Annotated in this window: 112 protein-coding genes (2 of these 112 running past the window's edge); 53 read left to right on the forward strand and 59 right to left on the reverse strand. The window is 70.7% G+C overall.

What is annotated here, in order from left to right; all coding sequences use genetic code 11:
* On the reverse strand, window positions 1-559 hold the 5' end (the start) of the coding sequence (locus ACEYYH_RS15575; protein ID WP_374975235.1) for an FAD-dependent oxidoreductase. The gene continues 755 nt to the left of window position 1, outside the view; only the first 559 of its 1314 coding nucleotides appear in the window; its start codon is at window positions 557-559; its stop codon lies beyond the left edge, outside the window.
* Between the two features lie 88 nt (window positions 560-647).
* Between ACEYYH_RS15575 and ACEYYH_RS15580 the strand changes: the two genes are divergently transcribed.
* From ACEYYH_RS15580 to ACEYYH_RS15590, 3 genes are read left to right on the forward strand one after another with little or no spacing between them, the layout of a single operon-like run.
* Entirely contained in the window at window positions 648-998 is a 351-nt protein-coding gene (locus ACEYYH_RS15580; RefSeq protein WP_374975236.1) for a metalloregulator ArsR/SmtB family transcription factor, read from the forward strand.
* Window positions 995-1684, forward strand: coding sequence for an aquaporin (locus tag ACEYYH_RS15585; RefSeq protein ID WP_374975237.1), 690 nt, complete (start codon window positions 995-997; stop codon window positions 1682-1684). Before ACEYYH_RS15580 ends, ACEYYH_RS15585 begins: the two co-directional genes overlap by 4 nt.
* Entirely contained in the window at window positions 1684-2835 is a 1152-nt protein-coding gene (locus ACEYYH_RS15590; protein WP_374975238.1) for an MFS transporter, read from the forward strand. The genes ACEYYH_RS15585 and ACEYYH_RS15590 overlap by 1 nt, the downstream gene beginning before the upstream one ends.
* A gap of 218 nt (window positions 2836-3053) precedes the next feature.
* Here ACEYYH_RS15590 and ACEYYH_RS15595 read toward each other — a convergent pair whose 3' ends face one another.
* From ACEYYH_RS15595 to ACEYYH_RS15605, 3 genes are all read right to left on the reverse strand, one after another.
* Complete coding sequence (locus ACEYYH_RS15595) at window positions 3054-4511, reverse strand: alanine/glycine:cation symporter family protein (RefSeq protein ID WP_374975239.1); 1458 nt, start codon at window positions 4509-4511, stop codon at window positions 3054-3056.
* An 85-nt stretch (window positions 4512-4596) separates the two neighbouring features.
* A complete protein-coding gene (locus tag ACEYYH_RS15600) occupies window positions 4597-5325 on the reverse strand; it encodes a potassium channel family protein (protein WP_374975240.1) in 729 nt (242 codons plus the stop codon).
* On the reverse strand, window positions 5291-6661 hold the full coding sequence (locus ACEYYH_RS15605; protein ID WP_374978241.1) for a TrkH family potassium uptake protein: 1371 nt from the start codon (window positions 6659-6661) through the stop codon (window positions 5291-5293). The genes ACEYYH_RS15600 and ACEYYH_RS15605 overlap by 35 nt, the downstream gene beginning before the upstream one ends.
* A 214-nt stretch (window positions 6662-6875) precedes the next feature.
* On the opposite strand from ACEYYH_RS15605, the gene nhaA reads away from it, so the two are divergent.
* From nhaA to ACEYYH_RS15645, 8 genes are all read left to right on the forward strand, one after another.
* The gene (gene nhaA, locus ACEYYH_RS15610; RefSeq protein WP_374975241.1) at window positions 6876-8210 is read left to right on the forward strand and encodes a Na+/H+ antiporter NhaA; all 1335 of its coding nucleotides are present in this window, start codon (window positions 6876-6878) and stop codon (window positions 8208-8210) included.
* A 164-nt stretch (window positions 8211-8374) separates the two neighbouring features.
* Window positions 8375-9649 carry a glycosyltransferase gene (locus ACEYYH_RS15615; RefSeq protein ID WP_374975242.1) on the forward strand — a complete coding sequence of 425 codons (1275 nt, stop codon included), beginning with the start codon at window positions 8375-8377 and terminating at the stop codon, window positions 9647-9649.
* Window positions 9639-10403 (forward strand): ABC transporter ATP-binding protein, encoded by a 765-nt coding sequence (locus ACEYYH_RS15620; protein WP_374975243.1) that lies wholly within the window; start codon window positions 9639-9641, stop codon window positions 10401-10403. Before ACEYYH_RS15615 ends, ACEYYH_RS15620 begins: the two co-directional genes overlap by 11 nt.
* The gene (locus ACEYYH_RS15625) at window positions 10400-11161 is read left to right on the forward strand and encodes an ABC transporter permease (RefSeq protein WP_374975244.1); all 762 of its coding nucleotides are present in this window, start codon (window positions 10400-10402) and stop codon (window positions 11159-11161) included. The genes ACEYYH_RS15620 and ACEYYH_RS15625 overlap by 4 nt, the downstream gene beginning before the upstream one ends.
* Before the next feature lie 298 nt (window positions 11162-11459).
* A complete protein-coding gene (locus ACEYYH_RS15630) occupies window positions 11460-12386 on the forward strand; it encodes an ABC transporter ATP-binding protein (protein ID WP_374975245.1) in 927 nt (308 codons plus the stop codon).
* Window positions 12383-13207: an ABC transporter permease subunit gene (locus tag ACEYYH_RS15635; RefSeq protein ID WP_374975246.1), complete on the forward strand. Its 825-nt coding sequence runs from the start codon at window positions 12383-12385 to the stop codon at window positions 13205-13207. Before ACEYYH_RS15630 ends, ACEYYH_RS15635 begins: the two co-directional genes overlap by 4 nt.
* Before the next feature lie 132 nt (window positions 13208-13339).
* A complete protein-coding gene (locus ACEYYH_RS15640; protein ID WP_374975247.1) occupies window positions 13340-13684 on the forward strand; it encodes an ATP-dependent DNA ligase in 345 nt (114 codons plus the stop codon).
* Between the two features lie 38 nt (window positions 13685-13722).
* A complete protein-coding gene (locus ACEYYH_RS15645) occupies window positions 13723-14367 on the forward strand; it encodes a glycosyltransferase (RefSeq protein WP_374975248.1) in 645 nt (214 codons plus the stop codon).
* A 34-nt stretch (window positions 14368-14401) separates the two neighbouring features.
* Here the strand turns inward: ACEYYH_RS15645 and dinB are convergent, their stop codons facing one another.
* Window positions 14402-15598 carry a DNA polymerase IV gene (dinB, locus tag ACEYYH_RS15650; protein WP_374978242.1) on the reverse strand — a complete coding sequence of 399 codons (1197 nt, stop codon included), beginning with the start codon at window positions 15596-15598 and terminating at the stop codon, window positions 14402-14404.
* Between the two features lie 199 nt (window positions 15599-15797).
* Between dinB and ACEYYH_RS15655 the strand changes: the two genes are divergently transcribed.
* Complete coding sequence (locus tag ACEYYH_RS15655; RefSeq protein WP_374975249.1) at window positions 15798-16157, forward strand: PRC-barrel domain-containing protein; 360 nt, start codon at window positions 15798-15800, stop codon at window positions 16155-16157.
* A 91-nt stretch (window positions 16158-16248) separates the two neighbouring features.
* Here ACEYYH_RS15655 and ACEYYH_RS15660 read toward each other — a convergent pair whose 3' ends face one another.
* Together ACEYYH_RS15660 and ACEYYH_RS15665 are read right to left on the reverse strand one after the other, a co-directional pair.
* Entirely contained in the window at window positions 16249-16824 is a 576-nt protein-coding gene (locus ACEYYH_RS15660; RefSeq protein ID WP_374975250.1) for a Dps family protein, read from the reverse strand.
* Between the two features lie 92 nt (window positions 16825-16916).
* On the reverse strand, window positions 16917-17084 hold the full coding sequence (locus ACEYYH_RS15665; RefSeq protein ID WP_374975251.1) for a DUF2510 domain-containing protein: 168 nt from the start codon (window positions 17082-17084) through the stop codon (window positions 16917-16919).
* A gap of 315 nt (window positions 17085-17399) precedes the next feature.
* On the opposite strand from ACEYYH_RS15665, the gene ACEYYH_RS15670 reads away from it, so the two are divergent.
* Complete coding sequence (locus tag ACEYYH_RS15670) at window positions 17400-17645, forward strand: hypothetical protein (protein WP_374975252.1); 246 nt, start codon at window positions 17400-17402, stop codon at window positions 17643-17645.
* A 274-nt stretch (window positions 17646-17919) separates the two neighbouring features.
* Window positions 17920-19428 carry a DUF222 domain-containing protein gene (locus ACEYYH_RS15675; RefSeq protein ID WP_374975253.1) on the forward strand — a complete coding sequence of 503 codons (1509 nt, stop codon included), beginning with the start codon at window positions 17920-17922 and terminating at the stop codon, window positions 19426-19428.
* A 337-nt stretch (window positions 19429-19765) separates the two neighbouring features.
* Here ACEYYH_RS15675 and ACEYYH_RS15680 read toward each other — a convergent pair whose 3' ends face one another.
* Window positions 19766-20290, reverse strand: coding sequence for a TetR/AcrR family transcriptional regulator (locus ACEYYH_RS15680; protein ID WP_374975254.1), 525 nt, complete (start codon window positions 20288-20290; stop codon window positions 19766-19768).
* A 99-nt stretch (window positions 20291-20389) separates the two neighbouring features.
* On the opposite strand from ACEYYH_RS15680, the gene ACEYYH_RS15685 reads away from it, so the two are divergent.
* Window positions 20390-21103: an MBL fold metallo-hydrolase gene (locus tag ACEYYH_RS15685; protein ID WP_374975255.1), complete on the forward strand. Its 714-nt coding sequence runs from the start codon at window positions 20390-20392 to the stop codon at window positions 21101-21103.
* 27 nt (window positions 21104-21130) lie between these two features.
* Here the strand turns inward: ACEYYH_RS15685 and ACEYYH_RS15690 are convergent, their stop codons facing one another.
* The 5 genes from ACEYYH_RS15690 to ACEYYH_RS15710 form a co-directional block, all read right to left on the reverse strand.
* Window positions 21131-22525 carry an FAD-binding oxidoreductase gene (locus ACEYYH_RS15690; protein WP_374975256.1) on the reverse strand — a complete coding sequence of 465 codons (1395 nt, stop codon included), beginning with the start codon at window positions 22523-22525 and terminating at the stop codon, window positions 21131-21133.
* Window positions 22526-22659: 134 nt separating this feature from the next.
* Window positions 22660-23151 carry a bifunctional nuclease family protein gene (locus tag ACEYYH_RS15695; RefSeq protein WP_374975257.1) on the reverse strand — a complete coding sequence of 164 codons (492 nt, stop codon included), beginning with the start codon at window positions 23149-23151 and terminating at the stop codon, window positions 22660-22662.
* 112 nt (window positions 23152-23263) lie between these two features.
* Window positions 23264-24130, reverse strand: coding sequence for an alpha/beta fold hydrolase (locus ACEYYH_RS15700; protein ID WP_374975258.1), 867 nt, complete (start codon window positions 24128-24130; stop codon window positions 23264-23266).
* Entirely contained in the window at window positions 24130-25371 is a 1242-nt protein-coding gene (locus tag ACEYYH_RS15705) for a glycosyltransferase (RefSeq protein WP_374975259.1), read from the reverse strand. Before ACEYYH_RS15705 ends, ACEYYH_RS15700 begins: the two co-directional genes overlap by 1 nt.
* Window positions 25372-25425: 54 nt before the next feature.
* Window positions 25426-26520: a class I SAM-dependent methyltransferase gene (locus tag ACEYYH_RS15710; RefSeq protein ID WP_374975260.1), complete on the reverse strand. Its 1095-nt coding sequence runs from the start codon at window positions 26518-26520 to the stop codon at window positions 25426-25428.
* Window positions 26521-26638: 118 nt separating this feature from the next.
* On the opposite strand from ACEYYH_RS15710, the gene ACEYYH_RS15715 reads away from it, so the two are divergent.
* The 6 genes from ACEYYH_RS15715 to ACEYYH_RS15740 all read left to right on the forward strand — a co-directional run bounded on the left by ACEYYH_RS15715 (window position 26639) and on the right by ACEYYH_RS15740 (window position 33302).
* Window positions 26639-29407 (forward strand): AAA family ATPase, encoded by a 2769-nt coding sequence (locus ACEYYH_RS15715; RefSeq protein ID WP_374975261.1) that lies wholly within the window; start codon window positions 26639-26641, stop codon window positions 29405-29407.
* A gap of 120 nt (window positions 29408-29527) precedes the next feature.
* Window positions 29528-30559, forward strand: a complete 1032-nt coding sequence (locus tag ACEYYH_RS15720; protein WP_374975262.1) for an LLM class flavin-dependent oxidoreductase — start codon at window positions 29528-29530, stop codon at window positions 30557-30559.
* A 142-nt stretch (window positions 30560-30701) separates the two neighbouring features.
* Window positions 30702-31058, forward strand: coding sequence for an SPW repeat protein (locus tag ACEYYH_RS15725; protein WP_116196055.1), 357 nt, complete (start codon window positions 30702-30704; stop codon window positions 31056-31058).
* Window positions 31059-31124: 66 nt separating this feature from the next.
* The gene (locus tag ACEYYH_RS15730; RefSeq protein ID WP_374975263.1) at window positions 31125-31739 is read left to right on the forward strand and encodes a TetR/AcrR family transcriptional regulator; all 615 of its coding nucleotides are present in this window, start codon (window positions 31125-31127) and stop codon (window positions 31737-31739) included.
* A 150-nt stretch (window positions 31740-31889) separates the two neighbouring features.
* Window positions 31890-32831, forward strand: a complete 942-nt coding sequence (locus ACEYYH_RS15735) for a helix-turn-helix domain-containing protein (RefSeq protein WP_374975264.1) — start codon at window positions 31890-31892, stop codon at window positions 32829-32831.
* A 135-nt stretch (window positions 32832-32966) separates the two neighbouring features.
* Window positions 32967-33302 (forward strand): cupin domain-containing protein, encoded by a 336-nt coding sequence (locus ACEYYH_RS15740; RefSeq protein ID WP_116196053.1) that lies wholly within the window; start codon window positions 32967-32969, stop codon window positions 33300-33302.
* A 39-nt stretch (window positions 33303-33341) separates the two neighbouring features.
* Here ACEYYH_RS15740 and ACEYYH_RS15745 read toward each other — a convergent pair whose 3' ends face one another.
* From ACEYYH_RS15745 to ACEYYH_RS15760, 4 genes are all read right to left on the reverse strand, one after another.
* On the reverse strand, window positions 33342-34430 hold the full coding sequence (locus ACEYYH_RS15745) for a DNA glycosylase AlkZ-like family protein (protein ID WP_374975265.1): 1089 nt from the start codon (window positions 34428-34430) through the stop codon (window positions 33342-33344).
* Window positions 34427-35053: a dihydrofolate reductase family protein gene (locus ACEYYH_RS15750; protein ID WP_374975266.1), complete on the reverse strand. Its 627-nt coding sequence runs from the start codon at window positions 35051-35053 to the stop codon at window positions 34427-34429. The genes ACEYYH_RS15745 and ACEYYH_RS15750 overlap by 4 nt, the downstream gene beginning before the upstream one ends.
* Window positions 35054-35148: 95 nt before the next feature.
* Window positions 35149-36381 (reverse strand): glycosyltransferase, encoded by a 1233-nt coding sequence (locus tag ACEYYH_RS15755; RefSeq protein WP_374975267.1) that lies wholly within the window; start codon window positions 36379-36381, stop codon window positions 35149-35151.
* A gap of 37 nt (window positions 36382-36418) precedes the next feature.
* A complete protein-coding gene (locus ACEYYH_RS15760; protein WP_374978243.1) occupies window positions 36419-36778 on the reverse strand; it encodes a winged helix-turn-helix transcriptional regulator in 360 nt (119 codons plus the stop codon).
* A 112-nt stretch (window positions 36779-36890) separates the two neighbouring features.
* On the opposite strand from ACEYYH_RS15760, the gene ACEYYH_RS15765 reads away from it, so the two are divergent.
* The gene (locus ACEYYH_RS15765) at window positions 36891-37766 is read left to right on the forward strand and encodes an SDR family oxidoreductase (protein ID WP_374975268.1); all 876 of its coding nucleotides are present in this window, start codon (window positions 36891-36893) and stop codon (window positions 37764-37766) included.
* A gap of 68 nt (window positions 37767-37834) precedes the next feature.
* Here ACEYYH_RS15765 and ACEYYH_RS15770 read toward each other — a convergent pair whose 3' ends face one another.
* On the reverse strand, window positions 37835-38236 hold the full coding sequence (locus ACEYYH_RS15770) for a PPOX class F420-dependent oxidoreductase (protein ID WP_374975269.1): 402 nt from the start codon (window positions 38234-38236) through the stop codon (window positions 37835-37837).
* Between the two features lie 73 nt (window positions 38237-38309).
* Here ACEYYH_RS15770 and ACEYYH_RS15775 point away from each other — a divergent pair, with 73 nt between their 5' ends.
* Window positions 38310-38885, forward strand: a complete 576-nt coding sequence (locus ACEYYH_RS15775) for a DUF2510 domain-containing protein (RefSeq protein WP_374975270.1) — start codon at window positions 38310-38312, stop codon at window positions 38883-38885.
* Window positions 38886-38896: 11 nt separating this feature from the next.
* Here ACEYYH_RS15775 and ACEYYH_RS15780 read toward each other — a convergent pair whose 3' ends face one another.
* Window positions 38897-39634 (reverse strand): NUDIX hydrolase, encoded by a 738-nt coding sequence (locus ACEYYH_RS15780; RefSeq protein WP_374975271.1) that lies wholly within the window; start codon window positions 39632-39634, stop codon window positions 38897-38899.
* A gap of 152 nt (window positions 39635-39786) precedes the next feature.
* Here ACEYYH_RS15780 and ACEYYH_RS15785 point away from each other — a divergent pair, with 152 nt between their 5' ends.
* Complete coding sequence (locus tag ACEYYH_RS15785) at window positions 39787-41436, forward strand: FAD-dependent oxidoreductase (RefSeq protein ID WP_374975272.1); 1650 nt, start codon at window positions 39787-39789, stop codon at window positions 41434-41436.
* Here ACEYYH_RS15785 and ACEYYH_RS15790 read toward each other — a convergent pair.
* The gene (locus ACEYYH_RS15790; protein ID WP_374975273.1) at window positions 41421-42722 is read right to left on the reverse strand and encodes a M18 family aminopeptidase; all 1302 of its coding nucleotides are present in this window, start codon (window positions 42720-42722) and stop codon (window positions 41421-41423) included. The two genes, ACEYYH_RS15785 and ACEYYH_RS15790, sit on opposite strands and share 16 nt — an antisense overlap.
* Window positions 42723-42971: 249 nt before the next feature.
* On the opposite strand from ACEYYH_RS15790, the gene ACEYYH_RS15795 reads away from it, so the two are divergent.
* Window positions 42972-43985 (forward strand): lytic transglycosylase domain-containing protein, encoded by a 1014-nt coding sequence (locus ACEYYH_RS15795; RefSeq protein ID WP_374975274.1) that lies wholly within the window; start codon window positions 42972-42974, stop codon window positions 43983-43985.
* 63 nt (window positions 43986-44048) lie between these two features.
* On the opposite strand, the gene ACEYYH_RS15800 is transcribed toward ACEYYH_RS15795, so the two are convergent.
* The 5 genes from ACEYYH_RS15800 to ACEYYH_RS15820 form a co-directional block, all read right to left on the reverse strand.
* Complete coding sequence (locus tag ACEYYH_RS15800; protein WP_374975275.1) at window positions 44049-44600, reverse strand: NYN domain-containing protein; 552 nt, start codon at window positions 44598-44600, stop codon at window positions 44049-44051.
* A 67-nt stretch (window positions 44601-44667) separates the two neighbouring features.
* On the reverse strand, window positions 44668-45012 hold the full coding sequence (locus ACEYYH_RS15805) for a DUF2200 domain-containing protein (protein WP_374975276.1): 345 nt from the start codon (window positions 45010-45012) through the stop codon (window positions 44668-44670).
* Window positions 45013-45258: 246 nt separating this feature from the next.
* Complete coding sequence (locus ACEYYH_RS15810) at window positions 45259-46218, reverse strand: NAD(P)-dependent alcohol dehydrogenase (RefSeq protein ID WP_374975277.1); 960 nt, start codon at window positions 46216-46218, stop codon at window positions 45259-45261.
* Window positions 46219-46270: 52 nt separating this feature from the next.
* On the reverse strand, window positions 46271-48289 hold the full coding sequence (locus ACEYYH_RS15815) for an acyltransferase family protein (RefSeq protein WP_374975278.1): 2019 nt from the start codon (window positions 48287-48289) through the stop codon (window positions 46271-46273).
* 94 nt (window positions 48290-48383) lie between these two features.
* Window positions 48384-50045 carry an alpha-amylase family protein gene (locus tag ACEYYH_RS15820; protein WP_374975279.1) on the reverse strand — a complete coding sequence of 554 codons (1662 nt, stop codon included), beginning with the start codon at window positions 50043-50045 and terminating at the stop codon, window positions 48384-48386.
* Between the two features lie 229 nt (window positions 50046-50274).
* Between ACEYYH_RS15820 and ACEYYH_RS15825 the strand changes: the two genes are divergently transcribed.
* The 3 genes from ACEYYH_RS15825 to msrA all read left to right on the forward strand — a co-directional run bounded on the left by ACEYYH_RS15825 (window position 50275) and on the right by msrA (window position 53003).
* Window positions 50275-51777, forward strand: a complete 1503-nt coding sequence (locus ACEYYH_RS15825; RefSeq protein WP_374975280.1) for a SulP family inorganic anion transporter — start codon at window positions 50275-50277, stop codon at window positions 51775-51777.
* Window positions 51778-51984: 207 nt separating this feature from the next.
* Window positions 51985-52452: a peptide-methionine (R)-S-oxide reductase MsrB gene (gene msrB, locus ACEYYH_RS15830; RefSeq protein WP_374975281.1), complete on the forward strand. Its 468-nt coding sequence runs from the start codon at window positions 51985-51987 to the stop codon at window positions 52450-52452.
* The gene (gene msrA / locus ACEYYH_RS15835) at window positions 52449-53003 is read left to right on the forward strand and encodes a peptide-methionine (S)-S-oxide reductase MsrA (protein ID WP_374975282.1); all 555 of its coding nucleotides are present in this window, start codon (window positions 52449-52451) and stop codon (window positions 53001-53003) included. The genes msrB and msrA overlap by 4 nt, the downstream gene beginning before the upstream one ends.
* A 73-nt stretch (window positions 53004-53076) precedes the next feature.
* On the opposite strand, the gene ACEYYH_RS15840 is transcribed toward msrA, so the two are convergent.
* From ACEYYH_RS15840 to ACEYYH_RS15870, 7 genes are all read right to left on the reverse strand, one after another.
* Entirely contained in the window at window positions 53077-53697 is a 621-nt protein-coding gene (locus tag ACEYYH_RS15840; RefSeq protein WP_374975283.1) for a GyrI-like domain-containing protein, read from the reverse strand.
* Window positions 53694-54785 (reverse strand): phosphogluconate dehydrogenase (NAD(+)-dependent, decarboxylating), encoded by a 1092-nt coding sequence (gene gnd, locus ACEYYH_RS15845; protein ID WP_374975284.1) that lies wholly within the window; start codon window positions 54783-54785, stop codon window positions 53694-53696. The genes ACEYYH_RS15840 and gnd overlap by 4 nt, the downstream gene beginning before the upstream one ends.
* Window positions 54786-54861: 76 nt before the next feature.
* A complete protein-coding gene (locus ACEYYH_RS15850; RefSeq protein ID WP_374975285.1) occupies window positions 54862-55491 on the reverse strand; it encodes a DUF1345 domain-containing protein in 630 nt (209 codons plus the stop codon).
* A 91-nt stretch (window positions 55492-55582) separates the two neighbouring features.
* The gene (locus tag ACEYYH_RS15855) at window positions 55583-57283 is read right to left on the reverse strand and encodes an ABC1 kinase family protein (protein ID WP_374975286.1); all 1701 of its coding nucleotides are present in this window, start codon (window positions 57281-57283) and stop codon (window positions 55583-55585) included.
* Between the two features lie 121 nt (window positions 57284-57404).
* The gene (locus tag ACEYYH_RS15860; protein WP_374975287.1) at window positions 57405-57965 is read right to left on the reverse strand and encodes a PadR family transcriptional regulator; all 561 of its coding nucleotides are present in this window, start codon (window positions 57963-57965) and stop codon (window positions 57405-57407) included.
* Window positions 57966-58087: 122 nt separating this feature from the next.
* A complete protein-coding gene (locus ACEYYH_RS15865; RefSeq protein ID WP_374975288.1) occupies window positions 58088-58582 on the reverse strand; it encodes a DUF427 domain-containing protein in 495 nt (164 codons plus the stop codon).
* A 23-nt stretch (window positions 58583-58605) separates the two neighbouring features.
* Window positions 58606-60024 carry a dihydrolipoyl dehydrogenase family protein gene (locus tag ACEYYH_RS15870; RefSeq protein WP_374975289.1) on the reverse strand — a complete coding sequence of 473 codons (1419 nt, stop codon included), beginning with the start codon at window positions 60022-60024 and terminating at the stop codon, window positions 58606-58608.
* 152 nt (window positions 60025-60176) lie between these two features.
* Between ACEYYH_RS15870 and ACEYYH_RS15875 the strand changes: the two genes are divergently transcribed.
* From ACEYYH_RS15875 to ACEYYH_RS15895, 5 genes are all read left to right on the forward strand, one after another.
* Window positions 60177-61004 (forward strand): ABC transporter ATP-binding protein, encoded by an 828-nt coding sequence (locus ACEYYH_RS15875; RefSeq protein WP_374975290.1) that lies wholly within the window; start codon window positions 60177-60179, stop codon window positions 61002-61004.
* Window positions 61001-61675 (forward strand): ABC transporter permease, encoded by a 675-nt coding sequence (locus ACEYYH_RS15880; protein ID WP_374975291.1) that lies wholly within the window; start codon window positions 61001-61003, stop codon window positions 61673-61675. The genes ACEYYH_RS15875 and ACEYYH_RS15880 overlap by 4 nt, the downstream gene beginning before the upstream one ends.
* The gene (locus tag ACEYYH_RS15885; protein WP_374978244.1) at window positions 61672-62397 is read left to right on the forward strand and encodes an ABC transporter permease; all 726 of its coding nucleotides are present in this window, start codon (window positions 61672-61674) and stop codon (window positions 62395-62397) included. The genes ACEYYH_RS15880 and ACEYYH_RS15885 overlap by 4 nt, the downstream gene beginning before the upstream one ends.
* A 28-nt stretch (window positions 62398-62425) precedes the next feature.
* Window positions 62426-63340: a glycine betaine ABC transporter substrate-binding protein gene (locus tag ACEYYH_RS15890; protein ID WP_374975292.1), complete on the forward strand. Its 915-nt coding sequence runs from the start codon at window positions 62426-62428 to the stop codon at window positions 63338-63340.
* 607 nt (window positions 63341-63947) lie between these two features.
* Entirely contained in the window at window positions 63948-64826 is an 879-nt protein-coding gene (locus tag ACEYYH_RS15895) for a hypothetical protein (protein WP_374975293.1), read from the forward strand.
* A gap of 36 nt (window positions 64827-64862) precedes the next feature.
* Here ACEYYH_RS15895 and ACEYYH_RS15900 read toward each other — a convergent pair whose 3' ends face one another.
* A complete protein-coding gene (locus ACEYYH_RS15900; protein WP_374975294.1) occupies window positions 64863-65264 on the reverse strand; it encodes a DUF3054 domain-containing protein in 402 nt (133 codons plus the stop codon).
* Entirely contained in the window at window positions 65261-66004 is a 744-nt protein-coding gene (locus ACEYYH_RS15905; RefSeq protein WP_374975295.1) for a sulfurtransferase, read from the reverse strand. Before ACEYYH_RS15905 ends, ACEYYH_RS15900 begins: the two co-directional genes overlap by 4 nt.
* Before the next feature lie 137 nt (window positions 66005-66141).
* Between ACEYYH_RS15905 and ACEYYH_RS15910 the strand changes: the two genes are divergently transcribed.
* Window positions 66142-66357 (forward strand): hypothetical protein, encoded by a 216-nt coding sequence (locus ACEYYH_RS15910; protein ID WP_374975296.1) that lies wholly within the window; start codon window positions 66142-66144, stop codon window positions 66355-66357.
* A gap of 72 nt (window positions 66358-66429) precedes the next feature.
* Here the strand turns inward: ACEYYH_RS15910 and ACEYYH_RS15915 are convergent, their stop codons facing one another.
* Complete coding sequence (locus ACEYYH_RS15915; RefSeq protein ID WP_374975297.1) at window positions 66430-67845, reverse strand: amidase; 1416 nt, start codon at window positions 67843-67845, stop codon at window positions 66430-66432.
* A gap of 327 nt (window positions 67846-68172) precedes the next feature.
* Between ACEYYH_RS15915 and ACEYYH_RS15920 the strand changes: the two genes are divergently transcribed.
* Both ACEYYH_RS15920 and ACEYYH_RS15925 read left to right on the forward strand, forming a co-directional pair.
* Window positions 68173-68544, forward strand: coding sequence for a hypothetical protein (locus ACEYYH_RS15920; RefSeq protein WP_374975298.1), 372 nt, complete (start codon window positions 68173-68175; stop codon window positions 68542-68544).
* A 59-nt stretch (window positions 68545-68603) separates the two neighbouring features.
* Window positions 68604-69212, forward strand: coding sequence for an ArsR family transcriptional regulator (locus tag ACEYYH_RS15925; RefSeq protein ID WP_374975299.1), 609 nt, complete (start codon window positions 68604-68606; stop codon window positions 69210-69212).
* 8 nt (window positions 69213-69220) lie between these two features.
* Here ACEYYH_RS15925 and fdhD read toward each other — a convergent pair whose 3' ends face one another.
* Window positions 69221-70096 carry a formate dehydrogenase accessory sulfurtransferase FdhD gene (gene fdhD, locus ACEYYH_RS15930; RefSeq protein ID WP_374975300.1) on the reverse strand — a complete coding sequence of 292 codons (876 nt, stop codon included), beginning with the start codon at window positions 70094-70096 and terminating at the stop codon, window positions 69221-69223.
* Window position 70097: 1 nt separating this feature from the next.
* Entirely contained in the window at window positions 70098-71162 is a 1065-nt protein-coding gene (gene moaA / locus ACEYYH_RS15935; RefSeq protein WP_374978245.1) for a GTP 3',8-cyclase MoaA, read from the reverse strand.
* A 260-nt stretch (window positions 71163-71422) separates the two neighbouring features.
* Between moaA and ACEYYH_RS15940 the strand changes: the two genes are divergently transcribed.
* Both ACEYYH_RS15940 and cydB read left to right on the forward strand, forming a co-directional pair.
* Window positions 71423-72868 carry a cytochrome ubiquinol oxidase subunit I gene (locus tag ACEYYH_RS15940; RefSeq protein ID WP_374975301.1) on the forward strand — a complete coding sequence of 482 codons (1446 nt, stop codon included), beginning with the start codon at window positions 71423-71425 and terminating at the stop codon, window positions 72866-72868.
* An 18-nt stretch (window positions 72869-72886) separates the two neighbouring features.
* Window positions 72887-73921 (forward strand): cytochrome d ubiquinol oxidase subunit II, encoded by a 1035-nt coding sequence (gene cydB / locus ACEYYH_RS15945; protein WP_374975302.1) that lies wholly within the window; start codon window positions 72887-72889, stop codon window positions 73919-73921.
* Between the two features lie 49 nt (window positions 73922-73970).
* Here the strand turns inward: cydB and ACEYYH_RS15950 are convergent, their stop codons facing one another.
* Window positions 73971-75260, reverse strand: a complete 1290-nt coding sequence (locus ACEYYH_RS15950) for an alpha/beta hydrolase (protein WP_374975303.1) — start codon at window positions 75258-75260, stop codon at window positions 73971-73973.
* 96 nt (window positions 75261-75356) lie between these two features.
* On the opposite strand from ACEYYH_RS15950, the gene cydD reads away from it, so the two are divergent.
* The 3 genes from cydD to ACEYYH_RS15965 are packed head-to-tail and all read left to right on the forward strand — an operon-like array spanning window position 75357 to window position 79705.
* Window positions 75357-77057 carry a thiol reductant ABC exporter subunit CydD gene (gene cydD / locus ACEYYH_RS15955; RefSeq protein ID WP_374975304.1) on the forward strand — a complete coding sequence of 567 codons (1701 nt, stop codon included), beginning with the start codon at window positions 75357-75359 and terminating at the stop codon, window positions 77055-77057.
* Window positions 77054-78751: a thiol reductant ABC exporter subunit CydC gene (gene cydC, locus ACEYYH_RS15960; protein WP_374975305.1), complete on the forward strand. Its 1698-nt coding sequence runs from the start codon at window positions 77054-77056 to the stop codon at window positions 78749-78751. The genes cydD and cydC overlap by 4 nt, the downstream gene beginning before the upstream one ends.
* A gap of 9 nt (window positions 78752-78760) precedes the next feature.
* On the forward strand, window positions 78761-79705 hold the full coding sequence (locus ACEYYH_RS15965; protein ID WP_374975306.1) for a capsular polysaccharide synthesis protein: 945 nt from the start codon (window positions 78761-78763) through the stop codon (window positions 79703-79705).
* 9 nt (window positions 79706-79714) lie between these two features.
* On the opposite strand, the gene ACEYYH_RS15970 is transcribed toward ACEYYH_RS15965, so the two are convergent.
* The 7 genes from ACEYYH_RS15970 to ACEYYH_RS16000 all read right to left on the reverse strand — a co-directional run bounded on the left by ACEYYH_RS15970 (window position 79715) and on the right by ACEYYH_RS16000 (window position 85996).
* Window positions 79715-81295: an SDR family oxidoreductase gene (locus ACEYYH_RS15970; RefSeq protein ID WP_374975307.1), complete on the reverse strand. Its 1581-nt coding sequence runs from the start codon at window positions 81293-81295 to the stop codon at window positions 79715-79717.
* 66 nt (window positions 81296-81361) lie between these two features.
* Complete coding sequence (locus ACEYYH_RS15975; RefSeq protein ID WP_374975308.1) at window positions 81362-81973, reverse strand: GNAT family N-acetyltransferase; 612 nt, start codon at window positions 81971-81973, stop codon at window positions 81362-81364.
* Between the two features lie 9 nt (window positions 81974-81982).
* A complete protein-coding gene (locus ACEYYH_RS15980) occupies window positions 81983-83083 on the reverse strand; it encodes a sulfate/molybdate ABC transporter ATP-binding protein (protein WP_374975309.1) in 1101 nt (366 codons plus the stop codon).
* Window positions 83080-83910 carry an ABC transporter permease gene (locus ACEYYH_RS15985; protein WP_374975310.1) on the reverse strand — a complete coding sequence of 277 codons (831 nt, stop codon included), beginning with the start codon at window positions 83908-83910 and terminating at the stop codon, window positions 83080-83082. Before ACEYYH_RS15985 ends, ACEYYH_RS15980 begins: the two co-directional genes overlap by 4 nt.
* On the reverse strand, window positions 83907-84713 hold the full coding sequence (gene modA / locus ACEYYH_RS15990; protein WP_374975311.1) for a molybdate ABC transporter substrate-binding protein: 807 nt from the start codon (window positions 84711-84713) through the stop codon (window positions 83907-83909). The genes ACEYYH_RS15985 and modA overlap by 4 nt, the downstream gene beginning before the upstream one ends.
* A 1-nt stretch (window position 84714) precedes the next feature.
* Entirely contained in the window at window positions 84715-85107 is a 393-nt protein-coding gene (locus ACEYYH_RS15995; RefSeq protein WP_374975312.1) for a molybdopterin-binding protein, read from the reverse strand.
* Between the two features lie 61 nt (window positions 85108-85168).
* The gene (locus tag ACEYYH_RS16000; protein WP_374975313.1) at window positions 85169-85996 is read right to left on the reverse strand and encodes a hypothetical protein; all 828 of its coding nucleotides are present in this window, start codon (window positions 85994-85996) and stop codon (window positions 85169-85171) included.
* 185 nt (window positions 85997-86181) lie between these two features.
* On the opposite strand from ACEYYH_RS16000, the gene ACEYYH_RS16005 reads away from it, so the two are divergent.
* Genes ACEYYH_RS16005 through ACEYYH_RS16030 form a run of 6 tightly spaced genes read left to right on the forward strand, consistent with a single transcriptional unit; the run spans window position 86182 to window position 90175 of the window.
* Window positions 86182-87318 carry a ThiF family adenylyltransferase gene (locus ACEYYH_RS16005; protein ID WP_374975314.1) on the forward strand — a complete coding sequence of 379 codons (1137 nt, stop codon included), beginning with the start codon at window positions 86182-86184 and terminating at the stop codon, window positions 87316-87318.
* Window positions 87315-88559 carry a gephyrin-like molybdotransferase Glp gene (gene glp / locus ACEYYH_RS16010; RefSeq protein WP_374975315.1) on the forward strand — a complete coding sequence of 415 codons (1245 nt, stop codon included), beginning with the start codon at window positions 87315-87317 and terminating at the stop codon, window positions 88557-88559. Before ACEYYH_RS16005 ends, glp begins: the two co-directional genes overlap by 4 nt.
* Window positions 88556-89047 carry a cyclic pyranopterin monophosphate synthase MoaC gene (gene moaC, locus ACEYYH_RS16015; RefSeq protein ID WP_374975316.1) on the forward strand — a complete coding sequence of 164 codons (492 nt, stop codon included), beginning with the start codon at window positions 88556-88558 and terminating at the stop codon, window positions 89045-89047. Before glp ends, moaC begins: the two co-directional genes overlap by 4 nt.
* Window positions 89044-89676, forward strand: a complete 633-nt coding sequence (locus tag ACEYYH_RS16020; RefSeq protein WP_374975317.1) for a molybdenum cofactor guanylyltransferase — start codon at window positions 89044-89046, stop codon at window positions 89674-89676. The genes moaC and ACEYYH_RS16020 overlap by 4 nt, the downstream gene beginning before the upstream one ends.
* Window positions 89673-89942, forward strand: coding sequence for a DUF6457 domain-containing protein (locus tag ACEYYH_RS16025; protein WP_045300304.1), 270 nt, complete (start codon window positions 89673-89675; stop codon window positions 89940-89942). Before ACEYYH_RS16020 ends, ACEYYH_RS16025 begins: the two co-directional genes overlap by 4 nt.
* Window positions 89942-90175, forward strand: a complete 234-nt coding sequence (locus ACEYYH_RS16030) for a MoaD/ThiS family protein (RefSeq protein WP_374975318.1) — start codon at window positions 89942-89944, stop codon at window positions 90173-90175. Before ACEYYH_RS16025 ends, ACEYYH_RS16030 begins: the two co-directional genes overlap by 1 nt.
* A 98-nt stretch (window positions 90176-90273) precedes the next feature.
* Here ACEYYH_RS16030 and ACEYYH_RS16035 read toward each other — a convergent pair whose 3' ends face one another.
* The 7 genes from ACEYYH_RS16035 to ACEYYH_RS16065 form a co-directional block, all read right to left on the reverse strand.
* Complete coding sequence (locus tag ACEYYH_RS16035) at window positions 90274-90714, reverse strand: molybdenum cofactor biosynthesis protein MoaE (protein ID WP_374975319.1); 441 nt, start codon at window positions 90712-90714, stop codon at window positions 90274-90276.
* A complete protein-coding gene (locus tag ACEYYH_RS16040) occupies window positions 90714-91193 on the reverse strand; it encodes a molybdenum cofactor biosynthesis protein B (RefSeq protein WP_374975320.1) in 480 nt (159 codons plus the stop codon). The genes ACEYYH_RS16035 and ACEYYH_RS16040 overlap by 1 nt, the downstream gene beginning before the upstream one ends.
* 28 nt (window positions 91194-91221) lie before the next feature.
* Window positions 91222-93735: an FdhF/YdeP family oxidoreductase gene (locus ACEYYH_RS16045; RefSeq protein ID WP_374975321.1), complete on the reverse strand. Its 2514-nt coding sequence runs from the start codon at window positions 93733-93735 to the stop codon at window positions 91222-91224.
* Window positions 93736-93780: 45 nt separating this feature from the next.
* Complete coding sequence (lepB, locus tag ACEYYH_RS16050; protein ID WP_374975322.1) at window positions 93781-94341, reverse strand: signal peptidase I; 561 nt, start codon at window positions 94339-94341, stop codon at window positions 93781-93783.
* Entirely contained in the window at window positions 94338-95024 is a 687-nt protein-coding gene (locus tag ACEYYH_RS16055; RefSeq protein ID WP_374975323.1) for a DUF305 domain-containing protein, read from the reverse strand. The genes lepB and ACEYYH_RS16055 overlap by 4 nt, the downstream gene beginning before the upstream one ends.
* 97 nt (window positions 95025-95121) lie before the next feature.
* Entirely contained in the window at window positions 95122-97041 is a 1920-nt protein-coding gene (locus ACEYYH_RS16060; protein ID WP_374975324.1) for a hypothetical protein, read from the reverse strand.
* Between the two features lie 17 nt (window positions 97042-97058).
* Complete coding sequence (locus tag ACEYYH_RS16065) at window positions 97059-97901, reverse strand: hypothetical protein (protein ID WP_374975325.1); 843 nt, start codon at window positions 97899-97901, stop codon at window positions 97059-97061.
* A 251-nt stretch (window positions 97902-98152) separates the two neighbouring features.
* Here ACEYYH_RS16065 and ACEYYH_RS16070 point away from each other — a divergent pair, with 251 nt between their 5' ends.
* Together ACEYYH_RS16070 and ACEYYH_RS16075 are read left to right on the forward strand one after the other, a co-directional pair.
* Complete coding sequence (locus tag ACEYYH_RS16070; RefSeq protein ID WP_374975326.1) at window positions 98153-99592, forward strand: APC family permease; 1440 nt, start codon at window positions 98153-98155, stop codon at window positions 99590-99592.
* Entirely contained in the window at window positions 99589-100335 is a 747-nt protein-coding gene (locus tag ACEYYH_RS16075) for an IclR family transcriptional regulator (RefSeq protein WP_374975327.1), read from the forward strand. Before ACEYYH_RS16070 ends, ACEYYH_RS16075 begins: the two co-directional genes overlap by 4 nt.
* A gap of 146 nt (window positions 100336-100481) precedes the next feature.
* Here ACEYYH_RS16075 and ACEYYH_RS16080 read toward each other — a convergent pair whose 3' ends face one another.
* Genes ACEYYH_RS16080 through ACEYYH_RS16090 form a run of 3 tightly spaced genes read right to left on the reverse strand, consistent with a single transcriptional unit; the run spans window position 100482 to window position 103869 of the window.
* Window positions 100482-101120 carry a DUF305 domain-containing protein gene (locus tag ACEYYH_RS16080; RefSeq protein WP_374975328.1) on the reverse strand — a complete coding sequence of 213 codons (639 nt, stop codon included), beginning with the start codon at window positions 101118-101120 and terminating at the stop codon, window positions 100482-100484.
* A 45-nt stretch (window positions 101121-101165) separates the two neighbouring features.
* On the reverse strand, window positions 101166-103199 hold the full coding sequence (locus ACEYYH_RS16085; protein WP_374975329.1) for a helicase HerA-like domain-containing protein: 2034 nt from the start codon (window positions 103197-103199) through the stop codon (window positions 101166-101168).
* Window positions 103200-103203: 4 nt separating this feature from the next.
* Window positions 103204-103869, reverse strand: a complete 666-nt coding sequence (locus tag ACEYYH_RS16090) for a phosphatase PAP2 family protein (protein ID WP_374975330.1) — start codon at window positions 103867-103869, stop codon at window positions 103204-103206.
* 165 nt (window positions 103870-104034) lie between these two features.
* Here ACEYYH_RS16090 and ACEYYH_RS16095 point away from each other — a divergent pair, with 165 nt between their 5' ends.
* A complete protein-coding gene (locus ACEYYH_RS16095; protein WP_374975331.1) occupies window positions 104035-104532 on the forward strand; it encodes a nitroreductase family deazaflavin-dependent oxidoreductase in 498 nt (165 codons plus the stop codon).
* Window positions 104533-104539: 7 nt separating this feature from the next.
* On the opposite strand, the gene ACEYYH_RS16100 is transcribed toward ACEYYH_RS16095, so the two are convergent.
* On the reverse strand, window positions 104540-105904 hold the full coding sequence (locus tag ACEYYH_RS16100; RefSeq protein WP_374975332.1) for a multidrug effflux MFS transporter: 1365 nt from the start codon (window positions 105902-105904) through the stop codon (window positions 104540-104542).
* 388 nt (window positions 105905-106292) lie between these two features.
* On the opposite strand from ACEYYH_RS16100, the gene ACEYYH_RS16105 reads away from it, so the two are divergent.
* Genes ACEYYH_RS16105 through ACEYYH_RS16115 form a run of 3 tightly spaced genes read left to right on the forward strand, consistent with a single transcriptional unit; the run spans window position 106293 to window position 108188 of the window.
* Complete coding sequence (locus ACEYYH_RS16105; RefSeq protein WP_374975333.1) at window positions 106293-107003, forward strand: DUF3105 domain-containing protein; 711 nt, start codon at window positions 106293-106295, stop codon at window positions 107001-107003.
* 8 nt (window positions 107004-107011) lie between these two features.
* Complete coding sequence (locus ACEYYH_RS16110) at window positions 107012-107686, forward strand: DUF305 domain-containing protein (RefSeq protein WP_374975334.1); 675 nt, start codon at window positions 107012-107014, stop codon at window positions 107684-107686.
* Window positions 107687-107714: 28 nt separating this feature from the next.
* Window positions 107715-108188 (forward strand): hypothetical protein, encoded by a 474-nt coding sequence (locus ACEYYH_RS16115; RefSeq protein WP_374975335.1) that lies wholly within the window; start codon window positions 107715-107717, stop codon window positions 108186-108188.
* Here the strand turns inward: ACEYYH_RS16115 and ACEYYH_RS16120 are convergent.
* From ACEYYH_RS16120 to ACEYYH_RS16130, 3 genes are all read right to left on the reverse strand, one after another.
* The gene (locus ACEYYH_RS16120; RefSeq protein ID WP_374975336.1) at window positions 108158-110578 is read right to left on the reverse strand and encodes an HAD-IC family P-type ATPase; all 2421 of its coding nucleotides are present in this window, start codon (window positions 110576-110578) and stop codon (window positions 108158-108160) included. The genes ACEYYH_RS16115 and ACEYYH_RS16120 overlap by 31 nt on opposite strands.
* Window positions 110579-110666: 88 nt before the next feature.
* The gene (locus ACEYYH_RS16125) at window positions 110667-111644 is read right to left on the reverse strand and encodes a carbohydrate ABC transporter permease (protein WP_374975337.1); all 978 of its coding nucleotides are present in this window, start codon (window positions 111642-111644) and stop codon (window positions 110667-110669) included.
* On the reverse strand, window positions 111644-111788 hold the 3' portion of the coding sequence (locus ACEYYH_RS16130; protein ID WP_374975338.1) for a carbohydrate ABC transporter permease. Its footprint extends 1199 nt past the window's final position; only the last 145 of its 1344 coding nucleotides appear in the window; the start codon falls outside the window, past its right edge; it ends in the stop codon at window positions 111644-111646. The genes ACEYYH_RS16125 and ACEYYH_RS16130 overlap by 1 nt, the downstream gene beginning before the upstream one ends.

Genomic DNA, 111788 nt, shown 5'->3' on the forward strand with positions numbered 1-111788 from the left:
TCCCCAACAGCTCCAGCCCACTCGACGACAGCGAGTTCGGAGACGTGTACGTGCCGGATGCGTCGATCACAGCGCGCGCGGCAATGTCCTCAACGCCGCCGCTCGCCGTCCGGATGCGTACCGCGAAGGGAGTGGCGGCTCGGCGGGCGGTGCGGGTCCGGTCCATCCCTTCGCGGGTGACGCCGATCACTTCGACGCCGGTGCGGATATGCGGGGCGATCTCGTCGAGGGCAGCCAGCTGTGAGAGGTACGCCTCGACCAGTTCCGTCCCCGAGGGCGCGCGCTCCGCGTCGGGCAGCTCCCAGCCGTGCTCCTCCAGCAGCCGCCGCGACGCCGGGTCGACGAGATGCTTCCACGGGGAGAACAGGCGGGTGTGACCCCAGGCTCGGACACTCGCGGCAATCTCATCGCCCGCTTCGAAGACGACGAAGTCGATGCCCCGCTCGAGCAGGTTGGCAGCAGCGGCGAGGCCGATCGGGCCAGCGCCGATGATCGCGACGGGTAGCGTCGACAGCGGGCTCGCTTCAGCGACTCGGGGGGTGAGGTCTAGCAGGGTCACAAGGTCCTCCAGCGGATATCGATGAACTTCGATGTCTCGATTCTGAACCCACGTATCGACATCTGTCAATATCGACTATCCTCGATGCATGACCACGATGCTCGACGTGACTGACATCACTGCCGGCGTGTGCTGCACTCCCCTGGTGCGCGAGCCGCTCACCGCCGAAGAGGCCGAGCAGCTCGCCGGGACCATGAAGGCCCTGGCGGACCCGACTCGGCTCCGGCTGTTGTCCATCGTCGCAGCATCGGAGGACTCCGAGGCGTGCGTCTGCGACCTCATCGAGCCCGTCGGGCTCAGCCAGCCGACAGTTTCGCACCATCTGAAGATTCTGACGAACGCCGGCTTTCTGACCCGCAGCAAGCGTGGCACCTGGGCTTATTTCAAGCTCGTGCCCGGCGCGCTGGACCGCGTCTCGCAGCTCCTCGTCGCCTCGTGACCCACACCATTCGCGCCGCTGCCGGTGAGTTCCTCGGCAGCACGGGACTCGCCGCTGTCGTGATCGGCTCCGGCATCGCCGCACAACGCCTCTCCCCGACCGATGTCGGACTGCAGCTCTTCGAGAATGCCTTCGCCACCGCGCTCGGCCTCGCGGTGCTGATCCTGGTCTTCGCGACCGTCTCGGGATCCCATTTCAACCCAGTGGTCACGCTCGTCGACATCATTTTGCACCGGCGGACGTGGTCGACCGCGGCGGTGTATCTGCCGGCGCAGGTGCTCGGATGCATCGCCGGTGCCGTGCTTGCCAACGTGATGTTCGACGTGCCGGCGATCTCGTGGAGCACGACCGACCGCTCGGCGTGGCCGCTGCTGCTGTCGGAGGTGGTGGCGACCACCGGACTCATCTTGCTGATCTTCGCGCTGGTGCGCACCGGACGCTCGCATCTCGCCGCCCCCGCTGTCGGCGCGTACATCGGGGCGGCGTACTTCTTCACCTCGTCGACGAGTTTCGCGAACCCCGCGATCACGATCGGCCGCACGTTCAGTGACACGTTCGCCGGGATCGCCCCCGCGTCTGTGCTTCCGTTCATCGGAGCGCAGCTGGTCGGCGCAGCCCTCGGCTACGCGGCGGTCCGGGCTCTTTTCCCCGTCACGGTGCCTGAGCCCGCCGTTTCGCGAGGCTGATGGCAGGATCTTCGCGCGGCGCACGCCTGTCGGCTCTCGCGTTCGCGCAGATCGTCGCGTGGGGCGTGCTGTACTACGCCGTGCTGGTGGCCGCACCCGCGATCGCGAACGACACCGGCTGGGACGACGGCGTGGTCTTCATCGCCATCACCTGGGGACTGCTGACCTCAGCGGTGTGCGCAATCCCCGTCGGGCATTGGCTGGACCGGCATCCAAGACGCGTCATGGTGATCGGGGTGGTCGTCGCAGCCGTCGCCCTGCTCGCCGCCGCAGCCTCGCCGACGATCTGGATCTTCGTCGCAGCGTGGATCGTGTGCGGCGCCGCTCAATCCGCGGTGCTCTACCAGGCGGCGTTCGCCGTGATCACTCATCGCTACCGATCTGAGCGACGGGGTCCATTGACACTGGTGACGCTTGCGGGTGGCCTCGCGTCGACCATCTTCGCGCCACTCACGGGTTGGCTCGTGCTCGCCGTCGGCTGGAGAACGGCCTTCGTCGTGCTCGCCGCCATCCTGATCGTCACGGCGCTTCCCACGTACGCGCTCACCGTCGAGAGCCGGTGGGCGCACCTCGACGCTCGGCCAGGGGGCAACGGCGAGGCGCGGCGAGTGCTGCGGACCGCTCGCTTCTGGATCGTCGCCGGCTCGTTCGCCCTCATGTCCTTCTCGCTCTACGCGGTCACGCTGTCCGCGGTCCCTTCGTCGGTTGAGAAGGGGTTGGATCTCCAGGTCGCGGCGTGGGTGCTCGGACTCATCGGCGCAGGCCAAGTGCTCGGCCGCCTCCTGTACCTGGTGATCCCCCACACTGCTGCGCCATGGATCGCACCCGCATCGGTTGGCGGACTCGGTGCGGCCGCCCTCACCGCCTACGGATTCGCTTCGGGCGCGGCGGGGATCTTCGTCGCCGGGATCGTCTGCGGCGCGATCCGCGGCGCGCTCACCCTCGTCCAGGCATCGGCCGTTGCCGAGCGCTGGGGCGCGGACTCGTACGGCAAGCTCAACGGGGCCCTCGCCGCACCGGTCACGGCACTCACCGCACTCGCTCCCGGACTCGCCGCCCTGCTGGCCGGAGCGCTCGGATCCTATGCGTCGATGGCTTACGCGATGGCGGTCGTGTGCGCCTTGGGCGGTGTTGTCGCCATACGCCGATGATCGGCCGGCGGCGCAACGACCCGGCTCGACCCACACCGGGTGCGCTGTGGTCACGAGGTGCGTCGGACCTCACGGGACCGCGATCTGTCGAAGAGTCTGCGGTTCCGTACGACGCGAATCACCCGCACGCGCCGTCCCAGCCGGGCACCGACGCGGCGGAGTGCGCGGCGATCGAGAGCGCCGTAGCCGTGCACCTGCCAGCCGCTGGAAGGGCCCGTTCATTCGTGGTGTAGGTGGTCGCGGTGCTTCTCGGCCTGCCTCGCCTTGGTCGAGACGTCGATCGGGCCGGTGACGCTGAGCTCGTCCTCCCAGCACTCGATGCCGGTGACGCCGGGAAGCCGGTCGCGGGTGAAGACCGGGTCGCGGCCGGCGCGGCGCTGACCGGTGTAGTCCTTGAGCAGCTTGAAGGCGAGTCCGGAAAGCAGACCGATGGCGATGAGGTTCGTCAGTGCCATGAGGCCCATGACCCCGTCTGCGAAGTTCCAGACGAGATCGGCACCGACCACCGAACCCGCGAGCACCGCGCCCACCACGAGGATCCGGTACACGGTGAGCAGGACCGGGTTGGGCGAGATGAACTCGATGTTGGACTCGCCGTAGTAGTAGTTGCCCAGGATGGAGGAGAACGCCAGCAGGAAGATGATCACGCTGAGCGCGATGTTCGACCATTCACCGAGCGTGCCGACGAGTGCTCCCTGCGTGAGCCCGATGCCTCGGGTCGCTCCGGCGAGATCCGGCACCGAGACCAGGATGATGAACGCCGTGATCGAGCAGATCAGGAAGGTGTCGAAGTAGACCCCGAGAGTCTGCACGAGCCCCTGCTTGACCGGATGCGTGACGGCGGCGCTCGCGCCGGCGTTCGGCGCCGAGCCGAGTCCCGCCTCATTGGAGAACATTCCGCGCTTGACGCCGGTGAGGACGATGTACCCGAATGCCGCCCCGACGACCTCGTTGAATCCCCACGCGGAGGTGAAGATCTCGGCGAAGACGGGGCCGATCCGGTCGACGTGCAGCGCGACCACCACGATGCCCAGCAGCAGGTAGGCGATGGCCATGATGGGCACCAGGAACTGGGTGACCGAGGCGATGCGTCGGACGCCGCCGAAGACGACGAGACCCGTCAGCACGGCGATCCCCAGGCCGATGCCCCACGGCAGCCACGCGATGTCTCCGCCGATGCTCGAAGTGATGGTTGCGGAGATCGTGTTGGCCTGAAGCGAGCTGAAGGCGAACGGGAAGCAGACGATGAGGATCACCGCGAACCACACGCCCAGCCATCGCGCCTTCAAGCCGCGCTGCATGTAGTACGCCGGGCCGCCGCGGAAGCTGTCGCGGTCGCGGACCTTGAACAGCTGGGCGAGCGACGACTCGATGAAGCTGGATGCTCCCCCGATGAACGCCATCACCCACATCCAGAACACGGCTCCGGGGCCGCCCACAGCGATGGCGGTGCCGACGCCGGCGATGTTGCCGACTCCGACGCGGGAGGCCGCTGAGATCGTGAAGGCCTGAAAGGCCGACACTGACTGGGGTTCGCCGTCGGGCGTCCTTGGCGTCTTGTCCGTGAGGGTGCGGAACATCTCGGGGATGAGCCGGAACTGCACGACGCCGGAGCGGACCGTGAAGACCCAGAAGGACGACGACCGGCAGGACGATCCACGTCCAGAGGTTGTCACCCCATGTCAGCAACCACTCGTTGACGGCATCCATGCCCGCCAGTATGGCGAACGGCACCGGCTGCCGCGGGTGACGCGCCCGAGCTCACAGAAGCTGGGCGAACGCCTCGGCGTCGCGGGTCTTGCCAACAACCAGAATGGTGTCCCCCGACCGCAGGACGGTGCGGTTGTCGGCGTTGTCCCAGGGAGACTCCCCGTGCTGGAACGCTGCGATGGTGACGCCGTGGCTGCGTCGCAATCCTGTCTCGCCTAGCGGCTTGTCCAGGATGGACGAAGGCGCCGGCGCCTTGACCATCGCGTAGCCGGGGGCGATCTCGATGAAGTCCAGCGCGGCACCGCGCACGAGATGCGCGACCCGGCGGCCCATGTCCTTCTCCGGGTAGATCACCTTGTCCACGCCCAGCTGCTCGAGGATCAGCCCGTGCTGATCGTCGACCGCCTTGGCCCAGACCGCCGGGATGTTCATGCTCAGCAGCACCGAGCAGGTGAGGATCGACGCGGAGATGTCGCCGCCGATCGCGACGACGACCCGGTCGAACTCGTGCACAGCCAGCTGCTCCAGTGCCTCGCGTTTGGTCGAGTCGGCTCGGACGACCTGTGTGAGCTGGCCGTTCAGCGACTGCACGAGATCCTCCGACAGGTCGATGCCGAGCACGTCGGCACCCCCTGTCATGAGCTCGAGGGCCAGGGCGCGACCGAATCGTCCTAGGCCGATCACCGCGACGGAGTGGGCTTCGGCGACGCGGTCTGAGCGGTCAGAACTGATGAACCTGGGGAACTTAGCCAATGGCGGGCCTCTCCTTCGGGAGTTCATAGAGGATGCGACGCTCACGCAGTGCGATGGCCGACCCGAGCGTGAGCGGCCCGAGCCGTCCGAGGAACATCATCACCACGAGGACGAGCTGCGCCGGCTCCGAGAGGTCAGCGGTGATCCCGGTCGACATTCCGACGGTGCCGAAGGCGGAGACGGTCTCGAACAGGGCGTTGTCGAGGTTCTCTCCGGTGAGCAGCATAACGGCGCCGGTGCCCGAGATGACCGCGGCGACGGCGATGAGGACGACGGTGATCGCCTGCCGGTGCACCGCCCTGGACAGTCGCTTGCCGAAGATGTTCACGGCGCCCTCGCCGCGAAGTTCGGTGAGCATGATGAAGAACAGCACGGCGAAGGTGGTGACCTTGATGCCACCGGCAGTACTGGCTGGGCCGCCGCCGATGAACATGAGGATGTCCATGCCGAGCCAGGTCTCATCGTGCATCGCGCCGATGTCGATGGAGTTGAATCCCGCTGTGCGGGTCTGCACCGACTGGAAGAACCCGGCCATCACGCGGACCCACGGGGGAAGGCTCCCCAGCGTGGCGGGGTTGTCCCATTCGATCACGGTGATGTAGACGGAACCTGCGACGAGCAGGACTGCCGTCGCCCAGAGCACCAGCCGGGTGTTCATCGTCCAGTGCAGCGGATGCCGCAGTTCCTTCCGCAGCTGCATGATGACGGGGAAGCCGAGTCCGCCGAGGATGATGGCCGCCGCGATGGGCAGGCAGATGAGTGGGTCGGCGACGAAGCCCATCAGGCTGTCGCTGTACAGGGCGAATCCGGCGTTGTTGAACGACGACACGGCATGAAAGGCACCATGCCAGGCTGCGTCGCCGATCGAGTAGCCGTAGCCCAGCAGGAAGCGCAGGAAGAGCACCACGAACAGTGCCGCCTCGACCATCAGGGAGATGCCGACGATCCCCCGCACGACGCCGCGGACGTCGTCGAGACCCAGCACCTTGGCTTCGGCCGCTGCGTACATCCGCGACCGCACCGAGATCCGGCGGGCCAGAAGCAGCCCGATCAGGGATGCGAAGATCATGATGCCCAGTCCACCGAGCTGGATGAGCCCCAGGATGACGACCTGCCCGAACGGCGTCCAGAAGGTCGGCGTGTCGACGACGACGAGACCTGTCACGCAGACGGCGCTGGTCGCAGTGAACAGCGCTTCGACGAAGGATGCGCCGCCGGGTCCGGCCTTCGCGATCGGGGTCAGCAGCAAGATCGTTCCGACCGCGATGGCGAGGGCGAACCCGAAAGCGACGGCTTGTGCCGGATGCAGGCGTAGCCGCGACGCGAGCTCTCGGCGGCGCATCCGTCTTCGCGGTTGTCGCATCGCCACCAGCACACGCTACTCGCGCGACTGTTCGCGCGCTCGCTCCCCTCACGGAATCCTCACGCCTGCGGTCGTTCCGGCCCCTTCCCGGGAATCGACGCGGTACGCGAGATCGCCGAGATCGCCGGGATAGCCGGGATAGGGTGGGATGAGGCGGGTCGGGAAGTCTGGTCGACATGCTCCCTGTCGACCGATCCTGCGAATGAGTCCGCCAATGACCCGACGCCCCCTCCGCTCCGTTCCGACGTTCCCCACCCGCGGCAGCTTCGCCGAGGCCACCCGGATCGCGAGCCTGCTGCGCAAGGAAGCCGTCGGGGGCGCCCTACTGGTAGCGGCAGCCATCATCGCGCTGGTGTGGGCGAACAGCCCGGCGGCGGACGCCTACTTCGCACTGCGGGACTTCACGGTCGGGTACGCGCCCTGGCATCTGGACCTCTCTCTGGGAGCGTGGGCGGCGGACGGGCTGCTGGCGATCTTCTTCTTCCTGGTCGGCCTGGAGCTCAAGCGTGAGGTGGTCGTCGGCGATCTGCGGCAGTTCCGCACCGCGGTGGTGCCGATCGCGGCGGCCGTCGGTGGGGTCGTGGTGCCGGCCGTGATCTACACCGCCGTCGTGTGGCAACGGCCGGGCCTGGGCGTGGGGTGGGCGATCCCGACCGCCACCGACATCGCCTTCGCCGTCGCCGTCCTCGCGCTGGTCGGGTCGCATCTGCCGGCACCGCTTCGGATCTTCCTGCTCACCCTGGCGGTCGTCGACGATCTCATCGCGATCGCCATCATCGCGATCTTCTACACCACGGCGATCGAGGTGCTCCCGCTCCTGTTCGCGGTCCTGACGATCGCGGTCTACGGGTTCGTTGCTCAGCGATACCAGAAGCTGTTCCATCTGCGGCCGGCGGCTGCCTGGCTGGTTCTCCTGCCGATCGGATTCATCGCGTGGGCGTTCATGCACGCCTCCGGCGTGCATGCGACGATCGCGGGTGTGGCGCTGGCATTCACCGTCCCCGTCCGGCAGCCGCCGGGGCTCGTGTTGACCGACAAGGGTGGCGGCCTCGCGGAAGAGTTCGAACACCGGTTCCGGCCGTTGTCGGCGGGATTCGCCGTCCCGGTCTTCGCGTTCTTCGCCGCGGGCGTCGCTATCGGCGGTGTAGAGGGTGTCGCGCGGGCGATCGCCGACCCCGTCACCGTCGCGATCGTTGCCGGGCTTGTGCTGGGCAAGCCGGTCGGCATCGTGCTGACCACCCGTGTCCTCACCGCCATCACCCGGGCCCGGCTGGACCCGGCGCTGCGGTGGATCGATCTGGTCGGCGTCGGCGTGCTCGCCGGCATCGGGTTCACGGTGTCGCTGCTGGTCGCCGAACTGAGTTTCGGAGTCGACAGCGCTCACAACGACGATGCCAAGATCGCGATCATGATCGCGTCCGTTCTGGCCTCGGCCGCGGCATCCGTGATCCTGCTCGCCCGCAACCGCCGGTACCGGCGAATCGCAGATCGGGAGGCGTTGGACTCCGACGGCGACGGCGTACCCGACGTCTATGAGCGGCGAGAGTGACGCCGGTACGCCGGAGTGCTCTCAGCCGACGTTGTGTCGAGGCAGCCCCGAGGGCATCGACCCACGACCGGCGGGCACTGCAGGCACGGAGGTGACAGCGGTATGGTGACGGTAGGAGTGCCGGGAAGCCTGGTCGGCGATCGTTTCGTCGATGGGACTCACTGATGCGCGTTCTCATTCTCACGTTCGGCACGCGTGGCGACATCGAGCCGTTCGCCGTCCTCGCTGAGCGGCTCACCAGGGCCGGTCACGTCGCGGTGCTGGCCGCGCCCGAACCTTACCGCGGCCTGGTTTCCGCCGCCGTCGGCTTCGAGCCGATGGCGACCGAAATGGACCGGGTGATGCGGGCCGGGATGACCCGACTCAGTGGCCCGCGCCAGGCGATCACGCTCGCTCGGCAGATGGCAGCGGGGATGCGAGTCTCGTTGCGCGAGCAGTGGGCGATCGCCCAACGCGTTCAGCCGACAGTGATCGTCGCGCATCCCAAGGCCCTGGGCGGGCTGCACGTCGCCGAGCGGCTGAGGGTGCCGTTCGTCGCCTCCATTCCGCTGCCGTTCCTGACTCGCACGTCCGCGTTTCCGGTCCCGTTCCTGTCGCGTCCGCTGCCTGGCCGGCTGAGCCGACTCAGCTACGAGTTCAATCGTTTCACCGCACTGGCCTACGGCGGCATGATCGACACGTTCCGGCGCGACAGTCTCGGGCTGCCACCCATGGGCAGATTCACCGACTACCTCACCACCTCCGCCGGGGCGGCGGTGCCGGTGCTGTACCCATTCAGCCGGCACGTGGTGCCCGTGCCTGCCGACTATCCGGGATCCGCACACGTCACCGGGTACTGGTTCGGCGACCCCGCCCCCACGTGGGAGCCACCGCGTGATCTCGTCTCATTTCTGAACGGCGGCAGCCCGGTGATCTACGTCGGGTTCGGCAGCATGGGCTTCGGAGGGAGATCGGTCGAACGTGGCCGCCTTGTCTACGAAGCGCTGCGCGGTGTCGACGTGCTGGGGGTGCGAGCCGTGGTGTCCACCGGCTGGGGCGCGCTTTCCGTCGAGCCGAGCGAGCACATCTATCCCCTCGACGAGGTGCCGCATGAGTGGCTCTTCTCGCGTGTCGATGCGGTGGTCCACCACGGCGGGTCCGGCACCACCGCGGCCGGACTGCGGGCCGGCAAGCCCACGCTGGTGTGCCCGGTGCTCGGCGACCAGCCATTCTGGGGGCGCCGCGTCCACGAGCTGGGTGCCGGCCCACGTCCGCTCCCGCTGCGCCGCGCCACCTCCGAGTCGCTGAGCGGGCGGATCGTAGATCTCATCTCCAACGCGGCATACGGGGCCGCCGCGACGGTGCTCTCCGCGCAGATCGCCTCGGAGGATGGGCCCGGGAACGCGATCCGCGCGTTGCATCAGATCGAGCTTGTCGCCGGGCAGCGCCATGATCGGTGAGGCATCGCCTTCGGAACAGGCGGCGCCCGAGCTGCGCGCCGAGCTGCGCGGGGTTCGAAGGAGGTTCCGCGGCGGCGCCGGCGTCCACGGCGTGGACCTCACCGTCGCGGCCGGTGAGATCCACGCGCTGGTCGGGCTCAACGGGGCCGGCAAGACCACCCTGATGCGGCTCATGCTGGGCATGCTCCGTCCCCAGGCCGGCGACATCCTCATCGACGGGACCCCACTGACCGGTCTGCCTGCAGAGGCGTGGTCGGGCGTCGGCCACTTGGTCGAGCAGGCGCTCGCGTACCCGGAGCTCCGCGCCCGCAGCAATCTGCGTATGTCTGCCCGGATGCACGGGGCCTCTCCCGCCCGTGCATCGGCGATGGCGAATGCGGTAGCGGACGAACTCGACCTGAGCCGGTATGTCCACGTGCGGGCTCGTCGGCTGTCTCTGGGCAACCGGCAAAGGCTGGGTCTTGCCGCCGCCCTGCAGCATCACCCGCGGCTGATCGTGCTGGATGAGCCGACCAACGCGCTCGACCCCGCCGGCGTGATCCTGCTCCGCGAAGCGATCCTCCGCCGCACCCGGTCAGGAGCCGGCGTCCTCGTCTCAAGCCATCACCTCGACGAGGTTGCCCGCATCGCCGACCGCATCAGCGTCATGAACGACGGCCGCATCATCGGCACCCTCGCCCCAGGCACCATAGACCTCGAGCACGCGTTCTTCTCCCTTGTGCACGCCGACGACGTCTCACGGCGGCACGAATGAACGCACTCGGGATCGCTGTGTCGGTCGAAACCCGCAAGGCCGTCGCCTCACGCGTGCTCCCGTGGACGTCGGGGATTCTCATCTTCGGTCTCGCGGCACTCACCGGCGGACTGCTGACAGCCGCGGCCGCCGGCGACGAACGCGTGTTGGCCCGCCTCGGACCGCTCGCCGAGACTCACGGCTGGACACTGCTTGTCGGCACGGCAGCCCAGGTCCTCGCCGCAGGAGGATTCGGCGCGTGCGGCATCCTGGTCTCGTGGCTCTACGGTCGCGAGTTCGCCGATGGAACCATCGCCGGCCTGTTCGCACTACCCGTGCCCCGCGCCTCGGTCGCACTCGGCAAGCTGCTCGTCTTCCTCGGGTGGGCCGTCACGATGGCTGTGGCTCTCACCGTCACACTCGGCGTGATCGGGATCGCGGCCGGCCTGCCCTCCAGCGACCCAGACAACGCCATGCAACTGCTGCGGATCCCGCTGCTCACCCTGCTCACTGCACTGCTCGCGGTGCCGGCAGGCTGGATCGCGAGCCTGGCGCGCAGCGTCCTCGCGGGCATCGCCGCGACCATCGTGCTCCTCATCGTCGCCCAGGTCTGCGCCGTGCTCGGTGTGGGCGTCTGGGTCCCGCTCATCGCCCCCGCATTGTGGGCGATCGCCCCCGACACAGTGCCGTGGCCGGCACTGCTCGGCGTGGCGGTCGTCCCCACCGTCTTCGGCGGAGCCACCGCGCTCACCTGGACACGCATGCAGTTGGATCGATGACCCCGGCGTGCGCCGCGGGTCTCGAAATCTCGTGGCCCCACCCGGTAACGCACGAGGCGTCGCCCACGAGCCCCTTTCCCGGGGCGCCCCATGGGCATACGTTGTCAGCGTGAGTTCGATGCCATTCATGCATGGGCTCGGCCTTCAAGACCGTCTCGCGCGCCCCACCCGCGCCGCACAGCGGCGCGCCAGCGGACCGCGGTCCGACAAGGGCGACGGCGACCCGAATCAGGATCCCGATCCGCCGGCCCACCCCGGCGCCTGATCATCCACCGCTGATTCGAAAGGTAGTTCCGCCATGCCTATGGCGATTCACACTCGCGCGCTCACCAAGCGGTACGGCGCGCACACCGCGCTGCGTGACCTCGACCTGAACGTCGAGACGGGGTCGGTGTTCGGTTTGATCGGGCCGAATGGTGCCGGTAAGACCACGACCTTGCGGTTGCTTCTGGCTATCATCCGCCCCACCGCCGGCGAGATCACCGTGCTCGGGCAGAGTCCCCGCGCCGGTGGTGCGGCACTGCGCCGCCGGATCGGATACATCCCCGGCGAGCTGCGGCTAGAGGGCCGGGTGAAAGGCCGCGCACTGCTGCGCCACCTCGCGGACATCAGCGGGCCCGTCTCACCCGGAATGATCGATGAACTCGCCGAACGACTGGGACTGGACCTCACCCGGCCCGTGAGAACCCTCTCGAGAGGCAACAAGCAGAAGCTGGGGCTCGTCCAGGCGTTCATGCACCGCCCCGACCTGCTCATCCTCGACGAACCCACCAGCGGACTGGACCCCCTCGTGCAACGAGAGTTCCTCGTGATGCTCACCGAAGCCCGCAACGCCGGGCAGACCGTGCTGCTCAGCTCCCACGTGCTCAGCGAAATCCAACAAGCCGCCGACGACGTCGCCGTCCTCGCCCACGGACACGTGGTGGCCGAAGGGTCGGTCGCGTCCCTGCGGATCGCCAGCGTCCGCCGGATCAGGGCCACCCTCACCGCCACCACTCCCGACGCGCTGCGCGCATCACTGCTCGCTGTTTCCCACGTCGACGAGGTCGACGTCACCCCAGCGCCCGGCGGCGAACTGATCAGAGTCTCCGCGACCGCCCGCGGCGACATCGACCCGGTCATCCGCGCCCTCACCGCTGGGACGATCCGCCACCTCACCGTGGAAGAACCAGACCTCGAGGAATCGGTCCTCAGCCTCTACGAGCAGAAGGGGCAGGCATCATGACCGCCGTCGCATCCGCCCCTGCATCCCGCTCACCCCTGCCGGTGCTGCGGCGGCAGATCATCGACGGATGGCGCGGCGTGGTGGGCTGGTCCATCGGAATCGCAGGGGTCCTCCTCATCTACCTCCCGGTGTTCCCCTCGATGCAGACCCCCGAGCTGTCCGGGATGCTCGACTCGCTCCCGCCGGAACTGGTCCGCACGCTCGGATACGAGAACATCACCACCGGGGCCGGGTACGCGCAGTCGACGTTCTTCGGGCTGATCGGGTTCGTCTTCATCACGATCGCCGGGATCTCCTGGGGCGCGGCATCCACCGCGGGCGCGGAGGAGTCCGGACAACTCGAACTCATCCTCGCCCATGACGTCGGCCGCGTCCGCTACGCCCTCGAGAGCGCAGCAGCGCTCACCCTCAAGCTGATCGTCCTCGGCGCCGCCGGGTACCTCGTCGTGTGGCTGATGAACGACCCCGCGGGTCTGGGACTGGATGCCGGGAACCTGCTCGCCGTCTCCAAGGCGTGGGTCGGACTCGGCCTGCTCGCCGCGACAGCGGCGTTCGCCGCCGGCGCCGCCACGGGCCGCCGCACCTGGGCCATCGGAGCCGGCGCAGCACTGGCTGTCGTCGGATACGTGCTGCAGGCGGTGGCCAACAACAGCGAGGACCTCGACTGGCTGCGCACACTCTCCCCGATCGAATGGGCGTACGGAAACGCACCGCTGGCAAGCGGGTTCGACTGGGCTGGACTCGCGCTGCTCTGGGGAGGATCCGCCGTCCTCATCCTGCTCGCCACGTTGGCCCTGGCCCGACGCGACATCCTCGGATGAGCACCTCGAAGGCTCAGGAGGGCGACACACACCAACTCGACCGACGCACTTCGGATACCCCTTGCACCTCACGGATATCCGCGTAGCGTGTGGAGCAAGAGGCGACGGCGCAGTCGAGGGGAGGTGTCCTCGATGGGAAAGCTGATCTACGAGAACGCCGTCAAGGTCGACTTCGAAGACCGCGCACTGGCTCACCTGCAGCTGGTCATCACCACCAAGCTGCGGCGAAGGGAAGGGTTCCACTTCACCTGGAAGGATGACGCCAGCATCGGCAACGGGCGAACCTCGGTGTGGGTCCATCCCGAGGCCAGCCTGGTCTTCAAGTACTACGGGTCCCGTCCGCCCCGCCTCAACCACGCGTGGCTGGAGGCCCTCGTCGCCGCGGCCAATTCGCCGGCAGGTCTTTACCTCGTCCCTGAACCGGCGCCGGCCACAGAAACGCGCGACATCGGCGAACTTGTGACCGCCGACGTCTAGTCCGACCGGACGGCCGCTCGGTCGTACCCCGCATCGGGGTGTGGGTCGTGCTCGATGCCTGCACCGACGGTTCGGAAGGCGTCGCGCAGGCGGCGGGAGCCGCGGTCGTCACCGTCGATGCGCACAGCGTCGGCACCGCCAGGGCCGCCGGGGTACGCGCGGCGCTCGAGGGACTCGGCGACGCCCCGGCGCGCGCGATCTGGACCGCGCACACGGATGCCGACTCGGTCGTACCGCCCAACTGGCTGATCCATCAGCTGGATCTCGCCCAGCAGGGAGCAGATGTCGTGGTCGGCACCGTGCGCCCGGATTTCCGCGACCTCGACGCGGAGCAGGTCGAGGCGTGGTGGGCGACCCACACGCCGGGTGTCGCGAACGGACACGTGCACGGCGCGAATCTCGGCATCCGGGCGAGCGCACTCCTCGATGCCGGAGGCTTCGCCGATGCCGCCGTGCACGAGGATGTCTGGCTCGTCGACGAGATCCGCTCCCGGGGCGGGCGTCTCGTGGCGACCGATGCCGCGTGGGTGCGGACCAGCGGACGCCCGATCGGTCGCGCCCCGGGCGGATACTCCCGCTACCTGCGGGAGGACCTCGTTCCGCTCGCGCGGCGACATCACGACCCACGCCCCTTGCAGCGCGGCGTCCACGAGTGGGAGCACGACGCCTCCGAAGTCGCGTGACGCAGAGTCTGTCCGCCGTGGCGACGCCCCGTCGTCACTCATGCTCCGGCAGAAGCGGCGTCGACCAGCCGGGATCGCGGCCGAGCTGCGCCGCGCGGGAGACGGATGCTGCGCCGAAGCGATCGCGCACGGCATCGAGTACCGTGTCCAGGCGCACGCCGTCCTCCCAATCGATCGGGAGCTCTGGCGGGACACTGTCGACGCGGCCGAGTTGCGACAGGGAGACGCCGATGAGGGTGATGCCGCGTTCTGCGATCTCGGGCTGCGCGACGGCCAGCAACCCGTGCGCGACCGCGAGGATCAGCGCGGTGCGATCGGTGGGTGAGCGGAAGGAGCGGGATCGCGTGGCCTTTGCGTAGTCGCCGTACCGGAGGCGCAGGACGACGGTTCGACAGACACGGTCGCCGTCGCGCAGGCGGCGCGCGAGCCGATCGACGATCTGCGTGAGGATGACCTCGAGCTCCTCGGGCGTGCGTGGGCGGTTCCCGAGCGCACGCTGGGAACCGATGGACCCGCGGCGCCGCGTGGTATCGACCGGGCGCGGATCGCGCAGCCGGGCGATCGCATGCAGGTGCGCTCCGGCCGCCCTGCCGAGCAGCCTCTCGGCTGTCGCAGCCTCGAGCTCGGCCAGCTGCCCGACAGTGTGGATGCCGAGACGGTGGAGCTTCTCGGCAGTGACGGCGCCCACCCCCCACAGCCGTTCCACCGGCAGCGGGAGCAGGAATTCCTCTTCGCGTCCGGGCTCGACCAGGAGCAGCCCGTCGGGCTTGCTGACGGCGCTGGCGACTTTGGCGAGGAACTTGGTGCGGGCGATCCCGACCGAGATGGGCAGCCCGACCTCCGCGCGAACCCGTTCCCGAAGTCGCACGGCGACCTGCTCGGGTGTGCCCGCGATGCGTCGCAGCCCGCCGACCTCGAGGAACGCCTCATCGATGGAGAGCCCTTCGACGAGCGGTGTGGTTTCACGGAAGATCGCGAAGACGGCCTTGCTCGCTGCGGAGTACGCCTCCATGCGGGGCGGCACGATCACGGCATCGGGGCACAGGTCGCGAGCCTGACGGCCTCCCATTGCCGTGCGCACTCCTCGCGCCTTCGCCTCGTAACTCGCCGCCAGCACCACGCCCCCGCCGACGATGACGGGCCGGCCACGCAGCGCGGGCGCGTCGCGCTGCTCGACCGACGCATAGAAGGCATCGAGATCCGCATGGAGCACGGTCGCCTCGCCCCGCATGCCACCTCCCATCGAACATTTGTTCTGAGGATCGTCGCACCGACCGACGACATCGGCGACGCCTCCGTTCCCTTTACGCCTCTTGAGCCGGATTGGCTAGGGGGTCCCTGATCTTCGGACCGTTTCTTAGCGTGGACATCGGAGCGACCACCCCGGTCGATCTCCGCATCCACCCCTCGCAAGAAGACAAGGAGCACTCATGTCCTCGAGTTGGGACGCCTGGGACTACCGCCAGTCGGTCGATCGCGGGGCCGGTTCCCGCGACCTGGTGGGCTACCACGTGGAGGCCACGGATGGCAGCATCGGAAAGATCGACGAAGCGAGCAACGACGCCGGCAGCAGCCGGCTCGTCGTGGACACTGGGCCGTGGATCTTCGGGCGGAAAGTGATTCTTCCGGCCGGGACGGTCGAACGTGTCGACGACGAAGAGGAGAAGGTCTACGTCGATCTGACGAAGGACCAGATCAAGAACTCTCCGGAGTGGGACCAGTCCACGACGGGTCAGGATGACGCGTACCGCGGCCAGCTGGACACCTACTACGGCGACTTCTACCGCTGATCGGATCGGCGGCCGGATGGTCGTCATCCTCGCCTGCTGAAGGAAGACGGGGTGCAGCCGATCGGCTGCACCCCGTTTCGCGTGGCCCCGACTAACCCCGGCTCGGTACCCGGTTCTCGGCGCTGACCATCCATGCGTATTGTTCGAGCTTCTCGATGATCTGGTGCAGCAGATCCGCACTGGTGGGATCCTCCTCGTCGACCGCGTCGTGCACGTCGCGACAGGTGCCGACCGTGTTCTCGAGCCGTTCCGTGATGAGGTCGATCACGTCGGTCGTGGCGATCTCGCCCTGCGGGAACTCGGGAAGGCTGGTGGTTTCGGCGACGGTGTCGCTGCGACCGTCGGGAAGGGCATGCAGCGCGCGCATGCGCTCGGCGACATCGTCACTGAACTCCCGTGCCGACTCGATGATCTCGTCGAGCTGGCGGTGCGTGTCGCGGAAGTTCTTCCCCACGACGTTCCAGTGGGCCTGCTTGCCCTGCGAGGCGAGCTCGATGAGATCGACGAGCACCTTCTGGAGGTTGTCGCTGAGCGTGGCGGACGCGGCGAAACCGCTCTCGGCGTTCTGCTCCTTGGTGAGCTGGGCGCCGCGAGCGGGCCGCCGCTTGTTACGCGTGGCGGATGGGGTCGAGTTCTTCGTCGTTGAGTTCTTCGTCGTGGTGGCCATGATGCCGACCGTACGGACCGAACCGGTCGAACAAGCAGGGATTGTGCGTGCTCGACAGTCGTGCTAACCGACCTCACGTTCCGCGCCGGCGCTCACGTGGACGCTTCGGACGCGACGCACTCACCGATCGCGGTCGGAGCGCTCCCCTGCCGCTGGCGGAACATCTCGGTCCACCGGACGCCATCCCAGTAGCGTTCGCACCCGTGCACGCGGGTGGGATACCAGCCGGCCCTCGCCGAGTTGGGGTCCGAGTCGGACATGGGTGGTTCCTTTCGTTGTGGGGCCCGGCCGACCCGCCCCTGGACACGGTGGTCCAGGGGCGAGCCGCCGCAGTGCTGTGGACCGGGTACCCCCGCGTAACGAGTACGCCCCCAACCCGCACCGGCTCGAGGACGACGGGCCGCGCCGTCGGCTCGTCAGCCCCACACACTGACGAGGGCGTGGCCGTTCGGGTGCAGCCTCGACACGACGAGCGCATTCGTCCTCTATGGAGACTCTATGACGCCGCTATTTGACTTGTATAGGCGCTCTGAGCTGCCTCTCAGGGGTTTCCCTGGCCGTGCTAAGGTGCCCGCATGGCGCGCCCCTACGGAGATCCCGTCGAGATCATCACCGCTCCCGTTCCCGCCCAGTCGCCGTTCATCCCGGCTGACGCCAAGATCGTGGTCGGCGCGGTCGCTCCGGCGTCCCCCGATCCCATCCCGATCGTGCTGCTCCCGGGGTTCGAGTACCGGATGCACGAGTGGCGCCATCCCGACACGCACGAGATCCACTGGCGGCTCGAACGCCGCAGGGCGTCACGACTGTCTGACGACCAGTAGACCTTGAGAGTTGCGGGCCTCTCCGCGCCCCGACCGGCGCGGAGGTCGAGGCACGGTCGTTGAGTGAGCGGCGCCACCGTCCGGTCGTCGCGCGAACCGCACCACTTTGCGGTCAATGCGCCTGGTCGTTCTTCCCCGTCCGTCCTTCCCGGACGTGCTTGTCGCTTCCTCCACAGGTGGCGGGATCGGAGGGGTCGCGGCGGGTTATCCACGGGGTGGAAATCAGTGTGGATCTGGGGGTTTCGATGTCGGAGCCCCTCACCAGAATGGTCTCATGACGAACCTCGCCGACGCCCTCGCCGGGCTCGGCGATGCACTCGCAGAAGTGACCGCAGTTGCTTTCGCCGACGGCGGCTTCGACGCCTGCACCGATGCCGAGGTGTTGTCGGCGCTCGCGGCGGCGGGGCGGGTGCGCCGGCTCGCGGACGCGGCGATGGTCGACGCGGTCGCGCAGGTCCTCATGCGCGATGACGCGGCACCGCATCCAGACCGGATCACCACCCGCTACGGGTGTCGCAAGGTGGGCGAACTGGTGGAGCGGGCAACCCGGGTGTCGGCGCGCACCGCGACCGAGATGGTGACGGCGGCCCGGGCGACCCGGCGGCGCACGTCGCTGTCGACCGGTGAGACGCTGCCGGCGGAGTTCCCGCAGCTGCGCGAGGCGCTGGCGGCGGGGGTCGTCGGCGTCGACGCGGTTGTGGCCGTGGCAGGCGCGTTCCGCAGCAGCAGTGTGGGCCGGGTCGGCATGCTCGCGGCCGACGAAGAGTTCGCGGCCGCCGCACGCGGTGAGGGCACGGATGCCGCGCCGCCGGCGTCCGCGGACGAATTGCGGATGATCGCCCAGGCGTGGGCGGCGTATCTCGATCAGGACGGTGCGGAACCCGCCGAGGCGACGGCGATGCGGCGACGCGGCATCGCCCTCGGCCGCCGCGGCGAGGACGGTCTGGTGCCGATCACCGGTCGCCTGCTGCCGGAGGTCGCCGAACAGCTGCAGCTCGGGTTCGACAGCGTGCTGAACCCGAAAGGCGACGGTCCCGCGCTCCCGGGACCGTGTTTCGTCGACACCGCGACCGAGGCTCCCGCCGTTGATGCAGCGTCTGGTGATGACTGTGAGAGCAGCGACATCGCCGGCGAGGTTCCTCGCCGGCGATTCGCCGACGAGGAACCCGTCGAAGCGGCGGCCGATCAGCGCTCCCCGGCGCAGCAGCGGCACGACGCGCTGGCGATGATCCTCGGCGTGGCCGCCGCGTCCGGCGGCCTGCCAGCCCTCGGCGGTGCGGCGCCGACGCTGGTGGTGCACGTGCGTGAAGACGACCTCGCCACCGGAAGCGGCCACGCGCACCTGCCCGGCCAGCACGAGCCCATCCCGCTCGCCGCAGCCCGCCACATCGCCTGCACCGGGGCGGTGCAGCGCGTCGCGCTCGCCGACAACGGCCGGATCGTGTCGATCGAGACCCTCGACCGGGTGTTCAACCACCACCAGCGCAAGGCGATCACGCTCCGCGACGGGGAATGCATCATCCCCGGCTGCCACGTGAGACCGCAGTGGTGTGAGATCCACCACGTCGAAGAGCACTCGAGAGGCGGGCCGACCCACACCGACAACGGAGTCCTGCTCTGTTGGTTCCACCATCGCACCATCGATACCGGCGGATGGCAGATCCGCATGGTCGACGGGGTCCCGTACGTGAAAGGCCCGTACTGGTGGGACGCGCAGGTGAAATGGCGACCCGTCACCAAGTCCCCCACCCGACGACGCGACAACATCGCCGCCCGCGTTTGACACACGCGAGGGAGATTGGGACCAGCGAAGGCACACGGAGAGTCGGAGGCAGGTCGACCTCCGTGCCGTTGGGACGGCCCAACCACGCTGGCGGCGCGCCGAGCGTTGTCGTGGCCAATCGGATCAGTACGCGAGGATCTCGTCCATCAGCTGCCGCACACGACGTTCGATGTCGTCACGGATGCTCGAGTTCTGCGCGCAGACGAACAGCACCTCGGCTCGTGCGTGCAGGTCGCCCTGCGCTCGGCTGAGCGCTTCGAGTCGGGTCGCGGCGAACGAGGCCGTGCGCGACGCGAGGTGCGGCGAGCTCGAGCCGCTCGCGAGCAGGCTGACCGCGTCAGGCCCCGAGTCCGCGGCGCAGCGCCGCGAGTCCGTACTCGAACGCGCCGTCGACGTCGCCGCCGAGCCGGAAGGCTCCGGCGAGCTCCATGTGGATGAACCCGGTCGCCCATGCCGTCACGAGACGCGCCGCATCGAGGGCGCGCTCCTGGCCGGCGATCGCGGCGGCACTGTCGACGATGGTCATCCCCGCGCGGTCGAGCAGCTCCTGCGGGGCCGCGGCCGCGAACATCAGGCGGAACCCCTCCGGGCGCTCGTGCGCGAGCGCCCGGTACGCGCGGGCGAGATCTTCCAGAGAGCGATCGGATGCCTCGAGCCGCTCTGTCAGGTCACCCACGGTTGCGGCGGCCACGGCCCGGATGAGGGCGTCGCGATCCCGCACGCGCTTGTAGAGCGACGGCGCACGCACACCCACCCGCTGCGCGACGCTCTGCATCGTGAGGCCTGCCGGCCCAGACTCTTCGAGCACGTCGCGCCCGGCGGAGACGATCTCGGCGTACGACGTGCGTTCCGGTGTCGGCATCTGGCGCCTCCTCGATGGCTATTGACAGTAGCCATGATAGCTACGTATCGTAGCCATGCCAAGTTCGGAGACACCGACGGCTCTCGCGAAGGATCCCCCATGAAGCTCGCACCGCACCTGCACCGCATCGGCAACGACATCGTCGCCGCCTACCTCGTCGTCACAGACGACGGCGTCACCGTCGTCGACGCGGGACTCCCCGGTCACTGGAAGGACCTCGTGCGCGAGCTCGAGACACTGGGCCTCACCCCCGCCGCCGTCAAGGGCGTCGTGCTCACCCACGGCGACAGCGACCACATCGGCTTCGCCGAGCGCCTGCGGCGCGCGCACGGCGTGCCCGTCTACGTGCACGAGGCCGATGCCGAGCGCGCCCGGACCGGAGAGAAGCCGAAGGTGTCGACCGGGCCGATGAAGCTCGGGCCGACGCTCGGGTTCTTCACCTACGCACTGCGCAAGCGGGCGTTGCCCACGACCTACGTCTCGGAGGTCGTGGAGGTGCACGACGGCGATGTGCTCGATCTGCCCGGCTCACCCGTGATCGTGGGCATGCCCGGCCACTCGCCCGGCAGCATCGCGGTGCACATCCCGATCGCCGACGCCGTGTTCGTGGGCGACGCGCTCACGACGCGCCACGTGCTCACCGGCCGCGAGGGCATGCAGCCGGCACCCTTCACCGATGACCCCGCCGAAGCCCTGGACTCGCTCGAACGCCTCGCCGGCGTGCAGGCCTCATGGGTGCTCCCCGGTCACGGCGCCCCGTGGAAGGGCTCGCCCGCCGAGGTCGCGGCCGCTGTCCGGGCGGGTGCGGCGTGAGCCCCACCCGCCGGGCAAACGCTGGACTCAGACCGGCCGCGCCGCGGCGAAGAGATTGGCCGGGTCGTGCGCGAGCTTCAGCTGACGCAACCGGGCCCACGCCGACCCGAAGGCCATCGAGCGATCGGCACCGGGCGCGTCCATGAACGTCAGCGCGAGCGCGTCGACGCGCCACGCCATCATGGCGGCGACCCCCGCGCGCACCGCGGCCGTCGCGGCCGGCGCGGCCTCGGGCGTCATCACCATCGCGATGGAGTGCACGAGGTACTCGCCGTCCAGCGACGCGATCGCCCCGCCGGCCTCCGGGCGCCGGTTCACGGCCCCGCCGAGGTGACGCAGCTCCTGCACGAAGATCCCGGGGGTCTGCGCCGCCTCGACGAAGGCGTCCACGGCATGTGCCGGCAGCTCCCCCAGCACCGCGTGCCACGTCACCGACGGCGACGGCTCGGGCGGGTCCATGTGCACGCCGACGAGCGCGGGCGCGGGAATGCGGGCGAACGTGTCGACTTCGGGCTCGAGCGCACGCAGCGGCTCGAGCAGAGCGGATGCCGCGGCATCCGTGTCTTCGATCGCGCCATCGATCACGACCACCGACCGGCCCGACAGGAACGGCGGCAGTTCGGGCATCGGCGGGATGTGGAGGATGCGCAGCGTCGTGGTGGCCGTCTCGGGGGCGGACCGCGTCCATCGCGCCCATGCGTGCGAGACCTCGGAGGCGCGCGACGCATCCCACAGCAGCATGCCGGCGAAGATCTCGGCGAGCGGGAGCAGGTCGATCTCGATCGCGACGACGACGCCGAACGATCCCGAGCCGCCGCGAAGCGCCCAGAACAGGTCGGCGTGCTCGTCCACCGTCGCGCGCACGAGCGAGCCGTCGGCCGTCACGACGTCGATGGCGCGCACCGCGTTGACGGCGAGACCGTGCGCTCGGGCGTAGAACGAGAGCCCGCCGCTGAGCGAATACCCGACGACTGACACGTCGCCGGCGCTGCCGTGCAGGGCGGTGAGACCGTGCGGCGCCGCCGCTTCGAGCACGTCGTTCCAGAGCGAGCCGCCGAGCACGCGCGCCGTCCGCGCCTCGGCGTCGACCGTCACGCCCCGCAGTGCCCGCAGCGACACGAGCACGGTGTGCGCGAGGTCGGCGTCGCTGAGCGCGCCCGCGCCGTGACCGGTCGACTGCGGCGCGATGCGCAGCCCCGAGAGCGTGGCGGCGCGTACGACGTCGACGACGTCCTGCGCGGACTCCGGGATGACGACGGCGAACGGATGCTGCGCCACGGCGAGGTTCCACGGCGTCCGGGCGGCGTCGTATCCCGCGTCGCCACGCAGGAGGGCACGGTCGCCCAGCGCCGCGCGCAGTTCTGCCGCAGCGGCGGCCACGGCGGCGTGGGGCACGTCGATGGCAAGGTCGTTGAGGGACATGGGGTGCCTTTCGGTGAGCGGGTGCGACGGAACGTCGCGACCGACTCCGTCCGCGCGGCCGCGCCATACGCGGCGGCCACCCCACGAAAGAGCGGGCTCAGCCGTCCCAGATACACGGTGGCGCGAATCCGCGCTCAGCTCTCGAAGTCCTCCGGCTCGACGTCGTCGAGGAACCGCTTGAACTCGTCGAGCCGCTCGGCGGCATCGGTCTCGGTGAGCACGTCGGGCACACCTGCCTCGGCGAGCACCGCGTCGGCGACCCAGATCGGCGCGCCGACGCGAGACGCGAGCGCGACGGCGTCGGACGGACGGGCATCGACGATGCGGTCGCCGAGCGCGGTCGACAGCGTGATCTCGGCGTAGAACGTGCCGTCCTCGATACGCGTGACCTCCACCTTCGTCGCCGCCGCGTCGAGTGCGGTCAGGATGAGGCCCATGAGATCGTGCGCGAGCGGTCGCGGCACCTCGGCGTTCTCGACGGCGACCAGGATCGAGGTCGCCTCGAGCTGCCCGATCCAGATCGGGAGCACGAGCCCGTCGCCTGGGATCTGATCGACGGGCTTCAGCAGCAGCACGTGCTGTCCTGACGCGTCGAGGGCCACACCGGCCACGCGGACCTGCACCATTGCGCACCCCCTCGACTCGCGGCATCCGTCGACGCCCTCTTCTCTCGGGCCATCGTAGGCACCGCGCGCACACCCAGAACAGGGGGTGGGCGCATGGTGTCGCCGGGTGCGCTCACACACGCCGGATGAAGTCCCGCAGGAGCAGGTTCACCTTCACGGGGTCACGCGCCTGGGGCAGATGTCCCGAGCCTTCGATGAGGACCAGCTCGCCGCCGGTGAGGTCGGCGACGATCGGGCCCCGCAGCGGGTTCTGGCACTTGTCGAGGGAACCGGTGATGACGAGCACAGGACAGCGCACCGCCTCGCACACGGCCGTCGCCGTATCGACGGCGTTGCCGAGATACGGCGGCGAGTCGTACTCGAGCAGCATCGTGTCGGGCCCGGCGCCGAGCGACCACTCGACGCAGTCCTCGCGCTGCTTGGTGGAGTGCGGCTCGGGGAACATCTCGCCGAAGAAGAACCTCGAGAAGGCGGGCCAGTCCTCCCGCCAGAAATGGCGGTTCTGCTGCTGCCAGCCCTCGTAGCTCTCGCGCGGTGCGTCGAAGTCGAAGGCGATGCGGTGTGGCAGCGGCTCGGTGAGGAGCAGTCCGGGGTTAATCGCGCACACCCCGAGCACCCGCTCCGGGGCCTCGGCGGCCATCATGAGCGCGTGCCCGGCGCCCGTGCACACGCCGACCAGGACTGCCTTCTCGGCGCCCACGGCGTCCAGCACCGCCCACTGGTCGTCCAGGAGAAGTCGGTCGCCCAGATCCTCGGGCGAGTGCGGGCGATCGCTGAGACCGTTGCCGCGAGGGTCGCTCACCACGACGCGGAAGTGACGGGACAGGAATGGGATCTGCGCCTTCCACGCGCGACTGTGCACGATCACGTCGGGCATGAGCAGGTAGACCGTCGGCGAGCCGTCGCCATAGACCTCGTAGTGCACGCGGACGCGGCCGCGGTCCAGCTCGCCCGTCGTCGTCGGCTCGAGCGCGCGCATCAGATCAGCTCCGCGAGCATGGCGGCAGCCCGGGCCGCGCCGTCGGTCTCGACGGTGCGGTATCCGACCGTGCTCGACACTTCCGCCACCAGCGCCTCGGCCAGCACCGCGGGGTCGGCGAGCGCCGCGTAGCGGATGCACCGCCCGGCGCCGTAGCGCTGCAGCCGGTGGCGCACGTGGAAGTTCTGCTCGAAATGGTTCTCGAGTGGCACGTAGAGGAACGGACGGCGTGCGGCGGTCAGCTCCATGCACGTCGTCAGGCCGCCCTGCACGACGGCCACATCGCACGCGGCCAGGGCGAGGTACAGATCCGGGACGAACCCTCGCACCTCCGCGCCCTCGCGCCGCGGAAGCGACGCCGGGTCGATGCGCGGGCCGGTGACCACGAGGAACCGCAGCGACGGGAGCAGCCGGCGCGAGAGGGGCACGGCATCCATCACCCGCCGCAGCAGCGCCTCCCCCACGCCGGATCCGCCGACCGTGACGAGGCACAGCACGTCGTCGGGCCCGTAGCCGAGACGGTCGCGCACCTGCGCGCGCTCCCCGTCGTCGGGGGGCGTGAAGCCGGTGACGTAGCCCGCGAAGTCGTAATGCTCCTCGGTCCACTCGCGGATCCGGGGAAGGCCCGGCCCGAAGCTCTCGTCCACGATGTCGTCCGCATTGCCGACGAAGATCGAGCGGTCGCGCAACCGCCGGTAGCGTGCCCGCTGCTCGAGCATCTCGGCGTTGTAGTCGGCGGTGAGTGCGGCCTCGGCATCGCCGCCGCTCGGCATCGGCAGCCAGCCCACGAAGTCGGTGAGCCACGCGAAGGAGAACCGCTTCAGCTCGGGATTCTCGTGCAAGAAGTAGTCCACGTCCCACGCTTCGTCCCCGATCACCAGGTCGTAGAAGGACTCTTCGACGACGTCGTGGAAGACCATGAAGTTGCTGACGAGGATCTCATCCATCCGGCGGATGGCCTGGAACGCGTGCAGATCGTGGTCTGCCGACTCGTCCTCGATGTGCGCGGACTCGTTGGCGAGCAGCGCGGATGCCGGGTGCACAGCTTCGCCGGCGTCCGCCAGGACCCGGGTCACCGGGTGCTGCGCCAGCCAGTCGATCTCGAGGTCGGGATGCAGCCGGCGCAGCTCCTGCGCGATCGCGACGTCGCGCCGCGCATGGCCGAGTCCGATCGGGGACGACAGGAAGAGGGCCTTGCGAGGGCGACGCTGCGCCCGGACCCAGGTGTGGCGATTCCCCATCGCAGCCATCTCCCTCGTCTCACTCGACAGTGTGCTCCTCGAACCCCTTCGTCGTCAGGGCCTCGCCTCGATGACGCGGTTGAACGGCGTCTCCGCGACGCTGCGGAAGCGCGTGAAGCCCGCGGCAGCGGTGACGTCGCGGATCCGTGCAGGCCCGGCTTGCGTGCCGAGCGCGAGGCCGACGTCCTGCGACAGCGACGACGGCGTGCACAGCAACGTCGAGAAGCCGTAGTATGCCCGGCCGACGGGGTTGAGATTGTCCTCGACCCGATCGCCGGCCATCGGCTCGACGATCATCCACGTGCCGTCGTCGCCGATCGCCTCGCGCACGTGCCGCGCCGCGCCCACGGGATCGCCCATGTCGTGGAGGCAGTCGAACATCGCGACCAGGTCGTATCCGCGGCCGCCGAACTCCTGTGCGGGAGCCACCTCGAAGCGCACGTTCTCGACGCCCGCCTCCGCCGCGCGCGCACGCGCCGTCTCGATCGACTCGGCGTGGTAGTCCGACCCCACGAGCGTGGAGTTCGGGAACGCCTGCGCGAGGAGGATCGTCGAGGCTCCGTGCCCGCATCCGACGTCGGCGACGAGCGCACCGTCCTCCAGCTTCTCGCGGACACCGTCGAGCGCGGGGATCCACGATTCCACGAGATTCGCGTGATAGCTCGGGCGGAAGAACCGCTCGCAGCCGACGTGCACGTCCGTGCCGTGCTGATGCCAGCCGTACCCGGCGCCGCTGCGAGCGGCGTCGACGATGTGCTGCGTGTCGTGAACCGTTCCGAGCGCGATCTGGAAGAACCCGGGAAGGAAAGCGGCGCTCTCGGGATCGGTCATCGCCAGCGCGTGCTCGGCGGGAAGCGTGTAGCGCCGCGTGGCGGGGTCGTACGAGACGTAGCCGCCCGCCGCCTGCGCGTTGAGCCACTCCCGGGCGTAGGGCTCCGCGGTCTGCGTGCGCTCGGCCAGCTGCGCCGGCGTGCTCGGTCCGTGTTCAGACAGATCGCGGTAGTACCCGAGCTTGTCGCCCATGACGACCAGCGCGGCGTTGAGGGTCGCGCCGACCTCATCGACGGCGCGGAACACGAAGCTCATCAGCTTGTCGGTGTCGATGGGGGCCGGTTCGGCGGCCCGGGCGGGTTCGGTGGTGAGAGACATCTGCGGCTCCTTCGTCGGTGATCCGCTGCGGCAGCGGATGCCTCGACGTTAGGAATGCGCCGATCAGCGTCGCATCCGGGAACCCCCCTAGTCTCCGGGCCGGTCGTAGACTCGGGCCATGCTGGCAGGTCGGCAGGCCGAGCAGCAGGAGATCGACAGGCTCGGGGCGGCTGCGCGTCTGGGGACGAGCGGCGTGCTCGCCGTGCGCGGCGAGGCGGGCGTCGGCAAGACCGCACTCCTGGACGACACGGTGGCGCGCCTGGACGGTATGCGGGTGCTGCATGCGACCGGACTGGAGTCCGAGCGCGAGATCCCGTTCGCCGCCTTGCTGCAGCTGCTCCGCCCTGCGCTCGGTTCGCTCGAGGACATCCCACCGGCGCAGGCGGCCGCCATCGCGGCCGCACTGTCGCTGCCTGGCGCCTCCCGGCCGGCGGTCGGGAGCGACAGGTTCACGATCGGCGCGGCCGTCCTGAGTCTGATCTGCCGACTCGCCGAGGACGAGCCGGTCGCCGTCGTGGTGGACGATCTGCACCTCGTCGACGAGCCCTCGTCGCAGGCGCTCGTCTTCGCGGCGCGTCGGCTCGCGGCCGACCCCGTGATCGCGCTGTTCGGCGTCCGCAGCCCGGACGGCGATGATCTCGTGGCGGCTCTGCCGTCGCTCGCGCTCAGCGGCGTGGACCTCGACGCGGCACGGACGATCCTGAGTAACGCGTCGGGCGAGCCGATCCCAGACGAGCGCGTGCGGGTCCTGCACCAGGCCACCGACGGCAATCCGCTCGCGATGCTCGAGCTGCGCGGCGCAGACCTCGACGTCGTCGAGAGCATCGAGACGGGGCTGCCCCTCCGCGTCCCCCGCGCCGTGGTCGACGCCTTCGGCAAGCGTCTCTCCGGATTGGATGACGACTGCCGCGACGCTCTGCTCGTGGCAGCGGTCTGCGGGGCCGACCTCCGGTTCGTCACCGCGGCCTGCGCCGCGTACGGCGTCGACGTCGCAGGCCTGGACGAAGCCGAGGATCTGGGGCTGGTCACTGTTCGCCACGGGCATGTCGCGTTCCGCCATCCCCTGCTGCGCGCGGCCGTGTACTCGGGCGCGTCGGCCGCAGCCCGCCGCGCGGCTCACGCCGCCGCGGCCGGTGCGGCGTCGCCCGGCGATGTCGACCGCAGGGCGTGGCACCTGGCGGAAGCAACCTCGCACCCCGATGCCGCTGTCGCCGGACTTCTCGCCGCAGCGGGCGATCACGCCGGGTCACGTGCCGCCTACTCGGTGGCCTCGGGGGCGTTCGAGCGCTCCGCACGCCTGACCCCCGACCCGGGCGTCCGGGCATCACGACTGCTGCAGGCGGCCGACGCCGCGTGGGCGGCGGGCGACGGCGAGCGCACGATCGCGCTGCTCGACCGGCGCACACGGGAGGCAGGGGCAGACCGCGCCGGAGAGAGGGCCGACGACGACGTCAGGGAGATCGAGCTGCGCTCCTCGGTCGCCGCGCGCACCGGCTCGCTCCGCGAGGCTTTGGGGCTTCTCCTGCGCGCCGCGGATCGCGCAGCGTCGGCGGATGCCGCGACCGTCGCACTCGCGGACGCCGTGCACGCGACCTACTACCTGGGCGACGCCCGCACGGCGTCGCGCCTCGCAGACCGGATCACCGGGCTGCGCCCCGAGGTGGTGACGACGCGCGCCCACGCCCTCGGGCTGATGGCCTGCGGCATGGCCAGGACGCTGTCCGGGAACGGCGGCGCCGATGAGATCCGTGCTGCTGTCCCCCTCCTCGAGACGGATCCGGACCTCAGCCGGGACCCCCGGCGCCTGTCGTGGCTGATGCTTGCCCCGCTGTACCTGCGGGATGCCACGAGCGGAGCGCGGCTGCGCGAACTCGTCGAGGAGGTGCGGGGGGCGACCGGGATCGGCGCGCTGCCGGCGCTCCTCTTCCACGTCGCCGTCGATCAGGCGACGACGACGGCGTCGTGGGTGCGCGCTGAGGCGAACTTCGCCGAGGCGATCCGGCTGGCCGCAGATACCGGGCAGAGGACCGAGCTGGCGATGTCGCTCGCGGGACTCGCGCGACTGGATTCGCGTGCCGGCAGAGCGAGCGAGTGCCGCGCGCACGGCGAGGAGGCCCGCTCGCAGTGCGCCGCGCGGGACATCCACGTCGGCGAGGCGTGGGTGGGTCATGCCCTGGGCGATCTCGAGCTCTCGCTCGGACGCCCCGACGCCGCCACGAAGCTCTTCGCGGACCTCACGAAGCTGCTGGCGCGACTCGGCCTCGACGACGTCGACCTCTCACCCGGACCCGAGTACGCGGACGCGCTCGTCCGCGTGGGACGCCGCGAGGAGGCGATCACTGTCGCGAACTCCTCCCGTTCGCGCGCTGCTGCGAAAGGCCAGCCCTGGGCGCTCGCGCGAGGCGATCGCGCCATGGGGATCGCCGCACCCGACGACGAGTGGGACGGCTGGTTCGACTCTGCGCTCGCCTGGCACGGGCAGACGCTCGACCGCTTCGAACAGGCGCGCACACACCTTGCCTACGGAGAGCGGCTCCGCCGAGCGGGTCGGCGCGTGGACGCGCGCGCCCAGCTTCGCCGGGCTCTCGAGGATTTCTCGGAGCTGGGCGCAACGCTCTGGCGGGATCACGCCGCGACCGAGCTGTCCGCGACCGGCGAGCACGTGCGCGCATCGTCGGGAAGCGCGGTCTCCGACCTCACACCCCAGGAGCTGCAGGTGAGCGTGCTGCTCGCGGACGGCCGCACGACGCGCGAGGCCGCCGCCGCCCTGTTCCTCAGCCCCAAGACCGTCGAGTACCACCTGCGGAAGGTCTACATGAAGCTCGGCATAGGCTCGCGTGCGGAACTCGCCGACGCGCTCGCCGGGGCGTCCGAGTCACGCGACTGAGGTGTGCGCTCAGACGCCGGGCGGCGTCCACTCCGAGACGCGCATGACCCGGCGTGGTGCTCAGCCGTGCGGGAGTGCATTCACCGGAATGGATGCTGCGGGCGTACGGTTGCAGTCGACATGCAGCGATTCGGCACCCTCTCCTTCGGACACTACGGACCGCTCGGCGGTGGGCGGCAGCTGAGCGCAGCCGACTCGATGCTGCAGGCGATCGACCTCGCCCAGGGCATGGACGAACTCGGCGTCAACGGCGCGTACTTCCGCGTGCACCACTTCGCGCGCCAGCAGTCCTCCCCGATGCCGCTGCTCGCCGCGATCGCCGCGCGGACCGAGAACATCGAGGTCGGCACCGGCGTCATCGACATGCGCTACGAGAATCCTCTCTACCTCGCCGAGGAGGCAGCATCCGTCGATCTGATCTCGGGCGGCAGGCTCGCCCTCGGTGTCAGCCGTGGCTCACCCGAGACCGTCGTGCGCGGCTTCGAGGCGTTCGGCTACACCGGCTCGGATGACCCCCGCGGGGCCGACATCGCGCGCGAGCATTTCGATCTCTTCCTGCGGGCGATCGACGGTGAGGGACTCGCGGAACGGGATGCCTCGTCCCCGTTCGGCACCGGCGCCACCGGGTTGCAGCGCATCGAGCCGCACTCCCCCGGCCTGCGCTCGCGCGTATGGTGGGGCGCCGGCAACCGCGACTCCGCCGAATGGGCGGGACGCATGGGCGTGAACCTGATGTCGTCGACCCTGCTGACCGAGGCGGACGGGACGCCCTTCGATCTGCTGCAGGCCCAGCAGATCGACGCGTTCCGTGCCGCGTGGCGCGAGGCGGGGCACCCCGGCGAGCCGCGGGTGTCGGTGAGTCGCTCGATCTTCCCAATCACGACCGCCGAGGAGCGGATGTACTTCGGCGGACGCCAGGACGGCGACCAGATCGGCGTGATCGACGGCATCCGCTCCACCTTCGGGAAGACGTACGCGGCGGAGCCCGACGAACTCGTCGAGCAGCTCAAGGAGGACGCGGCGATCGCGTCGGCGGACACGCTGATGCTCACGATCCCGAGCCAGCTCGGCGTGGAGTTCAACCTGCGGGTGGTCGAGTCGTTCACCTCGTTCGTCGCGCCGGAGCTCGGCTGGAAGTCCACGCGCGCCTGACCCTGGTCCCTCCGCTACGCAGGCGCCTTCGGCGGGTCTCCGCGGTCGCGCGAGCAGGTTCTTGACCGGTCGGTCAGTCAGGCGTACCGTTCGAATCGACCCCCGATCGGGAGCCATCAGATCTCGGAAGGAGGAGATCCGAATGAAGAAGTGGACTCGCTGGGAGGACTGGGTCGCTGTCGGTGTCGGCCTCGTCGCCGCGGTGTGCGCGTTCGCCTTGCCGCAGATGGGCGCCTCGATGACCTGGATGGTGATCGTCGGTGTCCTGCTGATCGCCGCGGGCGTCGCGAACCTCGCGATGCCGGGGATGGTGGCGATGGAGTACGTCCAGCTGGCGCTGGGCGCGCTGCTGTTCGTCGCTCCGTGGCTCGGCGGCTACGCGGACATGCAATCCGGCGCTGCCTGGGTCAGCTGGATCGGCGGAGCGGTCGCGGTGATCGTCGCGGCGCTCGCCGTGAGACCTGCCATGCACATGCACGATCAGACCCTCCCGCACTGATTCGCGAGCCGAGACGGGGGCGCCGGATCAGACCGACGCCCCCGCCGCTTTTCTCCAGGACCCGACATGACCCGCAATCGCGAGAGCCGCACGCTCATCCTCGATGCCGCCGAACGCCTCTTCGCGGAGCGCGGCTTCGACGCGACGCCGACGATGGCGATCGCCGACCTCGCAGGTGTGCCGAAGGGCCTGCTCTTCTACTACTTCCCCACCAAGACCGATCTGCTGCGCGCGCTGGTGGGTGAGCGCCTGGACCTCGATCCCATCGACACATCCGGGTTGATCGCGCGCGGCGATCCTGCCCAGACGCTGCTGAACGTGACCGGCCGGCTGCGCGCGCTGCAGGCGGAGTCGGCGGTGCGGCGCGTCATCGTGTGGCGCGAGCAGCGCACGCACCCCGAGGTGCGCGAGAAGCTGCACGACTACCGCGCACAACTGCAGGCCACGGTCGAACGCGTGCTCGGCGCGAGCATCCTCCACCCGATCGCAGCGCGCCGGGTGCGCACCGCGGCCGCGGCCTGGGTCGCGATCATCACTACGCCGGCGCTCCTCGACCACGTCGGTGGCGATGAGCCCGCCCGCGCGGGCACCGAAGACGTGGTGGCGGAACCCACCGACTCGGCAGACCTGCCTGCCCTCGCGGACCTGATCTCGGCGGGCCTGCGCGAACCGGCTGCCTGAGCGAGCGCGGCAGCAGCCGATCACCGCGATGCCGATGATCCCACCGGCGATCTTCGTCGGTGACATCGCGGGATAGAGTATCCAGACCGCCGCGCACTCGCCTGCGCACGACGCGGGCACTCGCCTGCGCACGCGATCAGGGGAGGATCCTTGGGCGAGCTGCTGACGCTCGCGTCACGCGACGTCGGCGACGTCGAGGAGACGTGGCGACGATTCGTGCCGTCGGCCTCATTGCAGAAGGTCGATCCCCGCACGTTCGGGTTCTCGTGGACGTCCGCGGCGATGTCCGGCTTCTCCGTCGTCTCCTACCGGCTGGCCGCGACGGTGCAGTCCGCCATCGAACCCGACGACCAGCTGATGGCCTGCCGGGTCGCGTCGCGCGGCGCCTGGGTGGGGACGCCCCGCGGCGACCTGAACGCCGGCCTGCCATGGCTGGCGTTGGACGGACCGACGTCCGCGCGCTGGGAGCAGCAGGCCGACGTCCGCGCCTTCGTGTTCGACCGTACGGCGGCACAGGACGAGGCCCGTCGCATGACCGGCGACGACCGGTTCTCACTCCGGTCGGCGGCCGTCCGGTCGTCTCCGGTCCACCGCGACCAGGCTGCGCACTGGGAGCGCGTCTTCCAGCACGTCGCCGGCACTCTCTTTGCTCCCGGACCCGGGTCCGCGATCATCGAGGCGGAGTTGCGCCGGCACGCGCTGCACACCACGCTCGCCGCCTTCTCCCCGGCCTTCGTGGCCGCCCTCGAGCGATCGGCGCAGCGCACCGCGGCGCCCAGGACCGTGCGCCGCGCGATCGCGTACATGGAACGGCACGCGCACGAGGCGGTCACGATCGACGACGTCGCACGCGCCGCCGACATCTCCCCCCGTGGGCTGCAGTACGCATTCCGGCGTGCACTCGACCAGACGCCCACGGAGTACCTGCGACAGCAGCGGCTCGCCGGAGCGCACGCCGAACTGCAGCAGGGCACGGGCGCCACCGTCTCCGAGATCTCACAGCGGTGGGGGTTCGCCAGCGCGTCCCGATTCGCGCGCCACTACCGCGAAGCGTACGGGCGGTCGCCGAGCCGCACCCGCCGCGGCGACTGAGCCGTTCGTTTCCGGTGCGGTGCGTGCGCGGAGCGATCCGCGATGCTCGGCTGAACGCGATGCGCACCGAGCCCTGTCTCCCTGGCGACCCGCGCGGGTAGACTCCGGCCTGTCGAGGCGATGGAGGCGACGCGGATGGACAGCACGGATCTGGCCGATCTGATCGATGACCTGACGGCGAAGGCCCGCGATGCGTCGAGCGGCCGCGCCGCGCGCACCATCCGCGGCGGGCATGAGCACGCCCTGCGCGAGACCGTCATCGCGCTGCGGGCCGGGCATGAGCTCGCCGAGCACGAGAGCCCGCACGAGGCCACACTGCAGGTGCTGCGTGGGCGCGTGCGGCTCATCGCCGGCGACGACGCGTGGGACGGGGCATCCGGCGACCACCTCACGGTCCCGCCGCAGCGCCACAGCCTCGCCGCCCTCGAAGACTCCGTCGTTCTGCTGACGGTCTCGAACCGCGTGCCCTGACCCTGCGGCGATCGCTCGATCCGGCAGGCTCGGGCACGTTCAGGCGAGTCCCGTGACCGATACGCCGAGCCAGTCGGCGAGTTCGGCGATCTCGGCGCGGACCATCTCGGACTCCTCGGGCTCGAACGGCACGAACTCGTGCAGGGCGTTGACCCGGAGGACCTCGCGGTCGCGGTCGACCTCGGCATCCAGCATCCCGACGAAGCGGTCGCCCACGAGGATCGGGTGCGCGAAGAAGCCGTACCGCCGCTGCGCCTTCGGCTTGAACTGCTCGAGCACGTAGGTGAACTCGAACACCTCCTCAAGGCGCTTGCGGTCGAAGAGCAGGCTGTCGTACGGGTTCAGGAAAGCCACGCGACCGCCGGCGTCCTCCTCGTCGAGGGCGGCCAGCGCCTCGGGATCGACGCGATACTTCGTGGTGCTCCCCTCGACGACCGCGGGTTCGCCGGTGTCTTTCGCCACACCGCTCCAGTACCAGTGCGGCTTCGTGAGGCCGGCGGACTGGAGGCGCCGAGCCGCGAGGAGCGCGGCGGCCTCATCGCCGGCGTACTGGGGCAGGTCCTGCGGGTACACGCGCTCGGCGAGATCCCATCGGCGGTGCCGACCCTCGCGACCGGCGACGGCGACGTCGCCCTGTCGCATCAGGAAGTCCAGCATGTGGGGCACCTGGTTGGTGCCCGACCACCCATCAGGGGCGCGGCTCACCTGCGCGGTGTCGGGGATGTCGCTCGCGAGCAACGGTCCCTCTGCGCGCAGCCGCGCGAGCACGTCGGCACGGAAGCCGGCGTTCGCCTCGAGCCACTGCCGGCTGCTCTCGCGCTGCGGCCATCGGCGCATGGCGGGCAGCATCAGCGGCAGCAGGCTCATCGGCCGGAACGCGCCGTCGAACTCGAAGAGCAGCCGGTCGTCCTCGACGACCTTGCGCAACTGGCCGGGCTCGTAGGACCAGCCGATCCGCGACCACAGCACAGTGTGCTCGCATGGCGCGATCGTCGCGGTCGGGTCGATCTTGATGTAGCCGAGCTGCTCGGCGACCTCGACGACGTCGCCCGGCCGCTCCGCGTCGAGGAGTTGCGCGCGCACCACGATGCGCCGCGCCTCGTCGCGCGTGAGCCGATGCGCCGTCACGCCGGGTCCGCGGACTCGGCGAAGCCTCCGGGGAGCACCCGATACCGCACGTGCGTGACCAGCGACGTCGACCGGCCCGAGATCTGCTCGAGCCGGACCGGACCGATCCCGTCGAGCAGGCGCAGCCCGGTGCCGACGATGCTCGGCGAGATCTGCAGCATCAGCTCGTCGATCAGGCCCGCTGCCAGAAAGGAGTTCGTGGTCGACACGCCCCCGGCCACATGGACGTCGCGCGTGCCGGCTGCCTCGCGCGCCCGATCGAGGGCCGCGTGGATGCCATCGGTCACGAAGTGGAAGATGGTTCCGCCCTCCATCTCGACGGACTCCCGAGGGTAATGGGTGAGGACGAAGACCGGGGCGTGATACGGCGGGTTCGGCCCCCACCACCCCCGCCAGTCGCGGTCCCATTCGCCCCGCACCGGGCCGAACATGTTGCGGCCCATGATGAACGCGCCGGCGTCGACGATCGCGTCGATCTCGGCGCGGTTCTCGTCGGGCGTTTCGAACATCCAGCGGTGCAGCGCGTTCTCGGGCACTTCGCCGAACGGGCGCTCCTCGGTCTGAGCGACTCCGGCGCCGATCCCGTCGAGGGAGAGCGACATCGTGGCGACGACGGCGGGCATGCGAACCTCCGGATGGGACGTCAGCGTCAGGGTCGCCCCCACGCTAGCCCGATGCGCAGACAGCCCGACAGCCCCTTCTCGCCCCCGGTGGGCGGTCAGGCCCGCGTCGCGATGGCCTTCTCGATGACGCGAGCGGATGCTGCGGCCCCGTCCTCGTTCGCAAAGGCGGCGCGCACGCGCTCGGCCGCGGCCCGCATCCCCTCGTCCGCCAGCAGCCGCCGGACGGCGTCCGCGAGCGCGGGCGTGCCCGCTTGCTTCGGCGTCAGCGCAAGCGCGTTGCCCTGCCTGACGCACTGGTCGACGTTCCAGACCTGCTCGGGCTGGAGCCCCATGCCCACGAACGGGATGCCGGCAGCGCAGGCCGTCTGCACCGTTCCCTGCCCGCCGTGGAGCACCGCCGCGTCGACGAGCCCTCCGAGGCGGTGCGCCGGCAGGAGCCCCGTCTCGTGGACGTTCGGAGGCAGAGCGTCGTCGTCCCGCAGATAGTGCTGCACCGGCGCGATCACGTTCACGGGAAGCGTGCCGAGCTGCGATACGGCCGCGAGCACCATCTCCCGGTTCGCCGACGAGCCGAGCCCGAGGTAGACGAGCGGCTCGGGGCGCTCCGCGAGCTCGGCCACGATGGGCGGCATCGGCGCGTCGATGTGGGCGAAGATCGGCCCGACCCGCTGGTAGGCGGTGGGGAGCGTGTAGCCCTCGAGCTCCCACGGCATCACCGTGAGGAGGTTGTGGTCGGCCTCGAGCAGCGACACCACCGTTCTGAGCGGCGGAACGCCGTTCGCCTTCGCGACCCGGCCGAACGCGCGGGGTGCGAGCGGCAGGCGGTTGTAGGCCAGGCGCAGCAGGCTGGTCGCCACCCGGTCGAGCGCGTGGGCGACGCGACCGCTCCCCCGCACCATCCCCAGCCGCGCGGTCTGCGCCACCTGAGGGCGGGTGAGCGCGAACGGCACCGCGTAGAACAACGGAACCCTCTCCGCCCGCGCCGAGATCATCGACGTCACGTTCGAGCCGATCACGACGGCCGCAGCATCCATCTCCCGGATCAGGGCGCGCTCGGCGTCGACCCGGGCGGAGACCAGGGCGTCGGTGAGGGGGCTGTGCAGCGTCTTGCCCTGGTCGAACTTCATCAGCTGCTCGCGCTGCGCAGCGCTCATCGAAGGCTCGGTCGAGCGGTAGTCGAACCCGGCGTCGGTGATGAGATCCACGAAGTCCGGCTCGTACCCCATGAACACCGGTCGATGCGCCGGATCGAGGGCGCGCGCCACCTCGATCATGCGCGTCACCTCGGCGAGGTTGAATGTCACAGGGCAGAAGAGCACGGTCGCCATGCCGTCATCCTGGCAGGCGGGTCGGACCGCGCGCGCGTCAGCGCTCGACGATGTCGCCGGCGTGGACGCCGATCCATGCCATCAACGGCATCATGCGCTCCATCAGCTCGTCACCGAGCGGCGTCAGGGAGTACTCGACCCGCGGCGGCACCTCGGGGTACGCCGTGCGGGCGACGAAGCCGTCCTTCTCGAGCGTGCGCAGGGTCGATGCGAGCATCTTCTCGCTGATGCCCTCGACGGTGCGGCGCAGTTCGCCCCACCGGATCGTGCCCTCGGTGAGCGCGATGAGCACCAGCACGCCCCACTTGCTCATGACGTGGTCGAGGACCACCCGCGTCGGGCAGGCCTCGTCGAAGACGCCGGGAATCTCTGCCCGGATTTCCGCAATACTCACCATCACGTGTGTACCTTACTTCAAAGTGGGTACCCTCCGGCTGGAATGTATGCAGACGCCGAGCACGTTGGCGTCCGGTGAGTGCGCGCCGCGCCTCCCCACCGAAAGGACCCCCATGACCATCCTCGTGACCGCCGCCGGCGGACAGCTCGGCCACCTCGTCATCGACGCCCTCCTCGACCGCGGCGTCGCCCCGCGCGACATCGTCGCCGGCGCGCGCACGACCGCGAAGGTCGCGGATCTCGTGGAGCGCGGCATCCGTGTCGTCCCGCTCGACTACAACGAGCCCGCGTCCGTCGCCGCCGCGCTCGAGGGCATCGACACCGTGCTTCTCATCTCGGGGTCCGAGCCCGGCCGCCGTTACGAGGGCCACGTGAACGTCATCGAGGCGGCGAAGGAGGCCGGCATCGCGAAGGTGGTCTACACGAGCCTCGCGCACGCCGACTCGGTCGACTTCGTGCTCGCGCCCGAGCACAAGGCGACCGAGGAGTACCTGGCCGCCAGCGGCGTCCCCGCGGTGGTGCTGCGCAACAACTGGTACACCGAGAACTACACGCCCGACGTGCTGCGTGCCGCCGAGACCGGCGTGATCGCTGCTTCGGTCGACGACGCCACCGTTGCCGCCGCGAGCCGCGCCGACTACGCCGAGGCCGCGGCCGTCGTGCTCACCGAGGACGGCCACGTGGGCCGCACGTACGAGCTGTCGGGCGACACCACCGTGTCGTACGCCGACCTCGCGGCGGCGGCCGCTGAGGTGCTCGGCCGCGAGGTCGCCTATGTGCCGGTCTCTCGCGAGCAGCTCGAGGCGGCCCTCGCCGAGGCAGGGCTCGATGCCGGCACCGTCGGCTTCGTCGCCGAGATGGAGGCCGGGATCGCTCGCGGCGTGCTCGCCGACGCCGACCCGACGCTCGCGCGCCTGCTGGGCCGCCGGACCACGCCCGTCGTCGATGGCCTTCGCGCCGCCGTGGAGGCGTCGCGGGTCAACGCCTGACCGCATGAAGGACAGAGGGGGACGGATGCTGCGAGCCGCAGCATCCGTCCCGCTCCCGCCTCTGAGCCCTACTGCCGGGTCGCGCGGTCGATCGACATGACGAGGACCACGCGGTCTTCCTTGTCGCGCGGCGGCGTGGAGCTCGGGTTGCCGTAGCGGTTCTGCAGCCGCACGTAGAAGGCGCCCTCGGGATCCGGGACGACGTCGACGAGCTTGCCCGCGACCTCGAGATAGCGGAACGGCGAGTCGGGGTCGAGGATCGACAGCGACATCGACGGGTTGTGCTGCAGGTTGCGATACTTCTGCCGGTAGTTCGTGTGGGTGAACCGGACGTGCTCGCCGTCGAACTCGAACCACATCGGGTTGACCTGCACGGTGTCATTCGGCCGGATGGTCCCGAGGTGCGCGTACACCGGGAGATCGAGCAGATGGCGGCGGTCAGCGGGGACGATGTCGTCGACGTGAGGCATGGCTCCAGTCTGCCGTGGCGCGGGCGGGTGAGGGTCGATCCCCGAAACCCGCGTCACGAACTACGCTCGGACCATGGCGACGCAGCCCGCACCGGGGTGGTACGACGACGGCTCCGGCAAGCAGCGCTGGTGGGACGGCACGCACTGGACCGACCAGTACATCGACCTGCGCGAGCGTGACACCGCGCTGCGGACGGATGCCGGGCCCACAGCATCCGGTCCCGCACAGGCCGGCTGGTACGACGACCAGCGCGGCCGCACGCGCTGGTGGGACGGCCGGCGCTGGACGAGCGAGGTGCGCTACAGCGGCCAGCAGCAGGACTTCGCGGGGGTCGTGATCGACGGCCGGTGGATCCACTTCGGCGACCTGAGCCAGCCGGTGAGCGAGGTCGCGGCATCCGCGGACTCGGGAGATGCGCTGCTCAGGCGGCCGGAGTTCACGAAGGCGGCGACCGAACGACGGATGTTCGGGCCGGCCGGCGCCATCACCCCGCGCAACCTCAACCGGGCGATCAACCGCGCCGCACCCCACCTGGTCATCGCGGGATCGCAGGTGTGGGTCGTGCCGTTCGCTGCGCCGCGCGACAGCGAGGCACGCCGCTTCATCACCTGGGTCAACAGCAGCGCGGACCACTACCGCTACCGCTGACGCGGGTCTCATCAGTCAGGCAGCGCGAGCGGCAGCTCATGCTCCTCGTCCCACGGCTCGGTCCAGCCGAGGCGGTCGAACAGCGCGTCGAGCACCATGCCGGTGAACCCCCACACCAGGTGCTCGCCGGTCGCATGCCGCACCAGGAATCCCGGGCCCCGCCACTCCTGGCCGCCGCGGCGGATCACCGTGACGCCCCGGTTCCCCGGGTTCAGCAGATCGGCGACGGGCGCACGGAAGACGTCGGCGGACTCCGCCTCGTCGACGACGCGGACCGGTGACGGATGCCGCCACCACGCCAGCACCGGAGTCACGACGTGCTGCGAGAAGGCGAGGGGGATGTCGACGAGCTCGCCGAGCACCTCGACACCGGCGGGGTCGAGGCCGGTCTCCTCACGTGCCTCGCGCAGCGCCGCGGCCACGGGGCCGTCGTCGCCCGGATCGATACGGCCGCCGGGAAAGGCGACCTGGCCCGGGTGCGCGCGCAACGTCGTCGCACGCGACAGGAGCAGGACGTCGAGGTCGCGCGACACCGCGTGGGCCTGCGCGTCGTGGTCGCTGGGGAGCGTGTCGAGCACCCCGAAGAGCATGAGCACCGCAGCCGGGCGCGGATCGGCCGGTGAGGGCAGATCGAGCAGCGCGCTGGCCCCGGTCGCGGACGCGTCGGCGAGCGCGGCGAGCTGGGCACGCGCACCGAGGGCATGACCGGGACGCGCCTCGCCGGTCTGCGGAGTCGACGGCTGCGGCATCCGTTCAGGCTACGCCGCATCGACGCCACTCGGTCGCTGCTGAGACAACCGTCGGTTGACCGCCGCTCGGCCCTGCCGCTACGTTCGCCCCGTGGCGCACCGGCGCCATCGGGCGCACGACGCCCCGTGTGCCTGCGCTGCTGGGGAGCCGCATGATCACCGTCGAAGGCCTTCGGGCGCTGCACGTCTTCGCCGAGGTGCCCGACTCGGCCCTCGCCTACCTCGCCGGCGCGGTCGAGGACATCCGGCTCGTGACAGGCGAGTACTTCGCGCACGAGGGCGATGCCCGGGCCCTGTTCGTCGTGGTCGAAGGGCTGGCCGAGATCACGAAAGTGGTGGGCGCCGAAGAGCGCGTGATCGGCACGCGTCGGCCGGGCCAGTTCTTCGGCGAGGTCCCGATGACCCTCAGCACGCCGTTTCCGGCGAGCGGCCGTGCCGGGGAGCCGACGCGCGTGCTCAAACTCGAGCCCGCGGTCTACTACTCCCTGGCCGCGGCCGCTCCGTCGGTGCCCGACCGGGTCGCGGGGCTCGCACGGCGTTACCTGGACTCGCTGCAGACCATTGCCGCCGAGCAGCACGAGTATGGGGTGCGGCTCATCCATCCACGGCGCAGCGCCCGCGCGCATCGCGTGATCGGGTTCCTCACGCGCAACCAGGTCGACTTCGAGCGCGTGGACGTGGATGCCGCTGCCGACGCCGCCCCGTACCTGGTGCTGGAGCTCGCGAACGGCGCGCGGTTCGAGAATCCGACGATGCGGGAGATCGCCGAGGCGGTCGGGCTCGATGTGACGCCCGCGGCAGGTCACTACGACGTCGTGATCCTGGGTGCCGGCCCTGCCGGTCTCACCGCCGCCGTGAACGCCGCCGCCGAGGGTCTGCGGACGCTCGTCGTCGAGACCTTCGCACCCGGCGGCCAGGCGGGCACCTCGACGCGGATCGAGAATTACACGGGCTTCCCTTTCGGCATCTCGGGCGACGACCTCGCGAGACGGGCCTTCACACAGGCCAAGCGGCTCGGCGCCGAGATCGTCGTCACGCGTACGGTCGAGGCGCTGGACCCCGAGACGCGCGAGCTGACGCTCGACGGCGGCGACGTCGTGCGCGCCGCGGTCGTCATCCTCGCGATGGGCGTGGTGTGGCGAACGCTCCCGGTCGCGGGCGTCGACCGGTTCCTCGGCAGTGGCGTCTACTACGGGGCCGCGCGCAGCGACTCGGCGGTGGCGCAGGGTGCCGATGTCTGCATCGTCGGCGCCGGGAACTCGGCCGGGCAGGCGGCACTGTTCTTCAGCCGGCACGCACGATCGGTCACGATGCTCGTGCGCGGCGAGTCGCTCGAGGCGAGCATGTCGCGCTACCTCATCGACCAGATCGCGGCGATCCCGGCCATCCGCGTCGAGACGCGCACCGAGGTGGTCGGACTGCACGGCGCCGATGCGCTCCGTTCCGCCGACATCGCGGACCGGCGCACGGACGCCGTCGCAGAGCGCGACGTCGACGTGCTCTTCGTCATGATCGGGGCGGACGCCGAGACCGCGTGGCTGCCGGCCGAGATCGCCCGCGACGCCCGGGGGTTCGTGCTCACCGGAGCGGATGCGGCCGAGTCGGGCGCGTGGCGCGAGGCGCGCCGCCCGTTCGCCCTCGAGACGACCGTGCCCGGCGTCTTCGCGATCGGGGACGTGCGGTCGGGTTCGGTGAAGCGCGTCGTCGCGGGGGTCGGCGAGGGCGGCGCCGCGATCGCGTTCGCGCACCAGTACCTCGCGCTCGAATCGGCGGCGCCGCGCACCTCTCAGCCTCGGAAGTAGGTCTCCGCGACGCGGGCGAGGTCCCACAGGTCGCTCACGCCGGCGAGCTCGCGCGCCGAGTGCATGGAGAGGATCGGGATGCCGACGTCCACGGTGCGGATGCCGAGGCGTGTGGCCGTGATCGGGCCGATCGTCGAGCCGCACGGCACGGAGTTGTTCGAGACGAACTCCTGGCTCGTCACCCCGGCCGCGGCGCACCAGCCGTTCCAGGCCGCGGCGCCCGCGGCATCCGTCGCGTAGCGCTGGTTGGCGTTGATCTTGAGGATCGGGCCCGAGCCCAGCAACGGCTGCACGACGGGGTCGTGCTTGTCGGCGTAGTTGGGGTGCACCGAGTGGCCCACGTCGCTCGACACGCACCAGGACGCGGCGAGCGCACGCAGCTGCTGCTCGCGATCGGCGCCGAGCGACAGCCACAGCCGCTCGAGCACGTCGGCGAGGAAGGGACCGGCCGCGCCCGACCGGGTGCCCGAGCCGACCTCCTCGTGGTCGAAGACGGCGAGCATCGCGATGTGGTCGGCATCGTGACCGTCGGCCGCGCGCTCCAGCGCGACCACGCCCGCGTGCACCGACGCGAGGTCGTCGAGGCGGCCGGAGGCGAAGAACACGTCGTCGCGCCCGAAGGTCGCGCCCCGCGCGGAGTCGGCGGTCACGATGTCATAGCCGCGGATGTGCGCCGCGTCGACGCCCGCCTCGCGCGCGAGCTCGCCGAGAATGTCGGCGGACTCCGCTTCGCCGAGACCCCACACCGGCTGCGTCTGCGACTGCTTGTCGAGGGCGAGGTGGTCGTTGACCTCGCGGTCGAGGTGGATCGCGAGCTGCGGCAGCCGCAGCAGCGGGCCGGACGCGGCCAGCACGCTGGTGCCGTCGTCGAGCACGAGGCGACCCGCGAGCCGCAGTTCACGGTCGAGCCACGAGTTGAGGAGGGGGCCGCCGTAGATCTCGACCCCAGCCTGGAGCCACCCGAGCTTGCCGGTCGTCGGCTTCGGCTTGAGCTTGAACCCCGGCGAGTCGCTGTGCGCGCCGAAGATGCGCACGCCCGTGGACGCCGTCGCGTTCGGCGGCACGACCCACGCGATCGCCGCGCCGTCGCGCACCACCACGTACTTCCCTCCGGCCGGGGCCGGCCATCCGGCCGCCTCGTCGAGCCGGACGAACCCCGCGTTCTCGAGGCGACTCGCGACCTCGGCGGCCGCGTGGAAGCTCGACGGCGACGCCGCCACGAACGCGGCGAGATCGTCGGCGTGAGCGAGGGCCGCGGGGCGGGTGGGAGCGGTGGACGAGGGCACGGGTGAGCCTCCTGAGGAACGGCCGGTGGGTGGTTCGATCGTAGTTCGGAGGACCTTCCCAGGAGGCCCCGCACGGCGGGATCCGAGCCCTTGATCTGGCCTTTTCGGACTTTCGGCTCACATGTAACGTTCAGGTAACGCACCGGAAGCGTCCAGAAACGCCCGGGAGACTCGGGGACTTGTGCCCGCCCGAACGGTCACGACGCGCCGCCCGACGGCGCATTTCGCTGATACGGAACCCGGTCTTACATGCGCTCCCACACGTCGACTTCACCCGCCCGCCGCACTCTCCGCCGCGCCGAACGCCGCCTCCGCCGCCGCCCGGTGCTGGTCGCCGCGACGCTCGCCGTCGGCGTGCTGGCCACCGCCGCGTTCAGCACGGCGACCCCCGCATCCCACGCCGAGGCATCCGGTTCGCTGACGAATTTCTCGCTCGCGTCGTACTCGACCGCGTCCGCCAAGGCCGAGACCGCTGCGGCCCCGAGCGCCTTCGAGAAGACCGTGGCTGATGCAGACGGCGCGATGACCGCGGCGGCCACGGTGGCCTCCGACATCGCCGCATCGGGTCTCGACGTCGGCACGCCCGACACGACCGTCGACACCACTGAGCTCGAGGACGCCGTGGCGCAGCTGCAGCGCGCCCAGTCGCTCCCCGCCGCGTACACGACGGAGCTCACGGATGCGGTGACCACCCTCACGGCGGCGGTGAACGAGGAGGCGCAGGGCCTGCGCGGCAAGCTCGACGCCGCGATCGCGCTCAAGGCGCAGCGCGAGGCGGAGGAGAAGGCCCGCAAGGAGGCCGAGGCCGCTGCTGCGGCGAAGGCCCGCAAGGAGGCCGAGGCCGCTGCTGCGGCGAAGGCCGCCGAAGAGGCCGCCGCCGCTGCAGCAGCGAAGAAGTCGACGCCGCGTTCGTCCGGGGCGCCCGTGTTCGCGACCGGCGGCGCGGTCGGCGGCACCAGCCCGGCCGACGCGCAGGCGACCGCCCGCTCGATGATCGGCGGCTACGGCTGGGGCGACGACCAGTTCAGCTGCCTCGTGTCGCTGTGGAACAAGGAGTCGGGCTGGAACTATCAGGCCTACAACCGCTCGAGCGGCGCCTACGGCATCCCGCAGGCGCTGCCCGGCAGCAAGATGGGCAGCGCCGGCGCCGACTGGCAGACCAACCCCGCGACGCAGATCGCCTGGGGACTCGGTTACATCTCGGGCCGCTACGGCACCCCGTGCGGCGCGTGGGGCCACTCTCAGTCCACCGGCTGGTACTGAGCCCCGCAACTCTTCGTCGGCTCCGGCCGGTCGACCCCGTGCGGTCGATCGGCCGGAGCCGTTTCAGCGGAGGAAGTCGGCCGGGTCGAACTGCTCGATCGGGATGACGCGCACGCGGGGCAGCTGCGCGTCGAAAGCCTCGACGTCGTATTCGAGGTCGAAGAACTCGACACCGGGGATACCCGAGAAGTCCGCGCTGCGGAATTCGTGGAACGCCACCACGCCGACACGGCGCCCGTTCCCGGCGAGCCGGGCGAGATCGTCGGCGAAGTCGCGGTCGTGACTCACCAGGGCGACGTCGTCTTCTCGATCCGCGAGGGCGCGCAGCGTCCGCTGGATCGCGATGTCGACGATCTTCTCGTCGGCGGGCCCGGACAGCGGAACCGGCTGGTAGCCCAGCGCGAGAAGTGCCTGGACGAACGGCATCGGCAGGTGCGCGCTGGCGTTGAGGAAGAAGAGCCCCTTGGCCGGCCGGCCCCACCGCTCCGACACGAACGTCAGAAGGCGGTCCCACCGCGGTCGCTCCTCCGGCTGAGGACGACGCCCCAGGATCGATCCTCCGAGTGTCGCGTCGATGTTCTCGCCGTCGACCAGCACCCAGCTGCTGCGTTCCACGCGTGCTCCCGTCCGTCAGGTCCGCTCCGACGGTAGCAGGCACGTTCCCCGGCGCCCGGGCGAGGGCTCACGCGGTGCGGAGGATCTTGTCCATCGACTTGCCGCGGGCGAGCTCGTCCACGAGCTTGTCGAGGTAGCGGATCTTCTGCATGAGCGGGTCCTCGATATCCTCGACCCGCATGCCGCAGATGACGCCCGTGATGAGCGAGGCGTTCGGGTTGAGGTCGGCGTCGGCGAAGAAGTCCTCGAACGTCGTGCGCTCGTCGATGTGCTGCTTCAGCTCGGCATCGTCGAAGCCCGTCAGCCACTCGATGACTTCGTCGAGCTCCTGAGTCGTGCGCCCCTTCTTCTCGACCTTCGTCACGTAGAGCGGGTAGACCGAGGCGAAGCTGATCGAGAAGATCCGGTGCATGCCGACAGGCTAATGCCGGACGGATGCCGCGGCCCACGGGATCCGTCCGCGCCGGCGAAGAGGATGGTCCCGGTGGGTTGCCCTCCCACCGGGACCATCGCGCGTTCACGGGAGGCGGTACGACGACCCGAACGCCGAAGCTCGACCGCTACGCGCTGAACTGCTGGTGTTGCCCTGCCAGGTTAGGCAGGGACGACCGGATCCATCTGCGTGTTGACAGGTCGCGCGGCGAACTGATACCGGCATTCACTCCGCGCCGACGGCGACGACGACCTTGCCGAGCGCACGGCCCTCGCCGTGCCACGCGAGGGCCTCGGGCACCTGGTCGAGCGGGAACACGCGGTCGATGTGCACCTGCACCTCCCCCGCCGCGCAGCGCTCCGCGACCGGAACGAACGCCGGCGGGCCCTGCCGCACGAACAGCACGCCGAGCCGCTTGCCGGTGAGGGCTCCGAGCAGTGCGCCGGCGGTCAGCATCCGTATCAGCGCCCGTCCTGTGCCGCCCACCATCACGCAGCGGCCGCCCTTCGCGAGCGCACGCGCGTACGCGAACACCGAACGGCGGGCGACCAGATCCACGATGAGGTCGTACGGACCGCCACGCGTGAAGTCCTCGCGCCGGTAGTCGATGACTTCGTCCGCTCCGAGCGCGCGGAGGAAGTCGAGCTTGCCGGCGTTGTCGACGGCCGTCACATGCACGCCCTTCTGCGCCGCGAGCTGGACCGCGAGACTGCCTGAGCCTCCGCCGGCGCCGTTGAGCAGCATCCGTGTTCCGGGCGCCGCCAGCGCGACAGCGTGCGTGGCGATCGCGGCCGCCTGCGGAAGAGCAGATGCCTCCGCGAACGACAGCTGCGCGGGCTTCGGGGCGAGCGTCGACTCCGGCGCGGCGACGAACTCGGCGAAGCCGCCGTAGCGGGGCATGACGTCGCCGAACACCTCGTCGCCGACCGCGAAACGTGTCACGCCTTCGCCGACGGCCGCGACTCGGCCGGCGACGTCGGAGCCGAGGATCCGGCGCCGCGGCCGGAACAGCCCGCCCAGCCGGGCGTAGGCGGGACTGCCGTGCAACCCCTCCCAGTCCGAGAGGTTGACCGACGTCGCGACGACCTCGACGAGCACCTCGCCGGCGCGCGGCACGGGCCGCGCGACGTCGCGCATCTCGAGCCGCTCGGGCGACCCGTACCGCTCGTACACGACCGCGCGCATGTCTCCATCGTCCCGGGCGCGCGGCGTCGCGCGCAACGACGTCCCGGCACGCTCACCGGTCGGCGGCCGGTGGCAGCAACGGCAGCAGGGCCCGGCCGAGCACGTCGGCCAGATCGGCGCTGATCTCCGCGGTGAGGTGATGCGAGTCGCGGTACACGAGCGTGTTGCCGAGGATCGGCGGGCACGCGTCAGCGCCGCAGAGGTACTCGTTGAGGTCGACGAGCGGGACGCCGCGCTCGTCGGTGGCCGCCGCCTCGCCGTCGCGGGCGGGCCCCTCGAGCGCGACCGTCCGGGGCTGAGCGCACGCCTCGGCGTCGGAGAGGTGCGCCGACAGACACGGCGCGGGGTCCTCCCGCATGTCGGGGGTGTCGGCCATCATCGCGACGGGCGCGTCGATCGCGTCGAGGGTGCGGCCGAACGCCGCCGCCCACGTCTTCGCGTCGTCCTCGACGCCCGGAGCGAGCTCCGGATCGGTGAAGGTCGCCAGGAGCACCAGGGCGGGAGGCGACGCGTTGATGCGGTCGATCACGGCGGCGCGCCATTCGGGGCACTGCGGGAAGGGCGCGCCCCGGCGCAGGGAGTCGATGTCGGCCGCCGGGCAGGAGCTCTTCGTGTGGACCTCGACCGAGTAGCCGGCCGACGTGGCGAAGCGCTCGAGCGCGGGGAACCACTGCGCCGCGTGCGAATCGCCCAGGAGCACGATGCGAGGAGCTGCGGGATCACCGTAGACGCAGCCCTCGGCGTCCGTGGAAGCGCTGCCCCGCATGCAGCCGTCCTCGTAGACCTCGGGGAGGCTGTCGCGCGCGTCGCGCAGCGCAGGCGCGAGGTTGTCGGGCACGAAGTCGGTGCCGCGCGGTGCGTCGACGATCACCGTGCTCGACGCCGCGCGCTCCGCGTGCAGCGAGCGCGTGTCGGCCACCGCGTACGCGGCGCTCGCAAGGCCCAGGCACGCGAGGGATCCGGCAAGCGCGCCGGCCAGCGTGACGCGCGCGCGCCGTTTCGTGAGCAGCGGCGCCTTGCGCACCGGATCCTCGACGAACCGGTACAGCAGCCATGCGACCGGCACGCACGCGACCGCGATGCCGAGCGTCGTCCACAGGGGCAGCTCCCCCGGCAGCGCGGTGCCCGGCAGCACGATCGCCGGCCAATGCACGAGATACAGCGAGTACGAGATCGTGCCGATGAACACCATGCCCCGGGTCGACAGCATCCGTGTCGGCCCGCGGTGGGTCTCACCTGCGGCGATCACGGCAGCCGTGCCGAGCACGGGAAGCGCCGCCGCCGCGCCCGGGAAGAGCGTCTCGGACGAGAAGAAGACAACGGATGCTGCGACCGCGGCGATCCCCGCCCACCCGAGGGGCGCCGCCCACCGCTCCCCCACGATTGCGGGCCTCTGCTGCAGCAGCACAGCGACGAGCCCGCCCACCCCGAGCTCCCATGCGCGCGACGGCAGCGAGAAGAACGCCCACGGCTGCGCGGCGGACGTGAGCCACACGCAGAGTGCGAACGAGGCGGCGACCACCGCGATGAGCACGGCGACCAACGCCCGTCGCGAGCGGACCAGCACCCACACGAGCGCAAGCAGCGCCGGCCACAGGAGGTAGAACTGCTCCTCGACCCCCAGCGACCAGTAATGCTGGAACAACGACGGATTCGACGACTCGGCCAGATAGTCCGAGTTCGCGGATGCGAAGAAGTAGTTCGGGACGTACAGTGCCGTGGCGACGGCCGCCGCCCAGAGATCCTTCATGAGCAGCGGCGGATACCAGATGAGCGCCGCGACGACGGAGAGGACGAGCACGACGAACGACGCGGGCAGGATGCGGCGCGCGCGCCGCGCGTAGAACTCCCCGAACTTCAGCCGGCCGTGGCTCTCGAGCTGCCCCAGCAGGTGGGACGTGATGAGGAAGCCCGAGATGACGAAGAAGACGTCGACACCGACGTAGCCGCCCGGCAGGAACGGAAGGCCGGCGTGGTAGAGCAGGACCGCACCGACTGCGATCGCACGCAGTCCTTGGATATCGGCGCGAAAACCCGAGTGGTCGGGCTGGGCGCTTGCTCGGTCCACCACGTGAGCGACTCTAGGACGGTCGGGTGAACGGTTGACACCCCCTTGACGCGGCGCCGCGAACGCTCCACCATTCGGCCCCAGGGTGCCTGCCCCGTTACGACACGCGGCCGTCCCCCGGGCGCGCGACCCGCAGCCAGCGATAGCCGTAGCCGGGCATCTCGAGCTCGACACGGCCCTTCTCGTCGAGCTCGATGCGCTCCGAAGCGAGGAGATCGACCAGGCACGTTCCCTCGGGCTCATCTCCCAGCGCGAACCGCGTCGTCGCCGGAACCTCATCGAAGTTGTGGAGCGCCACCATGCGGCCGACGTCCGCCCTCAGCGAATGCACGAGGAGCGCCGGCACCGGCTGTTCGAGCACTTCGAAGGCTCCCCACCCGAGTTCGGGCGAGATCCGGTAGCGCGACATCAGGTCGCGGAAGAAGTGCAGGAGCGAGTCGGGGTCCTTGATCTGAGCGGCCGCGTTGACGTGCTCGGGCGCGTAGCCGTCGCCAGGCGGGCTCGCGATCAGCCGCGACGGCGGCGCCGACGAGAATCCGCCGTTCTTCTCGCCCGTCCATTGCATCGGGGTGCGCACCGCGAGGCGCCCGGGGATGTCGATGTTCTCGCCCATCCCGATCTCCTCGCCGTAGAACAGCACGGGGGTTCCGGGCAGCGTGAACAGCAGGCTGTAGGCCATGCGGATCCGTCGCGGATCCCCGAGCATCGGGGGCAGGCGTCGCGTGATGCCGCGGCCGTAGACGCGCTGCCGCTCGTCGGGTGCGAAGGCGGCGAACACCTCCTCGCGCTCCGCATCCGACAGCTTGTCGAGCGTCAGCTCGTCGTGGTTGCGGAGGAAGTTCCCCCACTGGACGTCCTCAGGGAGGGCAGGGCGCGAGGTCAGTGCCTTCACCAGAGGGGCGGGATCCTTGCGCGCGAGCGACAGGTAGATCGCCTGCATCCCGACGAAGTCGAACTGCATCGACAGCTCGTTCACCTCTCGACCCCCGAAGTACTCCACCTGCTGGTCGTAGGGCAGATTCACCTCGCCGAGCAGGATCGCCTCGCTCGAGCGCCGCTGCAGAAAGCGCCGGAAGTCGCGCAGCAGCTCGTGCGGATCGGGGATCTCGGCGCCCTGGGGCATCTCGAGGAAGAAGGGGACGGCGTCGACGCGGAAGCCCGAGACCCCGAGCTGCAGCCAGAAGCCGATGACCCGCGCCAGTTCGTCGCGCACGACGGGATTCGCGATGTTGAGGTCGGGCTGGTGCTCGTAGAAGGTGTGCTGGTACCACTGCCCCGACGCCTCATCCTCGGTCCAGATGCCCTTCGCCTCACCCGGGAACACGGCGTTCTGCTGACCCTTCGGGGGCGGGTCGTCGCGCCAGACGTAGTAGTCCCGGTAGGGCGAGTTCACGCTCCGCTTCGCCTTCAGGAACCACGGATGCCGATCGGAGGTGTGGTTCACCACGAGGTCCACGATGACCCGCATGCCGCGGTCGTTGGCGGTGCGGATCACCTCCACGAGCTCGCCGTGGTTGCCGAGCCGCGGATCGACGCCGTAGAAGTCCGTGATGTCGTAGCCGTCGTCGCGGTCGGGAGTCGGGTAGAACGGCATCAGCCAGAGGCACGTCACGCCCAGCTGGGCGAGATAGTCGATGCGCTGCGCGAGGCCCTGCATGTCGCCGATCCCGTCGCCGTCGGCGTCCATGTAGGTCTCGACGTCGAGGCAGTAGATGATGGCGCTCTTCCACCACAGGTCGCTCGTGTCGGTGATCTTCATCGTGCCCTCCTCGGATCGGGAACGGATGCCGGCTGCCGCGGCCGCGCGGCGGCCTCGCAAGGTCATCCCGCGATTCTTACGGGCACGTGAGCGCCCGACGAGGCCCTTGAGATCGGCCTCGTCGTCGGGTACGCGCGGCTAGAGTCGAAGAGCCGCGGGGGTCGCAGCATCCATCCCCCTTCCCACCCCTTGCGGGCGCAACGGTGCGCGCACGATCCGAGGAGCAGCCGTGTCCACCGTCGCCGAATCCGCTGATCGCTATCGCAGCGAGCCGACCGTGCTGCAGGCCCTGCGCCGGCCGCGCCTTCTCACGCGCGAGGTCATCGCCGGACTCGTCACGGCGCTCGCCCTCATTCCCGAGGCGATCGCGTTCTCGGTCGTCGCGGGCGTCGACCCGCGGGTGGGGCTGTTCTCGTCATTCGTGCTCGCGGTCGTCATCGCGTTCACCGGCGGGCGCCCGGCGATGATCACCGCCGCCGCGGGCGCGGTTGCGCTCGTCATCGCGCCCGTCGCGCGCGAGTACGGCTCGGACTACCTCATCGTCACGATCGCGCTCGCGGGCATCATCCAGGTGCTCTTCGCGGTGCTGGGCGTGGCGAAGCTCATGAGGTTCATCCCGCGCAGCGTCATGGTCGGCTTCGTGAACGCGCTGGCGATCCTGATCTTCCTGTCGCAGATGCCGCAGCTCGTCGACGTGCCGTGGGCGGTGTATGTGCTCGTGGCGGTGGGGCTCGGCATCCTCTTCGTCTGGCCGCGGATCACGCGCGCCGTCCCCGCGCCACTCATCGCGATCGTGGTCCTCACGGTGGTCGTCGTGGTGTTCGGGCCCTCGGCGGTGCCGAACGTGGCCGACCAGGGCGAGCTGCCCCGGAGCCTCCCCGAGCTGCTCATCCCGAACGTGCCGCTCACGTGGGAGACGCTCCAGATCGTCATGCCGTACGCGTTCGCCGCCGCACTCGTGGGCCTCCTCGAGTCGCTGATGACCGCGAAACTCGTCGACGACATCACCGACACCCGCTCGCGCAAGACCCGCGAGGCGTGGGGCCTCGGCGTCGCCAACGTCGCCTCCGCGTTCTTCGGCGGCACCGGCGGCTGCGCGATGATCGGCCAGACGATGATCAACGTCAAGACCTCGGGCGGCCGCACCCGCATCTCGACGTGCCTCGCCGGAGTATGGGTTCTCGTGCTGGTGGTCGCCCTCGGCGACATCGTCGGGCTCATCCCGATGGCGGCCCTCGTCGCCGTGATGATCGTGGTGTCGGTCATGACGTTCGACTGGCACAGCATCCGTCCGTCGACGCTGAAACGGATGCCGCTGAGCGAGACCCTCGTGATGCTCGTCACCGTCGTGGCCACGGTGTGGACCCACAACCTGGCCGTCGGAGTGATCCTGGGCGTGCTGGCCGCGATGGTGCTGTTCGCGCGCCGCGTCGCCCACTTCACGACCGTCACCCGCGAGGTCGACGGCGACACCGCCCGCTACCGCGTCGACGGCGAGCTCTTCTTCGCCTCGAGCAACGACCTCACCACGCAGTTCGAGTACGCCGCCGACCCGCCGCACGTCGTGATCGACCTCTCGCGCACCCACGTGTGGGATGCCTCGACCGTGGCCGCCCTCGACGCCATCGTCACGAAGTACGAGGCGCGCGGCACGACGGTCGAGCTGCACGGGATGACGGATGCTGCGGCCCGCTTCCACGGCCGCCTCAGCGGCGAGCTCGGCTCGGCCTGACATCCCTGGGACACACGCCCCGACCCGTGAGAGTACAGCTGGTGGACGAGACGTCGGGTATTTCCCAGGGTCTCGTCCACCGGCTGTACTCTCACCGAGCCAGCGCCAGAACTCACGGCCCCCTCCCAGGTTCGCGGGACCAAAACCCGCGACGCATCCGTTCTTCCTCTATGACGCCGCAGCCAGCCGCGTCGAACTGGAGGAATCGTGAGCAACGAGTACCGCAAGACCCCGGAGGCGCTGAGCCGCCTCACCGACACCCAGTACCGCGTGACACAGGAGGAGGGCACCGAGCCCGCCTTCCGCAACGCGTACTGGAACAACCACGAGCCCGGCATCTACGTCGACGTCGTCTCGGGCCAGCCGCTCTTCTCGTCGACCGACAAGTACGACAGCGGCACCGGATGGCCGAGCTTCACCAAGCCCATCGACCCCGACGCCGTGTCGACCAAGAAGGACTGGAAGCTGCTGCTGCCGCGCACCGAGGTGCGCTCGTCCGGCGCCGACAGCCATCTGGGTCACGTCTTCCCCGACGGCCCCCGGCAGGTCGGAGGCCTGCGATACTGCATGAATTCGGCCGCACTGCGCTTCGTGCCCGTCTCGTCGCTCGAGGACGAGGGCTACGGCGCCTACCGACACCTCTTCACCACCGAGAACCAGGAGCACGCATCATGACCAGCGGTCCCTTCGACACCGGCGAGATCACCCGCACCCCCGGCACCGAGACGGCCCTCCTCGCCGGCGGCTGTTTCTGGGGCATGGAAGATCTGATCCGCCGCCAGCCCGGCGTGCTCGACACCCGCGTCGGCTACACCGGCGGCGAGAACGCGCACGCGACGTACCGCAAGCACCCCGGTCACGCGGAGGCAGTGGAGATCGTCTTCGACCCCACCCAGACCACGTACCGCGACATCCTGGCGTTCTTCTTCCAGATCCACGACCCGTCGACCCTGAACCGTCAGGGAAACGACATCGGGTCGAGCTACCGCTCCGCGATCTTCCCGCTCTCCCCCGAGCAGGCCGAGGTGGCGCGCGACACCATCGCGGACGTCGACGCGTCGGGGCTCTGGCCGGGCAAGGCGGTCACCACGATCGAGCCCGCAGGCCCGTTCTGGGAGGCCGAGCCCGAGCACCAGGACTACCTGATCCGCATTCCCAACGGCTACACCTGCCACTTCCCGCGTGCCGGCTGGGTGCTCCCCAAGCGCGCCGACGCGACGGCGTAGGAACAGACGGGAAACGGATGCCGCGGCCCTGCCGGGTCGCGGCATCCGTCGTCCGCAGCGCAGGGAGTGAGGACTACACCGTCGCTTCGACGGGCTGGCGCAGGATCGTGCGGAGCTTCTCGGGGGCGGTGCGGCGGGGGTCGGCGAGGTAGATCTCGTGGTGCCGGCCACGCATGCGCAGACCGGCCCCGGGAATGAAGCGCTCGTGCATCTCGGCGAGCACCCGCGCCTCGTCGTCGTACGACCCGATGTGCAGGGTCTGCACGCAGCGTCCCTCCGCGAGCTCGGCCAGGCGCAGCCGGTCGAGGGCGGGTGACCCGCCCTTCGCCGCCGCCGCGTCGCGCGCGCGCTCGAAGTGGCTGCCGTCGAGCCACTCGGGGACGAGACTCATCATCGTCCAGCTCCACCGCGACTTGTCACGCTCCGTCGTGAAGGTCGCCATGTCGTCGGACCACCAGAGGCCCTCGAGCGGCATCACGACGTAGTCGCGGTCGAGCTCGCCCTTGCTCAGGAACTTGAGCTTGTAGGCGACGCCGAACACCGCCGCCACCGCGTCGCCGTATTCCTCGGCCGTGTTCGGGTCGCCATGGCCGTCGACCATGAGGTACTGCAACGGCGGAACGTCGACGATCTCGAACGACCCCCGCGGTGCGGTGTACGCCGCGATCGACTTCTTGAGGTCGAGCTTGGTCACGACGCGTCCTCCGCCGTCTCCGACTGGCCGCTGCTCGACGATTCCGACTTGCGCGAGCCCGCTTCCAGCACGTCGCCCGTCGGCAACTCCTGGTGACCGCCGAACTGCAGACGCATCGCCGAGAGCACTTGGTTGGCGAAGTGGTCCTCGTCGCGCGACGCGAACCGTTCGAAGAGGGATGCCGCGAGCACCGGCGCCGGAACACCCGTGTCGACGGCGGCCTTCACCGTCCAACGCCCTTCACCCGAATCCGACACACGGCCCGCGAGGCCGTCGAGCGTCGGGTTGCCCTGAAGCGCCGCCGCGGTCAGGTCGAGCAGCCACGACGAGATCACCGAGCCCCGGCGCCACAGCTCCGCGACTTTCGGAGTGTCGATCGTGAACTGGTAGAACTCGGGCTCCTCGAGCGGTGCGACCTCGGCTGAGTGCTCGGCCTCCTTCACACCGGCATCCGCGTGCTCGAGGATGTTGAGGCCTTCGGCGAGCGCCGCCATCACGCCGTACTCGATGCCGTTGTGCACCATCTTCACGAAATGGCCGGCGCCGGAAGGCCCGCAGTGCAGATACCCGAGCTCCTCGGGGGCGAAGTCTCCGGCGCGGCCCGGCGTGCGCTCGACCTCGCCGCTCCCGGGGGCGATCGTGCGCAGGATGGGCTCGAGCCTCGCGAACGCCTCGTCGGGCCCGCCGACCATGAGGCAGTACCCGCGCTCGAGGCCGAACACGCCGCCGCTCGTGCCGACGTCGACGTAGTGGATGCCGCTGTCTCGCAGCGCGGCCGCGCGGCGCACGTCGTCGCGGTAGTTCGAGTTCCCGCCGTCGATGATGATGTCGCCCGGCTCGAGGAGAGCGGCGATCTCGTCGACGACCTTGCCGGTGAGCCCGGCGGGGATCATGAGCCACACGGCACGGGGAGCCTCGAGCTGGGACACGAGGTCGGCGAGACTGCCGGACCCGACGGCGCCTTCGCCCGCGAGGGTGGACACGGCATCGGGGCTCACGTCGTACACGACGCATTCGTGCCCGTCCCGCATGAGGCGCCGGACGATGTTGCCGCCCATCCGGCCGAGGCCCACCATTCCCAGCTGCATCGCCACTCCTCTGCTCGCCTGCCGAGAGCGCCGCGCGCAGGCGCCCGTCCGTCCCCGAAAGTCTAGGGAGCCCTGGTCACACGTTGATGATCGTGCTGAAGGCCAGCACGATGATGAGCGCGTTGAGGAAGAAGCTCGTCGTGGTGTGCCAGACAACGGTCCACCGCATCCGTGTCGTCATCACCTGGACGTCCGACACCGAGAAGGTGGTCGCGTTCGTGAACGAGAAGTACACGAAGTCCGCGAGCCGCGGGTACTCGGTGCCCGGGAACTTCAGCGGTGGAACGTCGGAGGCCCGATAGCGGCGGTCGTAGATGCGGGAGAAGCCCCAGTGGTAGAGCGCCCACGACAGCAGCATCGCAACCACGCCGATCGGCTCGACCGAGCCCTGCCAGCCAGGTTCGTTGCGGAGCACGAGGAGTTCCGTGGCGGCGACGATCCCGACGATGCTCGCGAGGAAGGTCGCGGTCACGGTGATCGCGGCGACCAGCGGATGGGCGTCGAACTGCCCCATCCACCGAGGGGCCTCGGTCCGGGATCGCCGGACGCTCACTCCGACGGCGATCACCGACGCGAGCCAGTACAGGCCGCCGAGCGCGCACCACGCGGCGAGGGCATCGACCGTGCCCTCGTCCTCCTCCGACAGGAAGACGACGAGGCCGAGCCAGATCAGGGCGAGCTGCACCAGCAGATCCGCGACTCGCACGATCACCGCCCAGACCACACGCACCCCCGGGGACGAGTTCCTGCGTGCCACCGTAGCGGGTGGGGTGCCCGTCTCGGGTGACGAACTGACCTCAGTCGTGCGGCCCGCGCCGGCCGGAGAAGCCCGCGAACAGCGCGTAGAGCAGCGGCACGAGCGAGCCGACCATCAGCGCGGTGCCGATCGTCAGGTCTTCCGCTCGCAGCACGGCCCCGCTGATGAGGAGTCCGGCGAACAGCACGGCGGCCACGACGCGCCGGATCAGGCGCTCGAGCCGGCGCAGCCAGCGGTCGAGCTTCGGCACGTCGGCGACGAGGCGCCCGTCCTCGATGCGCGTCACCATGTCGTCGAGGCGGCGCGGCAGCCGAGCCATGACGCCGGCGGTGGACACCGCCTCCTGCGCGATCGCCTTCGCCGCGTTGCCCCGCTCGTCGCGCAGCAGGCGGGCGGCGTAGGGCTCGACAGCGTCCCACACGTTGAACGCGGGATCGAGCGAGCTGCACATGCCGCTGGTGAGCGAGACCGCGCGGATGATCAGCAGGAAGTTCTCGGGCAGCTGGAACGGCAGCGACCTCATCACGTCGCCGAACTCCTTGGCGAACTGGCGGAACTCCCGCGGATCGACCTCCTGCAGCTCTGCGAACCCCATGCCGCCGAAGCGGGCGAACAGCGCCGTCATGGCCCGCTCGAGTTCGACCGTGTCGGCCGACGGGAGGAGCACGCCGACGGCCCGGATGCTGTCGATCATCTGCGCGCTGTTGCGTGAGGCGACCGCGATCATGAGCTGCTGCAGGTTGTGGCGCAGCTGGTCCGGGACCTCGCCCATCATCCCGAAATCGATGAAGGTGAGGGTCCACGGGTGCCGGGTGTCGCCGGCAGCCCGCGTCACCGGCGTCACGAAGATGTTCCCCGGGTGGGGATCGGCGTGGAAGAATCCGCGCAGGAACAGCTGGTCGAACATCACGTTCGCGAACTCGACCGCAACCTCGGCCGGGTCGATCCCCGCCGCTCGCAGCCCGTCGACGTCGTTGATCTTGATCGCGGTGACGTCGGCGAGCGTCAGCACGCGGCGCGTCGTGCGCTCCCACGCGATCTCGGGAACCGTCACGCGCGGGTCGCCCGCGAAATCCGTGGCGAACCGCTCCGCGTTCTGCGCCTCGTGCAGGTAGTCGATCTCCTGGCGGCTGGTGTGCGCGAACTCGTCGACGAGCGCGGGCAGGTCGACATGATCGCGCACGACCCGGACGCGGGTGAGCCAGCCGGCCACGCGGCGCAGCGCCGCCAGGTCGACGTCGACGATCTCCTCGATCCCGGGCCGCTGCACCTTGACGACGACGTCGGCGAACCCGGTCTCGGCGGCGTCGGCCGGCGTCAGGCGCGCGCGATGCGCCTGGCCGAGGGATGCTGCGGCCACAGGTGTCTCAACGACCCATTCGAACGCGCGGCCGAGGGGGACGCCGAGCTCGGCCTCGGCCAGCGTGCGGATGGCGGGGAAGGCGACGGGCGGGACCTCGTCCTGGAGGCCCTCCAGTTCCTTGGTGATCTCGGGCGGCAGCACATCGAGCCGCGACGAGAGGAACTGACCCACCTTGATCATGAGCCCGCCGTACTGGACGGCGAGCACATGGAACCGCCGGGCGATGGTCTGGAGGCGCTTGGTGCGCCCGCGCGCGGCGAGCGCGCCGAAGCCGAACCGCGGCAGGACGAGCTCGTACCACCACGCCTGCACGATGTACCGGCCGGCGAAGCGCAGGATCCGGCGGTAGCGGGCGCGCGGGTTCCCGACGTCGGCCATCGAAGCTCCTCGGACGGTGCTGTTCAGCGGTTAGGGGTGCCTGCGGTCCCGGTCGCCCGGGATTGCGTGCCCCGCCGAACCCGCGGACTCGAGCCGACGCCGTCTGCCGGCACGCCGGCCGTCAGTCCTGAGCCAGGATCGAGTAGAGCTTACGCCGCGCGTCGTCGAGCACTTCGACGGCCTTCGCCACCTGCTCGGGCGTGCCGCTGCGACCGACTGTCGCGGCCGCCTGCGCGAGCTTCGCGCCGGCCTTCGGGAGCGCTGTGGCACGGCCAGAGTCGCGCGACCCGGCCGATTCCCACGGCGCCGACTGCCCCTCGGCGGCCGCCGCCGCCGCACGACCGGCCTCGGTGAGCGAATAGGTCTTCTTGCCGTTCGATTCCTCGGCGGCGACGAGGCCCTCGTCGGCGAGCATCTGCAGCGTCGGGTAGACCGAGCCGGGGCTCGGCTTCCACGCGCCGTCGCTGCGCTCCTCGATCTCCTGGATGATCTGGTACCCGTGCATGGGCTTCTCGGCGAGGATCGCGAGCACCGCGGCTCGCACATCACCCTTCGCGACGCGCGGTGAGAAGCTGCGCTCGAATGTGTCTTTCAACTGGTCCATCGCGTCCCAGAAGCTGCTCGGAAGCCCCGAGCCCTGCCCTGATGGACGCGAACCGAATCCCTGGAACGAACCGCTCATGACGACCTCCTGAACGAGCGTGTGCCGACACCCTGACGATACCTACCGATATATCGGTGAACAAGGGTCGGACCTGAGCGTTCGCTGTGCAGCTCGCGGACGGATGCTGCGGCATCCCTCGCTCACCAGCCGAGCGAACCCGGTTCTCCCTTGAACGGACCGACGACGTCAGGGGTGATCCACCCGCCGTAGAAGCGCCCGGGCTGGGGCACGACGTCGATGCCGTCGAGCGTGCAGCCGTCCATCTCCCGGGCGTACACCGCGACGCGCCCTGCGAGCGCCTCGAAGCCTGCGGACGGACGCGGGTACGTCCACGCCGCGCGAGGGCGCACCTGGTCTCCTCCGTGCACGTCGAAGTAGATGGCACCGCCTTTGAATTCGCAGTGCGACGACCCTTCGCCGGGCGTGAGCGCCCCCTGGCCGAATGCCTGGATCGGCAGGTAGTAGACCGGCGGATGGCTCGTCTCGAGAACGCGGACGACGTCATCGGTGTCGACGATGACCTCACCGCCCAGGCGGATCCGCGCCCTGCGCACGACCCGCTCGAGACGCGGGGGGCGGGGGTAGTCCCACACCGACTCCTGCCCGGGGCCGACCGGCATCGGCTCAGGTCGCATGGCGGTCTCCTCCACTGCGCATGTCAGCGCCCGTACTCCTCGAGCCACCGCAGCCATACCTCGCTGATCGTCGGATACGGCGGCACCGCGTGCCACAGGCGCTCGATGGGCACCTCGCCGACGATCGCGATCGTGGCGGCGTGCAGCATCTCACCCACGTCCTGGCCGACGAACGTCGCACCGACGAGTACCCGGCGATCCTCGTCGACGATCGCCCGGGCTCGCCCCTGGTAGTCGTCGGCGACCTCGCTGGCGCCCGCGATCCAGTAGAGGTCGTAATCGATGACACGGATGCTGAGTCCCGCCTCGCGGGCCGACTTCTCGGTGTGCCCGACCGCCGCGACCTCGGGATCGGTGAAGACCACCTGCGGCACCGCCGAGTGATCCGCCGTCGCGACGTGTCTGCCCCAGGGGGCGTCGTCGACCTGGGCGGCCTTCGCCCGTGCGGCGATGACGTCGCCCGCGGCGCGGCCCTGGTACTTGCCCTGATGGGTGAGCAGCGCACGGTGGTTCACGTCGCCGACGGCGTACAGCCAGTCCACACCGCGCACGCGGAGCGTGTCGTCGACGTCGAGCCATGAGCCGGGCTCGAGCCCGACCACCTCCAGCCCGAGATCCTCGGTCCGCGGCACCCGACCCGTCGCGACCAGCACTTCGGCGGCCCGCACTTCGGAGCCGTCCGACAGCGCCACCACGACCTCGCCGTCGTCGTCGCGCGACACCCGCTCGACGTCGATGCCGGTGCGGACGGTGGCTCCGGCATCCGTCAGTGCCTTCTCGACGGCCTCGCCGGCGAAGGCCTCGACGCCTCGCAGCAGACCGGAGCGGGCGATGAGGGTCACGCGGGAACCGAACGACGTGTACAGCGTCGCCATCTCAGTGCCGACGGTGCCGCCGCCGAGCACCGCCAGCGACGACGGGACGTCGTGCACGCCGGTCGCCTCGCGGCTCGTCCACGGCTGCACCTCGTGCAGCCCCGGGATGTCGGGCAGGAGCGCCGCCGAACCGGTGGACACCACGACCGCGTGGCGGGCGACGAGCTCGGTCTCGCCGCCGTCGGCACCGGTGACGGTGACCTCGCGCTCGCCCGTCAGGCGCCCGTGGCCGCGGACGAGATCGATGCCCGCACCCTGGAGCCATTCGACCTGCGACGTGTCGTCCCAGTTGTGCACGAGCTCGTCGCGGCGCACCAGGGTTCGGGCCACGTCGACGCTCCCGGTCACCGCCTCGGCGGCCCCCTTCACCCGGCGCGCGGCCTGCACTGCGGCGCCCGCGCGCAGCATGGCCTTCGACGGGATGCACGCCCAGTACGAGCACTCGCCCCCGACGAGCTCGCTCTCGACCACGACGACCGACAGGCCGCCCTGGGTCGCCCGGTCGGCGACGTTCTCGCCGACAGGTCCGCCGCCGATCACGATGAGGTCGTACTCCCGCGCAGTCATGCGCCCCACCGTAGCGGCGTGCGGTGACACCGGTGTAGCGGTTGCCCGCGACGCTCGCAGACGGAAGGATGGCGCACGTCACGACGTCTGTCCAGACTTGCCGCCATGTCCGCGGCCTGTGGTTATCTGGGAACCCCGGCCGAAAGGGCAGCATGGCGATCGAATTCCGTGGGGTCTCGAAGCGTTATCCCGACGGCACGGCCGCCGTGGAGGACTTCAGCGTGCTCATCCCCGCCCACAAGACGACGGTGCTCGTCGGCTCGTCGGGAAGCGGGAAGACGACGCTGCTGCGCATGATCAACCGGCTGGTCGATCCGACGGCAGGGGTCATCACGATCGACGACGAGCCGATCTCGGAACGCGACCCGGTGACGCTGCGCCGGGGCATCGGCTACGTGCTGCAGAACGCCGGCCTGCTCCCCCACTTCTCCGTGGTCGACAACATCGCCACGGTCCCGATGCTGAACGGCGTCGCGAAGGGGAAGGCGCGGGAGCGGGCGCTCGAACTCATGGACGTCGTCGGCCTCGAACGGGGACTCGCCAAGCGCTACCCGAGTCAGCTGTCGGGCGGCCAGCAGCAGCGCGTCGGGGTCGCCCGCGCCCTCGCGGTCGACCCCAACATCCTGCTGATGGACGAGCCGTTCGGCGCGGTCGACCCCATCGTGCGCCGCGAACTTCAGACAGAGACGCTGCGGCTGCAGGAAGAGCTCGACAAGACGATCGTCTTCGTCACGCACGACACCGACGAGGCGTTCCTGCTCGGCGACCAGGTGGTGATCCTCGAGAAGGGCGCCCGCGTCGCGCAGATCGGCAGCCCGAGCGAGATCATCGAGAACCCGGCGAGCGACTTCGTCGCGGACTTCATCGGGGTCGAGCGCGGCTCGCGCGCGCTGCGGGCCAAGCGCACCGCCCACGGCACGGTGCTCGTCGATGCCGCCGGCCGCACGCAGGGGGTGCTCGTGGAGGGGGACGAGCCGTGAACTGGGTCGCCGACAATCTCGATCTCATCTGGGCGCTCACGCTCGATCATCTGCGGCAGAGCGCCATCGCGATCGTCGCGGGCTTCGTGCTGTCGGTGCCCCTCGGCTGGCTCGCCTTCCGGTACACGGCGCTCCGCGGCACCGTGCTCACCGTGATCGGGCTGCTGTACACGATCCCGTCGTTCGCGCTCTTCGCCGTGCTCACCACACTGTTCGGCATCCCCTACCTGTCCGAGCTGAACCTCGTCGTCGCGCTCACGATCTACGCCGTCGCGATCATGACCCGATCCGTCACCGACGGGCTGGCGTCCGTCGATCCCGCCACGCGATCCGCCGCGGTCGCGGTCGGCTTCGGCGCATGGCGGCGGTTCTGGACGGTGGACTTCCCGCTGGCAGGACCGGTGATCCTGGCAGGGTTGCGGGTGACCGCGATGTCGACGATCTCGCTCGCCACGGTCGGCACGCTGATCGGCGTGCAGAACCTCGGCTATCTCTTCACGAACGGCTCTCAGCGCCGCATCATCGCCGAAGTGCTCGCGGGCGTCGTCGCCGTCGTGATCATCGCAGTGGTCGTCGATGCCCTGCTCGTGCTGGCGGGCCGTGCCCTCCTGCCGTGGACGCGACGCGTGAGCGCGCCGCGGCCCTCTCGACTTCGGGCGGTGACGGCATGAACCTCCTGGCCGAGGCCTTCGCGTGGATCTTCTCGCCCGCGCGCCTGACGGGCACACTGCCGCTGCCGACCGCGATCGCGCAGCACCTCGCCTTCACGTTCGGCTCCGTGGCGATCGCCGCGGTGATCGCGATCCCGATCGGCTGGCTGATCGGCCACACCGGGCGTGGTCGCGAGGTCGCCGTGTTCCTGTCAGGCGCGGCGCGCGCGCTGCCCGCTCTCGGCCTCGTCGTGCTCCTCGTCATGCTCTTCGGCGTGAACCTCAAGACGGAGGCCGCGGTGACGGTGTTCGTCATCCTGGCGATCCCGTCGATCCTGGCCGGCGCGTACGCCGGGGTCGAGTCGATCGACCGGACGGTGATCGACGCGGGCCGCGCGATGGGAATGACCGAATGGCAGATCCTGTTCCGGATCGAGATGCCCCTCGGCCTGTCGCTTCTCATCGGCGGACTCCGCTCCGCGACGCTGCAGGTGGTCGCGACCGTGACCATCGCCGCCTACGTCGGGCTGGGCGGTCTCGGCTTCTACATCATCCAAGGCCTCGGCACCCGCGATTTCGTCCAGATCCTCGGGGCCTCCATCGTCATCGTCGCGCTGGCCCTCGCGCTCGACGCGCTCTTCGCCCTGCTGGGCCGCTTCGCCGTGCCTCGCACGGCCGCTCGTCGCCCTCGCTCCCGCGGCGGCATCCCCGTGCTCGTCCGCGCCCCACAGTTCTCCCGCTGATCCCCACCACCACATCGGAGGTATGACAATGTCCACAGCACGAACCCGGCTCGCCGTCGCCCTCGCCGGCACCGCCGTCGCGGCGCTGGCTCTCGCAGGCTGCGCCTCGAGCGACCCGCTCACCGGCGACAGCACCGACAGCGGCGACACCGCCGACTCGTCGACCATCGTCATCGGCTCGCAGGCCTACTACTCGAACGAGATCATCGCCGAGATCTACGCGCAGGCGCTCGAGGGCGCCGGCTTCACCGTCGAGCGCAACTTCAACATCGGACAACGCGACGCGTACATCCCGTCACTCGAGGACGGCTCGGTCGACCTGTTCCCCGAGTACACCGGCAACCTGCTGCAGTACTTCGAGCCCGACACGACCGCAACCACACCGGAGGACGTCTATGCGGCCCTCGGGGATGCGCTGCCCGACGGGCTGACGGTCCTCGACCAGTCGCCCGCCACCGATCAGGACTCCTACAACGTCACGGCCACGTTCGCCGAGGAGAACGGGCTCACGTCGATCGCCGACCTCGCGGGCATCGACGGCCTCGTCCTCGGCGGCCCGCCGGAGCTCGAAGACCGCCCCTACGGGCCGACCGGCCTTGAAGAGATCTACGGCGTATCGGTCACCTTCAATCCGACCGCCGACACGACGGTCGACGAGCTGGTGGCCGGCAACATCCAGGTCGCGAACGTCTACAGCGCCGATCCGCGCATCGAGACCGACAAGCTGGTGACGCTCGAAGACCCCGAGGGCCTCTTCCTGGCGTCGAACGTCGTCCCGCTGGTGAACGCCGACATCGCGGACGAGATCGCCGACGTGATCAACGCGGTCAGCGCGGCGCTGACCCCGGCAGGCCTGGTCGCGCTCAACGTCGAATCGACGGTGGATCAGCGCTCGTCGGAGGACATCGCCAAGGACTGGCTCGCGGCCAACGACCTGAGCTGACCTGCCATCCGGCACCGCCGCTCACAGCGCCTCCTCCGCCGCCCGCTCGGGCGGCGGAGGAGGCGCTGCCGCCTTGACCGGCCCGCTAGGTTGGGCACCGAGGAGACCGAGAACAGGAGCCTCATGTCCGATCCCCTGACTCCCGGCGCGCAGAGCGAGCCGGCCGCCGCGGAAGCATCCGACCCCGTGACGCATGACGACGCTCCCGCTGCACGGCCCTACAGCACGCCCGATCTCGGCGCACCGCAGTACGCCGTCCCCGCCTACGCGGCTCCCGAGACCGGCGAACCGACGCCCCCGACGGGCGCCCCTGTCCACTACGCCGCACCGCAGGGTTACGCGCTGACCGGCGGCGACCCCGGAGCGGGCACCACTGGCTCCGCCTTCCCGCCGTACGGCGCGCCCCACGGCCGCGCCGGCGCCGGGCTCTCCCGTCACGCCCCGCTACGGCGGCACGCCCGGGTACCCCGGATCACTCGGCTGGTCGGCGAATCAGGCCGGCGCGGGCTTCCGACCGCCGGGTGGACCCGACGGGCGGCCCAAGACGCTCGCCATCATCGCGCTGATCCTCGCTGCCGCCGGCGTCCTCCTGGCGTTCGTCCCCTCGGTGTCGGGCTCTTTCGGCGCCGGCTGGCTGTCATTCCTGTTCCTGTTCGCGGCCTTCGTGCTCTCGATCGTGGCGCTGGCCAGCCGCGACCAGGGCGGGAAGGGCATCGGCGTCGGGGCTCTGATCACGTCCCTCCTCGGCGGGATCCTGACCGTCGTCCTCACCATCGCGTCGGTCTTCGGATCGTTCGCGTCATCGTTCGGCGGCGACGCCGAGCCGGGCGACGAGGGCGGCTACTCCTACGACGAATACTCCGTGCCCGGGATCGCCGCCCCGGGCACGGACGGGCAGCCCGATCCCGGTGTCGCGTTCGCTCCGCCGTTGCAGCCGTCGGCGACGGAGACCGCGTTCGGACACGATTACGACGACGTGTGGTGGTACGTCGTGATCGTCGACAACCCCAATGCCGACTACATCTTCGACGCCTACATGGAGGTTCGCGCCGTGACCGAAGACGGGTCGACAGTGGCCCCGTCGACTGCGTTCGCGACACTCCTCGCCGGCCAGACCGCGGTCGTCGGGTACTTCTTCGACGTGGGCGAAACGCAGATCACGAGCATCGACGTCGACCTTCCCCGGGCCACCGACGCGACGCTGTCTCCTGCCGACGAGACCGGGTCGTTCACCGTGGACGGCATCTCCCCGTCGTCGAGCGACAGCGGGGCGACAACGGCGACGGGCACGCTGAGCAGCCGGTTCGCGGAGGACCAGCAGTACGTGAGCATCACGGCGCTCGCGCGCTCCGCCGACGGCGCGATCGTCGCGGCCGCCACCAGCATGGTGGAGAGCGTTCCCGGCGACGGCACGCCCGTGCCGTTCGAGGTGTGGTTCAGCGCGCTCCCGGCCGACGCGACGCTGCAGGCGTTCGCGCACCGTTGACAGCCGCACGGATGCTGCGGCCGCCGCCTCTCCGAATCAGCGCGGCCGCACGCGTCGCACGACGGTGACGATGACGCGCCACCCCACCAGCGCGACCAGCAGTGTCAGCGATGCGACGATGATGAACGCAATCGCGGTGCCCTGACCCGATGCCCAGCGCAGCAGCATCCCACCACCGACCGTGATCGCCCAGACACCCAGTCCGGTGCGCACCGGCGCCGCAGGCGCGCGCCACGCTCGCACCACGAGCCAGCCGATGCCCAGCCCGGCAAGGAACGGCCAGGCGGTCTGCCACAGACCGGTCCAGACGTCGGAGTCGTGGCTCGCGCGGCCGATCGCGGCGAACGCGATCACCAGCACGGCATCAGCCGCGAGCGCGAGCAGCACCGCCGCGCGACCGGCGGTACGAGCGCCGGAGGCGGGCGCGGAGGCGCTCACGCGCGCACTCCCGCGCGCGGTGCGAGGCCCGGGGTCAGCGCCTCCCGCTCGTCGAACACGAAGCAGTCGCCGCTCCAGTGGTCGCCGCCCACGTGCTCGAAGTAGCCGAGGATGCCGCCGTCGAGCTGGTACGCGTCCACGCCGACCTCGCGCAGGTAGATCGCGGCCTTCTCGCAGCGGATGCCGCCGGTGCAATAGCTCACCACCGTCTTGCCCTCGAGATCGGGCGCTGCGGCGGCCGCAGCATCCGGGAACTGCGTGAATCGCTCGATGCGCCAATCGAGAGCCCCATCGAACGCGCCGTAGTCGACCTCGAACGCGTTGCGGGTGTCGAGCAGCACGACCTCGCGCCCGTCGTCGTCATGACCGCGGTCGAGCCAGCGGCGGAGTGTCGCGGGCGCCACCGCGGGTGCCCGGTTGCCCTCGGGACGGACGGTGGGGTGATCCATGCGGATGATCTCGCGCTTCACCTTGACGAGCATCTTGCCGAACGGCTGCTCCGCCGACCAGCTCTCCTGGGTCGTCAGTGCGGCGAAGCGCTCATCGCGCCGCAGCTCTTCGACGAAGCCGCGCACCGCGCCGGCGTCTCCCGCCAGGAAGAGGTTGATCCCCTCCTCGGCGAGCAGGATCGTGCCCTTCAGCCCCGCGGCGACCGCGCGCTCGCGCAGCAGCGAGCGCAGCCCGGCGGTGTCGTCGATGCGCGTGAACAGGTACGCCGAGATGTTGAGAACGGATGCCACGCCTCCAGCCTACGGAGCCTTCCCTAGTCCCTTCGCCCGGCGTGTCAAGGGCCTCGCAGCGTCATCGCGTGCCCCCGCAGGCTGGATGCACGTGCAGGGGCGCGCCGTGCGCCCCTCGATCGTCCGCAGGAGACCTCATGACCGACCCCACCGTCCCCGAACCGCTGCCGGGTCAGACCCCGCCGGGTGAGATGCCGCCGGGCTCGCCCCGGCCGGGCGGCCCTGACCCCGGTCCCGGCCCCAGCATCCCGCAGCCGCCGGACGAGCCGACCGCGCCGTGGCCCGAAGAGCCGCTGGCACCGCACCCCGAGGAGCCGTCGTTCCCACCGCCACCGGAGACCCCGCTCCCGTAGGCGGGGTGTCCAGTCGGGCCCGCACGGTGCCTCAGCCTGGCGCAGCGATGCGTGCGTGCACCAGGGGTCCCCTCAGCCGAGCGGCGGGATCGGCGGAAGAGCCGGAACCCCGGCCTCGACGATCCGGCCCGCCTCGAACAGCACCTCTTCGCCGAAGGACGCCCCGATGAGCTGGACGCCGGTGGGCAGGCCGTCGGCCCCGAGTCCGGTGGGCAGTGCGAGCGCCGGCAGCCCGAGGAAGTTGACGACGACCGTCAGCCACAGGTCGCGCCATGCGCGGTCGGCGGCGTCCTGCCCGCCGAGGTCGTAGTCCGGTTCCCGCATGCGCGAGGTCGACACCGGTCCGAGGATCACCGGCACGTCGACCAGCAGCCGTCGCCACTCCGCCACGATGGCGGCTCGGCGCGCCCACGCCTCCGCGTAGTCGCGCGCGGACTCGTACGGGCGCGCGGCCGCGGTGCTGTCGCGCAGGAACGCGGTGGCCGAACGCCCGAGCGGCTGACCGAGCGCCGCCGGGTCGAGCGAGATGAGCATGTCGGTGCACGACAGCCGCCGCCACAGGACAGCCGCCTCCTCGAGCAGCGGAGCATCGACGTCGACGACCTCCCACCCGGCACGGATGACGGATGCTGCGGCCCGGTCGATCCCACCGGCCACCTCCGCATCCACCGCCAGGCCCGCAGGATCGCGCACGACGCCGACGCGCCGCGGCACCTGGTCGGGGCGCAGTTCGGGCGCGGCGACGGACACCGGGTCGTCAGCATCCCATCCCTGCATCACCCGCAGGGCGAGCGCGACATCGTCGACCCGTCGTGCCATGGGGCCGTTCACCGAGAACTGCTGCAGTGTGAGCGCGACCGGCTGCCCCTGCACCGCCGCGCGCGGCACGCGGCCGAGCGACGGGCGGAGGCCGACGACGCCCGCGGCGTACGCGGGAAGGCGGAGCGAGCCGCCGAAGTCGTTGCCGAGACCGATGGCACTCATCCCGGTCGCCACGGCGACCGCGTCGCCGCCGCTGGATCCGCCGGCGCTGCGCTCACGGTTCCATGGGTTCATGGTGCGGCCGAACACGTCATTGTCGGTGTCCCACCGCATGCCGAAGTCGGGCATGTTGCCGCGTGCGACCGGCACGGCGCCGGCATCGCGCAGGCGGCGAACGATCGTGGCGTCTCTGGCCGGTACCGCGTCGGCGAGGCCTCGCCAGCCGTTCGTCGTGGCCGACCAGGTGAGGTCGATGTTCTCCTTCACGGAAATCGGCACGCCCGCGAGGGGTCCGGGGTCGCGACCGGCGGTGAGCGCGGCATCCACCTCCGCTGCGGCCGTCCTCGCACGGTCGGCGAACACGAGCGTGAGCGCGTTGACAGCGGGATTCACGCGCCCGATGCGGGCGAGATGTTCCTCGACCACTGCGTGTGCGCTCAGCCGCCCCTCCCGTACGGCAGCGGCGATGTCGACGGCGGAATCGGGGGGAAGCAGCGGCTGGCTCATGTCCGTCCCATCCCACCACGAGCGCCCGCCGACGTCGGCGATCGGCGCGACCAGGTAGCACTCAGCGAACGCACAGGCAATACCCCTTGCACTGACCGCGGGCGGGCGTACCTTTCTTCTCAGACCCCGCGACCGCGCGCCCGAAGCTCCACCCCTGACGGACGGCGATCGTGGATGGTGAGCGCGGAGACCGCTCCCCCAGTGGCGGCTCTCCTTGGCGCCCCGACGCTGTCCGCCCGTCCCCGCCGGCGGACAGCGCCACGTGCGGGCGCGAAATGGTGCGAATCGTGCGATGCTGCGCCACCGGGCGCCACTAGAGTCATGCCCATGGCATCAGGCAAGCAGCAGCAGAAGGCCGAACCCGAGCTCCACGGCGGCGTCCTCTCGGGTGGCGGAAGCTCCACCCTCTGGGGCTGGCTCATCGGACTCATCGTCTTCGTGTTCGTGGCAGTCCCCATCTCCATCGCGGTCCGGTTCGCGACCCACCCCGCGACGCAGTCGCTCTTCGGCGGGCGCCTGGAGGAGGCGACGAGCGGTGCCTACTCGGCGTTCTGGTGGATCGTTGCGCTGTTCCTGTTCGCGATCCCCGTGCTGGTCGGCTGGGGCGTCGCCAAGCTCTCCGGCCGCACGCTCGCGATCATCGTCGGCATCGTCGCGCTGTTCTTCATCGCGATCCTCATCTTCGGCCAGCTGTTCTGATCCGACACGGGTGATCGTGCGCGCACCCGGTCGTGGTGGCGTCCCGCGATAATGGGACCATGACGACCGGGTACAGCGCGATCTCGAGCTATTCCCGCGTCGAGATCATGCACCTCCTGCAGGAGCGCCCGCAGCGGCCGATCTCCGAGCTCGTCGAGGCGACCGGCCTGCACGCCAACACCGTGCGTGAGCACGTGCAGCGCCTCATCGACGCCGGATACGTGATCGCCGAGACCGAGCACCGCACCACGCGTGGACGCCCGCGCGTGCTCTACTCCGCGGCCACGGGCTCCGACGAGGCCTCGAGCCCCGTCGCCGTCCGCCGGGCGGAGGAGGCGGCTCGTCGCGGGGATCTGCTGCGTCGCGTGTACGGCTCGGATACGGATGCTGAGCTCGGGCCCGACGCGCTGCATCAGCTCGACGCGCTCGTCGAAGACCTCGGCGACGCCGGGTTCGATCCCCTGGTCGACGAACGCGACCTCACGGTCGATCTGACTCCGTGCCCGCACGTGCCCGCCGCCGAGCACCGGGGCGTGCTGTGCAGCGTGCACGTCGCGCTCATGGACAGCGTGCTCGCGCAAGCCGGCGGCCCGCTGCGTGTCGAGGGCATCGCGCCGTCCTGCGACCCGACGCAGTGCGTCGTGCAGCTCGCGACCGCTCGCGGCTGAACCCCGGGTCAGCGCACCGCGGCAGCCACCCGCACCCGCTCGGGGCGCGAGTAGACGTTCATCGACGACCCGCGCACGAACCCGACGAGGGTGAGCCCGGATGCCGTCGCCAGTTCCACGGCGAGCGACGACGGCGCCGACACGGCGGACAGGATCGGGATGCCGGCCATGATCGCCTTCTGCACGAGCTCGAAGCTCGCGCGGCCCGACACCTGCAGCACGGTTCCGGTCAGCGGCAGCCGGTCTTCGAGCACGGCCCAGCCGATCACCTTGTCGACGGCGTTGTGTCGCCCGACGTCTTCGCGCAGCACGAGGAGCTCGCCCGACGCGGCGTCGAACAGTGCCGCGGCGTGGAGGCCGCCCGTCTTGTCGAACACCGTCTGCCCCGCCCGCAGTACGTCGGGAAGGCCGGTGAGCAGGGTCGCGTCGACGGCCGTCGCATCCGCGCCTACGTCGTAACGCGACTGCTTCTCGATGGCCTCGATCGACGCGGTGCCGCAGACACCGCACGAACTCGTCGTGTAGAAGTTGCGCGCGATGTCCACGGCCGCGGGCGCGACATCCGGCGCCAGGGTGACGTCGAGGACGTTGTACGTGTTGTTCCCGTTCGCACTCCCGGGGGATGCACCCGTGCCGGGCCCGCCGCAGTGGATCGCGGAACGGAAGTCCCGACCCGAGCGGATCACGCCCTCGCCGGTCAGGAACCCGGCCGCGAGCTCGATGTCGTTCCCGGGGGTGCGCATCGTGACGGTGAGCGGCTCCCCCGCGACACGGATCTCCAGCGGCTCCTCCACCGCGAGGGTATCCGGCCTCCGGCGCGTGACCGCGCCCGACTCATCGAAGACGATGCGGGTGACGGGGCTGCGGGTGGTGATGCGGCCCATCTCAGCCGCCGATCGCGTTCATGCCGCGCGCGGGCTGCAGGAAGGCGGGATCGTTGATCGCATGCCCCGGCAGCTTGCCGTGCACGCAGGACCGCAGCATCCCATCGATCTGCGCGTCGTCACCACCGGTGCGGAGGATCGGCAGCAGGTCGTACTCGGTGCTCGAGAACAGGCAGTTCCGCAACTGCCCGTCCGCGGTCAGCCGCAACCGGTCGCAGTCGCCGCAGAACGGCGCCGTCACCGACGCGATCACCCCCACCGCGTGCGGGCCGCCGTCCAACACCCACCGCGCCGCGGGCGCCCCACCCCGACCGGGCACGGGCGTCAACGTCCACCGCGCCGACAGGGCGGTCAGGATCTCCTCCTGCGTCACCATCCGCGACCGCTCCCAGGTGTGCCCGGCATCCAACGGCATCTGCTCGATGAACCGCATCTGCGCGTCATGCGCGATCGCGAACTCCACCAACTCCACCAGCTCGTCCTCGTTGACATTCCGCATCGCCACCGCATTCAGCTTCAGCGGCCGCAACCCCGACGCCTGCGCTGCGGCGATCCCCGCCCGCACATCGTCCAGCCGGTCCCGGCGGGTCAGCACGTGGAACCGGTCACGACGCAGCGTGTCGATCGAGATGTTCAACCGGTGCAACCCGGCATCCACCAGCGCGGGCAGCAGCTCCGGCAGCCGGATCCCGTTCGTGGTCATCGCGACCTCCACCGGCGCCCCGTCCGGCCCGGTGATCGCCGCCAGCCGGCGCACCACCTCGACGATATCGGTGCGCAGCAGCGGCTCCCCACCGGTGAGCCGGAACGTGGTGATCCCGTCCGCCGCCGCCACCCGCGCGATCCGCACGATCTCATCCACCGTCAGGATGCTCGTCCTCGCCAACCACTCGTTGCCCTGCTCCGGCATGCAGTACGTGCACCGCAACGAACACCGATCCGTCAACGAGACCCGCAGATCCCGATGCACCCGCCCATGCATGTCCACGAGGGGAGCGCCCATCGACACGGCCGGCGCCGCGGTCGCGGGTGCGCCGCGGTCCGCGGATGCCGCGGGATGCAGCATCCGTCGCCCGATCGTGACCGGGATCGCGCTCACGAGCCCGGCTCCGATCGCTGTGCACGGCTCGCCATGTTTCCGAGGGTAGTCGCGCCGCGGACGGCAGGCGCCGCCGCAACCGCATTATTCACGGCGTTCGGGCTCGCCTCAGCCCCGGATTCCTGGGAATCTGGGTGCATCGGGCACCCGCTGGGGCTATGTCCCGTGTGGTCTGACCACATGCTACGGTGATCAGACCCAGTCCGGAACGATCGGAGAATCGCATCGTGGATCTGCTGGACCCTCTGCTGCTGGCGCGCTGGCAGTTCGGCCTCACGACGCTGTACCACTTCCTCTTCGTCCCTCTCACGCTCGGCATGGCGCTGACGGTCGCGATCTTCCAGACCGCGTGGTTCCGCACCGGCAACGTGAAGTGGCTTCATCTGACGCGGTTCTTCGGGAAGATCTTCCTGATCAACTTCGCGATGGGCGTCGTCACGGGCATCGTGCAGGAGTTCCAGTTCGGCATGAACTGGTCGTCCTACTCGCGGTTCGTCGGCGACGTCTTCGGCGCCCCGCTCGCCTTCGAGGGCCTCATGGCCTTCTTCTTCGAGGCGACGTTCATCGGCCTCTGGATCTTCGGCTGGGACAAGCTGCCCAAGGCACTGCACCTCGCGAGCATCTGGATCGCGACGATCGGCGCATGGTTCTCGGCGTACTTCATCCTCGCCGCCAACGCGTTCATGCAGAACCCGGTCGGCTTCAAGATGGCCGAGGACGGCTCCCGCGCCGAGATGACCGACTTCTTCGCGGTACTGACGAACCCCGTGGCGCTCGCGGCACTCCCCCACACCCTCTTCGCGGCGTTCATGATGACCGCGGGCGTGATCGTCTCGATCTCGGCCTGGCACCTGCTGCGCAAGCAGAACGTCGAGATGATGCGGTCGTCGCTGAAGTTCGGCCTGTGGGGCCTCATCGCCGCCTTCGCGGGCGTCGCGATCTCGGGCGATCAGCTCAGCCTCGTGATGGTGGCGACGCAGCCCATGAAGATGGCGGCCGCCGAGGCGACGTTCGACACCGTGTGCGGCGCGGACGCGTCGTTCTCGATCTTCACGCTCGGCACGCCCGACGGCACGAGCGAGCTGTTCTCGATCCGCGTTCCGTACCTGCTGTCGCTCTTGTCGACGCACTCGTTCGACGGCTGCGTCGAGGGCATCAACGACCTCAACACCCTCTACACGACGGAGATGTTCCCGCAGTTCGCCGACCAGGTCGACGGCAACTTCGCGCCGATCCTGTGGGTGACCTACTGGTCGTTCCGCTGGATGATCGGCCTCGGCAGCGTCGCGGCCCTCGTCGGGGTCGTCGGCCTCTGGCTCACACGCAAGAAGGCCAAGCGCGAGGTTCCCGCGTGGGCCTGGAAGCTCGCGATCTGGGCGTGGCCGGCATCCCTCCTCGCGATCCTCGTCGGCTGGATCTTCACCGAGATGGGCCGCCAGCCGTGGATCGTCTTCAGCCTCATGCTGACCGAAGACGGCGTCTCGCCCTCGGTGCCCGGGTGGACGGTGCTCATCTCTCTCACCGCCTTCACGCTGATCTACGCGGCGCTCGCAGTGGTCGAGTTCGGCCTCATCCTGAAGACGACCAAGAGGGGCCCGGAACCCCTTCCCGAGCCGGGAGCGCCGGACGCGCGCACCCAGGCGGTCGAAGACACCCCGACGACGGTCTACTAAGGGCTGCAGGAGCACATCATGGATCTCGCGTACCTCTGGTTCTGGATCGTCGGCTTCCTCTTCGTCGGCTACTTCGTGCTCGACGGCTTCGACTTCGGCGTCGGCATGTCGCTGCCGTTCCTCGGCAAGAACGACATCAGCCGCCGCCAGGTCATCAACACCATCGGCCCCGTGTGGGACCTCAATGAGACCTGGGTCATCGTCGCGGGCGCCTGCCTCTTCGCCGCGTTCCCGGAGTGGTACGCGACGCTCTTCAGCGGCTTCTACCTCGCGCTCCTGCTGATCCTGCTCGCGCTGATCCTCCGCGGCGTCTCGTTCGAGTACCGCCACCAGCGCGATTCGCAGCGATGGAAGAAGGGCTTCGACACGATGATCGTGGTCGGGTCCGCCGTCCCCGCCCTCCTGTGGGGCGTCGCCGTCGCCAACATCGTGCAGGGGGTGCCGCTGGATGCGGACCACGAGTTCACCGGCTCGCTGCTGACCCTCCTCAACCCGTACGGCCTGCTCGGCGGGCTCACGACCCTGCTGTTGTTCTTCACGCACGGCGTGTACTTCGTCGCGCTGAAGACCGACGGGCAGGTCGCCGCCGACGCGCGCCGGCTCGCCGGCCGCGCAGGGCTGCTCACCATCGTCGTCGCCGCGGCGTTCCTCGCGTGGACCGTCGTCATGGCGTTCTCCGAGAGTCGCGACTTCGCGATGGTCACGGCGATCCTGTCGGCCGTGGCGGCGGTGCTCCTCATCGCCTCGTGGATCTCGAACGCCCGTGGCCGCGAGGGCTGGGCCTTCGGGTTCGGCGCGTTCACGATCGTCACCGCGGTACTCGCCGTGTGGTTCGCACTGTTCCCGTTCGTCTTGCCTTCGACGGGCGACCCCGCCGGTTCGCTGACGATCGAGAACGCGTCGAGCACCGACTACACACTGACGATCATGTCGTGGGCGGCCCTCGTCTTCCTGCCGCTGGTGCTCGCCTACCAGGGCTGGACGTACTGGGTCTTCCGCAAGCGCGTCACGCGCTCCCGCATCGAGAAGGCGGCCGCGGCTGCCGCGCACTGACATGTCGGATGGCGGATGCTGCGGGCCGCAGCATCCGTCATCCCCGATGTCATTTCGCCGACAGGCCCAGAACCGGGTACATCACGGTGAACCCCTCCTGCAGTCCACCGGTCAGCGCGTCGCCGACATGACCGGCGCCGGGGACTTCGTAGTACGTGATCGTCATGCCCACGGCCTGCGCCTCGGAGGACACGTCCTTGGCGGCCTGGATGTAGGTCGGGTCCTGCGAGCCCGCGGTGAACACCGCGGTCATGCCGTCGTAGGTCCCGGAGGGGGCCGCTTTCATGATGTCGATCGGCTTCGCGGCCTCGAACGCTTCGGTGTCGCCGCCGTAGATCGTCGTGGTGACGCTGTCGGGGTCCTCCGAGCCGGGGAACGGCTCCCCCGAGATGTCGATGAGGTTCTTCCACTGATCGGGGTAGCTCGCGAGGTACTTCACGGCGCAGCCGCCGCCGTTGGAGTAGCCGGCGATGACCCAGTACCCCGGGTCCTCGATGATGTGGAGGTTCTGCTTCGCCCACGCGACCACGTCCTCGGTGATGTAGGTCTCGGCGTTCCCGTAGGCCTTCGAGTCGGCGCAGGCGGGGTCGTTGCCGCTCGGGCCGATCTGGTCGGCGACGATGACGATCGGCGCGAGGCCCTTGTTCTTCGCCGCGAAGTCGTCGAGCACCCCGCCGATGTAGCTCGGGTCGAGGTTACCGGGAAAGCCCATCATCATGATGACCAGCGGCAGCGCCGGTGCGTCCGCGACCAGCGCCGCCGGCGGCAGATAGATCCCGGCGGGCCGGGCGTCGAACCCCGACGCGGTCGCCGGGATCACCTGGGTGCCCTGCTGCCCCTTGGCGGGCATGTCGGCGGGCGGCGTGAACGTCTCGTACAGCGGACCCGCGTGGGGATCGGTGGTCGCGGTGTTGGTCGGCACGACGATCGGGTTGTCGTCTGCGACGCCGAACAGGCTTCCCAGGGTCGGGTTGAGTCCGTAGACCGCGTTGATGCCGATCGTGCCCGCGATCACGAAGACCACGATGCCGACGACCGCCGCGATCTTGCGCCACAGCGGCGAACTCCACAGGTTCGCCACCGCGACGCCGATTGCGGCGAACGTCCCCGCCGCCCACCAGAGCACGGGCGTGGGCAGCGGGTCGCTGCCGAACGCGTCGGTCGCATCGATGAGGAGCCCGATACCCAGCCCGAGAAGCGCTCCCCCGAGGAGGGCCAGCAGCGCGGTGAGCACCCACCGCGTCGTCGGCCGGCGGATGAGCAGCACCAGGAAGAACGCGATCGCGACGCCGTACACGATCCACGGCACCGGACCGTCGATGATCGGGATGCTCCACATTGCGCCTCAGCCCCCTTCGCGCGGTGCGGTGCGACACACAGTAGCGGTCTGCGCGTGGACGGCGACAGAGCGAGGGATAGGTAGGGTCGAAGTGGAATGAGTGAGACGGACGCCCCGCCTCGCGTGAACGGCAAGCCTGTCGACCCACGGCTGCTGAGGTACGCGAGCGCCTCTCGCGGTTTCTTCGTCGCCATCGCCGCGATCGCGGCGGCGCAGACCGCGGTGATCGTCGCGTTCGCGTGGCTGCTGACGCGGGCGATCACGGGAGCGATCGACCGGATGCCGTGGGCCGACCTCGCACCGACCCTCGGCGCACTCGCGATCGTGGTCGCTCTCCGCGCCGTGCTGCTCTGGGCGCGCGAAGCCGTCGCAGCCCGTGCGGCCGCGCGCGTACAAGGGCAGCTGCGCACGGGGCTCGTCGAGGCGATCGGCATGCTCGGGCCGGAGTGGCTCAGCGCACGCAACTCGGCGGCCCTCGCGGTGACCGCCGGACGCGGCCTCGACGCCCTCGAGGCATACTTCGGCCGGTACCTGCCGCAGCTCGTGCAGACCGTCGTCGCGACGCCGCTGATCCTCGCGGTGATGTGGTGGCAGGACTGGATCTCCGGGCTCACCGTACTGCTCACACTTCCTCTCATCCCCATCTTCATGGTGCTCATCGGCCAGGCCACGCGCTCGGTGCAGCACCGGCAGTGGCGCACCCTCCAGCGTCTCGCCTCGCGGTTCGCCGACACCGTGCAGGGCCTGTCGACGCTCAAGGTGTTCGGCCGGCAGCACCGGGCCGCAGCATCCATCGAACGGGTCACCGCCGAGTACCGCCGCGAGACGATGCGGGTGCTGCGGGTCTCGTTCCTGTCAGGATTCGCGCTCGAGTTCCTCGCGTCGATCGCCGTCGCCATCGTCGCGGTGTCGATCGGGTTCCGGCTCATCGACGGGACGCTGACGTTGGCCGTCGGGCTGTTCGTGCTGTTGCTCGCGCCCGAGGCGTATCTGCCGCTGCGCCAGGTCGGCGTGCAGTTCCACGCCGCGGCCGAGGGGGTCGCGGCGACCGACGACGTGTTCGACGTGCTCGATGCGGGGCAGGGCGCGGCGGTGACCCCCGCCTTTCCCCGCTCACCTGTCGCGAACGGTCGCGGCGAGCGGCAGACTGCGGCAGGTGAGCAAGCGAGGCTCGTGCTCGACGGTGTCCGCGTGCGGCGCGGAGAACGGATGCTGCCGCCCGTCGATCTGACGGCCGCGCCGGGCACCGTCACCCTCATCGAGGGACCGAGCGGGGTCGGAAAGTCCAGCCTCTTCGCCGCGCTGCGGGGCGCTGCCGCGTTCGACGGGGGCGCGTCGTGGGGCGGCACCGACCTGCGGACCCTCACGCCGTCGGAGTGGCTGGCGTGGGCGGGCCAGCGCCGAGGCCTGCTCACCGGCAGCATCGCCGACAATGTCACGCTGGGCGATGCGGCACCCGATCACGGGACCGTGCGGCGGGCGCTCGTCCTCGCCTGCGCCGATGCGCTCGACCCGGCGCAGGAGCTCGGCGTGCAGGGGGCCGGTCTCTCGGGGGGCCAGGCCCAGCGCGTCGCCGTCGCCCGGGCGTTCTACCGGCACCTGCGCGGGAACGCCCGGGTGATCGCGCTCGACGAACCCAGCTCGGCGCTCGACCCCGAGACGGAAGGCCGGCTGTGGCGCGGCATCCGCCTCCTCGCCGACGAGGGCGCGACCGTACTGCTGATCTCGCACCGCACGTCGGCGCGCACCATCGCCGACCAGGTCCTGCGGCTCGAGCCGAGCGAGGTCCTCGCATGACCGCCCCGGCGACATCCCCAGGGGCGGTGCTGCGCGGTGCGGTGCCACCAGTCCGGCGGTTCTGGTGGGCTCTGGCCTCCGGGTTCGCGTCGGAAGCCTCGGCGGTCGCGCTCCTCGCCGTCAGCGCGTGGCTGATCGTGCGCGCGAGCGAGCAGCCGCCGGTGCTGTACCTGTCGGCCGCGGTCGTCGGCGTGCGGTTCTTCGCGATCTCGCGGGCCTCGTTCCGCTACCTCGAACGGCTCACCGGCCACGACGCGGCCCTCCGCCAGCTCGCCTCGACGCGCGCCGACCTCGTTCGCCGGCTCGTCCCCCTGGCTCCGGACGGGCTGGCCCGCACCCGCCGAGGATCGGTGCTCGGGGCGCTCGTCGACGACGTCGACGAGCTGCAGAACCTCCCGCTGAGGGTCGTGCAGCCGCTCGTCTCGTCGGCACTGGTCGCGCTCGGCGCCGTCGTGCTGGTCGCGTGCGTGTGGTGGCCCGCCGCCCTGACTCTGCTCGCGTGCCTGGTGATCGCCGCCGCGATCGCCACGCTCTGGGGGTGGATGTCGGGCGCCCGCGCCGAACGTGCCATCGCGCCGCTGCGCGCCCGCCTCGCCGATGCGGTGCTCGACCACATCGGCAACCTCGACGTGCTCACGGCGTTCGGCGCCGAGGCGCAGAGCCGGGAGCGCATCACCCGCGCCGACGCCGACCTGCGCCGCGCCGTCGTCCGTCGCTCCGGAGCGCAGGCCGGCACCGCCGCCCTGGTGTCGCTCCTTGCCGGTGTCGCATCCATCGCCGCCGTCCTCGTCGCCGCACCGGGTGCGGCATCCGGCTCCCTGACCGGCCCCTCCCTCGCGGTCGCGGTGCTCGTGCCGATGGCGGTGTTCGAAGTGTTCGCGTCCGTGCCGATGGCCGCATCGGCGTGGCGCCAGGTCCGGGCGTCGGCCGAGCGCATCGCCGACTCGCTGCCGACCACACCGCCCGCTGAGCTCGCCCCCGAGACCGTCGAGCCCACCGGCGACGCCCCCGCGCTCGGCGACGGCGTCCGCCTGCGCGCGGCCAGCGTGCGGTGGCCCGGCGCCGCCGAGCCCGCGCTCCGCGACGTCGACCTCGCGATCCGCCCCGGCGAGCGCGTGCTCGTCCTGGGCTCGAGCGGCGCGGGAAAGAGCACCCTCGCGCATGCCTTGGTGCGGTTCCTCGAGACCGAGGGCGGCTACGACGTCGGCCGCCGCTCGGTGCATGACCTCTCTCCCGACGACGTGCGGCTGACGGTCGGCCTGTGCGAGCAGCATCCGATGCTCTTCGACGAGGACATCCGCCAGAACCTCCTCTTCGCGCGCGACACCGCGACCGACGCCGACCTCGAGGTCGCACTCGAACGCGTCGGCCTCGGGCCGTGGCTTCGCGAGCGCGGCGGTCTCGGCGCGCGCGTCGGCGAGCGCGGCGCCCTCGTGTCGGGCGGCCAGGCGCAGCGCATCGCGCTCGCGCGGGCGCTGCTGCGGGGCTTCCCGGTGCTGGTGCTCGACGAGCCGACGGCGGGCGTCGACCCGGAAGGCTCAGATCGCCTCCTTGCCGACCTGCTGGGCGCCGTGCGCGAGGATCAGGCCGTGGTGCTCATCTCGCACGTCGCCGTGCCCGACGGACTCGTCGACCGTGTCGTGCGCATCGAAGACGGGCGCCTGATACCGGCTCCCGAGACCACCAGCGCATAGGCTCGCATCGTGAGCGACGGCATCCCGAACCCGCTGCAGGGGCTCGAGGCGCAGTTGCGGCGTGCCGACAAGTTCCGTGATTCGGTCGACCCGGTCGCCGCGATCGCGGCCTACCGCACGTTCACTGACTTCCTGCGGCCGCGTCTGCCCGAGCTGCGCGTCGCGGCAGGGCTTGCCGAGCAGCCCGGCACCCGCCGGGACGGCCGCATCATCGCCGAGCGCGATGGCGCCCGCGTCGACCCGTCGGCGTTGAACCTCTACACGTTCTGGAACACGCCCCTCGAGACCGCGCCACCGCTCGTGCAGGCGTGCATCGCCGAGATGACGCGGCTGCACGCCGACCTCCCGACGCGGCTCACCGTGCTGGACGGCACATCCGCACGCGATCTGGTGAAGATCCCGGATGCCGTGGCCGACGCCCTCGAAGCGGATCACCCCGCCCACTTCTCCGACTTCGTGCGCATCAGCGTGCTCGACCGGCTCGGCGGCATCTGGGTCGACGCGACCTGCTGGGCGCCGGCGCCGCTGCCGGACGCGGTGGCTCCCCTCCTCTCCGCGGGGGCGCTCTACCCCCGCTGGACCCACCGCCAGATCGGCAACTGGTTCATCGCCGCCGTGCCTGCGACGCCACTGATTCGGCTGCAACGGCTCGCGCTCGAGGCGTGGTGGGAGCAGGACGGCGGCATCCCCGACTACTTCCTCTACCACCGCATCTTCGAGGTGCTCCTCGATCTCGTGCCCGAGTTCCACGGACAGTGGGATGCTGCGCCCGCGCTGTCGAGCGCCGCGAGCCACCTGCTGCAGCTCGGCATGATGCAGCCGTGGGATCCCGACCCGCTCCGCTTCGTCGCGGGCGCGTCGATCGTGCAGAAGCTCAGCTACAAGTACGACGACGTGCCACCGGGTTCGGTGCTCGAGCGACTGGTGGCGGGCGAGCCGCTCCTCGGTCGCTGACCCGCCGGGTCACGCCGACGCGGACTGGGCAGCGGCCTCCGCCGCCGCCGGGTCCTCCACCACGGCCTCCGCCGTCGCGGTGATCCGCCGCGCCATGCCCGCGAAGATGAACCCGTGGAACGGGACCACCGCGAGCCAGTACAGGCGTCCCGCGAGCCCGCGCGGGAAGAACACGGCGCGCTGGTCGTAGCGTGAGCCGCCGCGGTCGCCGTCGGGCGATGCCTGCAGCTCGAGCCACGCGAGACCCGGCACCTTCATCTCGGCGCGGAGGCGCAGCATCCGTCCCGGCTCCAGCGCTTCCACGCGCCAGAAGTCGAGCGCGTCGCCGACCGCGAGCCGGTCGCGGCTGCGCCGCCCGCGGGCGAGCCCGATGCCCCCGACGAGGCGGTCCATCCACCCGCGCACGGCCCACAGCAGAGGCGACGAGTACCAGCCGTTCTCGCCGCCGATCCCGATGATCACGCCCCACAGCGCCGTCGGCGACGCCGGCGTGTGCGCGCTGCGTACGTCGGTGAACACCACGCGCCCGGCCCAGTCGGGATCGTTCGGCAGCGGGTCGCTGGGAGCGCCCAGCACCTCGGCATCCTGCCAGCTCGTCTCGATCGCGTCGGCCTCGACGCGGCCGAGCGCCAGCCGCACCGCCGTCCGATACGGCGTGAGGCCCCCGTCGGGCGGCGGGATCAGGTCGTCGACCGCGTGGTCCTTGACGATGCACTCGTTCTGCAGCGACTCGACCAGCGGGCGCGCGATCGAGCGCGGGATCGGCGTCACCAGGTTCACCCAGTGCGAGGCGAGCCGGGGCGTCAGCACCGGCAGCGCCGCGATCGGCCGCTGCCTGAGCCCCGCCTCGACCGCGTAGCCGTTCATCATCTGGCCGTACCGCAGCACGTCGGGTCCGCCGATGTCGACGGCCCGGTTCACCTCGGCAGGCAGCCGCGCGGCGCCCAGCAGGTAGTGCAGCACGTCGCGGACGGCGATCGGCTGGATGCGGTTGCGCACCCACTTCGGCGCCGGCATGTACGGCAGCACCTCGGTGAGGTGGCGCACCATCTCGAACGACGCCGACCCCGATCCGATCACGACGCCCGCCTGCAGCACGATGGTCGGCACGCCGCTCTGCAGGAACGTCTCGCCGACCTCGACCCGCGACCGCAGGTGGGGCGACAGCGTCACGCCGTCAGGGTGCAGTCCGCCGAGATAGACGATGCGACCCACGGATGCTGCGGCCGCCGCCTTCGCGACGGTCTCCGCCGCGCGACGATCCGCGTCGGCGAACGTCGCGCCACCCGACATCGAGTGCACGAGGTAGTAGAGCACGTCGACATCACGCACCGCGTCGGAGACGGATGCGGCGTCCGTGGCGTCTCCGCCGACGATCTCGACGCGGTCGCCCCACGGGAGCGCCGCCGCCCGCGCCGGGTCGCGCGCCAGTACGCGCACCTCGTACCCGGCGCCCAGCAGCCGCGGCACCAGGCGGCCGCCGATGTACCCCGTGGCCCCCAGCACGAGGGCGCGCGGCGCGGAGCCGTCCGCGCGGGGCAGGGCGGTCAATGCCGGCTCGCGGCCGGTCGGCGCCGAGACGTCGTCCACGTTCGCAGACTACGGGAGCTCTCCCGCGACCCCAACGGCTTGACGTCGGATGCCCGAGAGCGTAAGTCAGAGGCGCGTCGCGAAGACCTGTGCCCCCTCCGACGACGGCAGCGGCTCGAACCCGACGCGCGGGTAGAACGCGATCGCGCCGGTGTTGTCGGACGACGCGACGAGGTGGAGGCCGGATACGCCGGCGTCGCGCAGGGCGTCCTCGAGCGTCTCGATGAGACGACGGCCGAGCCCTTGCCCCTGGGTCTCGGGCAGCAGGTCGATGTGCAGGTGCGCGGGGTACTCATCGCCGAACGGCTGTGCGCCGCCCCGACGCGCATACGCGTAGCGGAGGATGCCGTCCTGGCGCGAGACACTCACCGGCAGCGGGTCGCCCTGCGGCTTCGGCCAGCGTTCGGCGAACCGCGGCCACCACTCGGTCTGGAACCAGTCCTCGAACGCGGCCGAGTCCGGCGCGCCGACGACGTAGCCCACGACGCGGTGGTCGTCGGTCTCGACGACGAAGGCGAACTCGGGGTGACGCGCTGCATACGGGAGCACGAAGATCTCGGCCCAGAGATCGTCGTCGTCGAGCAGGCCGGTCGCGTCGGCGCCGGCATCCGCGGTCTTGAGGCAGATCTCGGCGAGGGCGGGCTCGTCACCCGGGCGGAAGGGGCGGATACGCATCACCGGCCGAGTCTACGGCCGCTCGCCGCCGGTCTCCACGAAGCGCACGTCGGCCGGGTCGACCCGCAGCGTGATCGGATCACCGGGTGCCAGCCCCGCCGCGCGGTCCGCGGCGACGTCCACGGCGACGTCCGGATCGGCGGTGCGCACCCGCACACCCGCGGGCGTCTGCTCGAGCCGCACGATCCGCGCGGCCCACTCCCCCGCACCGCGCGGCGGTCCGTCCATGACCCGGACATCGCTCGGCCGGAAGACGGCTGCGGGAGACGGATGCCGCGCCCCCGCCGACACCGGGAGCACGAGGTTCCCGGCACGCCAGGAGGCAGCATCCGTCCGCCCTTCCACACGATTGAGACCCGCCACCGCCGCGGCGAAGCGGGTCGCCGGAGACGCGAGGACTTCACGGACCGGGCCGGACTGCGTGACCTGGCCCCCCTCGAGCACCACGAGACGGCTCGCCAGCGCCACCGCGTCCACCGCGTCGTGGGTCGCCACGACCGCTGTCGTACCGGTGGCCGCGAGCTGCTGATGCAGAAGCGCCCGTACGTCGGCGGCGGTCTCGGTGTCGAGCGACGTCAGCGGCTCGTCGAGGAGGATCGCGGCGGGCGCCGTCGCGAGCGCACGCGCGAGCGCGACGCGCTGCTGCTGGCCCCCCGACAGCTGCGCGGGACGGCGCCCGCCGAGACCCTCCAGGCCGACGCGGCGGAGCCAGCCGACGGCTCCGTCCGCGGCGGCGCCTTTGGTCGCACCGTGCACGCGCAGCCCGAACGCGACGTTGTCGCGCGCGCTGAGGTGCGGGAACAGGCGCGGATCCTGACCGAGCAGCACCACCCCGCGCGACGCGGGCGGCGTGCGACAGGCCGGAGACGCGTCCAGCGCGCGCCCGTTCAATCGCACGTGTCCGTCGTCGAAGCCCGTAAGCCCCGCAAGCACCCCGAGCAGCGTCGACTTGCCGGCGCCGCTCGGTCCCATCAGGGCGACCACCGTTCCGGCGGGTACCTGCAGCGCGGCGTCGAGCGCGAATCCGCCGCGACGCACCACGACACGCGCGTCGAGCCCCGCTGCGGCGCCGGGCTCGGCATCCGTCCGCCCGCCCGCCGGCACCGCGCTCATCGCGGAGCCTCCGCCCGCCACGCGCGCACGAGCAGCAGAACCCCGACGGCGGTCACGAGCAGCAGCAGCGACAGCGCGACCGCCGTCCCCTGCGAGACGCCGGCGCCGTTGAACGCCGTGTAGATCGCGAGCGGCATGGTCTGCGTCACGCCCGGCGCGTTGCCCGCGAACAGGGCGGTCGCCCCGAACTCGCCGATCGCGCGCGCGAAGCAGAGCACTATGCCGGCGACGAGGCCCGGGGCGGCGAGCGGCAGCGTCACACGCGCGAGGATCGTCCAGCGCCCCGCGCCGAGGCCCGCGGCGGCCTGCTCGAACCGGACGCCGGTCGACCGCAGCGCTCCCTCGAGGGCGAGCACGAGGAACGGCAACGCGACGAAGGTCTGCGCCATCACGACCGCCGTCGTCGTGAACGGGATGCGGACACCCCACTCCGCGAGGATCCCGCCGAGCCAGCTGGTGCGGCCGAAGAGGAACAGCATCGCGACGCCGCCGACCATCGGCGGCAGCACCAGCGGCACCGTCACCAGGGCACGCAGCACGGCGGCCGTCCGCACGGTGCTGCGGGCGATGAGGAGCGCCAGCGGCACCCCGAGCACGACGCACACCGCCGTGGCCGCGGCGCCGGTCGCGAGCGAGAGCCCCAGGGCCGACAGCGCCTCGGGCGACGTGACGTCGCTCCACAGCGTCGTCCATTCGACCCGCAGCACGAGCGCGCCCAGCGGCAGCACGAGAAGAGCGAGCCCGATCACCGCCGGCACGGCGAGCACACGCGGCACGAATCCCGTGCGCTCGTCGCGCGCGGGCGCGTATGCCGCCTCGATCGTCACGGCGCCCCGAAGCCGAGGGCCGCGAGCACCTCCTGGCCCTCCTCGCCGTTCACGAACGCGACGAACGCATCGGCGGCCTCGGGGCTCGCGCCGGCGGACAGCGCCACGATCGGGTAGCGGTTGACGACATCCTCGGCTCCGTCGACCTCGATCGCCTCGACGTCGTCCGTGGTGGCAGCGTCGGTCACGTAGACGAGTCCCGCGTCCGCCTCGCCGGCCGCCACCTTCGTGAGCACCGCCGTCACGTTCTGCTCGTAGCTGTCGACGCTCGGCGTGACGCCCGCGTTCGACAGCAGCGTCGCCGCCGCCGCACCGCACGGCACCTCGGCCGCGCACAGCACGACGGTGAGGTCGGCGTTCGCGAGATCGTCGAGACTCTCGACACCGCCGGGGTTGCCCGTGGGCACGACCAGCCCGAGCGTGTTGCTGGCGAACAGCTGCGCGTCCGCCGCGAGCCCTTCGTCGACGACCTTCTGCATGTTCTTCTCGTCGGCCGACGCGAACACGTCGACGGGTGCCCCCTCGATGATCTGGGTCGCGAGCGTCGACGAGCCGTCGTACGTGATCGGCTGGACATCGACGGACGGATGCTGCGCCTCGAACTGCGTCGCCAGCTCGTCGAACGCCGCCTTGAGCGAGGCCGCCGCGTAGACGGTGAGTTCGCCGGTGAGTTCGGGCCCGGTCGTGCTCGTCGGCGCGCGGGTGGCCGCGGGATCCTGGTCCGCGCCGGTCGCGCAGCCGGTGAGCACAACGGCGAAGGAGGCGAGGACGACGGATGTGCGCAGGAGCGCGAAGCGCGGCATGTCAGCCCTTCGGGGCTTCGACGATGACGTTCGTGGCCTTGACCACGGCGACGGCGAGGGAGCCGGCCTCGAGCCCCAGCTCGTGCACCGCCTCGGACGACATGAGCGAGACCACCCGATGCGGGCCGGACTGGATGTCGACCTGTGCCATGATGCCGTCCACCTGCACGCGCGTGACGAGCCCGACGAAACGGTTGCGCGCGCTCGAGAGCACGTCGGCGGGATCCTTCGGCGTCGCCGCGAGCTCGACGGCGTGCGCGGCGAGCGCGTCTCCGGGGATCTCGATCGGCGACGCCCCGGTCGTGGGCAGAGCACCGGCATCCACCCACCGCCGGACGGTGTCGTCGCTCACGCCGAGCAGGCGCGCCGCCTCGGAGATCTTGTAGCTGGCCACGCCCTTCACGCTATCACCGCAGATGCGGAGTCAATGCCGATTCCTTCACCGCACCTGCGGGTTAACTGGCGGCCGGCGGGGCGTGAAGGAAGATCTCGACCGTGCCATCACGAAGATGGAAGCTGACGACGCTCCCTTCGGGCAGCCAGTCGGCGAAGCCGTCTCCGACCCACTGATGGAGAATCACCTCGACTCCGTGCGGGGCGCAGTCAAAGTCGAACCTTCCGCTGCCCGCGCTGTCCAACACGACGAGGCACGTCATGGGACGATCACTGTGCTCGATCGAGAACACGCCGATGTCGCGGTAAGGCTGGAACTGGCGGAGGGTATCGGGGTCAACGCTGACACCGGTGTTGTCGAGCACGCCCACGACGAGCGAGTTCGGCTCGGTCTGGTCGAGCTGCAGCGTGGCATCCGGGTGGGGCACGACAAGCCGCGCCGTTGCGTAGACGAGGGTCCCGACGACCAGGATCAACGCCGCGACGAACGGCAGGCGACTCCGCGCCTCGTTCGCCCGCAGCGACAACGACAGTGACCTCGAGGAGTCTTCGTTCGTCCTCCGGCCGGTCGCGCTCGACGGTTCCAGGGTGACCAGTGACTCTCCCACTGCCGTCCCCGCGATCGGAAACGAGGTCGACGGCGCGGTGCCCACAGGTGCAGCCGCACCCGTCACTGTGTCGTGCCCTTCGACCAGGGGAGCGACTCGCGCCGCTTCGAGCTCGATCAGCCTCGCCAGGGCAGCTGGATCGTCCTCGATGTCGGCGTCCGGGCCATAGGCTCGCGCGCGCAACTCGTCGAGTTCGCGGCCGATGCGCAGCGGCCGAGATTGTCGCCCCTGGGATTCGGGCTGCCCGGGGTCGGAGCCTGATCTTGCGGACGGTCCGTCCACACCGGCAACGTACACCCGCGACGCGGCGCCCCACAGTACCGCTCGAGCGAGCAAACCGGTCGCATGACGCCCGAGGACATCTGCGCGTACAGCAGCCGACAGCCATGATCCCGCGACGCCGCGAGGACTTTCGGCAGCTCCGCACGAACGACCTGCGCGCGCACGAGCGCGATTAGCCTGAGGGCATGCCCTTTCCTCCGCTCGTGGAGCCGGTCGACGAGCTGACCGACGCCGAACGCACGCGAACTGCCCGCCATCTGGTGCTCGCGGGTTTCGGCGAGATCGCCCAGCGCCGGCTCGCCGCCGCGCACGTCGCCGTCGTGGGTGCCGGCGGGCTCGGCTCCCCCGTCGTACTGGCCCTCGCGGCCGCGGGCGTCGGGATCATCACCGTGATCGACGACGACCTGGTCGAGGCATCCAATCTCCAGCGCCAGGTCATGCATCGCGTGAGCGATGTGGGCGCGGCGAAGGTCGACTCGGCGGTGCGCATCGCCGCCGACCTCTCCCCGACGACCGTGGTGCGGCCGGTGCAGGCGCAGCTCTCGCCCGACAACGCGGCGGAGCTCCTCGCCGGCGCTCACGTCGTGGTCGACGGCACCGACACGTTCGAGACCCGCGAGGCCGTCGCCGCGGCGTGCGAGCAGCTCGGCGTGCCGCTGGTATGGGGCGTGGTGCAGGAGTTCCACGCGCAGGCCACGGTCTTCTGGTCGGCGCCGCCCGCGGGCGTGACGGCCGTGCGGCTCGCGGACCTGTACCCGCCGGATGCCGCACGCGAGGTTCCCTCCTGCTCGCAAGTCGGCGTGCTCGGCGCACTGTGCCTGCAGGTCGGCTCGCTCCTCGCGACCGAGACCGTGAAGCTCATCACCGGTGTGGGCGAGCCGCTGCTCGGGCGGGTGCTCGTGATCGACGCGCTCCGCGGACGCACCGACGAGGTGCCGTTGCGGCCGGCAACGGATGGGACGGATGCTGCACCCCCCGCGCCCGCACCGCACGCCGCGGCGCCCCTCCCCCAGGCACCCGCGATCCCGCAGCTCTCCCCCGCGGAGGCGCTCGCCGCCCAGAGGGGCGGTGCCGTGTTGCTCGATGTGCGCGAGCCCTTCGAGACCGAGCGGGGCGTCATCCCCGGATCGGTGCTGCTCCCCCTCGGCGACGTGCTGGCCGATCCGACGCGTGTCGGGGCCCCTGCCGTCATCGTCGTCTGCCAGGTGGGCATGCGCGCGCAGCGGGCAGCGGTCACTCTGCGCGGTGCCGGGGTCGAGGCATCCGTCCTCGCCGGAGGCATCGACGCGTGGAACCGCGACATCCGGGCGGTGCACCAATGAGCGGACTGCGAACGGTCGAGGAGCACCTCGCCGACGTGCTGGCCGCCGCCCCCGCGCTTCCGGGCGAGCGGGTGTCCCTCGCCGAGGCCCACGGTCGCACGCTCCGCGAGCCGGTGCGGGCGGCCGTCGACATCCCCGTCTTCGACAACTCCGCGATGGACGGCTTCGCCGTGCGCTTCGCGGATGTGACGGATGCTGCCGCCGACGCCCCGCTGACCCTCCAGGTCGTCGCCGACCTGCCTGCCGGGACCGCCGCCGACCCGAACCTCGCACCAGGCGAGGCCGCACGCATCATGACGGGCTCGCCCGTGCCCTCCGACGCGGACGCCATCGTGCCGTTCGAAGACACCGCCGGCGGACTCGCGGACTCGCTCGGATCGATCTCGGTGCTGCGCGCCCCCCGCGCGCTCGGCGCGCACATCCGCCGTGCCGGCGAGGACGCCCGTGCGGGCGCCGAGGTGCTGACCGCCGGGGTCGTGCTCGGCCCCCTCCAGGTCGCGGCGGTCGCGGCATCCGGAGTCGCGGACGTCGTGGTCTCGCGGCGACCGCGCGTGGCCGTCATCTCGACCGGGAGTGAACTGGTCGAGCCGGGGGCGACGCTGCGGCGCGGCCAGATCCCCGAGTCGAACAGCGTGCTGCTGGCCGCACTCGCCGCCGAGGCGGGCGCCGAGGTCGTGCGTCGCACGAGCGTTCCCGACGAACCCGGCGACCTCGACGCGGTGCTCGCCGAGGTGACCGATCCACGGTCGGCGCAGCCGGCCGACGTCGTGGTCTTCTCGGGCGGCGTGAGCGCGGGCGCCTACGAGGTCGTGAAGACGACGCTCTCGCGCACGATGACGTTCTCGAAGGTCGCGATGCAGCCGGGAAAGCCGCAGGGTTTCGGCCGCCTCCCTTCGGGCGCGCTGTTGTTCGGACTGCCCGGCAACCCCGTCAGCGCCGCAGTGTCGTTCGAGGTGTTCGTGCGCCCCGCGCTGCTGCGCATGCAGCGTCGGCGTGTGCTGGATCACCCGGTGCTCACGCTGCCCGCTGCCACGGGCTGGCGCACGCCCCCGGGACGCCGTCAATACCTCCCCGTCACGATCGATCGCACCGATCCGCGGGCGTGGCGGGTGATCCCCGCGACGTCCGGCGGGTCTCACCTCGCCGGCGGCCTCGGCCGCGCCGAAGCGTACGCCGTCGTCCCGGCCGAGATCGACGCCGTCGCGGCCGGCGATCTCGTCGATGTCATGCTGATCACATGAGCACCGACCAGCCGACGTTCACGCACCTCGACGAGGCGGGCAACGCCCGCATGGTCGACGTGACCCTCAAGCAGCCGACGGTGCGCTCCGCCACCGCACGCGGCTTCGTCCGCTGCGCGCCGGACGTCGTCGCCGCGCTCCGCGACGGCTCCGTGCCCAAGGGCGACGTGCTCGCCGTCGCCCGCATCTCGGGCATCCAGGCCGCCAAGCGCACACCCGAACTGCTGCCCCTCGCTCACGTGATCGGCGTGCACGGCGCCACCGTCGACCTCGCAATCATCGACGACGGCGTCAGCATCGAGGCAACGGTCCGCACCGCCGACCGCACCGGCGTCGAGATGGAGGCGCTCACCGCGGTCTCGGTCGCCGCCCTCGCGGTCGTCGACATGGTGAAGGGCCTCGACAAGGGCACCTCGATCGAGAACGTGCGCATCGTGACGAAGACCGGCGGCAAGAGCGGCGACTGGCATCGCCCGGGCGAGGCATGACGCCCGCCCTGGTTCCCGGCGGCATCGGCGCCGTCCTCCTCGCCGGCGGCCGCGCCTCCCGCGTCGACGGCGCGACGAAGCCCCTGTTCGACGTCGGCGGACGCACCCTGCTGGCTGCGGCGGTGACCGCGGCGACGGATGCTGCCGCCCGGCCGATCACGGTGGTGGCACCCGTTCTCGACGAGGCGCTGCCGGTCGGGTGGGTGCGCGAAAACCCGCCGTTCACAGGTCCGGCGGCGGCCGTGGTCGCGGCCCTCGCCTCGTGGCCGGAGGAGGACGACCCGACCTGGACGCTCCTGCTCGCATGCGACCTCCCCGGCGTCGACGCTGCCGTGCGGCGGCTCGTCGTCGACATCATGCTCCTCCCCTCCGACACCGACGGACTCTGTCTCGCCGACGCGACGAGCCGGCCGCAGTGGCTGATCGGCGTGTACCGCACGCGCGCGCTGCGGGCCGCAGCATCCGTTCTCCCCGATGCCGGTCGTGACGCGCCCATGCGCGCTCTGCTCGACGATCTGGCGATCACGGTCGTCGTCGCGGGCGACGACCTGACCCGCGACGTCGACACGTGGGAGGATCTGGAGGAGGCCCGACGAAGGGCCGCGCACGCATCGGAGGAGCCGTCATGAGCGAGCAGTCCCGCACCCTTCCGCCTGAGGCCCTCGACGCGTGGGCCGACGCGCTGCGCGAGCGGTTCGGTCTCGCGCCCGAAGAGCTTCCCGTGGCGCTCATCCTCGACCTCGCACGCGATGTCGCGCTGGGTGTCGCACGCCCCGCGGCGCCCTTCAGCGCGTTCGCCGCCGGCCTTGTGGCGGGTCGCGCCGGCGGTTCGCCGGAAGACACCGCCGCCGCAGTCGCCGTCATCACCGCGATGGCGAACGAGTGGGAGGTCTGATGGCCGTCGTCCGCTACTTCGCCGCCGCGCAGGAGGCCACCGGCCTCGACACCGAGCGCCGTTACGAGGCCACGCTCGGCGCTCTGCGCGACGCCGTCTCTGCGGCCCACCCGGGCCTCGGCGGCATCCTCCCCCGTTGCGCCGTGCTCGTCGGCGGCTCCCGCGTCGCCGACGACACCCCCCTCGGCGCCGACGAACTCGTCGACGTGCTGCCGCCCTTCGCCGGGGGTTGATCCGGCACCGCATCGGAGATCCTCGGCGGCGAATGGATGCCGCGACCCGGCGCGGCGCGCAGAACCTCCGATTCTGTGCACGGCGTGGCGGGCTGTCGTCAGCCGCCGAGGCCGAGCCAGGTCGCGGTGCCGTCGGATTCGACCTGGCGCTTCCACACCGGAAGGTCGGTCTTGATCGACTCGATGAGCGTGCGGCAGACCTCGAACGCCTCCGCCCGGTGCGCGGAGGCCACCGCGATCACGACGGCCGCATCGCCGACGTGCAGCGTGCCGACGCGGTGCGACACCGCGACGAGCGCACCGGTGGACCCGGTGGCGGCCGACGCGAGCCGGGCGAGCGTCGACGCGGCGTCGGGGTGGGCGGAGTATTCGAGGGCCACGACGGCGGTGGCAGCATCCGGATCGTGATCGCGCACGCGCCCCACGAACGTGGTGACCGCGCCCATATGCGAGTCGTCGACGGCACGCAGGTGCGCGTCGAGATCGAGCGGCTCGGCGCTGATCGCCGCGACCCTCACGGCGTCGGTCGACACGGCCATCAGTGGTCGCTCCCGCCGAGCTGGTCGAGCACGTGCCGCGCGACCGAGACCACCACCGGCATACCGGATGCGACGCCCCCGGGCGATCCGGGAAGGTTCACGACGAGCACCCCGTGCGGGTCGACGACGCCGGCGAGGCCCCGCGTGAGCATGCCCGCGGGCTTCTCGGCGGCGCCGCGGCGACGCAGCTCCTCGGAGATGCCGGGGATCTGGCGCGTCACGACGCGCGCGGTGCCCTCGGGGGTCTGATCACGCGGCGAGACGCCCGTGCCGCCGGTCGTGACGATGAGCTTCACGCCCGCGACGACCTCCGCGGTGAGCGCGCGCTCGACGCTGTCGGCGCCATCGGGGACGACCACCGCGTCGGCGCAGTCGAAGCCGGCCTCGCGGAGGGCGGCGACGGCGATCGGCCCGCTCTCGTCCGTTCGCGAACCCGCGGACGACCGGTCCGACACGGTGACGACAGCGGCTCGGGTCATGCCCCCAGCCTAGGCGCGGACGCGTCGCTCATGCGCGCCGCTCGAGCCGCACGATCACCGACTTCGACGTCGGCGTACCCGAGACGTCGGCGACGGAGTCGAGCGGCACGAGCACGTTCGTCTCGGGATAGTAGGCGGCGGCGTTGCCCCGCGGTGTGCGGTACGCGAAGATGCGGAACTCCTCGGCCCGGCGCTCCTCGATCGTGCCGTCAGAACGCGTCCACTCCGACACGAGGTCGACCACATCGTTCTCCGCGAACCCGAGGGTCACGATGTCCTTCGCGTTCACGAGCACCACGCGGCGGCCGCCGTGGATGCCCCGGTACCGGTCGTCCTTGCCGTAGATCGTGGTGTTGTACTGGTCGTGCGAGCGGAGCGTCTGCAGCAGCAGCCGGCCCCGCGGGATCACCGGGTACTCGAGCGGGTTCACCGTGAACCTGGCCTTCCCGTCGACGGTCGCGAACCGGCGGGCGTCGCGGGGACCGTTCGGCAGGTGCAGCGTACGCCCCTTGTCGATGCGCTCCTCGTAGTCGTCGAAGCCTGGCACGACACGCTCGATGTGCGAGCGGATGAGCGCGTAATCGGCCTCGAGCGCCGCCCAGTCGGCGTGAGGGACATTGGACGGATGCTGCGCCCCGGCCGGATCCGGGCGCTCGGGTTCCGCGGCACCGTGCTCGGGAAGGCCGCGGTCGTCTTCGCCAGGGTCGGTCGCGAGGGCTGAGTCTCCGTCGCGCTCAGGACGTTTCGACTCTGCGCTTCGACTCGCAAGCTCGCTCAACGACCGCGTTCCTCGCTCGCTCGACGAGCGGGGGGAAGGGCTCGATGAGCCAGCGGCGAAGACGAGTGCGCTCAGCCGCGCGACGATGGCGACCTCGCTGAGCAGGTCCTCCGACGGCGGCGCGAGGCGGCCGCGCGAGGCGTGCACCGCGCCCATCGAGTCCTCGACCGTGACCCGCTGCTCCGCGCCGCCGCGGCGGTCGCGATCGGTGCGGCCGAGCGTCGGCAGAATGAGCGCGCGGCGCCCGGTGACGACGTGCGACCGGTTGAGCTTGGTCGAGACGTGGACGGTGAGCCCGACCCGCGCCATCCCGGCCTCGACGACCGCGGTGTCGGGGGTGGCCGATACGAAGTTGCCGCCCATGCTCATGAAGAAGCGCACCTGGCCGTCGCGCATCGCGCGGATCGCCTCGACCGTGTCGTACCCGTGCTCACGCGGCGCCGCGAACCCGAACTCGGCGTCGAGCGCGTCGAGGAACGCCGTCGACGGCTTCTCGTAGATGCCCACCGTGCGGTCGCCCTGCACGTTGGAGTGCCCGCGCACGGGGCACACGCCGGCGCCTGCGCGTCCGATGTTGCCCTGCAGCAGCAGCACGTTGACCACGTCCCGCAGCGTCGGCACGGAGTGCTTGTGCTGGGTCAGCCCCATCGCCCAGCACACGATGGTGGCTCTCGACGCGCGCACGGCTTCGCCGACCCGGCGCAGCGCCTTCTCGGGCAGCCCCGTGGCGACGACGAGGTCGCGCCACGCAGCATCCGTCATCGCCTGACGGTAGGCGTCGAAACCGCTGGTGTGCGCCGCGATGAACTCGTGGTCGAGCACGCCGCCGTCCTGTGCCTCCGCCTCGAGCAGGTGCTTGCCGATCGCCTGGAACAGCGCCTGGTCGCCGCCGAGCCGGATCTGCACGAACTCGTCGGCGAGCTTCGTGCCACCGAACGCCACGCCGCGCACCGTCTGCGGGTTCTCGAACCGCATGAGGCCCGCTTCAGGGAGCGGATTCACGGCGATGATCGTCGCGCCGCGCTGCTTCGCCTTCTCGAGGGCCGACAGCATGCGGGGGTGGTTCGTGCCGGGGTTCTGGCCGGCGACGATCAGCAGGTCGGCCTCGTGGATGTCTTCGATCGACACCGTCCCCTTGCCGATGCCGATCGTCTCGGTGAGCGCCGAGCCCGACGACTCGTGGCACATGTTCGAGCAGTCAGGGAGGTTGTTCGTGCCGATGCCCCGCACGAGCAGCTGGTAGAGGAACGCGGCCTCGTTCGAGGTGCGGCCCGACGTATAGAACACGGCCTCGTCGGGGTCGTCGAGGGCCGTGAGCTCGTCCGCGACGATGCGCAGCGCGTCGTCCCACGAGATCGGGCGGTAATGGGTCGCGCCCTCATCGAGCACCATGGGGTGCGTCAGCCGGCCCTGCTGCCCGAGCCACCAGTCGTCGTGGGCGCGCAACTCGTCGAGCGAGTGCGCCGCGAAGAAGTCCGGACCGACACGCCGGAGCGTCGCCTCCTCGGCGACCGCCTTCGCGCCGTTCTCGCAGAACTCGGCGATGTGGCGCTTGTCCTCCTCGGGCCATGCGCAGCCGGGACAGTCGAAGCCGTCCTTCTGGTTCACGCGCATCAGCGTCTGCACCGACCGCGCGACGCCCATCTGCTGGTTGGCGATCTCGAGCGCGTGCAGAACGGCCGGCACGCCCACCGCGACCTTCTTGGGTCGCGACGCGTGCACCCGCGTCTCGTCGATGTCCGCGGTCGGAGGCTTCGTCGCCATGTCTCCAGGCTATGCCTCGCGCGGGCGGCCGGGGTCGATGCGAGCTCAGCGGCCCCACCAGAGGCGCGCCGTCCCGCGGAGGTCGGCGAGCGGCACGGCGCCGTGGCCAGGCTCGGAGATCGAGAGGCGCGAGTCCGCGGAACTGGGCCGGTTGTCGCCCATGACCCATACGGCACCCTCGGGCACGGTGACGCGGAACGGGATGTCGCCGCCCGGCCGCGCCTCGCCGGCGTAGGCCTCGTCGAGGGGGACGTCGTTCACGACGAGGCGACCGCTGCCCGCCTCGCAGCAGACCACGACGTCTCCGCCGACGCCGACGACCCGCTTCACGAGGAGCGTATCGGGCGTGCCCGACCAGCCCGCGCGGTCGACGAGAAGAACGATGTCGCCGCGCGCGGGTGCGCTCCAGCGATCGAAGACGACCGTGGCGCCCGCGTGCAGGGTCGGGCTCATCGACTCGTTGCGCACGGTCGCGATGCCGAACGCCGCGGCGATCAGGACTGCGGCGATCACGGGGACGAGCACGGCCGCGATCGACACGAGCGTGCGGCGGCGTCGGCCGGCCGCCACGGCCGCCGGGCGGGAAGGCGCGGCGAGGACGGTCACGGCACCTCGGTGAGCAGTGCCGTCATCGCGGCGATCTCGCGCTCCTGCTCGATGAGCACGTGCTTGCCGGACGTGCGGACGAAGGCGTTCGACCCCTCGCGGACAGCGCTCTCGGCCATCTCCAGCGCACCCTCGTGGTGCGCGATCATCAGCTCGAGGAACATCCGGTCCGCCGCAGCACCCTCCGCCGCGTCCAGCGCGGCGAGCTGCTCGGCGGTCGCCATGCCCTTCATCTGGGTGTGCGCATGGTCGCCGCACCCCGTCGGGATCGCGCCGGCGACGGCCGGGGCGCCGCCGTGGCCCTGGTGGCCGGCCGCAGCGCTTCCGGCCGGAATGGCACCGCGCCACGCGGTCTGCCACGCGCGCATCGTGTCGATCTCGGCGCTCTGGTCGGCGACGATGAACTCGGCGAGCGCCCGGGTGCGCTCGCGCACTCCGGCGGCGCCGAGCACGAGACCGCTGAGCTCGAGAGCCTGCTCGTGGTGGGGGATCATGCCCTCGATGTAGCAGTGGTCTTCGAGTGTCGGGTAGGCGGCGGTCGCAGCATCCGTCATCGCTCCTGAAGCTGCCGCCTGCGGAGCCGAATCCTTCGGGGTCATCAGCCCGAGAGCGACCGCCGTGCCGCCGACGACCACGGTCGACAGCGCCAGCACGACGCCGAGCGCGGCGATGCGATTGCGCATCTGTTGTCCTTTCGGGTCGGATGCCGCGACCCCGGCGGGGTGTGCCGGGGAAGGGTCCCGCGGGACGGCGCCGAAAGCGCCGCCCCGCGGGAGCGGGTCAGGCGTGAGCCTTGATGCTCTGCTGACGCCGCAGGTACCACGAGGTGCCGGCGAGGCCCGCACCGGCGACCAGGAGCACCAGTCCCGAGAGCGCCCAGCGGTTCGCGTCGGTGCCGGTGGTCGCGAGGGCTCCGAACACCGCCGCGGGGGACGCCGACGCCACCGTGAAGGTGCCCTGCGCCACCGCCGAGGAGGTCTGGCCGGTCAGCACGAGCGTGTGCTCGCCGGCCGGCGTGCCCGACGGGACGATGAACTGCGCACTCACGACCCCCTCGCCGTCGGCCACGAACGTGCCGACGTCGACCGGGTCGGAGTGCATCACGGCGCTCACGGTCTCACCCGGTGTGAAACCGCTCGCCGTCGCCGTCTGCGCGGCTCCCGGGGCGACCTCGCTCGACCCGAACGTCACCGGGGCGGCAGCCGGCGTGGCCGCGTTCCCGTTGCCGTTGCCGTTTCCGTTGCCGTTGCCGTTGCCGTTGCCGTTTCCGTTCCCGTTGCCGTTGCCGTTGCCGTTGCCGTTGCCCGGCGTCGTCGGCGTCGCGGTCGGGGTGGGCTCACCCGTCGGCTCCGTGGTCGGGGTGGGCGTCGGCGACGCGGTCGGCGTCGGCGTGATGTTGGGGTTCGGAACGCCCCGCATGTCGCCGTTGACCCACTTGCGGCCCTCGGGGATGTTGGGGTTCTGCGCGGCGAAGTCGCGCGGGTAGAGGGTGAAGCCCTGCCAATGGATCGGCATAGGGCTCTGGTCCTCGTCGCGGTTGATGTGGTGGAACCCGACGTTCACCCACGCCACCGGGTCCTCGAGCGACTCGCCGTCGGCGATGTAGTCGGTGACCATCTGGCCCGCCTTCGACGGGATCAGGTTGTGGCTCGCGTGCACCTCGTCGGATTTGGCCGACGTGAACGCGATGTCGAAGTCGGTCTCGGGGTTGAGGTTGTACGCCTGGTCGCGCGGCACGATGATCTCGTACGAGCGGGCGTGGCCGTCCGCGTTGAGGCTCTCCGGGTTCACGACCCGGTAGGCCTCGCGGTTGGAGCCCATCGTCTTGGTCTCGCTCGTGATCTCGGTGAGCTGCGTCTCGAGGATCGCGGTGTGCCCGGTGTCGCCGGTCGTGCCGTACTCCCCGGTCGGAGTGGTGGCGAACTTCTCCACGACCTGGTTCGCGCCCGAGTCGATGCCGAAGTCCACGCGCCAGAACGCCGAGTGGTAGTGATTGACCGCGAAGTCCTCCTGGCCCGGCGCGATCGGCCAGCCCTGGTTGACGACGTTCACGTAGTCGTTGGGCGACAGGTCGCCGGTCGCGCCGAGGCGCACCGAGATCTCGCCGTCGTCGTGGAACCGGTACTCGGTCTGGTACTCGTACCAGCCGATGCGCGACACCGTGTGCAGCACCAGGTCGGTGCCCTGCGCGGCGTACAGCGCGTCGCGGGTGATGTTCGAGCGGTACGCGAGACCCGAATCCTCCTCACCGATGCAGAGCGCAGGGATCGCGCCGCGGGTCGCGTCGACCCAGGCGTTGAAGACCTCGCCGACCGGGCAGTCCACCGCCTCGATCGCCTGCAGACGGCGGCCGCCGACCTGGTAGGTGGTGACGTCGTTGTACTCGGTGGCGCCGGTGTCGTAGGGCACATTGAGCTGCGCGAGCGCGATCGAGTCCAGCACGAGGATCGGCGCCGCGTCGTCGCGCGGCTGGTAGGCGATCTTGTCGAGCACGAGGCCGCGGTAGGTGTCGAGGCGCCAGCACATCTGCCAGCTCGAGCCGGACTCCAGCGTCTCCGAGACGAGGGATTCGCCGGAACAGGATGCCTCGGTCACGGTCTGCGCGGATGCTGCGGCCGGCGCCGACAGCACGAGGCCGCCCGCGAGGAGGGCCATCGCGGTGCCTGCGCCGAGCAGTCGACGGAGGGAGGTTCGTTTCATCGGGAGTGTCTCCATGGTCATGAGATGGTCAGGACGGCACGCGTCGACAGGTTGACGACGTAGCTGCTGGTGGTGAGGAAGGCGCCGCCGTCGACCTGGGCGAGCACCTGCACGCAGCGGTCGACGCCGCACGATTCGGCGCCGAAGGATCCGGCGTCCGTCACGAACGAGTGGGCGGTGAGGAGCACCTCGGCCGAGGCCGGGGTCAGGACCGAGCCGCCGGTGAGGGCCGCGAACTCGTCGACCACGGGCTGCGCCGCATCGTCGTCGAGCAGCAGCTCCCAGGCGAACGAGGTCTCGGCGTCCGTCGGGGCGGGCTGCGTGCCCGACGCACGGTCGACCGACTCGACGGCGCCGTTGGTGACGTTGACGATCATGCTGACCGTCTCGTTGGTGGCGTAGTCGTAGTACAGCGAGAGCAGCCGGCGGTGCCCGTCGGAGTACGCCTGCGGGTCGGCGACATCCGTCGAGAGGAACTGCAGCCCGGGCTCGCCGAACAGGTCCTTGCCCGCGGCGAACGCGGTGTCCTGGGCGCCGACGAAGCGCACGTACTCGACTTCGGCGCCGGTGAGTCCGTCGTACGCGGCGGCGACGGTGGTCGGCTTCGGAACTTCCGTCGCCTTCTCGGGGGCGTCCTCGTCGGTGCTGTCGGCGGCGATGGGTGTGGACACCGGCGACTCCGGAGAAGAGGTCGCCTGCACGGCGGTCTGCGTCGCGAAGACGAGCGCGACGGCCGCAGCGGTCGCGGCGAGCGCCGAGCCGATGCCGAGCGTGCGGGGCGTGAGGAAGCGGCCCCGTCTCGAGGGCCGCGGGTCCGAGGGCGGCGAGTCCCCCTCGGTGGAGAGCTGTTGTTCGGTCACAGGAGTCCTTTCGACGGCGAAGACGCGGCTCGCACTCGCATCGAGGCCGATTCTTCGACGCCGCCGTTTCCCGATGATTCGGGGCCGCGAACGCCGCGCGAAAACCTCGTGAGACGACGGCGCGCGCTCGAGGCCGTCGGTTCTCAGGGCGTGTCACGCCCCCGAAACACGCCCCGCCCTTCCCGGCAACGCGCACCCGGTAGCGTCACGCGCAGCCGCACGATGGCGAGCGCCGGGAGCGAGGAGGACGCGTGAGCAGTGCACTCGCGAACGCGATCGAGCAGGCCCGCCCGCGCAACGATCTCGGAGCCAGCTCACCGTTCTCGGGGCTCCGCCGTCGCCACGCGCACACGATCGATGTGGTCGCGCAGTCCGTCGCCGCCACCGCGCCCGCGGGTGTGCTGCTGATCCACCCCGCCGCCGCCTTCGCGCGCAGCGGCTCCTTCGCCTTCCTCGACATCGCGATCACGATCACCCTCGTCGTCGGGGTGGGTCTCGTGATCGGCATGTTCGCGCGACGCATCGCCAGCACCGGCTCCCTCTACACGTTCGCGGTGCGCGGCCTGGGCTCGCACGTCGGGCTCCTCACCGGCGCGGCGCTCGGCATCGGCTACCTCGCCGTGGCGATGAACACGCTCGCGTCGGGGTCGGCACGACTCGCGAACATCATGAGCGGCGGCGAGGCTCCCCCGTGGCTCGTCATCGCCCTCATCGCGGGGTTCGGCGCGGTCATCGCCTTCGTCGTCGCCCGTGGGCTGCGCATATCGACGCGCGTGCTGCTCGTGCTCGAGTCGATCGCCGTGGTCACGGTGCTCGGGCTCTCGATCGCCGCGCTCAGCCTCACCCGCTGGGACGTGGGCCTCCTCGTCCCGCGCGCCCCGGACGTCTCGCTCGAGGCGATCATCACCGGCGTCGCCTTCGCCCTGATCGGCTTCGTCGGCTTCGAGAGCGGCGCCGCGCTCGGCCCCGAGACCCGTCGTCCGTTCGCCGCGGTCCCGCGGGCCGTCATGGTGAGCGTCGGCGCGACCGGGCTCGTCATGCTCGTCGGCACTGCCGCGCAGCTGTCGATCGTGGCGGAACGGCCGGGTGCGGCATCCCTCGCGTCCGTCACCGGTCTCGCGACCCTCATCGACGTGATCGTCGCGATCTCGTTCCTCGCCTGCGCGCTCGCGATGACCAACGCCGCGACGAGACTCGTCTTCGCGATGAGCCGCGAGGCACTGTTGCCCGCGGCGTTCGGGCGCGTATCGCGGCGCGGCGTTCCGGCGATCGGCGGCGCGCTGCTCGCCGCGGCGGTCACCCTGGTGCCGATCGCGATCCTCGCGTGGGGAGGCAGCCGCCAGGACATGCGCATCGTCACGTCCCCCGCCTCGATCCTCGGCTTCGTGCTCGCGTACGCGCTGGTGTGCGCGGCGGCGCCGGTCTTCCTCGCGAGGATCGGCGAGCTCACCGCCCGGGCCGTCGTGCTCAGCGTCGTCCCCCTCGCCGGGCTGCTGTGCGTGCTCGGCTTCTACCTCGCGGCGACGCTGCGCGACAATCCCGCCGGTCTGCTGTGGGCGGTGGGCGTCCTCGCCGCGGTCGTCGCCGCCGGCTCGATCCGCATCGCGCGGCATCCGCGCGTGGCCGAGCGCGTCGGCGTGCACGACTGGCCGACCGATGCCGACTGCATCGACGGGCCGGCGCGCACGTGAGCGGCGTGGGCCTCGGGGGCGACACCCGACTGCCGGAGAAGGGTCTCGGCCTCGCCCTCGAGATCCTCGAACAGGTCGCTCGCGACGACCGCGGCGCCTCGGCGGCCGAGATCGCCCGCGCCGTCGGCGCGCCCCGCGCGACGGTGTATCGCGTGGTCAACTCGCTGGTGCGCGACGAGTATCTGGTGCGTCGCAGCGATTTCTCGGGGTTCCTCCTCGGCACGCGCGTGCTGGAACTCGCCGCCGTCGTCGGAGCACGCACGCGGCCCGCGTACGCCGCTGTCGTCGACCGGCTCCGCGATGAGACCGGCGAAGCCGTGCACCTGTTCGCCTTCCACCGCTCAGGACTGATGGTGCTCGACGAGGACGAGGCGCAGCCCCTGTCGGACCGAAATGCCCTCCTCGCCGACCCCACACGCTCGGCGATCGGGCACCTCTGGCTCGTCTCGCACCCCGAACGGCGGCTCCCGCAGGCGCCCGACTGGCGCGTCGCGCCGCCCGCCGACGAGGTGCGCGCGATCCACGAGGCGTACGCGGTCCGCGGCTACACCGAGCAGGTCGCCCTGCTCACCTCCGACCGCGGATGTCTCGCCGTGCCGATCCACGACGACGCGTCCCGCCCCGTCGGCGCGGTGACGCTGTCGACGTCGATCTCGCGGCTCTCCGTCGCGGCCCGTCACGTCAGCGCCCTGCGGGATGCGGCGCGCACCCTCGCTCCGCTCGGCCCGCTCAGCGGCTGGTGACGTCTCGCCCCACACGCCTTCAACAGGTCAACCGGGCTTGCACAGGACCGGAACGCGTTCCCCGATCATGCAGAGGCCCGGTTGACCTGTCGAAGGAGGGGGAACACGGATGCTGCGGGCCGCGGCATCCATCCGCGTCCGAGCGATCAGGGCAGGGCGTCGAGAATGCCCTGCAGCGTCTCCTGGTCGGCCTCCGCCTGCTGAAGCGCCTCTTCTGCGGACTCCGCCACGGCGGGATGCGGATCGCCCTCGAGGATGAGCGTCACGAGCGCGATCATCCCGGCGTTCTGTGCCTGGAGGATCTCGCCGAAACGGCGCTCGGCGTCGGGGTGCTCCGCGTCGACGTAGCCCTGCAGCGCGCTCCACGACGGCATGCCCGGCATCTGAGCGTGGTCGGAACCATGCCCGCCGCACGGGCCCTCCGTCGGCGGCTCCGCCGGACGCGCATCGGCCCACGAGAGATACCACGCCCGCAGGTCTTCGAGCTCGTCCGCGTTCCGCGCGGCGATTCCTGTGGCGAAGCCGTTCGCGGCGGCGTCGAGCCCCTGCTTGCGCAGGAGCGCCTCCGCGAGTTCCTGCTCCTCGACCCGGTAGTAGATCATCGCCTCGACGTAGCAGTAGTCGTCGGCCGTCACCGGTGTCGACGACGACGCCGAAGGTGACGCGGACCCGGCGGGCGCAGCATCCGTGTTCCCGGCCGTCGCGGCGATCGCGAGCCACACGCCCGCCGCGGCCGTCAGCAGGGCGAGCGTCAGCGCGACGACAAGAACCACTCTGCGCCGCACGCGAGACCTTCCGGATCGGGAGCGATCCGCCGGGGTCGGGATGCGTCAGCGCTTGCCGGTGCCGAAGATCCCGCGGATCACCCCACCCAGTATCGCCTCCGTGGACTTCGAGTTGAGAATCTGCTCGATCGGCGACTTCTGGGCCGACCGCGACGTGCGGGACGTGCCGGCCGTCTTCTTGAGCAGCCGCTCGTACTCCTGCTGCGCCTTCTTCTCGGCCGCGGCACTGGCCTTGTCGGCCGCCGCCTGCTGCTTGTCGATCGCGGCCTTCTGCTTCGCGTACTCGGCATCGGCCTTCGCCTTCGCGAGTGCGGCGTCCTCCGCCGCGGCCGCGTCGTCGGCGGCCTGCATCTTCTTCGCGAGGATCTCGCGGGCCGACTCGCGATCGATCGCGGTGCCGTACTTCGCGAGCAGCGGCGACGCGTTCACCGCCGCGACGATCGCGGGCTCGGGCGTCGGCGACATGAGTCCCTGCGGCGCGCGCAGCCGCGTCCATGCCACCGGCGTCGGCGCGCCCTTCTCGCTCATCACGGTGACGATCGCCTCGCCGGTGCCGAGCTCCTGCAGGACGCGCTCGAGGTCGTAGCCCGACCTCGGGTATGTGCCGACCGTGGCCCGCAGCGCCTTCGCGTCGTCGGGCGTGAAGGCGCGCAGGGCGTGCTGCACGCGCGAGCCGAGCTGGGCCAGCACGTCGGACGGCACGTCCTTCGGGGTCTGCGTCACGAAGAAGACGCCCACGCCCTTCGAGCGGATGAGGCGCACCGTCTGCACGATCGCCGCGAGGAAGTCCTTCGAGGCGTCCTTGAAGAGGAGGTGGGCCTCGTCGAAGAAGAAGACGAGCTTGGGCTTGTCGGCGTCCCCCACCTCGGGGAGGATCTCGAACAGCTCGGCCAGCAGGTACATCAGGAACGTCGAGAACAGCGCCGGCTTGTCGATCACGCCGGGCACCTCGAGCAGGCTGATGACTCCGCGGCCGTCGGGCGCCGTGCGGAGGAAATCGGCGACGTCGAACTCCGGCTCGCCGAAGAACACGTCGGCGCCGGCATCCGCGAAGGTGATGAGCTCGCGAAGGATCACACCCGCCGTCGCCGCCGACAGGCCGCCGAGCTCCTTCAGCTCGGCCTTGCCCTCGTCGCTCGTGAGGTGCGTGAGCACCGCCCGGAGATCGGACAGGTCTACGAGCGCCAGGCCGTTCGCGTCGGCGTAGTGGAAGACGAGTCCGAGACTCGACTCCTGCGTGTCGTTCAGCCCGAGCACCTTGCTGAGCAGCAGCGGGCCGAAGCCCGACACGGTCGCCCGTACGGGCACGCCCTTGCCCACACCGCCGAGCGCGAAGTACTCCGTGACGGATGCCTCGGGCTTCCAGTCCTGCCCGATCGCCTGCGTGCGCGCGAGCAGCTTCTCGCTCGGCTCCCCGGGCGTCGCGACGCCCGACAGGTCGCCCTTGATGTCGGCCGCGAACACCGGCACGCCCTTCGCCGCGAGCTGCTCGGCGAGGCCCTGCAGGGTGCGGGTCTTTCCGGTGCCTGTCGCGCCCGCGACGAGCCCATGGCGGTTCATCATCGGCAGCGGGATGCGGATCTGCGCCGACGCGACGGGGTCGCCGTTGAGGAGGGCGCCCAGATCGAGGGTGGCTCCTTCGAACGAGTAGCCGGACGTGACCTTCTCGACCTCCTGCGGCGTGAGTGGGCCGTCTTCGGTCTGCGGCGGGGGCGGCTGGGGTGGTTGTTCGTGCGTCGCCGGGCTCGGTGCGGGCGCTCCCGCGGGCCCTTGCGTCTCCGAGCCCGGCGTCTGCGCCGTCCTCGATCGAGGATCTGCGCTGACGTGAGGAGCCGCCTCGCCGGAAGCCCCCGCGTTCCGGCTGCGGTCCTCAGCTGAGGACGCGGCGGGCACAGAAGTGCCGGAGACTTTGGCTTTGGCGGCAGCGGCCTCGGCGGCGGCGAGCGCGGCCTTCGCCTGGGCGGCCTTCAGCTGAGCCTCGGCGGCCTCGGCTTCGGCGCGCAGTCGCGCGAGTTCCGCCTCTGCGGCGGCGACCGCCGGATCGGTCTGTGCGGACTCTTCGGGCGCGGAGGCAGTCATGCGCTCAGCCTAACGACGCGCGTTCGGCCGCAGCATCCGTCCCCTCGCGTGCCATCGGCACGGCGAACACCGCCGCCACCAGCAGGGCCGCGCCGGCACCGATGAACGCGCCGCCGACGGTGTCGCTGAGCCAGTGCGCGTGCAGGTAGGTGCGGCTGAACGCCATGAGCACGACCCACGCGGCGCCGACGATCGCCACCCATACCCGCGGGAAGATCACCACCGCGGCGACCGCGATGGTCGCCGCGTTGGCCACATGCCCAGACGGGTATGAGCCGTAGTCCGAGACCACGATGATGTCTTCGGGACGCACGCGGCCGAAGAGGTGCTTGAGCACCTGCACGCCCCCGGCCGACGCCGCCTCGGCGGCGAGAAAGTACGCGGCCGCCCACGGCCGCCGCAGCACGATGAGCACGATCGCTCCGCCGATCGGCACCGCGATCACGCTGAACCACCCGCCGCCCACGAAGTTCATGAACTGCGCGAAGCCGGTGAGCACGGGGTGCCACAGCTCGGCGACGAGCAGGTTCCACGCCGTGTCGATCGCGAACGGCTCATCGCCGCGCGCGAAGATCCACCACCCGAGGAGGCACGACAGGATCACGAGCCCGGATCCGACCGCGAGATAGGCGATGACCGGCACAGCGACCCGACGCTGGACTGTCGTCATCGCCCCATTCTGCCTGGCGATCCCCTGTGCGCCACCCCCTTGCAGACCGGCGCGCCGCGTGCCGGCTGACCGAAACCGAGCGGGACGAGACCTCACGAGAGCACCGCGTTGCGGCGGGCGCCGGTGCTATCGTGCGGTTTCATCGCGATGGCGAGGAGGTCCGGAATGGCATCGGTCGTCGACGTGGTGCGCAGGCTCATCGCGCCGCTCACGCGCACGCGGGTGTTCCGGCGCGTGATCGGCCCCGCGCTGCTTCCACCGGTCGAACGCTTCGTCGCCTGGGTGTCGCACGGACGCGTTCAGGTCAGCGGGCTGCTCGTCCCCTCGCTCGTGCTGCACACGATCGGTGCGAGATCCGGTGAGCCGCGCGACGTGCCCCTCATGTACACGCCCGACGGCCACGGGCGCGCGATCGTCGCCGGCACGAACTTCGCCGGCGCCCGCCACCCCGCGTGGACGGCGAACCTGCTCGCCCACCCGGACGCCGCGATCACCGTGCGCGGCCGGCGCATGCCCGTCCACGCCACGCCGATTGCCGCCTCCGAGCTCGACGAGGTGTGGGCGCGCATCGAGGCGCAGTGGCCCGGCTACCGCAACTACGAGCGAGAGTCCGGGCGCACCGTGCGGCTCTTCCGGCTGCAGCCGGTGCGGCCGCAGGGCTGACGCGCGCTCAGGGCGCGAGGCGCTCCACCGTGCGCGGGCGCACGACGAGCCACAGCGCCAGCACGCCGATGACGGCGCACCCGACCATGACCGCGGCCATCGTCGTGGCGGTGATGCCGGCGTCCTTCGCGATCCATCCCACGAGCGGCGAGATGAGACCGGCGACGCCGAAGTTGGTCGCGCCGATGATCGACTGCGCCGTGCCCGCGGCCTTTCCATGGCGGTCGAGGGCGAGCACCTGCACGCAGGGGAAGGTGAACCCGCACGCGGTCATGAAGACGAACAGCGGCACGATCGTGCCCCAGAGGCCCAGGCCGAGCTGGTCGGTGACGATGATGGCGGATGCTGCGACCACGAGCACTGCGGTCGACCAGGCCATGACCCACTGCGGGCCGAAACGCGCCGCGAGGCGCGATGCCGTCTGCACGCCCGCGACGACGCCGAACGAGTTGACGGCGAACATCAGCCCGTACTGCTGCGGGCTGAGGCCGTAGCTCAGCTGGAACAGGAACGACGAGCTCGACAGGTACGAGAAGAGCCCCGAGAACGTCATGCCGCCGATGATGAGCACGCCGATGAAGACGCGGTCGCTGAAGACGCTCCGATAGCGCTGCCACACCGTGGTGGCGCCCTTGTCGTGGCGACGCGCCGGGGGCAGCGTCTCGGGGAGGAGCACGATCGATGCCACGAGCATGACGGCGCCGTAGACCGCGAGCACGACGAAGATCCCGCGCCACGGCATGACGGCCAGGAGAGCCGAGCCGACCAGCGGCGCGAGCACCGGCGCGACGCCCGACACGAGCGCGAGCCGCGAGAGCATGACCACCAGGCGGCGCCCGCCGAACAGGTCGCGGACGATCGCGGCGGCGACGACGCCACCGGCCGCGGCGCCGGCGCCTTGGAGCACCCGCGCCACCGACAGCAGCTCGAGCGTGGGGGCGAGCGCCGCGGCGACACTGGCCACGACGTGCAGCGCGGTCACCGACAGCAGCGGGATGCGCCGGCCGACCTTGTCGCTCAGCGGACCGACGATGAGCTGCCCCAGCGCGAAGCCGATCATCGTGCCCGTGAGGGTCAGCTGGATCATCGCGGCCGTGGTCTGGAAGTCGGCCTCGAGCACCGGGAACGCCGGCAGGTACAGGTCGATCGTGAACGGGCCGAGCGCCGTGAGCGCACCGAGCAGCACGATGTAGAGGACACGGCGGCGGTGCGGGATCGAGTCGCCCGGGTGCAGCACGATCGGCGCGGTCGCCGGGTTGCTGCCGAGCGTGCGGATCGCGCCCGTCGACGTGGCGTGCGGCTTCGGCGCGGCGAGGAGTTCGGGCGAGCGGGCGTCGGGCTTCTGGGTGGGGATGGAGGCGGTGTCGAGCAACAGTGGACTTCGTTTCGTGGCGGGGGTCGACGGGGCGGCGGGCGTGGCGGAACGGCGTCGACACCGGCAGAGCCGGTCTGGGCGCACGCAGAGAGGAACGGACCGAGGTGTGATGCGGGTCGTCCGGCGCTGCCGATCGGCACCGGGGCCTGCACGATCGACGTCAAAGTCGAATCGATTCGAGTACCCATGATAACGGATGGATCCACCCTGCCCGCAAGCGGTATCCCGCGGCGATTCCGTCCGCGGCGGTCGGCGCCGCTGTCGGCTCCTTCCCAGGGGACCGACTCATGCACTCGCATAGGATGAGGACAACCCGTCAGCCGCCTTGGAGCGGTTCGCGTCGGGCGCCCAGACCCCTGTTCATCGATTGGCAGAGATCACGAGCATGACCCCGTCCCCCGACGACAAGCGCAAGAGCGGCAACCCCGCCACCCAGGCCAAGATCGACCTCACGGTCAAGCAGCAGCGCGAGCAGAAGCGCCAGGAGAAGCTCGCCGAATACCAGAAGCAGCTCGCCAAGCGCAAGCGCAGCAAGCTCGTGTGGTGGATCGTCGGCTCGACCGCCGCGGTTCTGGTCGTCGCCGCCATCGTCGCCTCGATCGTCTTCGCTCCGGCCCCCGCGCCGTCGTACGCCCGCGGAAACAGCGACGGCAGCAGCATCGAGGGTGTCGAGACGTTCGAGAACACCGCGAACCACGTCGAGGGCGACGTCGAATACCCGCAGACTCCCCCGGCCGGCGGCGACCACAACGCGTACTGGCTGAACTGCGGCGTGTACACCGAACCGGTGCCGAACGTGAATGCGGTGCACTCCCTCGAGCACGGCGCGGTGTGGATCACCTACGACCCGGCGCAGGTTTCGGGCGACGACATCGCCAAGCTCGAGGACGCACTCCCGTCGACCTACACCCTGCTCTCTCCGTACGAAGGCATGGACAGCCCCATTGCGGTGACTGCGTGGAACGCCCAGCTCAAGCTGGACTCCGCCGACGACGAGCGCATCGAGGAGTTCATCAAGGCGTATTGGAACAGCACCAACGCCCCCGAGCCGAACGCGGCCTGCACCGGCGCGGTAAACGCTCCCGGCAAGAAGTAGGCCGCGGCGTGTCGGACGAGCCCTCGACGGGGAGCTCCCGGCGATGGTTCGTCATCGTCGTCGCGCTCATCCTCATCGCAGGCCTCGCGTTCGCGGTGGGCCGCTTCTCGACGTTCGGCTCGCAGGCGGCCGCGTCGAGCCCCGGCGCGAACTCTCCCGAGGCCGGGTTCTCCCGCGACATGCAGGTGCACCACGCACAGGCGATCGAGATGGCGATGGAGATCTACCGCAAGACCGATGACGACGAGCTGCGTGTGCTGTCGTACGACATCGCGACCGGCCAGGCCGGCCAGCGCGGCGAGATGTACGACTGGCTCGTGAAGTGGGGGCTCTCGCAGTCCGGCGGGCCGATGATGCAGTGGATGGATGCTTCGGACGCGGGCCACGCGCACGGTGGCTCGTCCGCCGAGCCGATGACCGACGAAGAGGCTCATGCGGCGATGGGCATGGCCTCGGCCGCCGAGATCGCGGCGCTCAAGGCGGCCACGGGCGTGGAGGCGGACTGCCAGTTCCTCACACTGATGATCCGCCACCACGAGGGCGCCATCCCGATGGCCGACGCACTCCTCGAGCTCGGCACCGACCCCCGCGCCCTCGAAGTGGCGACCGCGATCAAGAACGGTCAGACCGCCGAGATCGACGCGATGGCGTCGATCCAGAACCGCCTCGGCTGCAGCAGCTGACGGCTCCGCGAGTCGTTACAGTGGTCGCGTGACCGCCGACCCGCCCACGCCCACAGGCGCCGAGCCTGTCGCTGCGCGTCGCCCCGTCGTCGTCACGATCTCCGTCGTGCTGGTCTACGTCAGCGCATTCGCCGCGGTTCTGCTGGGAATCCTCGTCCTCCTCAGCCGCTACGAGGTCGTGAGCTCGGATGTCCTCCCCGTCTCGCTGCTCGGGGCCGGGATCATCCTGTTCGGCCTCCTGCTGGTGGCCGTCGCTTCGGGGATCGCACGGGGCAGCCGGCTGTCGCGCACCCTCGCGACCGTCTACCTCGCGATTCTGATCCTCCTGAACGTCGTGACGATCGCGACGACCGACGGGTGGGACTGGAGTGCGGCCGCGCAGTTCGCCGTCGAGGTGCTGATCGTCCTCGCGCTCTGGCTCCCGCCCGGCGCTCGCCACTTCCGCCGCCGGGAAGCGGCGGACCCCGCTGATCAGGCGGCGGCCAGCGACCGCGCGACGTAGCGGCGGTGGAAGAACCGCACGATCTCGATCGCGCCGATCGTGAGCACGGTCACGATCGTCACCAGCCATGCCGCCTCCTCTCCCGGGTCGACGAGCTGGAAGAACGCGGTCAGGATCGGCACCGTGAAGACGGCGACGAGGGCGATGAACATCCCGCCGATGACGAGCGCTTTGAATCGCGTGATCGGGCGTGAGAGCACCGTGAGCACCCAGATTCCGACGATTGCGAGGATGATGGTCGACCCCGTCCGCAGTTGCGGCTCGCTCACGCCGAGCTGCATGGCGCCCAGCGTGTAGAGGGTCAGGGCGACGGCGATGATCGAGCCGGCCGGAATGGCGAACGCCAGCGAGCGTCGCAGGAACCCCGGCACGTAGCGCTGCGTGTTGGGAAGCAGAGCGAGGAAGAATGCCGGGATGCCGATCGTGAGCCCGTCGGTGATCGACAGCTGCCGTGGCAGGAACGGGAACTCGAGCACGAGGACGCCGAACAGCACCGCGAGCACGGTCGCGTAGACGGTCTTGTTGAGGAACAGCATCGAGACCCGCTCGATGTTCGCAATGACCTGACGCCCCTCCGCCACGACATCGGGCAGGTGGGAGAACCGGCCGTCGAGGAGGACGATCCGCGCGACGGCCTTGGTTGCGGCGGCGCCGGAGTTCATCGCGATACCGAGGTCGGCGGTCTTGATGGCCAGGGCGTCGTTGACGCCGTCGCCGGTCATCGCCACCGTGTGCCCGCGCGCCTGGAGCGCGACCACCATCCGCTTCTTCTGCTCCGGAGTCACCCTCCCGAAGACGAGGTTCTGCTCCAGTACCTCGCCGAGCTCCGCGTCGTTCTCCGGGAGACCACGGGCGTCGAAGCCGTCGGTGACGTCGAGTCCGACGGTGCGGGCGATCGCGGCGACCGTGCGCGGATTGTCGCCAGAGATGACGCGGATGCCCACGCCTTGCCGCGAGAAGTACGCCAGGGTCTCCGCGGCATCCGGGCGCACCTGCTCTCGAAAGGTCACCACGGCGGTGGGCGTGAGCGCCTCCGGCAGGCGCTCCGCCGCGACGTCCTCCTCGCTGATCCGCGACTCGGCGTGCGCGAGCACGAGCGTACGGCGCCCGGACGAAGCGAGCGCGGTGACGGTTCGCCCCAGGGCGGTCACCGCATCCGTCGCCGCATCTCCGAACACCATTTCCGGCGCGCCCAGGACCCACGCGCCTTCGGGCCCGGTCGCGAACGACACGGCACTCCACTTGCGTGCGGACGAGAAGGGGATGTACGCCACGGCGTCGAGCGGGGCCTCGAGGGGGAAGGGCTCCCGCAGACACCTCGCAGTGGCGTTCGCATCCGGCGCCGCACCGAACCAGGCGAGCGCCCCGTCGACGCCCTCAACGCCCTCCGACAGGCGGTCGATCGCGTCGAAGGCGATGTCGCCGGCGGTCAGTGTTCCCGTCTTGTCGAGGCAGATGATGTCGACCCGCGCGAGCCCCTCCACCGCCGGCAGCTCGTTGACCAGCACCTGGCGCGAGGCGAGCTTCGCCGCGCCGACCGCGAAGGTGATCGAGGTGATGAGCACCAGTCCGAGGGGGATCATCGCCGTCAGCGCAGCGATGGTGTTCACGACCGCCTGCACCCAGCCGCCGTTCTCCCACGCCTTCACCCAGCCGCCCGCGACCATCATCTGCGCGTTGAGCACGAGGAGGCCGACGGGCCCGATGATCCAGCTCATCCACTTCAGCACGCGGTTCACCGAGGTGCGGACCTCGGAGGCCACGAGCGAGAACCGCTTCGCCTCCCCCGCGAACCGGTTCGCGTAGGAGTCGGCGCCGACCCGCGAGACCCGCGCGGCACCCTCCCCCGCGACGACGATCGAGCCCGAGAGGGCGTCATCGCCGGACTTCTTGTCGACCGCGTCGGATTCGCCGGTGAGCATCGACTCGTCGATCTGCAGACCGCGCGTCTCGACGACCACAGCGTCAGCGGACACCTGGTCTCCGGCCCGCAGCACCAGGATGTCGTCCAGCACGACGTCGGGCGGGGCGATCTCGGCCTCGACCCCCTCGCGGCGCACCCGTGCGCGCGGGGCGTTCAGCAGAGCGAGCCGATCCAGAGCCGCCTTCGCCCGGAACTCCTGCACGCAGCCGATGATCGAGTTCGCGAACGCCGCGAGGCCGAACAGCGCGTCCTGCCAGCGCCCGAGCACGAAGAGCACGAAGAAGCATGCAAAGACGATGCCGTTGAACAGTGTGAACACGTTCGCGCGGACGATCGTCCAGACGCTGCGGCTCGTGTCGGCGACGTACGCGTTGGTGCGGCCCGTCCGCACCCGCTCGGAGACCTCGGCGGTGCTGAGTCCGCGCTCGACTGCGACCGTGGCCGAGACGTCCGCGGAGGCATCCATGCGATCAGACTAGCGATCGGCCCCCGGACGAACGGATGCCGCGTGCACCACGAGACGCTGGGCACGCGGCATCCGTCTTGCTATGCGATCAGCCCTTCGTCGCTCCGGCCATGAGTCCGCGCACGAAGAACCGCTGCAGTGCGAAGAACACGATGATCGGGACGATCAGCACGAGGAACGCGCCCGCCGACACGAGGAACCACTGGTCGCCCCACGATCCCGACAGCGAGTTCAGTGTCTGCGTCATCGGCAGGGACGATGTCGGCGCGAAGATCGTCGCGACCAGCAGGTCGTTCCACACCCAGATGAACTCCAGGATCGCGAACGACGCGAGCGCCGGAGTCGCGAGCGGGAGGATGATCCGGAAGAAGATCTGCCCGTGCCCGGCGCCGTCCACGCGCGCCGCCTCGATCACATCCGACGGGATCTCCGAGATGAAGTTGTGCAGCAGGAAGATCGCCAGCGGCAGCGCGAAGATCACGTGCGCGATCCAGACCGTCGCGAAGCTGTGGTCGACCTCGCGCATCTCCAGGCCGGGGAAGATCGCGACGTCGCCGATCGACAGCCCGCGGGAGAACAGGCTCAGCAACGGCACCAGCGCCATCTGGATGGGCACGATCTGCAACGCGAAGACGGCGACGAAGAGGAATCCCCGGCCCTTGAAATCCATCCACGCGAAGGCGTAGGCCCCGAGCGACGCGATCGCGAGGGCGAAGATCGTGACGGGGATCGTGATCGCCAGCGAGTTGAGGAAGGACTCAGCGAGGGTCAGTGCCGTGCCCCCCGAGGTGAGCGCCGCCTGGTAGTTGCCGAGGGTGAAGTCGGGGTCGGTGAACACGGTCCACCAGCCGGACGTCGCCGAATCAGCACCCGGTCGGAACGAGGTGATGAGCAGGCCGAGCGTCGGAATCGTCCACAGGAAGGCGATCGCGAAGGCGATCACCGTGGCGATGGGCGAGCTCAGCCTCTTCTGTGCCTGCGCCTCGTTGCGGCGCGTCTCGCGCGCGACCTTGCGCGCGGCCGCCTTGTCGAAGCGGGGCGTCGTCTCGGACTCGACGGCGGTCATCACCGCACCTCCCTCTGCTTGCGCAGCTGCAACACGTTGTAGACGATCAGCGGCGTCACGAACACGAAGATCAGCACCGCGAGCGCCGCCGCATGGCCGTAGCTCTGGAAGCGCTGCTGCTGGTTGACCATCTCGAAGCCGAGC

The sequence above is a fragment of the Microbacterium trichothecenolyticum genome, assembly GCF_041938625.1.
Lineage (GTDB): Bacteria > Actinomycetota > Actinomycetes > Actinomycetales > Microbacteriaceae > Microbacterium > Microbacterium trichothecenolyticum_D.

Excerpts from the sequence above, each read along its gene's own strand:
- ACEYYH_RS15580 (WP_374975236.1), top strand. The coding sequence starts at position 648 with ATGACCACGATGCTCGACGTGACTGACATCACTGCCGGCGTGTGCTGC.
- ACEYYH_RS15590 (WP_374975238.1), top strand. The coding sequence starts at position 1,684 with ATGGCAGGATCTTCGCGCGGCGCACGCCTGTCGGCTCTCGCGTTCGCG.
- ACEYYH_RS15600 (WP_374975240.1), bottom strand. The coding sequence starts at position 5,325 with ATGAACTCCCGAAGGAGAGGCCCGCCATTGGCTAAGTTCCCCAGGTTC.
- ACEYYH_RS15605 (WP_374978241.1), bottom strand. The coding sequence starts at position 6,661 with ATGCGACAACCGCGAAGACGGATGCGCCGCCGAGAGCTCGCGTCGCGG.
- nhaA (WP_374975241.1), top strand. The coding sequence starts at position 6,876 with ATGACCCGACGCCCCCTCCGCTCCGTTCCGACGTTCCCCACCCGCGGC.
- ACEYYH_RS15615 (WP_374975242.1), top strand. The coding sequence starts at position 8,375 with ATGCGCGTTCTCATTCTCACGTTCGGCACGCGTGGCGACATCGAGCCG.
- ACEYYH_RS15620 (WP_374975243.1), top strand. The coding sequence starts at position 9,639 with ATGATCGGTGAGGCATCGCCTTCGGAACAGGCGGCGCCCGAGCTGCGC.
- ACEYYH_RS15625 (WP_374975244.1), top strand. The coding sequence starts at position 10,400 with ATGAACGCACTCGGGATCGCTGTGTCGGTCGAAACCCGCAAGGCCGTC.
- ACEYYH_RS15630 (WP_374975245.1), top strand. The coding sequence starts at position 11,460 with ATGCCTATGGCGATTCACACTCGCGCGCTCACCAAGCGGTACGGCGCG.
- ACEYYH_RS15635 (WP_374975246.1), top strand. The coding sequence starts at position 12,383 with ATGACCGCCGTCGCATCCGCCCCTGCATCCCGCTCACCCCTGCCGGTG.
- ACEYYH_RS15640 (WP_374975247.1), top strand. The coding sequence starts at position 13,340 with ATGGGAAAGCTGATCTACGAGAACGCCGTCAAGGTCGACTTCGAAGAC.
- dinB (WP_374978242.1), bottom strand. The coding sequence starts at position 15,598 with ATGCGGGGCGAGGCGACCGTGCTCCATGCGGATCTCGATGCCTTCTAT.
- ACEYYH_RS15655 (WP_374975249.1), top strand. The coding sequence starts at position 15,798 with ATGTCCTCGAGTTGGGACGCCTGGGACTACCGCCAGTCGGTCGATCGC.
- ACEYYH_RS15660 (WP_374975250.1), bottom strand. The coding sequence starts at position 16,824 with ATGGCCACCACGACGAAGAACTCAACGACGAAGAACTCGACCCCATCC.
- ACEYYH_RS15665 (WP_374975251.1), bottom strand. The coding sequence starts at position 17,084 with ATGTCCGACTCGGACCCCAACTCGGCGAGGGCCGGCTGGTATCCCACC.
- ACEYYH_RS15670 (WP_374975252.1), top strand. The coding sequence starts at position 17,400 with ATGGCGCGCCCCTACGGAGATCCCGTCGAGATCATCACCGCTCCCGTT.
- ACEYYH_RS15675 (WP_374975253.1), top strand. The coding sequence starts at position 17,920 with ATGACGAACCTCGCCGACGCCCTCGCCGGGCTCGGCGATGCACTCGCA.
- ACEYYH_RS15680 (WP_374975254.1), bottom strand. The coding sequence starts at position 20,290 with ATGCCGACACCGGAACGCACGTCGTACGCCGAGATCGTCTCCGCCGGG.
- ACEYYH_RS15685 (WP_374975255.1), top strand. The coding sequence starts at position 20,390 with ATGAAGCTCGCACCGCACCTGCACCGCATCGGCAACGACATCGTCGCC.
- ACEYYH_RS15690 (WP_374975256.1), bottom strand. The coding sequence starts at position 22,525 with ATGTCCCTCAACGACCTTGCCATCGACGTGCCCCACGCCGCCGTGGCC.
- ACEYYH_RS15695 (WP_374975257.1), bottom strand. The coding sequence starts at position 23,151 with ATGGTGCAGGTCCGCGTGGCCGGTGTGGCCCTCGACGCGTCAGGACAG.
- ACEYYH_RS15700 (WP_374975258.1), bottom strand. The coding sequence starts at position 24,130 with ATGCGCGCGCTCGAGCCGACGACGACGGGCGAGCTGGACCGCGGCCGC.
- ACEYYH_RS15705 (WP_374975259.1), bottom strand. The coding sequence starts at position 25,371 with ATGGGGAATCGCCACACCTGGGTCCGGGCGCAGCGTCGCCCTCGCAAG.
- ACEYYH_RS15710 (WP_374975260.1), bottom strand. The coding sequence starts at position 26,520 with ATGTCTCTCACCACCGAACCCGCCCGGGCCGCCGAACCGGCCCCCATC.
- ACEYYH_RS15715 (WP_374975261.1), top strand. The coding sequence starts at position 26,639 with ATGCTGGCAGGTCGGCAGGCCGAGCAGCAGGAGATCGACAGGCTCGGG.
- ACEYYH_RS15720 (WP_374975262.1), top strand. The coding sequence starts at position 29,528 with ATGCAGCGATTCGGCACCCTCTCCTTCGGACACTACGGACCGCTCGGC.
- ACEYYH_RS15725 (WP_116196055.1), top strand. The coding sequence starts at position 30,702 with ATGAAGAAGTGGACTCGCTGGGAGGACTGGGTCGCTGTCGGTGTCGGC.
- ACEYYH_RS15730 (WP_374975263.1), top strand. The coding sequence starts at position 31,125 with ATGACCCGCAATCGCGAGAGCCGCACGCTCATCCTCGATGCCGCCGAA.
- ACEYYH_RS15740 (WP_116196053.1), top strand. The coding sequence starts at position 32,967 with ATGGACAGCACGGATCTGGCCGATCTGATCGATGACCTGACGGCGAAG.
- ACEYYH_RS15750 (WP_374975266.1), bottom strand. The coding sequence starts at position 35,053 with ATGCCCGCCGTCGTCGCCACGATGTCGCTCTCCCTCGACGGGATCGGC.
- ACEYYH_RS15755 (WP_374975267.1), bottom strand. The coding sequence starts at position 36,381 with ATGGCGACCGTGCTCTTCTGCCCTGTGACATTCAACCTCGCCGAGGTG.
- ACEYYH_RS15760 (WP_374978243.1), bottom strand. The coding sequence starts at position 36,778 with ATGGTGAGTATTGCGGAAATCCGGGCAGAGATTCCCGGCGTCTTCGAC.
- ACEYYH_RS15765 (WP_374975268.1), top strand. The coding sequence starts at position 36,891 with ATGACCATCCTCGTGACCGCCGCCGGCGGACAGCTCGGCCACCTCGTC.
- ACEYYH_RS15770 (WP_374975269.1), bottom strand. The coding sequence starts at position 38,236 with ATGCCTCACGTCGACGACATCGTCCCCGCTGACCGCCGCCATCTGCTC.
- ACEYYH_RS15775 (WP_374975270.1), top strand. The coding sequence starts at position 38,310 with ATGGCGACGCAGCCCGCACCGGGGTGGTACGACGACGGCTCCGGCAAG.
- ACEYYH_RS15780 (WP_374975271.1), bottom strand. The coding sequence starts at position 39,634 with ATGCCGCAGCCGTCGACTCCGCAGACCGGCGAGGCGCGTCCCGGTCAT.
- ACEYYH_RS15785 (WP_374975272.1), top strand. The coding sequence starts at position 39,787 with ATGATCACCGTCGAAGGCCTTCGGGCGCTGCACGTCTTCGCCGAGGTG.
- ACEYYH_RS15795 (WP_374975274.1), top strand. The coding sequence starts at position 42,972 with ATGCGCTCCCACACGTCGACTTCACCCGCCCGCCGCACTCTCCGCCGC.
- ACEYYH_RS15805 (WP_374975276.1), bottom strand. The coding sequence starts at position 45,012 with ATGCACCGGATCTTCTCGATCAGCTTCGCCTCGGTCTACCCGCTCTAC.
- ACEYYH_RS15810 (WP_374975277.1), bottom strand. The coding sequence starts at position 46,218 with ATGCGCGCGGTCGTGTACGAGCGGTACGGGTCGCCCGAGCGGCTCGAG.
- ACEYYH_RS15820 (WP_374975279.1), bottom strand. The coding sequence starts at position 50,045 with ATGAAGATCACCGACACGAGCGACCTGTGGTGGAAGAGCGCCATCATC.
- msrA (WP_374975282.1), top strand. The coding sequence starts at position 52,449 with ATGACCAGCGGTCCCTTCGACACCGGCGAGATCACCCGCACCCCCGGC.
- gnd (WP_374975284.1), bottom strand. The coding sequence starts at position 54,785 with ATGCAGCTGGGAATGGTGGGCCTCGGCCGGATGGGCGGCAACATCGTC.
- ACEYYH_RS15855 (WP_374975286.1), bottom strand. The coding sequence starts at position 57,283 with ATGGCCGACGTCGGGAACCCGCGCGCCCGCTACCGCCGGATCCTGCGC.
- ACEYYH_RS15860 (WP_374975287.1), bottom strand. The coding sequence starts at position 57,965 with ATGAGCGGTTCGTTCCAGGGATTCGGTTCGCGTCCATCAGGGCAGGGC.
- ACEYYH_RS15865 (WP_374975288.1), bottom strand. The coding sequence starts at position 58,582 with ATGCGACCTGAGCCGATGCCGGTCGGCCCCGGGCAGGAGTCGGTGTGG.
- ACEYYH_RS15870 (WP_374975289.1), bottom strand. The coding sequence starts at position 60,024 with ATGACTGCGCGGGAGTACGACCTCATCGTGATCGGCGGCGGACCTGTC.
- ACEYYH_RS15875 (WP_374975290.1), top strand. The coding sequence starts at position 60,177 with ATGGCGATCGAATTCCGTGGGGTCTCGAAGCGTTATCCCGACGGCACG.
- ACEYYH_RS15885 (WP_374978244.1), top strand. The coding sequence starts at position 61,672 with ATGAACCTCCTGGCCGAGGCCTTCGCGTGGATCTTCTCGCCCGCGCGC.
- ACEYYH_RS15890 (WP_374975292.1), top strand. The coding sequence starts at position 62,426 with ATGTCCACAGCACGAACCCGGCTCGCCGTCGCCCTCGCCGGCACCGCC.
- ACEYYH_RS15910 (WP_374975296.1), top strand. The coding sequence starts at position 66,142 with ATGACCGACCCCACCGTCCCCGAACCGCTGCCGGGTCAGACCCCGCCG.
- ACEYYH_RS15915 (WP_374975297.1), bottom strand. The coding sequence starts at position 67,845 with ATGAGCCAGCCGCTGCTTCCCCCCGATTCCGCCGTCGACATCGCCGCT.
- ACEYYH_RS15920 (WP_374975298.1), top strand. The coding sequence starts at position 68,173 with ATGGCATCAGGCAAGCAGCAGCAGAAGGCCGAACCCGAGCTCCACGGC.
- ACEYYH_RS15925 (WP_374975299.1), top strand. The coding sequence starts at position 68,604 with ATGACGACCGGGTACAGCGCGATCTCGAGCTATTCCCGCGTCGAGATC.
- fdhD (WP_374975300.1), bottom strand. The coding sequence starts at position 70,096 with ATGGGCCGCATCACCACCCGCAGCCCCGTCACCCGCATCGTCTTCGAT.
- moaA (WP_374978245.1), bottom strand. The coding sequence starts at position 71,162 with ATGCTGCATCCCGCGGCATCCGCGGACCGCGGCGCACCCGCGACCGCG.
- cydB (WP_374975302.1), top strand. The coding sequence starts at position 72,887 with ATGGATCTCGCGTACCTCTGGTTCTGGATCGTCGGCTTCCTCTTCGTC.
- ACEYYH_RS15950 (WP_374975303.1), bottom strand. The coding sequence starts at position 75,260 with ATGTGGAGCATCCCGATCATCGACGGTCCGGTGCCGTGGATCGTGTAC.
- cydD (WP_374975304.1), top strand. The coding sequence starts at position 75,357 with ATGAGTGAGACGGACGCCCCGCCTCGCGTGAACGGCAAGCCTGTCGAC.
- cydC (WP_374975305.1), top strand. The coding sequence starts at position 77,054 with ATGACCGCCCCGGCGACATCCCCAGGGGCGGTGCTGCGCGGTGCGGTG.
- ACEYYH_RS15980 (WP_374975309.1), bottom strand. The coding sequence starts at position 83,083 with ATGAGCGCGGTGCCGGCGGGCGGGCGGACGGATGCCGAGCCCGGCGCC.
- modA (WP_374975311.1), bottom strand. The coding sequence starts at position 84,713 with ATGCCGCGCTTCGCGCTCCTGCGCACATCCGTCGTCCTCGCCTCCTTC.
- ACEYYH_RS16005 (WP_374975314.1), top strand. The coding sequence starts at position 86,182 with ATGCCCTTTCCTCCGCTCGTGGAGCCGGTCGACGAGCTGACCGACGCC.
- glp (WP_374975315.1), top strand. The coding sequence starts at position 87,315 with ATGAGCGGACTGCGAACGGTCGAGGAGCACCTCGCCGACGTGCTGGCC.
- moaC (WP_374975316.1), top strand. The coding sequence starts at position 88,556 with ATGAGCACCGACCAGCCGACGTTCACGCACCTCGACGAGGCGGGCAAC.
- ACEYYH_RS16020 (WP_374975317.1), top strand. The coding sequence starts at position 89,044 with ATGACGCCCGCCCTGGTTCCCGGCGGCATCGGCGCCGTCCTCCTCGCC.
- ACEYYH_RS16025 (WP_045300304.1), top strand. The coding sequence starts at position 89,673 with ATGAGCGAGCAGTCCCGCACCCTTCCGCCTGAGGCCCTCGACGCGTGG.
- ACEYYH_RS16030 (WP_374975318.1), top strand. The coding sequence starts at position 89,942 with ATGGCCGTCGTCCGCTACTTCGCCGCCGCGCAGGAGGCCACCGGCCTC.
- ACEYYH_RS16035 (WP_374975319.1), bottom strand. The coding sequence starts at position 90,714 with ATGGCCGTGTCGACCGACGCCGTGAGGGTCGCGGCGATCAGCGCCGAG.
- ACEYYH_RS16040 (WP_374975320.1), bottom strand. The coding sequence starts at position 91,193 with ATGACCCGAGCCGCTGTCGTCACCGTGTCGGACCGGTCGTCCGCGGGT.
- ACEYYH_RS16045 (WP_374975321.1), bottom strand. The coding sequence starts at position 93,735 with ATGGCGACGAAGCCTCCGACCGCGGACATCGACGAGACGCGGGTGCAC.
- ACEYYH_RS16055 (WP_374975323.1), bottom strand. The coding sequence starts at position 95,024 with ATGCGCAATCGCATCGCCGCGCTCGGCGTCGTGCTGGCGCTGTCGACC.
- ACEYYH_RS16060 (WP_374975324.1), bottom strand. The coding sequence starts at position 97,041 with ATGAAACGAACCTCCCTCCGTCGACTGCTCGGCGCAGGCACCGCGATG.
- ACEYYH_RS16085 (WP_374975329.1), bottom strand. The coding sequence starts at position 103,199 with ATGACTGCCTCCGCGCCCGAAGAGTCCGCACAGACCGATCCGGCGGTC.
- ACEYYH_RS16090 (WP_374975330.1), bottom strand. The coding sequence starts at position 103,869 with ATGACGACAGTCCAGCGTCGGGTCGCTGTGCCGGTCATCGCCTATCTC.
- ACEYYH_RS16095 (WP_374975331.1), top strand. The coding sequence starts at position 104,035 with ATGGCATCGGTCGTCGACGTGGTGCGCAGGCTCATCGCGCCGCTCACG.
- ACEYYH_RS16105 (WP_374975333.1), top strand. The coding sequence starts at position 106,293 with ATGACCCCGTCCCCCGACGACAAGCGCAAGAGCGGCAACCCCGCCACC.
- ACEYYH_RS16120 (WP_374975336.1), bottom strand. The coding sequence starts at position 110,578 with ATGGATGCCTCCGCGGACGTCTCGGCCACGGTCGCAGTCGAGCGCGGA.
- ACEYYH_RS16125 (WP_374975337.1), bottom strand. The coding sequence starts at position 111,644 with ATGACCGCCGTCGAGTCCGAGACGACGCCCCGCTTCGACAAGGCGGCC.